Origin of the sequence: Streptomyces sp. AC550_RSS872 (assembly GCF_019049285.1) — a bacterium.
Taxonomy (GTDB): Bacteria; Actinomycetota; Actinomycetes; order Streptomycetales; family Streptomycetaceae; genus Streptomyces.
The window spans coordinates 1-114,256 of sequence record NZ_JAGMUL010000023.1; the positions used below are offsets into that span (position 1 = coordinate 1).

101 protein-coding genes and 3 pseudogenes (1 of these 104 cut by a window edge) are annotated in these 114,256 nt (G+C 70.7%); 60 read left to right on the forward strand and 44 right to left on the reverse strand.

Features of this window, described 5'->3' with window-relative positions:
* The 3 genes and pseudogenes from KUM44_RS10540 to KUM44_RS10550 all read left to right on the forward strand — a co-directional run.
* Positions 1-608, forward strand: a pseudogene (locus tag KUM44_RS10540) (lytic transglycosylase); the annotation flags it as partial.
* A gap of 159 nt (positions 609-767) precedes the next feature.
* Positions 768-902, forward strand: coding sequence for an SPW_0924 family protein (locus KUM44_RS10545; protein WP_107083905.1), 135 nt, complete (start codon positions 768-770; stop codon positions 900-902).
* Positions 903-943: 41 nt separating this feature from the next.
* Positions 944-1,936 carry a DUF3068 domain-containing protein gene (locus KUM44_RS10550; protein ID WP_217207544.1) on the forward strand — a complete coding sequence of 331 codons (993 nt, stop codon included), beginning with the start codon at positions 944-946 and terminating at the stop codon, positions 1,934-1,936.
* Here KUM44_RS10550 and hrpB read toward each other — a convergent pair.
* Positions 1,926-4,406: an ATP-dependent helicase HrpB gene (hrpB, locus tag KUM44_RS10555; protein WP_217207546.1), complete on the reverse strand. Its 2,481-nt coding sequence runs from the start codon at positions 4,404-4,406 to the stop codon at positions 1,926-1,928. The genes KUM44_RS10550 and hrpB overlap by 11 nt on opposite strands.
* Before the next feature lie 4 nt (positions 4,407-4,410).
* Positions 4,411-5,244 (reverse strand): class I SAM-dependent methyltransferase, encoded by an 834-nt coding sequence (locus tag KUM44_RS10560; RefSeq protein ID WP_217207659.1) that lies wholly within the window; start codon positions 5,242-5,244, stop codon positions 4,411-4,413.
* 375 nt (positions 5,245-5,619) lie between these two features.
* Here KUM44_RS10560 and rpsA point away from each other — a divergent pair, with 375 nt between their 5' ends.
* The 4 genes from rpsA to KUM44_RS10580 all read left to right on the forward strand — a co-directional run bounded on the left by rpsA (position 5,620) and on the right by KUM44_RS10580 (position 9,445).
* The gene (rpsA, locus tag KUM44_RS10565; RefSeq protein ID WP_030052527.1) at positions 5,620-7,116 is read left to right on the forward strand and encodes a 30S ribosomal protein S1; all 1,497 of its coding nucleotides are present in this window, start codon (positions 5,620-5,622) and stop codon (positions 7,114-7,116) included.
* Positions 7,117-7,351: 235 nt separating this feature from the next.
* Complete coding sequence (locus KUM44_RS10570) at positions 7,352-8,290, forward strand: PAC2 family protein (protein WP_217207547.1); 939 nt, start codon at positions 7,352-7,354, stop codon at positions 8,288-8,290.
* A 56-nt stretch (positions 8,291-8,346) separates the two neighbouring features.
* Entirely contained in the window at positions 8,347-8,958 is a 612-nt protein-coding gene (gene coaE / locus KUM44_RS10575; protein WP_217207548.1) for a dephospho-CoA kinase, read from the forward strand.
* Positions 8,959-9,064: 106 nt separating this feature from the next.
* Positions 9,065-9,445, forward strand: coding sequence for a tetratricopeptide repeat protein (locus KUM44_RS10580; protein ID WP_062719100.1), 381 nt, complete (start codon positions 9,065-9,067; stop codon positions 9,443-9,445).
* A gap of 32 nt (positions 9,446-9,477) precedes the next feature.
* Here the strand turns inward: KUM44_RS10580 and KUM44_RS10585 are convergent, their stop codons facing one another.
* Positions 9,478-9,750, reverse strand: a complete 273-nt coding sequence (locus KUM44_RS10585) for a DUF6343 family protein (protein ID WP_217207549.1) — start codon at positions 9,748-9,750, stop codon at positions 9,478-9,480.
* Between the two features lie 55 nt (positions 9,751-9,805).
* Between KUM44_RS10585 and KUM44_RS10590 the strand changes: the two genes are divergently transcribed.
* Both KUM44_RS10590 and KUM44_RS10595 read left to right on the forward strand, forming a co-directional pair.
* A complete protein-coding gene (locus KUM44_RS10590) occupies positions 9,806-10,726 on the forward strand; it encodes an acyltransferase domain-containing protein (RefSeq protein ID WP_217207550.1) in 921 nt (306 codons plus the stop codon).
* 109 nt (positions 10,727-10,835) lie between these two features.
* The gene (locus KUM44_RS10595) at positions 10,836-11,288 is read left to right on the forward strand and encodes a DoxX family protein (protein ID WP_217207551.1); all 453 of its coding nucleotides are present in this window, start codon (positions 10,836-10,838) and stop codon (positions 11,286-11,288) included.
* A 173-nt stretch (positions 11,289-11,461) separates the two neighbouring features.
* Here the strand turns inward: KUM44_RS10595 and KUM44_RS10600 are convergent, their stop codons facing one another.
* Positions 11,462-12,001: an RNA-binding S4 domain-containing protein gene (locus KUM44_RS10600; RefSeq protein ID WP_217207552.1), complete on the reverse strand. Its 540-nt coding sequence runs from the start codon at positions 11,999-12,001 to the stop codon at positions 11,462-11,464.
* Between the two features lie 68 nt (positions 12,002-12,069).
* Here KUM44_RS10600 and KUM44_RS10605 point away from each other — a divergent pair, with 68 nt between their 5' ends.
* Together KUM44_RS10605 and pip are read left to right on the forward strand one after the other, a co-directional pair.
* On the forward strand, positions 12,070-12,774 hold the full coding sequence (locus KUM44_RS10605) for a uracil-DNA glycosylase (protein WP_217207553.1): 705 nt from the start codon (positions 12,070-12,072) through the stop codon (positions 12,772-12,774).
* 72 nt (positions 12,775-12,846) lie between these two features.
* The gene (gene pip / locus KUM44_RS10610; protein WP_217207554.1) at positions 12,847-13,860 is read left to right on the forward strand and encodes a prolyl aminopeptidase; all 1,014 of its coding nucleotides are present in this window, start codon (positions 12,847-12,849) and stop codon (positions 13,858-13,860) included.
* Here the strand turns inward: pip and KUM44_RS10615 are convergent.
* Complete coding sequence (locus tag KUM44_RS10615; RefSeq protein WP_217207555.1) at positions 13,851-14,525, reverse strand: GntR family transcriptional regulator; 675 nt, start codon at positions 14,523-14,525, stop codon at positions 13,851-13,853. The two genes, pip and KUM44_RS10615, sit on opposite strands and share 10 nt — an antisense overlap.
* Positions 14,526-14,676: 151 nt before the next feature.
* Between KUM44_RS10615 and KUM44_RS10620 the strand changes: the two genes are divergently transcribed.
* A complete protein-coding gene (locus tag KUM44_RS10620) occupies positions 14,677-16,173 on the forward strand; it encodes an NCS1 family nucleobase:cation symporter-1 (RefSeq protein ID WP_217207556.1) in 1,497 nt (498 codons plus the stop codon).
* 5 nt (positions 16,174-16,178) lie between these two features.
* Entirely contained in the window at positions 16,179-16,898 is a 720-nt protein-coding gene (locus KUM44_RS10625) for an aspartate/glutamate racemase family protein (protein WP_217207557.1), read from the forward strand.
* Here KUM44_RS10625 and KUM44_RS10630 read toward each other — a convergent pair.
* From KUM44_RS10630 to KUM44_RS10645, 5 genes and pseudogenes are all read right to left on the reverse strand, one after another.
* Positions 16,889-17,371, reverse strand: coding sequence for a GNAT family N-acetyltransferase (locus tag KUM44_RS10630; RefSeq protein WP_217207558.1), 483 nt, complete (start codon positions 17,369-17,371; stop codon positions 16,889-16,891). The two genes, KUM44_RS10625 and KUM44_RS10630, sit on opposite strands and share 10 nt — an antisense overlap.
* Complete coding sequence (locus KUM44_RS10635; protein WP_254389345.1) at positions 17,368-17,913, reverse strand: RidA family protein; 546 nt, start codon at positions 17,911-17,913, stop codon at positions 17,368-17,370. Before KUM44_RS10635 ends, KUM44_RS10630 begins: the two co-directional genes overlap by 4 nt.
* A gap of 900 nt (positions 17,914-18,813) precedes the next feature.
* Positions 18,814-19,398 (reverse strand): hypothetical protein, encoded by a 585-nt coding sequence (locus tag KUM44_RS10640; protein ID WP_217207559.1) that lies wholly within the window; start codon positions 19,396-19,398, stop codon positions 18,814-18,816.
* Positions 19,399-19,601: 203 nt separating this feature from the next.
* Positions 19,602-19,816 (reverse strand): annotated as a pseudogene (locus KUM44_RS45300) (hypothetical protein); the annotation flags it as partial.
* 89 nt (positions 19,817-19,905) lie between these two features.
* Positions 19,906-20,514 (reverse strand): hypothetical protein, encoded by a 609-nt coding sequence (locus tag KUM44_RS10645; RefSeq protein ID WP_217207560.1) that lies wholly within the window; start codon positions 20,512-20,514, stop codon positions 19,906-19,908.
* A 38-nt stretch (positions 20,515-20,552) separates the two neighbouring features.
* Between KUM44_RS10645 and KUM44_RS10650 the strand changes: the two genes are divergently transcribed.
* From KUM44_RS10650 to KUM44_RS10665, 4 genes are all read left to right on the forward strand, one after another.
* Positions 20,553-22,466, forward strand: coding sequence for a toll/interleukin-1 receptor domain-containing protein (locus tag KUM44_RS10650; protein WP_217207561.1), 1,914 nt, complete (start codon positions 20,553-20,555; stop codon positions 22,464-22,466).
* 54 nt (positions 22,467-22,520) lie between these two features.
* On the forward strand, positions 22,521-23,441 hold the full coding sequence (locus KUM44_RS10655; protein ID WP_254389346.1) for a nucleotidyltransferase domain-containing protein: 921 nt from the start codon (positions 22,521-22,523) through the stop codon (positions 23,439-23,441).
* Positions 23,442-23,551: 110 nt separating this feature from the next.
* Positions 23,552-24,523 carry a serine/threonine-protein kinase gene (locus KUM44_RS10660; protein WP_217207562.1) on the forward strand — a complete coding sequence of 324 codons (972 nt, stop codon included), beginning with the start codon at positions 23,552-23,554 and terminating at the stop codon, positions 24,521-24,523.
* 164 nt (positions 24,524-24,687) lie between these two features.
* A complete protein-coding gene (locus KUM44_RS10665; RefSeq protein WP_217207563.1) occupies positions 24,688-25,584 on the forward strand; it encodes a hypothetical protein in 897 nt (298 codons plus the stop codon).
* Positions 25,585-25,952: 368 nt separating this feature from the next.
* On the opposite strand, the gene KUM44_RS10670 is transcribed toward KUM44_RS10665, so the two are convergent.
* Positions 25,953-28,397 (reverse strand): SpoIIE family protein phosphatase, encoded by a 2,445-nt coding sequence (locus KUM44_RS10670; protein WP_217207564.1) that lies wholly within the window; start codon positions 28,395-28,397, stop codon positions 25,953-25,955.
* Between the two features lie 233 nt (positions 28,398-28,630).
* Between KUM44_RS10670 and KUM44_RS10675 the strand changes: the two genes are divergently transcribed.
* The 5 genes from KUM44_RS10675 (at position 28,631) to KUM44_RS10695 (ending at position 33,640) form a co-directional block, all read left to right on the forward strand.
* Positions 28,631-28,909, forward strand: a complete 279-nt coding sequence (locus KUM44_RS10675; RefSeq protein WP_308402569.1) for a helix-turn-helix transcriptional regulator — start codon at positions 28,631-28,633, stop codon at positions 28,907-28,909.
* 175 nt (positions 28,910-29,084) lie between these two features.
* Positions 29,085-31,022, forward strand: coding sequence for an FUSC family protein (locus KUM44_RS10680; protein ID WP_217207565.1), 1,938 nt, complete (start codon positions 29,085-29,087; stop codon positions 31,020-31,022).
* 134 nt (positions 31,023-31,156) lie between these two features.
* On the forward strand, positions 31,157-32,521 hold the full coding sequence (locus tag KUM44_RS10685) for an amidohydrolase (RefSeq protein ID WP_217207566.1): 1,365 nt from the start codon (positions 31,157-31,159) through the stop codon (positions 32,519-32,521).
* Between the two features lie 89 nt (positions 32,522-32,610).
* The gene (locus KUM44_RS10690; RefSeq protein WP_217207567.1) at positions 32,611-33,300 is read left to right on the forward strand and encodes a DUF899 domain-containing protein; all 690 of its coding nucleotides are present in this window, start codon (positions 32,611-32,613) and stop codon (positions 33,298-33,300) included.
* A 154-nt stretch (positions 33,301-33,454) separates the two neighbouring features.
* A complete protein-coding gene (locus tag KUM44_RS10695; protein ID WP_217207568.1) occupies positions 33,455-33,640 on the forward strand; it encodes a hypothetical protein in 186 nt (61 codons plus the stop codon).
* Positions 33,641-34,215: 575 nt separating this feature from the next.
* Here KUM44_RS10695 and KUM44_RS10700 read toward each other — a convergent pair.
* Both KUM44_RS10700 and KUM44_RS10705 read right to left on the reverse strand, forming a co-directional pair.
* Positions 34,216-34,644 (reverse strand): hypothetical protein, encoded by a 429-nt coding sequence (locus KUM44_RS10700; protein WP_217207662.1) that lies wholly within the window; start codon positions 34,642-34,644, stop codon positions 34,216-34,218.
* Positions 34,644-35,282 carry an ATP-binding protein gene (locus KUM44_RS10705; protein ID WP_217207569.1) on the reverse strand — a complete coding sequence of 213 codons (639 nt, stop codon included), beginning with the start codon at positions 35,280-35,282 and terminating at the stop codon, positions 34,644-34,646. Before KUM44_RS10705 ends, KUM44_RS10700 begins: the two co-directional genes overlap by 1 nt.
* Positions 35,283-35,528: 246 nt before the next feature.
* On the opposite strand from KUM44_RS10705, the gene KUM44_RS10710 reads away from it, so the two are divergent.
* The 3 genes from KUM44_RS10710 to KUM44_RS10720 all read left to right on the forward strand — a co-directional run bounded on the left by KUM44_RS10710 (position 35,529) and on the right by KUM44_RS10720 (position 37,529).
* Positions 35,529-36,389, forward strand: coding sequence for a helix-turn-helix transcriptional regulator (locus KUM44_RS10710; protein WP_217207570.1), 861 nt, complete (start codon positions 35,529-35,531; stop codon positions 36,387-36,389).
* Positions 36,390-36,644, forward strand: a complete 255-nt coding sequence (locus KUM44_RS10715; protein ID WP_217207572.1) for a DUF397 domain-containing protein — start codon at positions 36,390-36,392, stop codon at positions 36,642-36,644.
* Positions 36,645-36,740: 96 nt separating this feature from the next.
* On the forward strand, positions 36,741-37,529 hold the full coding sequence (locus KUM44_RS10720; RefSeq protein ID WP_217207573.1) for an SAM-dependent methyltransferase: 789 nt from the start codon (positions 36,741-36,743) through the stop codon (positions 37,527-37,529).
* Between the two features lie 45 nt (positions 37,530-37,574).
* On the opposite strand, the gene KUM44_RS10725 is transcribed toward KUM44_RS10720, so the two are convergent.
* From KUM44_RS10725 to KUM44_RS10740, 4 genes are all read right to left on the reverse strand, one after another.
* A complete protein-coding gene (locus tag KUM44_RS10725; RefSeq protein ID WP_217207574.1) occupies positions 37,575-38,279 on the reverse strand; it encodes a dual specificity protein phosphatase family protein in 705 nt (234 codons plus the stop codon).
* A 140-nt stretch (positions 38,280-38,419) separates the two neighbouring features.
* Entirely contained in the window at positions 38,420-39,394 is a 975-nt protein-coding gene (locus KUM44_RS10730) for a hypothetical protein (protein WP_217207575.1), read from the reverse strand.
* Entirely contained in the window at positions 39,391-41,715 is a 2,325-nt protein-coding gene (locus KUM44_RS10735) for a PEP/pyruvate-binding domain-containing protein (protein ID WP_217207576.1), read from the reverse strand. The genes KUM44_RS10730 and KUM44_RS10735 overlap by 4 nt, the downstream gene beginning before the upstream one ends.
* A 247-nt stretch (positions 41,716-41,962) precedes the next feature.
* Positions 41,963-43,465 carry a PLP-dependent aminotransferase family protein gene (locus KUM44_RS10740; RefSeq protein ID WP_217207577.1) on the reverse strand — a complete coding sequence of 501 codons (1,503 nt, stop codon included), beginning with the start codon at positions 43,463-43,465 and terminating at the stop codon, positions 41,963-41,965.
* 47 nt (positions 43,466-43,512) lie between these two features.
* On the opposite strand from KUM44_RS10740, the gene KUM44_RS10745 reads away from it, so the two are divergent.
* Positions 43,513-44,052 carry a carboxymuconolactone decarboxylase family protein gene (locus KUM44_RS10745; RefSeq protein ID WP_254389348.1) on the forward strand — a complete coding sequence of 180 codons (540 nt, stop codon included), beginning with the start codon at positions 43,513-43,515 and terminating at the stop codon, positions 44,050-44,052.
* A 42-nt stretch (positions 44,053-44,094) separates the two neighbouring features.
* Here KUM44_RS10745 and KUM44_RS10750 read toward each other — a convergent pair whose 3' ends face one another.
* The 3 genes from KUM44_RS10750 to KUM44_RS10760 form a co-directional block, all read right to left on the reverse strand.
* Positions 44,095-45,582: a glutamate synthase subunit beta gene (locus tag KUM44_RS10750; protein WP_217207578.1), complete on the reverse strand. Its 1,488-nt coding sequence runs from the start codon at positions 45,580-45,582 to the stop codon at positions 44,095-44,097.
* A 110-nt stretch (positions 45,583-45,692) separates the two neighbouring features.
* Entirely contained in the window at positions 45,693-46,172 is a 480-nt protein-coding gene (locus KUM44_RS10755; protein WP_217207579.1) for a DUF1772 domain-containing protein, read from the reverse strand.
* Positions 46,173-46,439: 267 nt separating this feature from the next.
* Positions 46,440-47,135: a DUF2293 domain-containing protein gene (locus tag KUM44_RS10760; RefSeq protein WP_217207580.1), complete on the reverse strand. Its 696-nt coding sequence runs from the start codon at positions 47,133-47,135 to the stop codon at positions 46,440-46,442.
* A 147-nt stretch (positions 47,136-47,282) separates the two neighbouring features.
* On the opposite strand from KUM44_RS10760, the gene KUM44_RS10765 reads away from it, so the two are divergent.
* Together KUM44_RS10765 and KUM44_RS10770 are read left to right on the forward strand one after the other, a co-directional pair.
* Positions 47,283-47,924, forward strand: a complete 642-nt coding sequence (locus KUM44_RS10765) for a uridine kinase (protein WP_217207581.1) — start codon at positions 47,283-47,285, stop codon at positions 47,922-47,924.
* A 239-nt stretch (positions 47,925-48,163) separates the two neighbouring features.
* The gene (locus tag KUM44_RS10770; RefSeq protein ID WP_217207582.1) at positions 48,164-48,601 is read left to right on the forward strand and encodes a CBS domain-containing protein; all 438 of its coding nucleotides are present in this window, start codon (positions 48,164-48,166) and stop codon (positions 48,599-48,601) included.
* A gap of 101 nt (positions 48,602-48,702) precedes the next feature.
* On the opposite strand, the gene corA is transcribed toward KUM44_RS10770, so the two are convergent.
* Positions 48,703-49,830, reverse strand: a complete 1,128-nt coding sequence (gene corA, locus KUM44_RS10775) for a magnesium/cobalt transporter CorA (RefSeq protein ID WP_217207583.1) — start codon at positions 49,828-49,830, stop codon at positions 48,703-48,705.
* Positions 49,831-50,121: 291 nt separating this feature from the next.
* Here corA and KUM44_RS10780 point away from each other — a divergent pair, with 291 nt between their 5' ends.
* A complete protein-coding gene (locus KUM44_RS10780) occupies positions 50,122-50,934 on the forward strand; it encodes a methyltransferase domain-containing protein (protein ID WP_217207584.1) in 813 nt (270 codons plus the stop codon).
* 58 nt (positions 50,935-50,992) lie between these two features.
* Here KUM44_RS10780 and KUM44_RS10785 read toward each other — a convergent pair whose 3' ends face one another.
* Together KUM44_RS10785 and KUM44_RS10790 are read right to left on the reverse strand one after the other, a co-directional pair.
* Complete coding sequence (locus KUM44_RS10785; protein ID WP_254389360.1) at positions 50,993-51,934, reverse strand: carbohydrate kinase family protein; 942 nt, start codon at positions 51,932-51,934, stop codon at positions 50,993-50,995.
* A 77-nt stretch (positions 51,935-52,011) separates the two neighbouring features.
* Entirely contained in the window at positions 52,012-52,920 is a 909-nt protein-coding gene (locus KUM44_RS10790) for a pseudouridine-5'-phosphate glycosidase (protein ID WP_217207585.1), read from the reverse strand.
* Between the two features lie 99 nt (positions 52,921-53,019).
* Between KUM44_RS10790 and KUM44_RS10795 the strand changes: the two genes are divergently transcribed.
* Positions 53,020-53,448 (forward strand): VOC family protein, encoded by a 429-nt coding sequence (locus tag KUM44_RS10795; RefSeq protein ID WP_217207586.1) that lies wholly within the window; start codon positions 53,020-53,022, stop codon positions 53,446-53,448.
* A gap of 185 nt (positions 53,449-53,633) precedes the next feature.
* Here KUM44_RS10795 and KUM44_RS10800 read toward each other — a convergent pair whose 3' ends face one another.
* The 3 genes from KUM44_RS10800 to KUM44_RS10810 form a co-directional block, all read right to left on the reverse strand.
* Positions 53,634-54,920: an MFS transporter gene (locus tag KUM44_RS10800; RefSeq protein ID WP_217207587.1), complete on the reverse strand. Its 1,287-nt coding sequence runs from the start codon at positions 54,918-54,920 to the stop codon at positions 53,634-53,636.
* Positions 54,921-55,022: 102 nt separating this feature from the next.
* Complete coding sequence (locus tag KUM44_RS10805; RefSeq protein WP_217207588.1) at positions 55,023-55,577, reverse strand: methylated-DNA--[protein]-cysteine S-methyltransferase; 555 nt, start codon at positions 55,575-55,577, stop codon at positions 55,023-55,025.
* Between the two features lie 72 nt (positions 55,578-55,649).
* Positions 55,650-56,519, reverse strand: coding sequence for a glycerophosphodiester phosphodiesterase family protein (locus KUM44_RS10810; protein WP_217207589.1), 870 nt, complete (start codon positions 56,517-56,519; stop codon positions 55,650-55,652).
* 268 nt (positions 56,520-56,787) lie between these two features.
* Between KUM44_RS10810 and KUM44_RS10815 the strand changes: the two genes are divergently transcribed.
* The 7 genes from KUM44_RS10815 to KUM44_RS10845 all read left to right on the forward strand — a co-directional run bounded on the left by KUM44_RS10815 (position 56,788) and on the right by KUM44_RS10845 (position 65,525).
* Entirely contained in the window at positions 56,788-57,654 is an 867-nt protein-coding gene (locus KUM44_RS10815; RefSeq protein WP_217207590.1) for an MHYT domain-containing protein, read from the forward strand.
* Positions 57,655-57,694: 40 nt separating this feature from the next.
* Positions 57,695-59,842, forward strand: a complete 2,148-nt coding sequence (uvrB, locus tag KUM44_RS10820; RefSeq protein ID WP_217207591.1) for an excinuclease ABC subunit UvrB — start codon at positions 57,695-57,697, stop codon at positions 59,840-59,842.
* Positions 59,843-59,976: 134 nt separating this feature from the next.
* A complete protein-coding gene (locus KUM44_RS10825) occupies positions 59,977-60,555 on the forward strand; it encodes a TerD family protein (protein ID WP_217207592.1) in 579 nt (192 codons plus the stop codon).
* A gap of 59 nt (positions 60,556-60,614) precedes the next feature.
* The gene (locus KUM44_RS10830) at positions 60,615-62,651 is read left to right on the forward strand and encodes a TerD family protein (protein ID WP_217207593.1); all 2,037 of its coding nucleotides are present in this window, start codon (positions 60,615-60,617) and stop codon (positions 62,649-62,651) included.
* Positions 62,652-62,875: 224 nt separating this feature from the next.
* The gene (locus KUM44_RS10835; protein ID WP_217207594.1) at positions 62,876-63,877 is read left to right on the forward strand and encodes a TerC/Alx family metal homeostasis membrane protein; all 1,002 of its coding nucleotides are present in this window, start codon (positions 62,876-62,878) and stop codon (positions 63,875-63,877) included.
* Positions 63,878-64,018: 141 nt separating this feature from the next.
* A complete protein-coding gene (locus tag KUM44_RS10840; protein WP_217207665.1) occupies positions 64,019-64,321 on the forward strand; it encodes a hypothetical protein in 303 nt (100 codons plus the stop codon).
* Positions 64,322-64,424: 103 nt separating this feature from the next.
* Complete coding sequence (locus KUM44_RS10845; protein WP_217207595.1) at positions 64,425-65,525, forward strand: calcium:proton antiporter; 1,101 nt, start codon at positions 64,425-64,427, stop codon at positions 65,523-65,525.
* A gap of 26 nt (positions 65,526-65,551) precedes the next feature.
* Here the strand turns inward: KUM44_RS10845 and KUM44_RS10850 are convergent, their stop codons facing one another.
* The gene (locus tag KUM44_RS10850) at positions 65,552-66,823 is read right to left on the reverse strand and encodes an MFS transporter (RefSeq protein WP_217207596.1); all 1,272 of its coding nucleotides are present in this window, start codon (positions 66,821-66,823) and stop codon (positions 65,552-65,554) included.
* A 94-nt stretch (positions 66,824-66,917) separates the two neighbouring features.
* Positions 66,918-67,964 carry a S66 peptidase family protein gene (locus KUM44_RS10855; protein WP_217207597.1) on the reverse strand — a complete coding sequence of 349 codons (1,047 nt, stop codon included), beginning with the start codon at positions 67,962-67,964 and terminating at the stop codon, positions 66,918-66,920.
* 103 nt (positions 67,965-68,067) lie between these two features.
* Here KUM44_RS10855 and aroQ point away from each other — a divergent pair, with 103 nt between their 5' ends.
* Positions 68,068-68,541: a type II 3-dehydroquinate dehydratase gene (aroQ, locus tag KUM44_RS10860; protein ID WP_217207598.1), complete on the forward strand. Its 474-nt coding sequence runs from the start codon at positions 68,068-68,070 to the stop codon at positions 68,539-68,541.
* A 53-nt stretch (positions 68,542-68,594) separates the two neighbouring features.
* Here the strand turns inward: aroQ and KUM44_RS10865 are convergent, their stop codons facing one another.
* The 5 genes from KUM44_RS10865 to KUM44_RS10885 form a co-directional block, all read right to left on the reverse strand.
* Positions 68,595-69,323, reverse strand: coding sequence for an amino acid ABC transporter ATP-binding protein (locus tag KUM44_RS10865; protein ID WP_254389365.1), 729 nt, complete (start codon positions 69,321-69,323; stop codon positions 68,595-68,597).
* 35 nt (positions 69,324-69,358) lie between these two features.
* Positions 69,359-70,276: an amino acid ABC transporter permease gene (locus KUM44_RS10870; RefSeq protein WP_217207599.1), complete on the reverse strand. Its 918-nt coding sequence runs from the start codon at positions 70,274-70,276 to the stop codon at positions 69,359-69,361.
* Complete coding sequence (locus KUM44_RS10875; RefSeq protein ID WP_217207600.1) at positions 70,273-71,151, reverse strand: ABC transporter substrate-binding protein; 879 nt, start codon at positions 71,149-71,151, stop codon at positions 70,273-70,275. The genes KUM44_RS10870 and KUM44_RS10875 overlap by 4 nt, the downstream gene beginning before the upstream one ends.
* 293 nt (positions 71,152-71,444) lie before the next feature.
* The gene (locus KUM44_RS10880; protein WP_217207601.1) at positions 71,445-72,101 is read right to left on the reverse strand and encodes an MBL fold metallo-hydrolase; all 657 of its coding nucleotides are present in this window, start codon (positions 72,099-72,101) and stop codon (positions 71,445-71,447) included.
* An 84-nt stretch (positions 72,102-72,185) separates the two neighbouring features.
* Positions 72,186-72,872 carry a maleylpyruvate isomerase family mycothiol-dependent enzyme gene (locus KUM44_RS10885; protein ID WP_217207602.1) on the reverse strand — a complete coding sequence of 229 codons (687 nt, stop codon included), beginning with the start codon at positions 72,870-72,872 and terminating at the stop codon, positions 72,186-72,188.
* A 250-nt stretch (positions 72,873-73,122) separates the two neighbouring features.
* On the opposite strand from KUM44_RS10885, the gene uvrA reads away from it, so the two are divergent.
* The gene (uvrA, locus tag KUM44_RS10890; protein ID WP_217207603.1) at positions 73,123-76,179 is read left to right on the forward strand and encodes an excinuclease ABC subunit UvrA; all 3,057 of its coding nucleotides are present in this window, start codon (positions 73,123-73,125) and stop codon (positions 76,177-76,179) included.
* 179 nt (positions 76,180-76,358) lie between these two features.
* Here the strand turns inward: uvrA and KUM44_RS10895 are convergent, their stop codons facing one another.
* The 3 genes from KUM44_RS10895 to KUM44_RS10905 all read right to left on the reverse strand — a co-directional run bounded on the left by KUM44_RS10895 (position 76,359) and on the right by KUM44_RS10905 (position 79,539).
* Positions 76,359-77,270: a carbohydrate kinase gene (locus KUM44_RS10895; RefSeq protein ID WP_217207604.1), complete on the reverse strand. Its 912-nt coding sequence runs from the start codon at positions 77,268-77,270 to the stop codon at positions 76,359-76,361.
* The gene (locus KUM44_RS10900) at positions 77,267-78,316 is read right to left on the reverse strand and encodes a LacI family DNA-binding transcriptional regulator (RefSeq protein ID WP_217207605.1); all 1,050 of its coding nucleotides are present in this window, start codon (positions 78,314-78,316) and stop codon (positions 77,267-77,269) included. The genes KUM44_RS10895 and KUM44_RS10900 overlap by 4 nt, the downstream gene beginning before the upstream one ends.
* A 266-nt stretch (positions 78,317-78,582) precedes the next feature.
* On the reverse strand, positions 78,583-79,539 hold the full coding sequence (locus KUM44_RS10905) for a hypothetical protein (RefSeq protein ID WP_217207606.1): 957 nt from the start codon (positions 79,537-79,539) through the stop codon (positions 78,583-78,585).
* Positions 79,540-80,139: 600 nt separating this feature from the next.
* Between KUM44_RS10905 and uvrC the strand changes: the two genes are divergently transcribed.
* The 12 genes from uvrC to pgi all read left to right on the forward strand — a co-directional run bounded on the left by uvrC (position 80,140) and on the right by pgi (position 93,588).
* A complete protein-coding gene (uvrC, locus tag KUM44_RS10910) occupies positions 80,140-82,236 on the forward strand; it encodes an excinuclease ABC subunit UvrC (protein WP_217207607.1) in 2,097 nt (698 codons plus the stop codon).
* Positions 82,233-83,252: an RNase adapter RapZ gene (gene rapZ / locus KUM44_RS10915; RefSeq protein WP_217207608.1), complete on the forward strand. Its 1,020-nt coding sequence runs from the start codon at positions 82,233-82,235 to the stop codon at positions 83,250-83,252. Before uvrC ends, rapZ begins: the two co-directional genes overlap by 4 nt.
* Positions 83,249-84,316, forward strand: coding sequence for a uridine diphosphate-N-acetylglucosamine-binding protein YvcK (gene yvcK, locus KUM44_RS10920; RefSeq protein WP_217207609.1), 1,068 nt, complete (start codon positions 83,249-83,251; stop codon positions 84,314-84,316). Before rapZ ends, yvcK begins: the two co-directional genes overlap by 4 nt.
* A complete protein-coding gene (gene whiA, locus KUM44_RS10925) occupies positions 84,307-85,296 on the forward strand; it encodes a DNA-binding protein WhiA (RefSeq protein WP_062719176.1) in 990 nt (329 codons plus the stop codon). The genes yvcK and whiA overlap by 10 nt, the downstream gene beginning before the upstream one ends.
* 548 nt (positions 85,297-85,844) lie before the next feature.
* On the forward strand, positions 85,845-86,198 hold the full coding sequence (locus KUM44_RS10930; protein ID WP_374202027.1) for a hypothetical protein: 354 nt from the start codon (positions 85,845-85,847) through the stop codon (positions 86,196-86,198).
* Positions 86,199-86,427: 229 nt separating this feature from the next.
* Positions 86,428-87,438 carry a type I glyceraldehyde-3-phosphate dehydrogenase gene (gene gap / locus KUM44_RS10935; RefSeq protein ID WP_062713766.1) on the forward strand — a complete coding sequence of 337 codons (1,011 nt, stop codon included), beginning with the start codon at positions 86,428-86,430 and terminating at the stop codon, positions 87,436-87,438.
* Positions 87,439-87,593: 155 nt separating this feature from the next.
* Complete coding sequence (pgk, locus tag KUM44_RS10940) at positions 87,594-88,805, forward strand: phosphoglycerate kinase (RefSeq protein WP_217207610.1); 1,212 nt, start codon at positions 87,594-87,596, stop codon at positions 88,803-88,805.
* 5 nt (positions 88,806-88,810) lie between these two features.
* Positions 88,811-89,587 carry a triose-phosphate isomerase gene (gene tpiA / locus KUM44_RS10945; protein ID WP_217207611.1) on the forward strand — a complete coding sequence of 259 codons (777 nt, stop codon included), beginning with the start codon at positions 88,811-88,813 and terminating at the stop codon, positions 89,585-89,587.
* Positions 89,588-89,689: 102 nt separating this feature from the next.
* Positions 89,690-89,920: a preprotein translocase subunit SecG gene (gene secG / locus KUM44_RS10950; RefSeq protein ID WP_009300451.1), complete on the forward strand. Its 231-nt coding sequence runs from the start codon at positions 89,690-89,692 to the stop codon at positions 89,918-89,920.
* 201 nt (positions 89,921-90,121) lie between these two features.
* Positions 90,122-90,457: an RNA polymerase-binding protein RbpA gene (locus tag KUM44_RS10955; RefSeq protein WP_003976875.1), complete on the forward strand. Its 336-nt coding sequence runs from the start codon at positions 90,122-90,124 to the stop codon at positions 90,455-90,457.
* Between the two features lie 160 nt (positions 90,458-90,617).
* Entirely contained in the window at positions 90,618-91,880 is a 1,263-nt protein-coding gene (locus KUM44_RS10960) for an MFS transporter (RefSeq protein WP_217207612.1), read from the forward strand.
* Positions 91,881-91,932: 52 nt separating this feature from the next.
* Complete coding sequence (pgi, locus tag KUM44_RS10965; protein WP_217207613.1) at positions 91,933-93,588, forward strand: glucose-6-phosphate isomerase; 1,656 nt, start codon at positions 91,933-91,935, stop codon at positions 93,586-93,588.
* Positions 93,589-93,697: 109 nt separating this feature from the next.
* Here the strand turns inward: pgi and KUM44_RS10970 are convergent, their stop codons facing one another.
* From KUM44_RS10970 to KUM44_RS10980, 3 genes are all read right to left on the reverse strand, one after another.
* On the reverse strand, positions 93,698-95,980 hold the full coding sequence (locus tag KUM44_RS10970) for an FtsX-like permease family protein (protein ID WP_217207614.1): 2,283 nt from the start codon (positions 95,978-95,980) through the stop codon (positions 93,698-93,700).
* A 1-nt stretch (position 95,981) separates the two neighbouring features.
* Positions 95,982-96,713, reverse strand: coding sequence for an ABC transporter ATP-binding protein (locus KUM44_RS10975; protein WP_217207667.1), 732 nt, complete (start codon positions 96,711-96,713; stop codon positions 95,982-95,984).
* A 185-nt stretch (positions 96,714-96,898) separates the two neighbouring features.
* Positions 96,899-97,414: a PadR family transcriptional regulator gene (locus KUM44_RS10980; protein ID WP_217207615.1), complete on the reverse strand. Its 516-nt coding sequence runs from the start codon at positions 97,412-97,414 to the stop codon at positions 96,899-96,901.
* 126 nt (positions 97,415-97,540) lie between these two features.
* Between KUM44_RS10980 and KUM44_RS10985 the strand changes: the two genes are divergently transcribed.
* From KUM44_RS10985 to KUM44_RS11005, 5 genes are all read left to right on the forward strand, one after another.
* Positions 97,541-98,812 carry an ABC transporter substrate-binding protein gene (locus KUM44_RS10985; RefSeq protein ID WP_217207616.1) on the forward strand — a complete coding sequence of 424 codons (1,272 nt, stop codon included), beginning with the start codon at positions 97,541-97,543 and terminating at the stop codon, positions 98,810-98,812.
* 135 nt (positions 98,813-98,947) lie between these two features.
* Positions 98,948-100,582, forward strand: coding sequence for a glycoside hydrolase family 13 protein (locus tag KUM44_RS10990; RefSeq protein ID WP_217207617.1), 1,635 nt, complete (start codon positions 98,948-98,950; stop codon positions 100,580-100,582).
* Positions 100,583-100,640: 58 nt separating this feature from the next.
* A complete protein-coding gene (locus KUM44_RS10995) occupies positions 100,641-101,978 on the forward strand; it encodes an ABC transporter substrate-binding protein (RefSeq protein WP_217207618.1) in 1,338 nt (445 codons plus the stop codon).
* Between the two features lie 6 nt (positions 101,979-101,984).
* A complete protein-coding gene (locus KUM44_RS11000) occupies positions 101,985-103,349 on the forward strand; it encodes an ABC transporter permease subunit (RefSeq protein ID WP_217207619.1) in 1,365 nt (454 codons plus the stop codon).
* A complete protein-coding gene (locus KUM44_RS11005) occupies positions 103,346-104,185 on the forward strand; it encodes a carbohydrate ABC transporter permease (RefSeq protein WP_217207620.1) in 840 nt (279 codons plus the stop codon). The genes KUM44_RS11000 and KUM44_RS11005 overlap by 4 nt, the downstream gene beginning before the upstream one ends.
* A gap of 28 nt (positions 104,186-104,213) precedes the next feature.
* On the opposite strand, the gene pgl is transcribed toward KUM44_RS11005, so the two are convergent.
* Genes pgl through tkt form a run of 5 tightly spaced genes read right to left on the reverse strand, consistent with a single transcriptional unit; the run spans position 104,214 to position 110,927 of the window.
* Complete coding sequence (gene pgl / locus KUM44_RS11010; protein ID WP_217207621.1) at positions 104,214-104,996, reverse strand: 6-phosphogluconolactonase; 783 nt, start codon at positions 104,994-104,996, stop codon at positions 104,214-104,216.
* Entirely contained in the window at positions 104,993-106,147 is a 1,155-nt protein-coding gene (gene opcA, locus KUM44_RS11015) for a glucose-6-phosphate dehydrogenase assembly protein OpcA (protein WP_217207622.1), read from the reverse strand. The genes pgl and opcA overlap by 4 nt, the downstream gene beginning before the upstream one ends.
* Positions 106,144-107,682, reverse strand: a complete 1,539-nt coding sequence (gene zwf / locus KUM44_RS11020; protein WP_217207623.1) for a glucose-6-phosphate dehydrogenase — start codon at positions 107,680-107,682, stop codon at positions 106,144-106,146. The genes opcA and zwf overlap by 4 nt, the downstream gene beginning before the upstream one ends.
* 4 nt (positions 107,683-107,686) lie before the next feature.
* Complete coding sequence (gene tal / locus KUM44_RS11025; RefSeq protein ID WP_217207624.1) at positions 107,687-108,805, reverse strand: transaldolase; 1,119 nt, start codon at positions 108,803-108,805, stop codon at positions 107,687-107,689.
* A gap of 34 nt (positions 108,806-108,839) precedes the next feature.
* Positions 108,840-110,927: a transketolase gene (gene tkt / locus KUM44_RS11030; protein ID WP_217207625.1), complete on the reverse strand. Its 2,088-nt coding sequence runs from the start codon at positions 110,925-110,927 to the stop codon at positions 108,840-108,842.
* Between the two features lie 362 nt (positions 110,928-111,289).
* Between tkt and KUM44_RS11035 the strand changes: the two genes are divergently transcribed.
* The 4 genes and pseudogenes from KUM44_RS11035 to KUM44_RS11050 form a co-directional block, all read left to right on the forward strand.
* A complete protein-coding gene (locus KUM44_RS11035) occupies positions 111,290-112,258 on the forward strand; it encodes a heme o synthase (RefSeq protein ID WP_217207626.1) in 969 nt (322 codons plus the stop codon).
* A gap of 69 nt (positions 112,259-112,327) precedes the next feature.
* Positions 112,328-112,618 carry a hypothetical protein gene (locus KUM44_RS11040; protein ID WP_217207627.1) on the forward strand — a complete coding sequence of 97 codons (291 nt, stop codon included), beginning with the start codon at positions 112,328-112,330 and terminating at the stop codon, positions 112,616-112,618.
* Between the two features lie 184 nt (positions 112,619-112,802).
* Positions 112,803-113,909, forward strand: a complete 1,107-nt coding sequence (locus KUM44_RS11045; protein WP_217207628.1) for an amidohydrolase family protein — start codon at positions 112,803-112,805, stop codon at positions 113,907-113,909.
* 18 nt (positions 113,910-113,927) lie between these two features.
* Positions 113,928-114,256: pseudogene (locus KUM44_RS11050) on the forward strand (nucleotidyltransferase domain-containing protein) (it continues 401 nt past the right edge of the window).

Below are 114,256 nucleotides of genomic sequence, written 5' to 3' on the forward strand. Positions count from 1 at the left end.
CCATCACCGGCGAGACCGACGCCGCCTTCAGCACCGGCGAGAAGTACGCCACCGCCCTCACCGACAGCGCCGGTAAGGTCGTGGCACCCGCGCTGAAAGCGGGCGAGGACACCGGCGAGTTCGTGGTCCGCGCCACCGTCGTCGGCCGTGCCGTCGCCGGCCTCGACTACACGGCCACCGTCACCGAACGCGCCGCCGACACCCTGACCCGCACCAGCGACACCGCGCTGACCTGCACTCCGGGCGGCGAGTTCGCCGACCAGGTCGAGGTGAAGGCGACGTACAAGGACGCCGTGGCGGACAAGGTCGCGGCCACCGCCACGCTCATCAAGTCGGCGGACGACCCGGCCGAGAACGACAAGGGTCCCTACTTCAAGGACGCCGACGGCAAGACCGTACGCACCCTGACCGGCCTGACCACGGACGCCAACGGGCTGCTCAAGCTGCCGAAGCTGTACGCCGACGACACCACGGGCACGTTCCTGCTCCGCATCAACACCGCGGGCGGCGCGACCCTGACCGTCGAACTGAAGGTCGCGGCGGCCGAGACCTCGCCCGGCCCGACCCCGTCGGAGTCGGCATCCGGGTCGGCGAGCCCGACCGCTTAGGGCCCCGCGGGATCCGAACGAGGGGCGCCCTTCCGTCACGGCGGACAGGGCGCCCCTCGTCCATGTGCGCAACCTGTTCTCATCTCGCCCGCCCGTTGCTACGGTGCCGAATCTGACGAAGTATCAGATGTCATGGCTCCGGGATCCCGGGAGGCCCGTATGCGCGCCCTCATCGCCGCCGCGACCGGTCTCGCCGTCGCGCTCGTCCTGGTGTTCACCATCACTGCGCTCGGCAGCCCGGCCGGCGAGACGTCCCCCAAGCCGCTGCTCACCACGGTGCCCGCACACCCGTAACCGCCCGTCCGACCGTCTGCCCGCCCGGGAGGGAGGCCGAGATGCGCCGCAAGGCCGGCCTGATCCTGCTCGCCCTCGCCGTGTTCTTCGCGGCGCTGTCCCCGCTGCTGCGCTGGTACGCCTTCCCGCGCCTGGCCAAGATCCCGGCGAACCAGTACCAGGACATGGTCCTGGAGGCGAAGGGCGCGACCCTCCTCGACTACGGCACGATGCAGGCCCGCAAGGTCCCCAAGGTCACCATCGTGCAGACCCTGAAGGGCAACGTGGAGGAGTCGGAGAAGATCGAGAAGACGGCCGGGCGGGACGTGGTCGTCTGGGACGGCCTGTCGTACGTCGTCGGCCCCGACGGCAAGATGGTCTCCAAGATCCCCGAGCGCTACATCTTCGACGCCCACACCCAGGAACCCGTCCACGCCACCGGCGAGATGGTCGACGGCGACCCGGTCAAGCGGCAGGGCATCGAGTTCAAGTGGCCCTTCCTGACGGAGAAACGGGACTACGAGTACTACGACGCCCAGGCACGCGTCACCGCCCCCATCCACTACAAGGGGACACAGAACTTCCGCGGCGTCGACGTCTACTACTTCGAGCAGACCATCCCATGGACCAAGGTCACGTTCCCCAGGACCATGCCGGTGGAGGGCATCACCCCGGAGTCGGTCGCCAAGACCGGCACGACCCGCTGGTACACCACCGTCCGCAAGTTCTGGGTGGAACCCCTCACCGGCGCCCCCGTCTACGGCGAGGAGATCCACAAGGAGGAACTGCGCGGCGGCACCCTGCTCGGCGGCCGGGACAAGGTCACGGCGTTCGCCGGCCACGTGAAGATGCGCGAGGACTACATCGACTCCACGGTGGACCTGGTCAAGTCCAACCGCACGCTGGTCCTGCTGCTGACCTCGTACCTCCCGTGGGGCTTCCTGGTCCTCGGCCTGCTGCTCCTGGCGCTCTCCCTCTGGCTGGAGGCACGCGGCCGCCGACCCGGCGATCCCGAACCCACCAAGGACAGCGAGCCCGAACCGGTCACCGCCTGAGCCGGGCGTTGGTGTGCCGGGTCGGCTCGGCACCGGCCGGGTCCTCGGGCCAGGGATGCTTCGGATAGCGACCGCGCAGCTCCGCCCGTACGCCCTTGTAGCCGTCCTTCCAGAAGGAGGCGAGGTCGGCGGTGACGGCGGCGGGGCGCCCGGCGGGGGAGAGCAGATGGACGAGGAGCGGCACCCCGGCGACGGACGGCGACTCGTGCAGCCCGAACATCTCCTGCAACTTCACGGCGAGCACGGGCTGTTCGGGATCCCCGTAGTCGATCCGGATCCTGGACCCACTCGGCACGGCGATGCGCTCGGGCGCCAGCTCGTCGAGCCGCCCGGCCTCACCGGACGCCCACGGCAACAGCCGGGTCAGCGCCTGCTCCGCGTCGATCCGCGCGAGGTCGGCCCGGCGACGGGCCCGCCCCAGCTCGGGCTCCAGCCACTCGTCCACGCGCGCGTGCAGCGCGTCGTCGGACACGTCGGGCCAGGGATCGCCGAGGTGCAGACGGAGAAAGGCGAGCCGCTGCCGCAGTACGCCGGCATCGGGCGACCAGCGCAACAGGCCCAGCCCTTCCTGCCGCAGCCCTTCGAGGAGCGCATCGCGTACGCGTACGGGGTCGGCGTCCCGCAAGGGCCGCGCCGCCAGCTCGATCGCCCCGAGCCGCTCGACCCGCCGGGCGACGACGTCCCCGTCGGCCCAGTGGACCTCCTGGCTCTCGCCGTACAGCGAGGCCGCCGCCGACCGCGCCATGTCCTCGTCCACCACGGCGGCGAGCTGCACGCGCGCGTGCCCCTTGCCGACCGGACGGTCCGCGACGGCCACGGCCAGCCACGGAGCACCGCGCAGGGGGCTGCCGTCGGCGAGTTCGGCGCGGGTGCCGGAGGCCATGAGGTAGGAACCGCCGTCGGCCTTGGCGACGCGCTCGGGGAAGGCGAGGGCGGCGACGAGGCCCACGGTGCGATCGTCCACGTCACCGGACGGGGCGCTCTCGCCGCCCGACCGCAGCCGCCGCACCTCCGCCCGCCAGCGGCCCGCATACGCGTCATCGCCCCGCCGAGCCGCCCGCAGCGCGGCGGCCAGGTCGTCGCCGTACTCCCGCGGAGCCTCCTCGCTCAGCAGCGCGACCACCTCGGCACCGCCCGCTCCGGACGTGTCCAGCAGCGCCCGCCCCAACCGGGGGTGCAACCCCAGCCGGGCCAGGTCGGCGCCCCGAGCCGTGGCCCGCCCCTCGGAGTCCACCGCCCCGACGGCCGTCAGTACGCTCCTCGCCGCGGCCATCGCCCCGCCCGGCGGCGCATCCAGCAGGGCCAGCCCCGACGCGTCCGGATCGCCCCAGCACGCCGCCTGCAACGCGAACGCCGTCAGGTCGGCCACCTTGATCTCCGGCGACGGGAAACGCGGCAGACGCGCGTCCTCGGCCTCCGCCCAGCACCGGTACACCGCTCCCGGCGCCTCACGCCCGGCCCGCCCCGCCCGCTGCCGCCCGGCCGCCTGCGAGGCCCGTACCGTCGTCAGCGCGCTCAGCCCACGCGCATGGTCGACGCGGGGCTCCCGCGCCAGCCCGGAGTCGACGACCACCCGCACCCCGGGGACCGTCAGCGACGACTCCGCCACGGACGTCGCCAGCACCACCCGGCGCCGCTCCCCGCCGGCCAGCACCGCGTCCTGCACGGCCGCCGACGCCCGCCCGTGCACCTGCAACACCTCGACGTCCCCGAGACCCCCCAGCTGCCCGGCCACGCGCGCGATCTCGCCGACGCCCGGCAGGAAACACAGCACGTCCCCCGCCCGCTCGGCCAGCGCCCGCCGCACCACCGACGCCACATGCGTCAGCAGCGCCGGATCGACGCGCATCCCGTGCGGCGGCCGTACGGGACGCGCCGGCGGCGCCCACACCACCTCCACGGGATGCGAGGTGCCCTCGGCCTCGACCACCGGCGCGTCACCCAGCAGCCGCGCCCACCCCTGCGCGTCCGTCGTCGCCGACGCGGCCACCAGCCGCAGCTCCGGCCGCAGCGTCTGCCGTACGTCCCACAGGAACGCCGCCACCGTGTCCGCGTCCAGATGCCGCTCGTGGCACTCGTCGAGGATCACGGCGTCGACGCCCGCGAGCTCCTGGTCGCGCTGCAACCGCTGGAGCAGCACACCGGTCGTGACGACCTCCACGCGCGCGCGGCGCCCGACGACCCGTTCCCCGCGCACGGTGTAGCCGACGCTCTCGCCGACCTTCTCGCCCAGCAGCCACGCCATCCGCCGCGCGGCCGCCCGGGCGGCGATCCGCCGGGGCTCGGCGACCACGACCCGCCGCGCGGGCCCGTCACCCAGCAGCCCCGCCAGCGCCGGCGGCACCAGGGTGGTCTTGCCGGTTCCGGGCGGCGCGACGAGCACCGCCGTGCCGTGCGCGTCCAGGGCATCGGTCAGACGGGGCAGGGCGCCGCGTACGGGCAGCGCGTCCAGGGCGTCGTAACGGATCACGCTCTCAGTCTCGTACGCACACGAAGATCGCCGTCCCCGGGATCAGGTTCCCGCGCAGCGGCGACCAGCCGCCCCACTCCGAGGTGTTCCAGGCCGGCCACTCCGGCTCGACCAGGTCCACCAGCCGGAAGCCGGCCGCCACGACGTCCCGCACCCGGTCGCCGACCGTGCGGTGATGCTCGACGTAGACCGCGCGGCCCTCCCCGTTCTCGATGTACTGCTCGACGTACGGCGTGCGGTCGAAGTACGAGGCCGAGACGGACAGGCCCTCCGGGCCCGGCTCGTCCGGGAACGCCCAGCGGATGGGGTGGGTGACGGAGAAGACGAAACGGCCGCCGGGGCGCAGCACCCGCCGCACCTCCCGCAGCACCAGCACCGGGTCGGCGACGAACGGCAGCGCGCCGTACGCCGAGCACGCCAGGTCGAAGGAGGCGTCGGCGAAGGGCAGGGCACCGGCGTCGGCGCACACCAGAGGGAACGCGCTCCCGATGCGCAGGGCGTGCTGGAGCTGGCGGTGGGAGATGTCCAGGGCGACCGGACGGGCCCCCTGCGCGGTCAGCCAGCGCGAGCACTGGGCCGCGCCGGCGCCGATCTCCAGGACATCCTTCCCCTTGAGGTCCTCCGGCGGGCCGAGCAGCTCGGCCTCAACCTCGTCCAGGCCTTCGGGCCCCCATACGAAGCGGTCGTCGCCGAGGAATGTGCCGTGTTCGATCTGGTACTCGTCCGCGTTGCGGTCCCACCAGCCCCGGTTGGCGCGGGAACTCTCCGCGACACCGGCGTCGCGCCGGGTGGCCTCCGGATCGAAATCCGACTCGGACGATGCGGGCTCTTGGATGATCGGCTCCCTCGTCGTACTCTTCCGTCACCTCGATGGCATCACCCACATGGCGGTGTCACGAAACGGACGCCTTGTGGCCTGCGTGGCCTCAGGAGACAGGTTTTCTGCCGGGTATGGGGCGATCCGCCCCGGGTGTGCGCCTTCGCGCATTGACCCTGTCCGGCTGCCCCCGTATGCTACAAGTTGCGCTGCGGGCCTGCGCACCTCAGACGTAGCAGGCTGCGCTCGCATCTGTTGTATGTCCCCTCGGTTGTCGAGGCGCCACCACGGATTTCGTGGGGTGCTTCCTAGGCTGTCCGGCTTCTTCAGAGCGATACGGGCTCCCGGCGTAGCAGTACCTACGACTTCAATGTCCGTACCGGAGCCCTTTCCCACATGACGAGCAGCACCGAGACCACCGCCACCACCCCGCAGGTAGCGGTCAACGACATCGGTAACGAGGAAGCCTTCCTCGCCGCGATCGACGAGACGATCAAGTACTTCAACGACGGCGACATCGTCGACGGCGTCATCGTGAAGGTCGACCGGGACGAGGTCCTGCTCGACATCGGTTACAAGACCGAAGGCGTTATCCCGAGCCGCGAACTCTCCATCAAGCACGACGTCGACCCCAACGAGGTCGTCGCCGTCGGTGACGAGATCGAGGCCCTTGTTCTCCAGAAGGAGGACAAGGAAGGCCGCCTGATCCTCTCGAAGAAGCGCGCCCAGTACGAGCGTGCCTGGGGCACCATCGAGAAGATCAAGGAAGAGGACGGGATCGTCACCGGTACCGTCATCGAGGTCGTCAAGGGTGGTCTCATCCTCGACATCGGCCTCCGTGGCTTCCTCCCGGCCTCCCTCGTCGAGATGCGCCGCGTTCGCGACCTCCAGCCCTACGTGGGCAAGGAGCTCGAGGCCAAGATCATCGAGCTGGACAAGAACCGCAACAACGTGGTCCTGTCCCGCCGTGCCTGGCTGGAGCAGACCCAGTCCGAGGTCCGCCAGACGTTCCTCACGACCCTCCAGAAGGGTCAGGTCCGTTCCGGCGTCGTCTCCTCGATCGTCAACTTCGGTGCCTTCGTGGACCTGGGTGGCGTCGACGGTCTGGTCCACGTCTCCGAGCTCTCCTGGAAGCACATCGACCACCCGTCCGAGGTTGTCGAGGTCGGCCAGGAAGTCACCGTCGAGGTCCTCGACGTCGACATGGACCGCGAGCGTGTCTCCCTGTCGCTGAAGGCGACGCAGGAAGACCCGTGGCAGCAGTTCGCCCGGACCCACCAGATCGGCCAGGTCGTGCCCGGCAAGGTCACGAAGCTGGTTCCGTTCGGTGCGTTCGTCCGCGTGGACGAGGGCATCGAGGGTCTGGTCCACATCTCCGAGCTGGCCGAGCGCCACGTGGAGATCCCGGAGCAGGTCGTCCAGGTCAACGACGAGATCTTCGTCAAGGTCATCGACATCGACCTCGAGCGCCGTCGCATCAGCCTCTCGCTGAAGCAGGCCAACGAGGCCTTCGGTGCCGACCCGTCGACGGTCGAGTTCGACCCGACCCTGTACGGCATGGCCGCGTCCTACGACGACCAGGGCAACTACATCTACCCCGAGGGCTTCGACCCCGAGACCAACGACTGGCTCGAGGGCTACGAGACCCAGCGCGAGGCGTGGGAGCACCAGTACGCCGAGGCGCAGCAGCGCTTCGAGCAGCACCAGCAGCAGGTCATCAAGAGCCGCGAGGCCGACGCTGCCGCTGCCGCCGAGGGTGGCGACGCCGCGGGTGCGGCTCCGGCCGCGGGTGGCGGTTCGTACTCCTCCGAGGGTGCGGACACCTCCGGTGCGCTGGCTTCGGACGAGGCGCTTGCCGCGCTGCGTGAGAAGCTTGCGGGTGGCCAGAGCTGAACGCCGGCCGCTGAGGCTTAGCCGGTAACTGAGGGGCCGTACCTTTCGAGGTACGGCCCCTCAGCGTTGCCCGGGCTTGTTTTTCGGCTGCGGGTGGGTGGGGGCTTGTCGCGCAGTTCCCCGCGCCCCTGAAGAAGGGGCGTTGCCCATCCGGCGTGATCATGGAGCCCTCCTGTGGGAATGCCGCCGCCCGTAAGGGCGTTGTGACGTACGGACACGAGGAGGAGCGGTCACTGTGCTTGATCCGCAGGGTTTGTACGCGTGGGAGCCGAAGGGGCTGGCTGTCGTCGACATGGCGCTCGCCCAGGAGTCGGCCGGTCTTGTCATGCTCTACCACTTCGACGGATACATCGACGCGGGTGAGACCGGCGACCAGATCGTCGACGGACTCCTGGACTCGCTGCCCCACCAGGTCGTCGCCCGCTTCGACCACGACCGGCTGGTGGACTACCGTGCCCGTCGGCCGCTGCTGACGTTCAAGCGCGACCGCTGGGCCGACTATGACGTGCCGGGCATAGAGGTACGGCTCGTGCAGGACGCCACCGGGGCGCCGTTCCTGCTGCTGTCCGGGCCCGAGCCGGACGTGGAGTGGGAGCGCTTCGCCGCGGCCGTCAAGGAGATCGTGGAGCGGCTCGGGGTGCGCCTTTCGGTGAACTTCCACGGCATCCCCATGGGCGTCCCGCACACCCGCCCGGTCGGCGTCACCCCGCACGGCAATCGCACCGACCTCGTCCCGGGCCACAGCAGCCCCTTCGACGAGGCGCAGGTGCCCGGCAGTGCCGAGGCCCTGGTCGAGTACCGGCTGATGGAGGCCGGGCACGACGTCCTGGGTGTCGCCGCGCACGTCCCGCACTACATCGCCCGTTCCGCGTACCCGGACGCCGCCCTGACCGTCCTGGAGGCCGTCACCGCGGCGACAGGCCTGGTCCTGCCCGGCATCGCGCACTCCCTGCGCACGGAGGCCCACCGCACGCAGAACGAGATCGACCGGCAGATCCGCGAGGGCGACGAGGAGCTCACCAACCTCGTCGAGGGCCTTGAGCACCAGTACGACGCGATGGCGGGTGCCGAGTCCCGGGGCAACATGCTCGCCGAGCCGGTGGACATCCCGTCGGCGGACGAGATCGGGCGGGAGTTCGAGCGGTTCCTGGCGGAGCGGGAGGGCGACAACTGAGGGGCGCGTCGGTCCTGCCGGATGCGCTGTCAGCGGCAGGGCCTAAGCTTCGGGGCATGCTGAAGGTGGGCCTGACCGGGGGCATCGGTGCCGGTAAGAGCGAGGTGTCGCGGCTGCTCGTGGAGCACGGGGCCGTGCTGATCGACGCGGACCGGATCGCCCGCGAGGTCGTCGCGCCCGGTACGGCCGGGCTCGCCGCCGTCGTCGAGGCGTTCGGTGAGGACGTCCTCGCCGCGGACGGCAGCCTCGACCGGCCCAAGCTGGGCTCGATCGTCTTCGCCGACCCCGACCGGCTCGCCGTGCTGAACTCGATCGTGCACCCCCTCGTCGGTGCCCGCTCCCGCGAACTCGAAGAGGCCGCCGCCGAGGACGCCGTCGTCGTGCACGACGTCCCGCTCCTCACGGAGAACGGCCTCGCGCCGCTGTACGACCTCGTGGTCGTCGTCGACGCCGGCCCCGAGACCCAGCTCGACCGTCTCGTCCGGCTGCGCGGCATGACCGAGGAGGACGCACGCGCACGGATGGCCGCGCAGGCGACGCGTGAGCAGCGCCGGGAGATCGCGGACATCGTCATCGACAACGACGTACCGCTGGAAGAGCTCCCAAGACGCGTGAAGGACGTGTGGGACGAGCTCGTGCGCCGAGCCCATGAGGCACCGAGCGCATGAGGCACAGAGCCCATGAGGCACACGGGAGCCGGTGGTCCCGGGCGTCCCAGGAATAGCCGCGGCCCGTTCGCGCGTTGAAGCCCTCCAGCGAGGGAAGGACATTGCCGTGCCCGAGACCAGCGGTTCGACCGGACGTACTCCGGAGACGCATGTCATCGACTACCGCGCCGCCGAGCAGCTGCTCGCCGCGCGGGACCCGCGGGGCGCGGTGAAGCTGCTCGACGAGGTCATCGCCGTGCACCCGGAGAACACCGCCGCCCGGCTGCTGCGCGCCCGTGCCTTCTTCGCCGCCGCGCAACTGCGACCCGCCGAGCTGGAGTTCACCATCGTCCTGGAGCGCGAGCCGGACAACGCGTTCGCGCACTTCGCGCTCGCCCGGACCTATGAGCGACAGGGCCGGGGCGGCCAGGCCAAACGTCACTTCCGGCTGGCCGCCGCGCTCGACCCGAACCCGCAGTACCTCAAGGCGGCCCGGTTCGACGCGTGAGGGGCGGCCGGGCGGGACTTTCGCAGCACGTCCTAGGGGCGGTGGTCCCGGTTCTCGGGTGGGAGATACGGCGGTATGTCGCGTCCGGGCTGGAAGTGCGGGCCCTGGCGGATGTGTCTGAGGACCATGGCCATGTCGATCGTGATCACCAGCCACAGCACCGCACAGGCCGCCGCCCAGCCGGGGCGTCCCACCAGCGCGAACGCGGCGGTACCGAAGACCGTCCAGACCAGGCCCCACACGCACAGCCAGAAGCGGGCGCGCAGTGCACTGCGCGCTGTCGTCGGCTCACTGCCCGTACGCATCGGGATCACCACTCCTTCTTGAAACGTACTCCTCGTACTCTTCGCAGGGGGCCTCGTGCTGCCGGACACCGATGAACTGGCCGAGGTGCTGCTCGACCTCGGAGTACCCCACGAGGACATCAACGGCCTCGTGCGGATGGCCCGACGGGTGACCGACGACCCGGAGCTGCGCCAGGTCCTGGAGCGGTCCGTCGAAGAGCTCGTCCAAGGGATGGGCGAGGTCGGCGGGCCGGTCGACCTGCCCGACCTGGACTGGGCGTCGGGTGCTCTTCAGCGCTGTTTCCCCGTGTACGTCTTCGTCGCCGCGCTGCCGGCCACGCGCGCGTACCACCGCGAGCGCGGCGTCCCCGCCGACGTCACCCGGCACACCCTCGCCGACCTCGGGCGGAACATGGCCGTGTACCGCAGGCGGTACGGCCGGGCGGGTGTGCAGGCCCCGTGGTGGCTCGTCCATCACTTCCGTGGCGAGCTGTACCAGTTGGGGCGGTTGCAGTTCGAGCGGGCGCGGCTCGGGCAGCGGACGGGGCCGCGGCTCGCGGCGGCCGGACTCGACGTGGGCCCGGGGTCGCCCTGCCTCAACCTGCACATCCCCGACTTCCGCGGGCCGCTGTCCCCGGCCGCGGTCGACCGGTCCCTGGCGCTGGCCCGGGAGTTCTTCGCCCTGCGCTTTCCACGGGAGCGGTACCGGGCGGTGCTCTGCCACTCCTGGCTGCTGGACCCGCAGCTCAGGAAGTACCTTCCCGGGGACTCCAACATCGTCCGGTTCCAGGAGCGCTTCGGCATCGCCCGCGAGGACCGGGAGCCGGCCGACACCGAGCCGGTCCAGTTCGTCTTCGGCGACCCGGAGTCGCCGGTCGAGAGCCTGCCGCGCCGTACGGCCGTGGAGCGTGCCGTCGGGGACCATCTGCGGGCGGGCGGGCACTGGTACATCGGGCACGGGTGGCTGCCGTTGGACCCGTTCGACGGGAGTGCGTGAACCCGTTCGACGGGAGTGCGTGAAACCCGTTCGTACGGCGATGAGTTCTGGGGCGATGCCCGGTCTACCTCTGCGACAGCACGACGGACCGCTTCACGAGGAGATCCCCATGTCCGAGACCACCGCCTCCGCTCCCGCCGGCACGACCGCCGCCATCGCCGAGTCCGCGACCCCTCGTGGTCGCCGGGCCCGTATCGCCCTGCGCGGCCTTCAGATAGTGCTCGCTCTCCTCTACGCGGTCGCGAGCGCGCTGCCCAAGCTGATCGCACACCCGTCGGCCGCCGAGAGCTTCGAGGAGATGGGCTGGGGCAGCGCGGGGATGTACGCCATCGGTGTCCTCGAACTGGCCGGTGCCGTCGCCCTGTTGATCCCGGTGCTCCAGTCGGTGGCGGCGGTCGCGCTGAGTGCGCTGATGGTGGGCGCCTTCGTCGTCCAGATGACCTACTTCGACGCCGAGTACGCCATCACACCGCTCATCCTGATCCTGCCGCTCGCCCTCATCGCCTGGGCACGGCGAGGATCGAACGCGGAGCTGCTGCGGTTGGTGCGGCGACGGGACTGACAGTTCTGGCAGTTCTGACAGGACTGACGGTTCTGACGACGGAGTTGAACGGCGCGGTGGCGTCCGGTGGGCCAGGGCCCGGGCCGGACGCCACCGCCGTTCGTCACCCGCCGTTCGTCACCCGCCGTTCGTCACCCGTCGTTTGTCACCCGTCGTTTGTCACCCGCCGTCTGTCACCGCCCGCGCGGCTGTCCGGTGCCGCCGTCCATGAGGCCGCGCAGGCGTTCCATCTCGCGTCGGTCCCGCTTGGTCGGCCGGCCTGTGCCGCGGTCGCGGATGCCGGCCGGGGCGACGGCCTCGCGCGGCGGGGGAGGGGGCGAGTTGTCGACGTAGCACTGGACCGCCACCGGCGCGCCGACCCGTTTGCTGATGAGCCGCTTGACGATGACGATCCGCTCCCGGTTCTCCTGGCGCAGTCGCACCTCGTCGCCGACGCGCACCGAGTGGGAGGGCTTCACGTTGTGCCCGTTCACGCGCACGTGGCCGCCCTTGCAGGCGGTGGCGCCCATGGAGCGGGTCTTGACCAGGCGCACGGACCAGATCCAGCTGTCGATCCGTACGCTCTCGCCGCTGCGCGCACCGGCGGCCTCGGCGGCGGCCACGGCCGCGGCGACCTGCGGGTCGACGGCCGGTTCCGTGTCGGCCGCGCCGGGCTGCCCCTCCGCCGTGCCGCCGCTCGTCCCCTTGTCGTCCTCGTCATCCTCGGAAGCCATGCCTCGACCTTAGCCCGCGGAGGGGGCCGCGACGGCCGTACCGGCGGGAGTGTGATTACGGTGGAAACGTGGACGCCCTCACTGACCTCGACCGGCGGATCGCGGGCTGTCGGGCCTGCCCGCGTCTGGTCGACTGGCGTGAGGAGGTGGCCCGCACCAAGCGCGCCGCCTTCGCCGACCAGACGTACTGGGGCCGCCCGGTTCCCGGCTTCGGCCCGCCGGACGCCCGGCTGCTGATCGTCGGGCTCGCTCCGGCGGCCCATGGCGGCAACCGGACCGGCCGGATGTTCACCGGGGACCGCTCCGGGGACGTGCTGTACCAGGCGCTGTACGACGTGGGCCTCGCCTCGCAGCCCACGTCGGTCGCCCTCGACGACGGTCTGGAGCTGTACGGCGTACGTGTCACGGCCCCGGTGCACTGCGCTCCGCCCGCGAACAAGCCCACGCCCGGTGAGCGGGAGACCTGCCGGTCCTGGCTCGTGCGGGAGTTGGGGCTGTTGCGGCCGACGCTGCGGGCGATGGTGGTGCTGGGGGCCTTCGGCTGGCAGGCGACGCTGCCGGCGCTGGCGGAGGCGGGGTGGAGTGTGCCCCGGCCGCGGCCGGCGTTCGCGCACGGGGCGCGGGTCGCGCTGGACGGCGTCGGCGGCCTGGACGGGCTCGACCTCTTCGGATGCTTCCACGTCAGCCAGCGCAACACTTTCACCGGCAGGCTCACGCCGGAGATGCTGCGGGAGGTGCTGAGCACGGCGGCGCGGGCGGCCGCTGTCCCGTGAGGCGACTGAACGAGGCCGGCCGGCGGGCCAAATGAGGCGACCGGACGGCCGTGCGGGCGTTACGGTGCCCGAATGCCTCTCTACCCGGAGATCGAACCGTACGACCACGGCATGCTCGACGTCGGTGACGGCAACCGCGTCTACTGGGAGACCTGCGGCAACCCGCGTGGCAAGCCGGCGGTGGTGCTGCACGGTGGGCCGGGGTCCGGAAGCAACCCCTGGTTCCGGCGGCTGTTCGACCCCACCGCCTACCGGATCGTGCTGCTCGACCAGCGCGGATGCGGACGTTCGACGCCGCACGCGAGCGTGTACGAGACGGACATGAGCGTCAATACGACGGCACATCTGATGGCCGATCTGGAGCTGCTGCGGCGGCATCTCGGGATCGAGCGGTGGCTGGTGTGGGGTGTGTCGTGGGGCTCGGTGCTGGGGTTGCGGTACGCGCAGACGCATCCCGGAGTCGTGTCCGAGCTCGTCCTCACGGGCGTGGCCACCGGTTCCGACGCCGAGGTCGCCCTGCTGACCCGGGGGCTCGGGCAGTTCTTCCCGGAGGCCTTCGAGCGGTTCGCCGCCGAGGTTCCGGAGGCCGAGCGGGCGGGGAACCTCGCCGCCGCGTACAGCCGGCTGATCGAGTCGCCGGACCCTCAGGCGAGGGCTCGGGCGGCGCGTGCGTGGACCGACTGGGAGACGGCCATGGCCGCCGCACCGCCGCGTTCCGTCCCGCGCTACGAGGATCCTGTGTTCCGCATGGGCTTCGCCCGTACCGTGACGCACTACTGGGGCAACGGCCATTTCCTCGGCGAGGGCCATGACGAGGGCCGTGAGGAGAGCCGTGAGGAGAGCCATGAGGAGGGCGTCGTCCTGCGGGACGCGCACCTCCTCAAAGGCATCCCGGGCACCCTCGTCCAGGGCAGCCTCGACCCCGGCAACCTGCTCGGGGGCGTCTGGCGTCTGCACCACGCCTGGCCGGGCAGCGAGCTGATCGTCATCGACGACGTGGGGCACAACGCCGGGGCACCGGACATGGCGGAAGCGCTGGTGGCGGCGACGGACAGGTACGCGGGCCGCCAGCCGGCTCAGACCTGACGCCGGCCGGGCTCCTCCCCGAACAGCTGCCGCATCGTCGACCGGTAGTTGGTCTGCACGTGGGCCAGCGCGTGCGACCGGGCCCGTGCCGGGTCGCCGGAGGCGATGGCCTCGTACAACTCCCGGTGTTCCACGAGGAGTTGGGGCCACTCCTCGTTCCGCCGGGTCATCCAGCGCAGGCGCCCGGCGACCGGTTCCAGGGCCTCGATCAGCAGCGTGTTGCGCGCCATGGCCACGATCCGGTCGTGCAGTCGGCTGTTGACGTCCGTGATCACCTCCGCGTCCCCCGCCTCGGTCGCGCCGGCCGCCTGGTCGAGGAGTCGCTCGACCTCGGCCAGGTCCTCCGGTGTCGCCCGTGACGCGGCGAGCCCGGCCGCGTACACCTCCAGCGCCTCGCGCAGTTCGAAGAGCTCCTTGACGTCGGCCGGGGTCAGCCGGCGTACGACCGTACGGCGTGCCGACTCGAAGTGGACGAAACCCTCGACGACCAGGGCCCGGATCGCCTCGCGGACCGGCACGCGCGAGACCCCGAGGCGCTCGGCCAGCTCCCGCTCGACGAGCCGGTCTCCGGGGCGCAGGCGCCCCGCGATGATGTCCTGCCGCAGGGTCGCCAGGACGCGTTCCCGTACCGCGCCGATGGGTTCGATCTTCGTCGTGAAGCTCATGGGGCCATTTTGGCCGACCGGGGGTGTGTTTTACGGAGCGTTAACAAGAGCGACATCGGTCGGAATGGTTGACGAGAGGACCATGTCCGCAGTTTGGTATACCAAACATCCTCCACAAGCAGTCCTCCGTCCCCTGGCTCCTGGAGGCCCCGTGTCCCTCGCCGACCGTGCCGAAGCCACCGGTACAACCGCGTTCGTCCCTGATCCCAGGCTCACCAACGAAGACCTCGCGCCCGCGGGCAAGCGCAACTGGAAGGTCTTCGATCTCTTCGCCCTGTGGATGTCCGACGTCCACAACCTTGGCAACTACACGTTCGCGGCCGGTCTACTGGTCCTCGGCATGAACGTGTGGCAGGTCTTCACATCCCTGCTCGTCGGCTTCGTGCTCATCTACGTCGGCATGAACTGGATGGGGAAGATCGGCCAGCGCCACGGCGTTCCGTTCCCCGTCGTCAGCCGCATCAGCTTCGGCGTCTGGGGCGCCAACATCCCGGCGCTGATCAGGGCCGTGATCGCCATCATGTGGTACGGCATCCAGACCTACCTGGCCTCGGTCGCCGTGAACGTGATGCTGCTGGCGGCCTGGCCGGGTCTGGAATCCTGGACGCACAGCTCCTTCCTGGGTCTGCACGCGCTCGGCTGGGTCTCCTTCCTCTCCCTCTGGCTCATCCAGGCGTTGATCATCAGCCAGGGCATGGAGTCGGTGCGGAAGTTCCAGGATTTCTGCGGTCCGGCGATCTGGGTGGTGATGATCGCTCTGGCGGTCTGGATCCTCGCCAAGGCCGGCTGGACGATCTCGCTCACCAGCACCCCGCACCCGGTCTCCGTCGGCGAGCAGTGGCGGCAGTGGTTCGGCGCGATCGGCCTGATCCTCGCCACCTACGGCACGCTGATGCTCAACTTCTGCGATTTCTCCCGCTTCGCGCCGGACTACCGGACGGTCCGCAAGGGCAACTTCTGGGGCCTGCCCATCAACTCGACGGCCTTCGTGGTCGTCTCGGTGATCGTCACCGCCGGTTCGCTGGAGGTGTTCGGCGAGGCCATCACGGATCCGGCGGAGCTGGTGGCGAAGGTCGGCAACACCTGGGTCCTGGTGCTGGCCGCCCTGACGTTCGCCATCGCCACCATGGGCGTCAACATCGTCGCCAACTTCGTGTCCCCGGCGTACGACCTGGCCAACGTCTGGCCGCAGAAGATCACCTTCAAGGTCGGCGGCATGATCAGCACGGTGGCGGCGCTCGTCGTCACCCCCTGGAACCTCTTCTCCAACCCGACGGTCGTCAACTACTTCCTGGGCGGCCTGGGCGCCTTCCTGGGCCCGCTGTTCGGCGTGATCATGGTCGACTACTACCTCGTCAAGCGCGGCCGGGTGGACGTCGAGGAGCTGTTCTCCGCCGAGCCCGGATCGCGCTACTACTACCGCAAGGGCGTCAACCCCAAGGCGCTGTGGGCGTTCCTGCCGTCGGCGGGGGTCGCTGCCGTGCTGGCGCTGGTGAAGACGTTCAGCGATGTGTCGCCGTACTCCTGGTTCATCGGAACCGCGATGGCGGCGGGGCTGTATCTGCTGCTGTGCCGCGGTGAGCGCGCCGAGTCCGCCGCCGTGCCCATCACCGAGCCCACCGCCAAGTCCGTGACGCGGGAGGCCTGAAGGACGTGCGGATCGTCGTCACCAACTGCAACACCACGCAGGAGATGACCGAGGAGATCGTACGAGGTGCCCGGGCCGCCGCAGGCCCGGGCACCACCGTGCTCGGACTGACCCCCGCGTGGGGGCCGGAGTCGGCGGAGGGCTGGCTCGACAGCTACCTCTCGGCGGCGGCCGTGATGGACGCGCTGCGGACGTACGAGGGTCCCGAGTACGACGCGGTCGTCATGGCCGGCTTCGGGGAGCACGGGAGAGAGGGCGTACGGGAGCTGGTGGACGTACCGGTCGTCGACATCACCGAGGCCGCCGCGCATCTGGCCTGTCTGCTCGGGCGGCGCTACGGCGTGGTGACCACGCTGGAGCGGTCGTGCGGGCAGATCGAGGACAGCCTGGAGACCGCCGGCGTGGGCCGCAACTGCGTCGCGGTGGTCGGTACGGGGCTCGGCGTGCTGGAACTGGAGGACGGCGAGCGCACGGAGTCCGCGTTTCTGGCGGCCGCCGAACGGGCGCGGGACGCCGGCGCCGAGGTCCTGGTGCTGGGCTGTGCCGGCATGACCGGGTTGCAGCGGGCCGTGGGGGAGAAGCTGGGGGTTCCGGTGGTCGACGGGGTGGGGGCGGCCGTCAAACTCGCCGAGTCGCTGGTGGGGTTGGGGCTGACGACGAGCCGGGCCGGGACCTATGCGAAGCCGTTGCCGAAGCGGCGGGTGTGGGGGGCGCCTCAAGGCTGACCGGTGGCGGTCAGGGGCGCCGGGGAGGGGAGCCAGACGTATCGCACGTCCGGCTCCCGCTCCTCGTTGCCGCTGCCGTCGGTGTGCTCGACGGCGACGAAGCCATGGCGCTCGTAGAAGCGGTGGGCGGGCTTGTTGATCTGGAAGGTCCACAAACTCAGCCCGTCCGGTCTGCGGAGCTTGGCGAGGTCGACGAAACGGTCGCCGATGCCGCGGCCCCGCCGGTCGGGATCGAGGTAGAGCTGGGAGAGCTGGTCGCGGTCGAGGACCATGAGGCCGATGACGCGGTCGGCGGCCTCGGCGACCCAGGTCTCCCTGAGCGGGACCACCACCTCCCTGAAGTAGGCCCGCACCTCGTCGTCGGAGTGCGGCCGGACAACCGTCGGCAGGGCTGCGGCGAAGGACCGCAGCCAGACGTCGGCGGCGGCACCGGCGTCGGACGCGGTGGCGCGGCGGAGTGCGACCGCGGTCATGGCGCAACACTCCTGTCGGCAACCTCGGCAACCTCGGCAACCTCGGCAACCTCGGCAACCTCGGGAACGACGGCCGTGGCCGTGATCTCCACCAACTGCCCCGTGTACCCGAGGCAGGCCACGCCCAGGAGCGTCGACGCGTGGGGACCGGCGCTCAGTCCCGATGCCTCGACGACCTCCCAGACGGCGGACAGCACGGCGGTGTCGCCGCTCACGACGTACACATCGGTCGACAGTACGTGCGCCAAGTCGCTGCCGACCGCCCGAAGTTGCTCCTCCAGGTTGGCGATCACCTGCTCGGCCTGACGCACGGGGTCTCCTTCGCCGACGAGGTTCCCGTCACCGTCCAGCGGCACGGCACCGGCGAGGAAGGCGAGTCTCGTGCCGGCCTCGACGACGGAGGCGTGGGAGTAGGTGGGGGGAGGGAACAGGGCCGGGGAGGTGACTCGCCGGATCATGGGAGCTCCTGGGGGTGCCTGGGACTTCTCGAGTTGTACGGCGGACAGCTCGCCGATCATCCGTGCCTTGGCCCATGCCCGCATCCGAATTTCCTGCTTCCCTTGGTCACTGGCACGGTGCGGGGGCACGACCGCAGGGACTCTCCACCCGCCGGCCACTGTCTCTCGCGACCTGTTCGAAGACGCCGATCTTGTACGCAAGCCCCTCAGGCTCCCCGATGTCACACGACCAGTGGGCCTCGGCCCATTCCTCCTCACCGCGCGCCAACGGGCGCCCGCGCACGGCCAGATGCAACGCCAGAGTCGCTCGCGCATACAGCCGTACGGCATCGCGCTCGTCCGCCATGCGCCGGTACTGCTCGGTCTCCCGCAACTGCAACCGCCCGCCGCCGCTCCCGGCGACGAAAGGAGCGGGACCAACTGCCCCTCGGCGTCGGCCACCAGGAACGTCACCTCACCCTCTTCGCACTCCCGGACCTCGTACCGAGGCAGATACGACAGCCGGGCCAGCCGCACCGCCGAGGCGAGGCCCTGCCGTCGGGCGACGGGATGGACGTGGAGCGACGAGACACGCACCGCGCCCGCGCCCGCACCCACCGGCCAGGTGTCGACGGCGATGGTCCCGACGTGCCCGCCGGCAAGGGGCCCGCTCCCGGTGGGGCTTCCCGGGGAGCGGATCCGGTACCGCCTGCGAAAGTCGTCGTCGTGCCTGTGCTCACGTCCGTCCGGCCCAGCCGGAGTCGCCACCGCTGCTCGCTCGACACGGTGAGCGACTCCGGGTCGACGCATCGGCCGTGGGCACCCTCGGCGAGCGACGCGAGGTCCCAGAGAGCGAACCGCCGTCCCGCCGAAGGTGACGGGACACAACTCGTGGCGGGCCGCGAGACGTTCGTGCACGCGGGCAACTTGATCATCCTTCATTGGCCCGGAGCGTAGGGACGCCGCTGTGTGCCGACGATGTCTGTGGATCTCCTCTCGGACATTTCATCCCGGCCATGGACCACGCTGCTGTTCACGCAGCCGACGTTCGCACTCCTGTGCAAGGTTCGGGTACGCCTCGGAGATGGCCGCGTAGACACGGCGCCGGAGCAACTCCTCGGCTGCGGCACGCCCCGTGCTCCCGTACGACTCACCGAGGATCTCGTGGTGCCGGGTCAGTCGGTGGCGCAGGTAGTCGACCTTCCACCGGTCGAGCGCGGCGGGCTCGGCGCTCTCGACGATGGTTGGCTCCGTCACACGCCCCCACCCGCGCTGCCGCCGGCCCGACGCCCGCTTCTCCTCCTGCCGGTTCCGGTGCTCGACAGCCAGCGCCGCCAGCCTGTCCGGAGCCAGCTGCGGCACATCCATCGGTTCTGCCGCGATCCGCGCCAGCACCTCCCGCCGCCTGCGCGCAGCGGCCGCCCGTGCCGCATCCGATCGCCGCGCGGCGGCCGCCGCAATGGCCCTGAACTCATCGCTGCGCTCAGCGGCCTCGATCCGCTCCATTCGGTAGAGCCGGGTCCGCGGGGCGGACCGGAAGATCGGATGGCCCGTCAGCATGTCGGGGTCACCGAGCAGTTGCCGCACCATGCTCGGAGTCCAGCCCCGGGCCCGAAGCCCGGCTGCCGAGAGGTGCGTGTACCTCGGTTGCGGTTCCTGACCGCCATGGCCCTCGTGATCCTGCTCGTGCGTCGTCATCACTGCTTCCCCCGTCGCCGTAACACTGAGTGACGACTTCATTGATAACGCGCGGCACTGACAATCACCTGGGCGGTCGCCTGTGGCACGACGAATCACCCGCCGGGGAGGAGCGACGCGGCTCCCTGCCTCGCGATCCTGGCGACCGCGACGGAACCCGGCAGTTCCCGCAACCTGGCCCGCGTCTCCGCATCGGTAGAGTAGATCACCGTCCCGATCATGCCCCGGGGCAGCAGTGCCTCTTGAAGACAGGGTCCTTGGACGCCGTACGGTCCGTGATCCACCGGTCGCCACGCCGGGCAAGATCGGGACGATGGGCAGCGTGCTGTCGAGGCGAACCGTACGGAATGGCTCATACGGCCAGTGCGAGTCGCATGCGCGACTCAGGCTCCCGATCCTTCAGAACCCCTCTGACCCGCGGGGGGGGGTGCCTCGATCCGGCGGCCGTGGAGCCCCCGGTGCCGGAAGGTCGATCAGGTCGCTGACATTCGCCACCTCCTGCAAGGTCCGCGCCAGCGACACCAGCGTCTCCCGTACGGCCGCGATCTCGCGGCGCAGGGCATCGGCGTGCTCCCACTCCCGTTCGTAGACCACGGGATCGCGTCCCGCCGGGCGTTGGGACTCGTAGGCGGTGAGACGGGGATGCCACTGGGCGAGCAGGGGGCGCAGCACGCGGTTGAGGACAGTGACCGCCAGGACACCGAAGCTGACGTGGCCGGGAGCGAGGGGAGGGGCGACGTCGGGGCCGTAGCGGCGGAGGATCTCGCGGGTGGTGTTGAAGAAGGTGTAGAGGGAGGACAGGGCCTCGCGCAGGAACCCCTCGTCGGGGTCGAGCTCCTCGACCGACACGCGCGTGACCAGCTCCAGGTACAGCTCCCAGGCCGCGCTGCGCTCCGCGTCGGCCGGTTCCCACATGCCGGATATCTCGCCGACGAAGGGAATCGTCAGCTTGGCCGTGATCTGCGACGGACCGCCCGGTCGGCGTCGCCTGCGCTGCCTGTGTCCCATGATCGCCCTCCCGGGTACCCACAGTAAGGTAAGTCGCCGTGTGGGACGTCTTCCTCAGCTACAGCCGCGGTGATGTGGAGCGGGTCCGTCCGCTCGCGCGGGCGCTGCGCGACGGCGGCCTTGAGGTGTTCACGGACGAGACCGGCGTCGAGTCCTTCGCCGGTATCAGCGCCACCATCCGCCGCGAACTGGGCCGTTCCAAGGCGCTGCTGGCGTTCTACTCCGCGGGCTACCCCGAGCGGGAGGCCTGTCAGTGGGAGCTGACCACCGCGTATCTGGCGGGACTTGAGGAGGGCGACCCGCGGCGCCGGGTCCTGGTGGTCAACCCGGAGCCGGCGACGCGGCACATCCACCCCGTCGAACTGCGCGACGCCCGGCACGCCTCGGCCGATGACTTCGACGTCCTCGTGGCCGACGTACGCGCGCACGTCGCGCGCCTCGACGCCCCCATGACGATCAGCGAACCCGGCGGACGGCGCTGGCGGCTCGGCACCCCCGAGCCGCGCCCCGACTTCCTCGGCCGGCTCTCCGAACTCTGGCAGGTCCACTCCGCCCTGCATGCCCACGCCGCACCGCTCGTCACCGGCCGTGCCGCCGCGCACGCCGTACAGATCCGCGGTATGGCGGGGATCGGCAAGACGCTGCTCGCCCAGGAGTACGCCCTGCGCTTCGCGGCGGCCTACCCCGGCGGCGTGTGCTGGCTGAACGGGGAGACGTACGACGACTCCGTGCGCGCCCTCGGCACGGACGACCTGTTCCGCCACTTCGACGCGATCGGCGAACCGTTCCTCTGGATCGTCGACGGGGTCCCCGCCCACCGCCTCCACGCGCGCGAGATCGCCGCCATGGCCGCACCCCACCCCCTCGGCCACACCCTGTTCACCCTGCGCGGCCGGGCCTACGACGTCCTCGGCACCCCCGTCGACCTGGGACCGCTCGACGTGCCCCACGCGCGTGTGCTCGTCGGTGGCGACGAGGCCCTGGCGGACGCGGTCGACGGCCACCCGCTCGCCCTGGGCCTGCTCGGCCGAGCCGTCCGCGCCGGCCACGACGCCGGCACGCTCTACGACCGGCTGCACGCGCGGGGCAGGTCCCTGCTGGACACCCTCGCCGAGGACGACGTCACCGGCCCCGTCGTCCAGGAGGTGGACACGGCGGAGGCCGCCGACGTCCTGCGCTGCGCCGCTGCCCTGCACCCGCTGCCGCTGACCGCCGACGACACGGCACACGTACTGGCCGTCGCCGACGGCGTCCCCCGGGTCGTCGCCCGCCGACGCGCGGCGAACGGAGTGCGGGAGCTGCGCGCCCGCAGCCTCCTGACCCCGGTGGCCGGGGACCGCTGGTCCCTCCACCCGGTCACCGAACACGCCTGGCACCACCACGACCCGTCCCCCGCCCGCACCGAGGCCCTCCGGCACGCCGCCCTGCGCACCCTGTGCGGCAGCCGCGACCCGGTTACGCTGGCCTTCCCCGGCAGCCGGAGGGAGGCACCCATGGCAGCGCCCAGCGAGTCGGAACGCATGGCCGCCTACGACATCCAGGTCGAGCTGGTCACCCGGATCGGCGTGCAGGAACTCGCGCCGGGAACCGGGAGCCTGCGCGAGGCGTTGACGTCCTTGAAGTCACTGATCGACTTCACTCGGGCGACGCTGCACACGTACAGCGTGAACCTGGAACGCGGCTCGGCGAGCGGCGCGCCGACGGTCCAGCACCTCGCCTACGTCCTGATCAACGAGACGATCCGCCCCTTCACCGGCACCTGGCATCCACTCCTCTCGGCGTATGAGTCCCGATGCCCGGCGGACGTTGCCCCCCTCGACCACGAGGCGGCGTGGCCGCAGGCCGAGGCGATGCGCGCCGAACTCTCCGCGTTGCGGGAGCCGTTGACGCGGATCGTGGCGGGGCTGGGGGACATCTCGGGGGCGGACTTCGGGGTGGCGGCGACGGGATGAGGCACGGGACGTAATTGCGTGGAGTCATGGCGCACGACTCCCTACGCTGCGCCCATGCCGACCCATCCCCACCCCGCTTCGCCCGACCCCGCTTCGCCCGACCCCGCTTCGCCTGGTCCCGCTTCTGCCGACCCAGCCTCCCTCGACCCGGCCTCCTCCGGTCCAGCCTCCTCCGACCCCGTCTTCCTCGACACCACCGCCGACCGCCTCGCCGCCCTCCCCACCGTTCAGGCCGTCGCCCTCGGTGGATCCCGGGCGCAGGGCACCCACGGGCCCGACAGTGACTGGGACCTCGCTGTGTACTACCGCGGTCCCTTCGACCCGGAGGATCTCCGGGCCCTCGGTTGGGAGGGCGAGGTGTCGGAGGTCGGCGGTTGGGGCGGGGGTGTCTTCAACGGGGGAGCGTGGCTGACGATCGAGGGGCGGCGCGTGGACGTGCACTACCGCGATCTCGACGTGGTGGAGCGGGAGTTGGCGGAGGCGAAGGAGGGGCGGTTCCGGGTGGAGCCGTTGCTGTTCCATCTCGCCGGGATTCCCAGCTACTTGGTGGTGGCCGAGTTGGCGGTCAACCGGGTGCTGCGGGGTGAGCTGCCGAGGCCGCCCGCCTACCCCGAGCGGCTGCGTCGTGCCGCGAGCGAGCGCTGGTACGGCACTGCCCGGGCCACCCTCGCGTACGCGCTTGCCAACCATGCTCCGGCAGGCCGCCTCACCGAGGTCGCGGGTGCCCTCGCCACGGCTGCGGCGCAGACCGGGCACGCCGTGCTGGCGGCACGCGGGGAATGGGTGACGAATGAGAAGCGGCTGCTGGAGCGGGCGGGACTGCGGGGTGTCGAAGGCGTCATCGGGGCGCTGGGCACGCGCCGCGAGGGGCTGAGCTCGGCGGTCGCCGAAGCGGAGCGGCTCTTCGAGCACGTCATGGAGCAGGCCGCGTCGTCTCTGGAGGGGTGTGGCCCGGCGAGCGGATCAGCTGGATAATTTGTTCATGTATGGGGCGTTTGCCGGTGAGGTGATGCGTTGCCTGGGGTGATGCGTTGCTGGGGGAGCCGGCCGCTCGGTGGCCCGTGAGGTGCGGATGGGGGCACGCGATGGGTGCGGGACTGGTCGGGGAGCAGATCGCGGGCTACCAGGTGGAGTGCGAGATCGGTCATGGGGGCATGGCCGTGGTGTACCGGGCGAGGGATCTGCGTCTGGAACGTACGGTGGCGCTGAAGCTGCTGACCCCGGACATGGTCCGCAATGACACCTTCCGCCGCCGCTTCGCGCACGAGCAACGGGCGGCCGCGGCGCTCGACCACCCCCATATCGTGCCGATCTTCGAGGCCGGCGAGACGGACGGCGTCCTGTACATCGCCATGAGGTACGTCCCGGGGCTGGATCTGCGGGCCCTGCTCGACCGGGACGGACCCCTGCCGGTCGCTACGGCGGTACGTATCGCCGCGCAGGTGGCGTCCGCCCTGGACGCCGCCCATGAACACGACCTGGTGCACCGGGATGTGAAACCGGGCAATGTGCTGGTGGCCCGGGGCACGGACAGTGACCACCCCGAGCATGTCTATCTCACGGATTTCGGGCTGACGAAGAAGTCGCTGTCGTTGACCGGGCTCACGTCCGTGGGCGAGTTCGTCGGCACGCTCGACTATGTGGCCCCGGAGCAGATCGCCGGCCGTCCGGTGGATGGCAGGTGCGATCTGTACAGCCTCGCCTGCGTCGTCTACGAGACCCTCGCGGGTGGGCCACCCTTCCAGCGCGACGACAGCATGGAACTGCTCTGGGCCCACCAGTACGACCAGCCGCCCGCCCTGAGCGAGAGGCGGCCGGGGACCCCGCCGGAGATGGACGAGGTCGTGGCCCGGGCCCTGGCCAAGGTCCCCGAGGATCGTTACGACTCGTGCCTGGACTTCGTGGCGGCGCTGCGCGGCACGGTGCAGGGTGCCGCGGGGGAGCCGGAGTCGGAGGAAGCTCCGCATCCGCCGACCCAGGTGGACCGGGCTGTGGGGCCCCTCCCGCATCCGCCGCTGTGGGCCCGGCCCGTCTTTGATCGCCGGCCCGGTCGCTGACCGGCTCCGCATCTACACCGCCGCTTCACGTCCGTCAAGTCCCGAGCCCTCGGAACGTGACCAAGCGGGATGAAACGGGCCTACTGGAAGTGCGCCTCACCGGAAACGCCGGAACGAACGAGGCACCGGGGCACCGCCAAGGGCCATTCACTCCAGAAGGAACCATGAACTCTTCCACCCGTACTCGCGAGAACGTCCGTTCCCAGCGCCGTCTGGGCCTGACCATGGCGGCGGTGTCGGCCGCGGTCGTCACCGGAGGCGTCCTCCTGCCGGCCACCGCCGCAACGGCCGCCCCGATGTCCTCCGAGTCGGCGGCGGCCGTGGCACCCCAGGCCAAGGGCAAGGACAACGACGAGGGCGGGGACAAGGACAAGGACAAGGACAAGCGCAAGGACAAGCACCAGGGCAAGAAGAGCTACTGCTGGAGCGACGACCACAAGGAGCGTTTCAAGGAGGACAAGGACAAGGACCGCAAGGACAAGGGCCACCACAAGTGGGAGAAGCAGTACCACTGCTGGGCGGGTGGCCAGAAGTTCTACTGGTCGGAGAAGTACGAGTGCTACTTCGTGGTGATCAAGCATGTCAAGCGCTACTTCTGGGACAGCCATAAGGACTACTACTACTTCGACAAGCACTCCAACGACTGGAAGGTCGAGATCGACGAGCACTTCTGGGAGGACGAGGACCACTGGAAGGGCGAGGACGAAGCGAAGGACGAGCACGAGCACGAGGAGAACGGCGAGCACGAGGAAGGGACCGACACCGAGGACGGGACCGAGACCGACACCGAGACCGGGACCGAGGACGGCACTGAGACCGGGGACGACACGGCCGACCAGGACGACGAGAACGGGACCGGGAGCGGGACCGAGGACGGCACGCAGCCCGACGACGGCACCGCTGATCAGGGCACCGAGGACGGGACCGGCACCGAGACCGACGACGGCATCGCCGAGCAGGGCACCGAGAACGGGGAAGGCGACGCCACCGACGTGCAGCCCCAGCCCGACGCGCAGCCCCAGCCGGAAGTCCTGGTCGACGAGCCCGCCCCGGCCGCGTAAGTCGCGGACCGCGGAACACGACACCCACTCCGACGGGGTGAAGGCGCAGAGACCTTCACCCCGTCACCCTTTCCCGTGCTCCCGTGCTCCCGTGCTCCCGTTCTCCCGCTCACCCGCCCTCCCGTTTTCCCGAAAGGAACCGGCGCTCATGTCCACACAGCTCTGGCAGCGATGCCTCGCCCAGACAGCCCACCCTCGTTCGATCGCCCCCAGCGCGGCCGATGCCGATGCCGATGCCGCGAGCACGCACCCTCAAGCGGCGGCCCGACCCCGCCGACCCGTTGCGGGGCACCCCGTACGCCGGCTGCCGGGCACCGGACCTCGTCATCATCCTCGGGCTCCTCCGGGCTCCTCCGGTCAGACCCCGGTCAGACCGGGCTGAGGAACTGTTCGGCCCATACCGTCTTGCCGGTGGCCTCGTGCCGAGTCCCCCAGCGCTGGGCGAGCTGGCCGACCAGCAGCAGGCCCCGCCCTCCCTCGTCGAAGATCCTGGCGCGGCGCAGGTGCGGGGCCGTGCTGCTGGAGTCGAAGACCTCGCTGATCAGGGTGCGGCCCTCGTGGATCAGGCGCAGCCGGACGGGCCGGCGGCCGTAGCGCAGGGCGTTGGTGACCAGCTCGCTCACGACGAGTTCGGTGACGAACCCGGCCTCCTCCAGCTGCCAGGCGGCCAGCTGGTCGGCGGCCAGTCGGCGGGCCCGGGCGACGACCGTGGGTTCGAAGTCCAGCTCCCAGGTGGCGACCCGGTCGGCGCCGAGGCAGCGGGTGCGGGCGGCGAGCAGGGCGATGTCGTCGTCCGGCGGATGGGTCAGCATGGCGGCGAGAAGCCGGTCGCAGACCGTGTCCGGCGTCGGTGCGGGACGGGCGAGGGTGGCGAACATCTTGTCCAGGGCCTCGTCGATGTCGTGGTCGCGTGCCTCGAGCAGGCCATCCGTGTACAGCGCGATCAGGCTGCCCTCGGCCAGTTCGGTCTCCACGGTCTCGAACGGCAGGCCCCCGAGGCCCAGGGGCGGGCCGGGCGGGACGTCGAGGAAACGCACCGCGCCGTCGGGCGCGACCACGGCGGGCGGGGGGTGGCCGGCCCGGGCCAGGGCCAGGCGGCGGGAGATGGGGTCGTAGACCGCGTACAGACAGGTGGTGCCGATCCCCGCGGCGCCCTCCGCGGCCTCCTGCGGCCCGGCCTCCTCGGCGGACAGGTGCACCACGAGATCGTCGAGGTGGGTCAGCAGCTCGTCGGGCGGCAGATCGACGTCGGCCAGGGTGCGCACCGCGGTACGTACCCTGCCCATGGTCGCCGCCGCCCGGACGCCGTGACCGACCACGTCGCCCACGACCAGGGCCACCCGGGCGCCGGACAGCGGGATCACGTCGAACCAGTCGCCGCCCACCCCGGCCCGGCCACCGGCCGGCAGGTAACGGCTGGCGACGTCCAGGGCGTGCTGATCGGGCAGTGTCTGCGGGAGCAGGCTGCGCTGGAGGGTCATGGTGGTGGTGCGTTCCCGGCCGCGCTGCCGGGCCCGGCGGATGCCCTCGGCCGCCGCGCTCGCGAGCTGCTCGGCCAGCCACACGTCGTTCGCGTCGAACGGCTCTCGGCGCCGGTGACGGCCCAGCAGCACCGCACCGAGCATGCCGCCGCCCTGGGCGCGCAGCGGCACGACCATCACCGAGTGCACCCGAGCCCGGGCGATCCAGGCGGCCTGCGGGTCCTCGTCGGCCCAGCGCGCGATGGCCGGTTCGCCCACCCCGTACACGGCCGCCTGCCCCTCGACCAGGCACCGGCTCACCGGTGAGAGCGCCGGGTAGCGCACCGACTCTCCCGGCGTGACGCGGGCGCCGCCGTCGCCGAGGACGGACCGGACCGCGACACGGCTCAGGACGGCCCGCCCCGCGGACTCGGCCGACAGCGCGGGGTCCGCCTCGCCGCTGCGCCGGAAGGCGTCCAGCACCTCGACGGCGACGTAGTCCGCGACGGCGGGGACGGCCACCTCGGCCAGCTCCTGCGCCGTGCGCTCGGCGTCCTCGGTGGTGCCGATCCGGGGCAGGGCCTGAAGCAGCATCCGCTGCCGGGCCGGATCCCCGCCCGCCGTGTGGTACGCCACCAGGCACACCGCACGCACCTGACCCTCCGCGTCCTTCAGCGGAGCCAGTGACGCCGGCCAGCCGCCCTGCGCGCCCACACCCCCCGGACCCATCACATCCGCGACATGCTGCACCCCGCCCCCTTCGAGCACCAGCCGCATCGCCGCCTCGGCCCGGTCGCTCAACGGATGCGGCGCCAGCTCCGCCAGCCGCCACCCGTGCATCTCCTCCGCGCTCAGCGACAGCGCACCCTCCAGGTCGGCGTTGGCCGCCACCAGCCGTAGCTCCCGGTCGAACACCCCCACGCTGCACGGCAGTTGGCGCAACACCCACTCTCCGAGCATCCCGTCCTGCGGCAGATCCTCACCCGGCGACGACGACGGCCCCCCGGCCGCTCCCGCCACCACCAGCCACTCGGCAGCCGCCCCGCCGGAAGCCCTCCGGTGCGCCAGCAGCCGCCGCGGCAGTTGCCGCCCGTCCCGATGCCGTAGCACCGCCGAGCCGCTCCAGCCGCGACGCCCGGCCGCGACCCGCCGTACCCGTTCCTCGACGTCATCGGCCACCAGCCGGGCCGCCGGGCGCCCCACGACCTCGGCCGGTCCGTAGCCCAGGAGGCGCCCGGCGCCCTCGCTCCACCCCGTCACGATGCCCCGCTCGTCCACCGTGGCCGTGCACGGCTCCTGCGGCGCGACGCTCGCCCGCGCCCACTCGCCGGAACGGGAGGAAGGACGCGCCATCACCGCTCCTCTCGCCGTTCACCGCTCACGTGCCGGCACCGCCCCCTGACCAGCATGATCCCGGCGCACACCAACCACAACCGGAGGCGGCATCGGTTCGGGACTCCGCCTGTGACACGGCTGTGACAGCGGGCGGACGCGGTGATGACCTCACCCAAACATTCTCTTTACAAGGGGCAAATCGACGTATTCAGGCATTCCGTCTTCAGTCGTTGCCCTCTGCTTCCAAGGGTGTGAGCAGAAACGACCGCGCCGACCAGCCGGAGAACACCCCCATGCATCCCACCCCCACCGCAGCCCCCACCGCAGCCCTCACCACGACCCCGTCGCTCACCCCGCGCGAGCTGGAGACCCTGCGCCACATCGCCGCAGGCCGCACCTACTGCCAGGCAGCTCGCCACATGGGTCTCTCCCAGCACACCGTCGACACCTATCTGCGCCGTATCCGGGCAAAGTTCGACGTCAGCACCACCGCCGAACTCACCCGACTCGCCATCGCCCTCGGTCTGTAGGGCAGCCCGGCACCCTTGCGTTCATAAAGAACGTGGCCCTTCCAGGCATCGTCACATCCTCGAAATACGACCGTCCCATCCCCTCCAGGACTTGGATCTACGGTGGGCAGCACAGCCCGCCGCCCGGCCACCGTCGCCCGAAGGCAGACCCCGCCCTCGCCCCGACAGGAGCCTCGTGTCCCGCCCCGCACCCCCGGCCTTCGTCCTCCCGCCCTGGCTCGCCCACGCGCTGCGCGCCCAGCGCGGACCCGTGCCCTGGAACGCGGTCCTGCGAGGAGCCCTGGCCGCCGGCCCCCTCCTCCTCGTCGCGGTCCTCGCCGACCGCACCTCCCTCGGCGTGGTGGCCGCCATCGCCGCCATGCTCGCCGGCATCAACGACCGTCCCGGCAGCCGCCGCGCCTCCGTCAAGCGGCTCGGGATGCCCGCGCTGGCCGGAGCCGCCGGACTGTTGGTCGGTACGTACGCCGGTGAACACCTCGGTGCCGTCCCGCTCACCCTCCTCCTCACCGGCCTCGGCCTCCTCGCGGGCGGCATCAGCGCCGTCGGGTCCGTCGCCTCCGCCGCCGGTACGCAACTCCTCGTCGCCTCCGCCATCGGGGCCGGGATGCCCTTGCCGGAGAGCGGGTGGCAGCGGGCCCTCGTCTATCTCGCCGGTGCCGCGTGGCTGCTCGGGCTCCGGCTGGCCCTGCCCACCCCCGGCTCCCTCGGCGGGGACTTCCGGTTCGACGGAGAGCGCGACGCCGTCGCCGAGGTGTACGACGCCGTCGCGGACCTCCTCGACGCCGTCGGCACCCGGGACGCCGTCGCCCGCCGTGTCGCCCTCACCGCCGCCCTCGACCACGCTCAGGACGCCCTCACGGGACCCCGGCTCCGGCGATACGCCTCCTCGTCCACCGAGCGACGGCTGCACGCGCAGTACGCCGCCGCCCTGCCCCTCGCCGAGGCCGCCACCGCGCTGGCCTGGGCCGGGGCGGGCATCGCCGAACGGGCCTCCGAAGGGCCGCGCAGGCTCGCCGCGGCCGTACGCGGCAACACGCACACCGGCCCCCTCCCCGCGCCCTCCCGCTCCGCACCCGCCCTGCGCGCACTCGACGACGCCCTGCTGCACGCCGCCGAGGCGTTCGACCGGGGCCGCGGGAACAGCGACCTGCACACCCGGCGTCGTCGTACGGCCAAGGACCGGGTCCGGGCCGTCTTCGGGGCCGGCGGGCGGGAGTACGGCCTGCGGGTCGCCCTCAGCTTCGGCGCCGCCGCCGCCGTCGCCCAGGCCCTGCACCACGCCCAGTGGTACGGCCGGCACGAACACTGGTACTGGCTCCCCGCCACCGCCGTCTTCCTCGTCAAGCCCGACCTCGGCCCGCTGGTCTCCCGGGTGCTCTGCCGGGCCGCCGGCACCGTGCTGGGAGCCCTCCTCTTCGCCGGATTCGCGGCCGTACTGCCCCACCCCGAAGGACTCATCGCGCTCGTCGCCCTAAGCGGCGCCCTCATCCCCGTCGCCACCCGGCACTTCGCCGCCCAGACGGCCGTCGTGACCGTGCTCGTACTCGCCCTGGTCATGGTCGGCGGCGAACCGCAGGCCTCCGCGAGCCGCATCGGCGAGACCCTGCTGGCCTGCGCGATCGTGCTGATCGCGGGCCACCTCCCGATGCCGGGCCAACGAGGCGGAGGCGTCCGGGCCCGCCTCGCCGAGGCCCACCGGGCCACGCACGCCTACCTTGCCCATGTTCTGCGCGAGGCGGACGGTGACCGCGGTGGCGGCGTACGGGATGTGCGCGGGCCGGGCGTCGGTCATGACCCCGCCCGGTCCGACGCGCGTGCCCTGCGCTGGAGGCTCCGTCGCGAGGCCTACCGGGCGCTGGCCGAGGCTCGCACCGCCATCGCTCTCGCCGCAGCGGAACTGCCCGCGCTCGCCCGGCACACGGAGGGAGCCGATGACGTCGTCGCCACGCTCGAGCGGCTCGTCGACGCCACCACCGCGTGCGCCGTTCACCTCGACGACTCGGGTCGGCTGACGCCGTGGCACAGCGCTCAGCTCACCGAGCTGCTGGCAGAGCTCGCGCGGGAGCGGGGACGGGTGGGGCCGGGCGGGCCCGACGTGCCGGTCGCGGGCTGAGGTCGCCGTGGTGGCCGTCAGCCCTCAGTCCCCGACCCGCACCCGGACCGGCGCGTGAACCGACCCCGCCTGCCCCGTGACCGGATGCGCGGTTCACCTCACGCGGCCCGACGACCGCGTCGTACGTTGGCGTGATGACGCCTTCTCCCGCAGAAGCTCCCGCCGACCTCGTCATCACCGGCTGCACCGTCCTCCTGCACGACGATCAAGAGCGGATCGGGTTCGAGGAGGACGCCGCGATCGTCGTACGCGGCGGTGTCGTCGAGGCCGTGACCACGGCTGACGCCGTACGCGGGCGGCCCGCCGTCGAGCTCCTCGACGCGTCGGGCCAGGTCGCCCTCCCCGGCCTCGTCAACTGCCACACCCACGCCCCGATGGTGGCCCTGCGCGGGGTCGCCGAGGACCTGCCCACCGAGGAGTGGTTCAACGATGTCGTCTGGCCCGTCGAGTCCAACCTCACCGAGAAGGACGTGGAGTTGGGCGCGTGGCTCGCCTGCGCCGAGATGATCCGGGGCGGCGTCACCTGCTTCGCCGACCACTACTTCTCGATGGACGCCGTGGCCGCCGTGGTCGGGGAATGCGGGATCCGGGCCCACCTGGGGGAGGCCTACTTCTCCTCCCAGGGGCCGCAAGGCCGGGAGAAGTCACTGGAGTTCGCGCTACGGCATCGCGGCGGCGCCGACGGCCGTATCACCACGACCCTCGCCCCGCACGCCCCCTACACGGTCGACGACGCGGACCTGGCCGCCACCGCCGAACTCGCCGCCGAGCACGGCCTCCCCGTCCACCTCCACGCCGCCGAGAACCGCGACCAGGCCGAGACCAGCCTCGCCCGCCACGGAGTCACCCCCATCGAGGTGCTCCGGCGCACCGGGATCCTCGATGTCGACGTCCTCATCGCGCACGGCACGGGCATCCTCGACCGCGACCTGCCGGCCCTGCGGGACGCCTCCGGCCGTACAACCGTCGCCACCGCGCCCCGCGGCTACCTCAAGTTCGCCTGGCCCACCACGACACCCGTCCGCGCCCTGCACGACATCGGCATCCCCGTCGGCCTCGCCACGGACGGCGCCGCCTCCAACAACTCCCTCGACGTCTGGGAGTCGATGGCCCTCACCGCCCTCCTCCAGAAGTCGACCACCGGTGACCCCCGCTGGCTGACCTCCCGTCAAGCCCTGCACCACGCCACGCTCCAGAGCGCCCGCGCGATCGGCCTCGGCGACACCCTCGGCACCCTCGCCCCCGGCCGCCGCGCCGACATCATCCTCATCGACCTCACCGGCCCCCACACCCAGCCGGTCCACGACCTCGCCGCCACCCTGGTCCACAGCGCCCGCTCCTCCGACGTCCGCACGACGATCGTGGACGGCCGGATCCTGATGCGTGACCGGGAGCTGCTGACGATCGATGTGCCCGCGGTGGTGAGGGAGCTGGGAGAGCGGCTGCCCGCACTCCTGGACCGCAGTCACGGAGGGAAGATCCAGGAATACGACACCTGAAACGCCGAAAAAACTCCGTGCCCCCGCGATGAGTTCCGCCCCTGCCGCCGGTCACCACCCAGAACGGACCGTTGCGAGGAGGGGCGCCCATGTCGCTTCCGGAGGTCGTGTCGCGTGAGCAGTGGCGGGCGGCGCGTGAGGAACTGCTGGTCAAGGAGAAGGCGGTCACGCGTGCGCGTGATGCGCTCAATGCCGAGCGGCGCAGACTGCCGATGGTCGAGGTGGGGGAGGAGTACGTCTTCGAGGGCGGCGACGGCAAGGCCACCCTGCTCGACCTGTTCGAGGAGCGGCTCCAACTCGTCGTCTACCACTTCATGTTCGCCCCCGAATGGGACGCCGGGTGCCGCAGTTGCTCGGGATTCCTCGATCAGATCGGCCATCTGGCGCACCTCAAGGCGCGCGGGACGACGCTCGTCGCCGTGTCCAGGGCGCCGTACACGAAGATCCTGCCGTTCAAGGCGCGCATGGGCTGGACGGTGCCCTGGTACTCGTCGTACGGCAGCGACTTCAACCACGACTTCGAGGTGACCCTGGAACACGAGGGCGAGCTGCTGGAACGGCCCGGAGTCAGCTGCTTCCTGCGCGACCGGGACCGTGTCTTCCACACTTACTCGACGTATGAGCGCGGTCTCGACGGGCTGGGCTCGACCACCGGCTTCCTGGACCTCACCGCGCTGGGCCGGCAGGAGGAGTGGGAGGAGCCCAAGGGGCGTGCGTCGGCTCTTGGGGCGCCTGCGGGCAGCGAGGGCATCCGGTATCACGACGAGTACGACGACTGATACGCAACGTAGTGGTGGATCATCGAGAGTGAGCGTGCGCTCACGTATAGCGGTGAACGAGTGTCAACTACGTCTCAGTCCCGTCACCGGGCGAGGCGATTCACCTCCGGCAGGCGTTAACTCCTACAAGTACGACGCTGATCGGAGGTGCAGGATGGTGAACGGGCGAACGGTGCTCGAACGCTTTCCCGCGGGCGGGCCGCGGGGTTCGTGGCCGGCGGAGGAGTTCGCACACGCGCGGCGGATGGAAGGCCTGCCCGCCGAGGTCGTCATGGACCTCGCGACGGACGCCTTCTTGGTGATCGTGCGCGGTGACGTCCCGGTCGACGCCGCCGCCTGAGCGGGCAGTGCGGGTCGGCCCGCCCGTGGCCAGCAGTTCGTCGGGCGTGCCGGACTCCACGAGCCGGCCCTGGTCGAGGACGTGCACCAGATCGGCGTGGCGGACGGGCGCCGGCCGGTGGGCCATCGCGACCAGCGCGGGAACGGCACCCCGTAACCGCTCCTCCAGCGACCCGCCCCGATCAGCCGCCCCGGCACACTGTTCACGGCAAGCAGCCCCTAGGGACGGCAGCCGCGTCACCATGGCCCGGAAGCTCAGCTCCAGAAACGCGTCCCCCAGAACAGCAGCCGCTCCGACTCGGAAACGCAGCCTCACCAGCACCATGCGTCTTCCCCACCCGACACCCTCCCCCGGCCGCCCGCACGACGGAGGGCCACTATGGCGGGACGGGGGTGCGAGGCGGAGGGTGCGAGTGGCGCCGGCAGGTCACTCTCTTCAGTCCGTCCGGCGTTTGAGGACGAGGCCCTTCGGGCCGGCAGCGGGGGGTCAGGGGCGGCAGCCCCCTGGTACGGGACGAAAGGGGCAGCACCGCCCAACGCGCGGCACCCGAAGCAAGCCGCCCTACCGGCGGAGCCCTACGCCGAGATCTGCCGCGACCACGAGGGCGTGACCCCCATCACCCGGCACAACGCCAGATACAGCGGAATCGGCGGCGTATAAGGCACCGCCCCCTCCGACCGATGAATCAACCGAGGCATGTCCAGCACCACCGCCCCCGTCGAGTACCGCACCGCCGCAGGCCACTCCAGCGCGTAATCGGAGTCCGACGGCACGATCCACCACCAGTGCGCCTCGTCGGCGTACACACACCCCACCCGAGGCAGCCGAGGCATGATCAGCGGCCCGAACCGCGCGGGCACCGCCACCGCGTCACAGCCCAGCGGCGCCGTCATCCCGTCCGGAACGGGCAGCCGCCGAGGCGCTGTCGAGACGGTGGGCAGAGCACGGCGAAGGCGGACCAGCGTGTCCAGGCTCAGTACCTGACCGCCGCCGGACACGCCCATCACAGCCATGCGGACCCCGTTCCCCTGCCGTACCGCGCCTGTGTCGCGTCCTCGTCGCCCGCACCGCCGGACGGCCCCGGCTTGGGCCGGGATCCCCACCCGAGGTCGTTGTACGGCCCAGTGCCGGCGCCGGAAGCGCCGGGAAACCCGGCGGCACGCGCCAGATCGGCCCAGACCACAAGACCGGACCCCTGCTCATGGGCCCCCCACGCATGGCACAGGGCGTCGATGAGAAGCAGTCCCCTGCCGTGCTCGTCCTCGGGGCGCGCGGCCAGCGGGTGCGGTTCACCCGGCGCGCACCCTTCGTCGCGTACGGCTATTCGGACCAGATGGGCGCCGTCGTGCAGCTCGCACACGATGTGCTCGCTGGCGGTGTGCACGATCGCGTTGGTGACCAGCTCGGACACGACCAGAGCCGCCGTGTCGCAGGTGTCCTCGCACACCGCCCAGCCGTTGAGCCGCGCCCTGGTCAGGCGTCTGGCCTGCGCGGGCGAACCCGGATGCGCGGCCAGTTCGAAGCGGAACCGGCGCTCGGCGGCGGCGCCCCGCTGGGGCCCGACCGCCGGGGTGGCACCGAGGCCGTGGGGGGCCGCGGTGGCGTCTGTTCCTAAGGGCGGGGACGGAATCACGCTTGCCACTATCGCCCCGCCGTGAACACTTGGCAAGTGTCACTCTGAAAATTGCAGAGTGCGGTGTGACTCTCTGGAAGGCCGTGGCACACTGCTCGCAACAGCATGTCGAACGGCGCCAGTTGGGATCACCGAGGATCGGCCGGTACTGCCGAGGTTCTCGAATAGGTCTTCGAATGGCGCCGTCGGCCTGTCAAGGTGCGGCCGGCCCGCCAGGTTCAGTCGACGGGGATTTCATTTTCGTGGAGGTGGAGCGTGAGCGAGCCGCGGTCCGCGCCTACGGTCGGCCAGGTCGTCCTCGGTCGGCGCCTGCTCGACCTGCGTGAACGCGCCGGGCTCAAGCGCGAGGAGGCCGCCCGCGTCCTGCGCGTCGCCCCCGCCACGGTCCGCCGTATGGAAATGGCCGAGGTCGGGCTGAAGATCCCGTACCTCCAGCTGCTCCTGAAGGCCTACGGCATCTCCGACGAGGAGGCCGACGCCTTCGTGCAGCTGGCCGAGGAGGCCAACAAACCCGGCTGGTGGCAGCGGTTCCACGACATCCTGCCCGGCTGGTTCTCGATGTACGTCAGCCTGGAGGGCGCCGCCAGCCTCATCAGGTCGTACGACCCCCACTTCGTGCCCGGCCTGCTCCAGACCGAGGACTACGCGCGCGGAGTGCTGAGATCGGGCGCCATCGGCCAGACCAGCCCCGACGACATCGAGGGCCATGTCGCCCTGCGTATGCAACGCCAGCAGTTGCTCACCCGGGAGGACGCACCCCGGCTGTGGGTCGTGATGGACGAGACCGTACTGCGCCGCCAGGTGGGCGGCCCGGAGGTGATGCGTGCCCAGATCGACCGGCTGCTCGAGGCCACGAAGCTGCCCAACGTGACGTTGCAGGTGGCCCCGTTCGCGAACGGGCCGCACCCCGGCACGTACGGGCCCTTCGTGCTGTTCCGATTTGCCATGTCAGAACTGCCGGACATGGTCTACAGCGAGTACCTGACCGGCGCCGTCTACCTCGACGCGCGCACCGAGGTGGCGACCCATCTGGAGGTCATGGACCGCATGGCGGCGCAGGCCGCTACGGCACATCGCACGAAGGGGATCCTCCGGGATCTCCGCAAGGAGCTGTGAATGGATCGCATCAAGCCGCGCATACACGTCTACAACGGCATGCCCGCGCGGGACTTGGGCAGCGAAGGCTGGCACAAGCCGTGGAGCGGCGGCAACGGAGGCAACTGCCTGGAGGCGATGAAGCTCGCCGACGGCCGGATCGCCGTCCGTCAGTCGACCGACCCGGACGGGCCGGCGCTGATCTACACCTCGGACGAGATCACGGCGTTCATCGAGGGCGCCAAGGCGGGGGAGGCGGACTTCCTTCTTTCCTGAGCCGCTTGAGTCACTTGAGTTGCTTGCCTGTCCGCAACCGTAACTACCTTGATCTGGTGCTCAGTTGATAATCCATTGCGTCTTACGGAGTGCCTCATGACTGCGATCGACACCAGCAGGCCGCATCCCGCCCGGATGTACGACTGGTATCTCGGCGGCAAGGACAACTACCCCGTCGACGAGGCCATGGGGCAGCAGATGCTCGCCCTCGACCCGCGCGTGCCGGTGATGGCGCGGGTCAACCGCGCGTTCATGCACCGCGCCACCCGCTGGCTCGCCAAGAACGGCGTGCGCCAGTTCCTGGACATCGGCACCGGAATCCCGACCGAGCCGAACCTGCATCAGATCGCCCAGTCGGTCGTCCCCGACGCCCGCGTCGTCTACTGCGACAACGACCCCATCGTGCTGGCCCACGCGGCCGCCCTGCTGCGCGGCACGGAGGCCGGTGCCACCGAGTACCTGCAGGCCGATGTGCGCGATACGGGCGCCATCCTCGAGGGCGCCCGGAAGATCCTGGACTTCAGCCGTCCGGTGGCCCTCTCCCTCGTCGCGCTGCTGCACTTCGTCCCCGACGAGGACGGCGCGCACGAACTGGTCCGCCGACTGCTGTCCGAACTCCCCTCGGGCAGCTACCTGGTGGTGTCCCACGCGACCGCCGACTTCACTCCCGAGGAGTCGAAGGCGGCGACCGAGAGGCTGAAGGCGGCCGGCGTCACGCTGGCCCTGCGCTCCCGCGAGGAGTTCACCCGCTTCTTCGACGGCCTCGAACCAGTCGAGCCCGGCGTCGAGGTGCCGCACCACTGGCACCCCGAGCTGGGAGAGCCGGTGCCCGGGCAGGACGACGGGGTCATTCCCGGGTACGGGGCGGTGGGGCGCAAGCCCTAGGCGTGCCGATCGGATGTGCTGACCGGTCGTGCCTACTGGACGTGCTCACAGGTACGACATCATGCGCCGCGGTGCGTCCACCAGGCGGCTGACGACCATCACCGGCAGCGGAGGCTGCTCCGCCTTGGCCGGGCTGAGGTTCAGCCCGTAGTAGATCTGCTCGATCGACGGCGGTCCGACCGCGAGGTTGCGCCGGACGGCCTGCGACGGCGACTCCGCACCGGTGTTCACGAGGTAGGCGGCGACCATCGCGCCCGTACGGCCGACTCCCGCGCCGCAGTGCACGAACACCGGGCCTGAGGCCGAGGAGACGGTGCGCAGGAAGTCCTGCACCTGCTGGGGCGACGGGGTCTGACCGTCGCGGATCGGCATGCGTACGGCCTTCAGTCCGGCCTCGCCCGGCTCGGCCAGCTCGGCCGCGCTCAGGTTCTCGGCGCGCAGGTCGACCACGGTGGTGATGCCCATGCCCGCCAGCGCCCGGTATCCGGCGGGGGAGGGGGCGGAGCCGCGCCACAGGTGGCCGTCACGGTCCACCGGCTGGAAGTGGTTCACGCCCTGGACGGTGCGGGTACCGACGGGGACCGGGGTCTCCTGGCGGGCCAGGTACGACAGGCCCAGAATGCTGCCGGCGCCCACGGCCCACAGAACGAGGTAGCCGATGAGGATGCCCAGGAAGATCCGCAGGGCGCGCTGGGAGAGCGGGCGGCGGCGGAGGGCAGGGCGGGGCAGGGTTGCGGTGAGAACAGCCATGAGCGACCTGGGGGACTAGGGGACGAGGGCGCAGTTGGCAGAGTACCCCCGGCTTCGCGATCAATGGGCGGTTTGTCCGTTTTATGCGATGTATCTCACGTGCACCCCTCGGTCGTCCGTGGGGGGGCACTGGGGGTTGCTCAGTTGTCGTCCGCGTCCGCGTCCCCCACGGCGACCACCGTGAGATGGGCCCGCTCCAGGGTCGCGTCCTCCAGGCATCCGCGCAGACGCATCAGGTCGTGCTCGGTGAGAGCGGGCCGTACGACCCCGGCGAACATGCCGTCGCCCAGATCGCCCAGGGCCACGTGGCGCAGCGGAATGGCCGTGGAGTCCCGGCAGGCCGCCCAGATCTGCTGGGCGGCGAGCGTGCGCCGCGCGGCCGACAGGTCCGTGCCCCGCAGGTCGACCTGGACGACCACGGAGGTCGCCGCGCTGTCGTTGGCCTTCTCCTCCCGGGTCTGGGTGAGGTCGGCGAGCCCCACGACCAGCGCGGCGAGCAGGGCGGTGCAGAGGGCGGCGACGGTGGTCCGGCGTGCGGTACGGCCCCAGGAGGCTCCGGCGCCCAGCGGTGGCAGGTCGTCCAGGTCGTCCAGGGCGTCCAGGGCGCCCGGATCGGCCATATCGGACGGATCGGCCGGGCCGTCGGGGGTGGTGGCCGGGTCCGGTGCGGCGAGGACGGCCAGCCGCCCGGCCAGGTGCCGCTCGGCGGGCTTGGCCGTGGCCGACGCGACCTTCTGCACCACCCAGGCGAGCCCGGACAGCACCACCCCGGCGACCATCAGCACCGGCACGAAGACGTACGACCGCTCTGCCGGGTCCTCCAGCCAGCGGAACCGCGTCTCCTCGCGCGCCGCGGCCGGCTCCCGCAGCCGCGTCAGCACGTCCTCCGTACGGGCGTCCAGCTCCCGCTGCCGCCGGTCGGTGTCGCGCAGCCGCTCCTCGATCCGGCTCAGCCGCCCCAGCGTCACCAGGCCGAACAGCATCACCTCGACGATCAGCAGCAACACCCCGCAGATCATCGCCCGCTGCCACTGCCACCGGTACAGATAGACGATCAGATAGGTGCCCGCGCCGGTGGCGACCAGCGCTCCGAAGACGTACGCGATCCTTCTCATGACGCGTCCCCCAGTCGTACGTCACCGGCGGTCCCGTCGACGGTGAGCCGGGAGCCGGGCGGGAAGCGGTGTACGGCGTCCGTGGCGCCGACGACCGCGGGGAGCCCGAACTCCCTTGCCAGGACGGCCAGATGGGACAGTGGGCTGCCGGTCTGGGCGACAAGGCCGGTGAGGCCGGGCAGCAGCGGGGCGAGCGCGGGGTCCAGGGTGCGCACGACCAGCACGGCGTCCGCAGGCCGGGGGCCCGTGCCGTCCCATACGGTCCCGACGGCGCGGCCGGCGGACACGCCCCGCAGGCCTTCGCCCCGGCCGCCCGCGCCCTCGGCGACGACGACCTGACCGTCCGCGAGCCGGAACGCGTCCGGCAGCGGGGGCGACTCGGCCCGCGGCACGCGCGCGTGGAGGTCGCCGGGCACGGCGGCGCCGCCCAGCACGGCGACCAGCTCCGACCACCGCAACAGCCTGACGCGCTCCCTGGGGATTCCCAGCCGCCGTGCCGCCTCGTGAACGAGCCGCACTTGCAGCTCCTGCACCCAGCGGATGCGGATGCGGAGGGCCTCGCGGGGTGGGAGGGCGGTGAGGGAGGTATGGGGGGCGGGGGACGTACGGGAGTTCGTGGGGCGTGTGGTGGCAAGAGTGGAGATGCGGGAGCTTGTGGGGCGTGTGGTGGCGGTGGGACGGATGGTCGGCGGGTGAGTGGTGGGGTGGGCGGTGGGGTAGCCGGCGATGGTGGTGCTCGTGGCGGCATTCGGTCGTGCCGGGTCAGGGGCGGGCGGGCGGCTGCCGTTGACCTGGCCCGGTACGGACGCGTCCGGCGGCCGCCCCCGTCCGCGCAGGCTCGGGGCCGTGAGGGCGAGGATCACCGGGTCGGTGGCGGTCACCTGATCGTCGGGTACGCCCAGGGCGCGGGCCTCGGCCAGGGCGGTGAGGGCCGTGCCGGCCGCTGTGCGGCTTCTGGGCGGTTCGTCGAGGAGGGCGCCCGCGAGGGCCTCCTGGGCATGCAGGGAGACCAGGACCCGGCGGGTCCAGCGGAGCTCGGCGGCCAGGGTGGGGACGGAGAGCTCGGTGGGCGACGGGATCTCGGCGAGGTGGCGGTCCACGTCGGCGGCGAGGTCGGTCGCCAGCCCGGGCAGGCAGGAGGCGAGGCGGCCCACCCGCCAGGCCGCGCAGAGCCGACGCGCTCCGGGCGCCGGGTTCAGCAGGGCGAGCCAGCGGTGCCGGGGCGGGACGGTGCCGAGAAGACGCAGGTCGGCTGCGGCCCGCCCGCCCACTGTCGTGACCACCGGGACCGACTTCAGCAGCCGGCGCGGCGCGGTGCCCCCGATGTCGAGCGCGGTGGCGAGGCCGCGGGCCATCGGCGCCACCCACAGGTCCTCCTCCAGTGGCGCCAGCTGCTCCGGCAGCGTCTCCGCCACCGGACCCGGCCCGAGCAGCCGCGCCCCGCGCGCCGGTCGCGCCGCCATCGCGGTGATCGGGCGGCTCTGGAACAGCCACAGCCGACCGTCCGCGTCGAACCCGAACTCGACGTCCTGCGGCCCGCCGAACACCTGCCGGACCCGCCGCGCGAGCCGCGCCAGCCGGAACAGCTCGGCGCGCGTGAGCAGTGGGCCGCTCTCCGGGGACTCCGTCCACGCAGGGCGCGACGACTCGGTCCGCAAGAGGCGTCCGTGCCGGCTCAGCCAGTAGTCGGTGCCGGCCCGTGCGCCGCTGACCAGGCTGTCCGGCCCGCCGCGCACCGCGCTGACCAGGATCCGGTCGGCCCGCCCCGCCACCGGGTCGGCACCGAACATCACCCCGCCGACGCGCGCCGTGAGCATCGGCTGCACCAGCACCGCCATGGGCGCCGTGGTCCCGTCGGGCCGGTGTGCCGAGTCGAGGACGGTCTGTACGGCCGTACGGAAGCCCCGCCAGCCGCGGACGTCGAGCACCGAGGCGAACTGGCCCGCCAGGGACGACTCGGCCGTGTCCTCCTGCGGCGAGGAGGACCGCACGACGAGCGGGCGGGCGCCGCCGTCGGACAGCTCGTCCCAGGCGCGCCGCAGGGCGACCGTGTCGCCGCTGCCGCGGTCCGGGATCACGAACCCGGGCAGTACGGGCAGCCCGGCGCGGGCCGCGAGGGCGAGGTTCGCGGCCTTGGATCCGATCGATCGGGGGAGCGCGGTGCCGGACTGGTCCAGCGGGACGACTGCCGGGCCGGTTCCCTTGACCGGGCCGGATGCGTCGATCGGGCCGTATGCCTCGACAGAGCCGAGGACAGCGTCGCCCCGGTGCTCTTCCCCGTCGCGTGCACCTTCTCCGTGACGTTCGTCGAGCGTCGTCATCGAACACCCTCCAGGACCGGCCGCCAACAGGGGGGACGCGCTGGGGTGGCCCTGCGCCTGACGACGGAACGAAGGATGGGGGCGAGTCGCTACCGGCCCGTGCCCGGGTGCGATGACAGCACGCCTCCTGCTCCGATGATCCCACTCCTGTTCGCATCCATGTAGCCCAAAAGTCACTTTTCGGACATGCGGGAGAACAAATCCGAATGCGGCAGTATGCCGGGACGGGACGACTCGTCCACAGGCATCACTCACCCGGCGGCGGCAGCACCCCGCACAGCGCCTCCAGGGCCGCCCCGTACGCATGCTCCGAGGGCGTCGCGTAGCCCACGACGATGCCGTCGCGGACCGGCATGACCGACTCCGTGGCATCCGGGTGCCGGAACTCGGCGAGGCCGTCCAGGGCGATGCCCTGCCAGGTGGCCGCCTTGACCGTGGACCGCTCGGTGCCGGGCGGCAGCCGCAGCACCGCATGGAGTCCGGCGGCGACACCGGTGACCTCGATGTGCGGCGCGTGCGTGGCGAGGGCGGCCACGAGACGGTCGCGGCGACGGCGATAGCGCTGCCGCATACGCCGTACATGACGGTCGTACGCCCCGGAGACGATGAAGTCGGCGAGGCTCAGCTGGTCGAGGACGCTCGCCCACGCCTCACGCTCGCCCTTGGCCGCCAGCACGTCGTCGACGTACCGCTCCGGCAGCACCATCCACCCGAGCCGCACGGCCGGCGACAGGCTCTTGCTGACCGAGCCGATGAAGATCACCCGATCCGGATCGAGGCCCTGGAGGGCGCCGACGGGTTTGCGGTCGTAGCGGAACTCGCCGTCGTAGTCGTCCTCCAGCACCGCGCCTCCACGCGCGCGTGCCCAGTCGATCACGGCGGCGCGGCGCCCGGGGTGCAGCGGGCCGCCGGTCGGGAACTGGTGCGCGGGTGTGAGCAGCACGGCCCGCTCGCGTCCCAGCAGGTCACTGCGGGCGCCGTCCTCGTCGAGAGGGAGCGGCACGGTCCGTACGCCCGCCGCGGCGAGCAGTTCCCGGTGGAAGCCCAGCCCGTACGCCTCCACGGCCAGCGGGCCACGCAGCACGCCGCCGCCTGTGCTGCCGCCCGTGCCGCCGCCCTTGTCCTGGCCGAACAGCAGCCGCAGAGCGTGCGCGAAGCCGGAGCAGATCACGATCCGGCCCGGCTCGGTGCGCACACCACGCGCGCGTGCCAGGTACTCGGTGAGCGCCTCCCGCAACTCCACGCGGCCGGCGGGATCACCGGGCCCGAAGACCTCGTTCGGCGCCTGCTGGAGGGCCCGCCGGTAGGAGACCAGCCAGGCGGCGCGCGGGAACGCCGAGGCGTCCGGCGTGCCCTGCCGAAGGTCGTGCCGAGGTCCACGCGCGCGTGGCGACGCCCCGGCTGTCCTGCGAGGCGCCCGCTCGGCGCGGCGCAGGGGCTCGGCACGCTCGGCGACCCTCGTCCCGGAGCCCTGGCGCGCGGTGAGCCACCCCTCGGCGACCAGTTCCGCGTACGCGTCGGCCACGGTGTTGCGGGCGAGCCCGAGGTCGGCGGCGAGCGAGCGGTACGGCGGCAGCCGGGTGCCGGGCGCGAGCCGGCCCTCGCGCACGGCGTCCCGCAGTGCGCGGGTCAGAGCGGCCCGGCGCCCGCCCGGTCCGGAGGACCCGGACGCATCGGACAGATCCAGATGCAGGTCGCCGCCGATCCCCGCCGCGGAGTCAGCCCACGAATTGACCCACGATTTCGCCATGGAAATGCACCCTACAGTCGGTCTTTCCGGTCCGTAGGTTGATGCACATGACGACGAACACGATCGACACCAAGCGCGCCGAGTCCGCCAAGTCCGCCGAGTCCCTCGCCGAATCCATCAACGAGGCCGAGGCCGCCCGTACCCGCCTGGACTTCGCGAAGTCCGCCCCGAAGGTCTTCCGCGCCATCGTCGGCTTCGACGCGGCAGCCCGCGAGGGCCTGGACCCGGCGCTCGTCGAACTGATCCAGATCCGTGCCTCGCACCTCAACCACTGCGCCTACTGCCTCCACATGCACACCAACGACGCCCGCAAGGCCGGCGAGAGCGAGGGCCAGCTGCACATGGTCGCCGTCTGGCGCGAGGCCCGCCACTTCTTCACCGACAAGGAGCAGGCGGCCCTGGCCCTCACGGAGGCGGTGACCCTGGTGGCCGACGGCGGGGTCCCCGACGAGGTCTACGCCCGGGCCGCAGCTCATCTCGACGACCAGGAGCTGGCCCACGTACTGGCCCTGATCCTCACGATCAACACCTGGAACAGGGTGGCGTTGGCCACGGGGAAGGTGGCGGGGACGGACGAGCGGCGCTAGGCGAGGCGGAGGTGTCCCAGCGGTGCCGGTCCCGCCGGCCCGTCAGACGGTCATGGGCCGGTCGTACGGCGAGATCGGTGCCGGCAACCGTGAACTCCCCGTCAGATAGTGGTCGACGGCCGCCGCCACCGCCCGCCCCTCGGCGATGGCCCACACGATGAGCGACTGCCCTCGGGCGGCATCCCCTGCGGCGAAGACGCCGGGCGCGTTCGTCGCGAACCCGGCATCCCGTGTGATCGTGCCGCGCGGTTCCATCCCGATCCCCAACTGGTCGATCAGGCCGTCTCCCCGGTCCGGCCCGGAGAAGCCGAGGGCGAGCAGCACGAGGTCGGCCGGCAGCTCCCTCCCGGTGCCCGGCAGCGGGCGGCGCCGCGCGTCCACCTCGGTCAGGTGCAGCGACCGTACGTGCCCGTCGGCGTCACCCGTGAAACGGAGCGTGGACGCCGCGAACAGCCGCGCGTCCGCGTCCGCCGCAGGCGCCGTCTCCAGATCGCGCGCCTCCTCGTGCGCCGCCGACAGACGGTAGATCTTCGGGTACGTCGGCCAGGGCTCGGCGTCCTCGTCCCGCTCGGCGCCCGGCTGCGCGTAGATGTCCAGTTGGGTCACGGACGCCGCGCCCTCCCGTACGGCGGTGCCCAGACAGTCGGCCCCGGTGTCCCCGCCGCCGACGATGACGACATGCTTCCCGGCAGCGGACATGGGGGACGCCTCCAGATCCCCCTCGCACACCCGGTTCGCCAGCGGAAGGTACTCCATCGCCTGCTGGATGCCGCTCAACTCCCGCCCAGGAACGGGTAGTTCACGCCAGGCCGTGGCCCCGGTGGCGATCACGACCGCGTCGTAGCGCGAGCGCAGTTCGGCCGCCCCGATGTCCTGTCCGACCGCCGTCGACGTACGGAACTTGGTCCCCTCGGCGCGCATCTGCTCGATCCGGCGCTCCAGATGGTGCTTCTCCATCTTGAACTCGGGGATGCCGTACCGCATCAGTCCGCCGAGCCGGTCGTCCTTCTCGTACACGGCGACCGTGTGCCCTGCCCGGGTCAGCTGCTGCGCCGCGGCGAGCCCCGTGGGCCCCGACCCGATCACCGCGACCGTCCGCCCGGAGAGCCGGTCCGGCGGCCGCGGCTGCGCGAAGCCGTCCTCCCAGGCACGGTCGGCGATGGCACACTCGACGTTCTTGATGGTCACGGCGGGCTGATTGATCGCCAGCACACACCCCGCCTCGCAGGGCGCCGGACACAACCGCCCGGTGAACTCGGGGAAGTTGTTCGTCGCGTGCAGCCGGTCCGCCGCCGCCCGCCAGTCCTCCCGCGACACCAGGTCGTTCCACTCGGGGATCAGATTGCCCAGCGGACAGGCGTCGTGGCAGAACGGTATGCCGCAGTCCATACAGCGGTCCGCCTGCTTGCTGATGATGGGCAGCAACGCCCCGGGGACGTACACCTCGTCCCAGTCCCGGACCCGCTCCTCGACGGGCCGGCGCGGCCAGTCCTGGCGGCGGGTGGTCATGAAACCCTTGGGATCGGCCATGGCCGTCTTCCTCGCGTGCGCGTGTGACGTGCTGGAGCCGTGCGTCAGCGGGCCGCACTCTTGCGGCCACGATACGTCCCACCGGCCACCCGCGCAGAGCGGCGGACAGGTCAGCTGAGGGCCAGCACATACGACACCGCAGCGGCGGCCGAGGCGACCGTACGTATGTGGTTCCAGACCGTCCACTCGCTCACATACGTCGGCCAGTAGGCCGCCGCCTCCTGAGTGCCCGCCTCCAGCTCGGCCAGCGCCTCGTTGCGGGGCACGTTCGCCACCATGGTCACCCCGAACGAGCCGAACAGATACAGCGCGCTGCCCAGCAGCAGCTCCACCGTGCCCTCGTCCGGCCAGAGCACGAAGGTCACCACGGCGATCACCGCGCACAGCACCGCCGTCCCGATGAACACCAGCATGAACGCCGGCATCAACGCGGTCACATTGATCGCCTTCATCGCGGCGACACCCTGCGCGGGCGGCAGCGCGGCGAGCCCGCGCATCACGAAGGTCGAGAAGGCACAGAAGACCCCGGCCACGAGACCGGTCCCGACCACTCCGATCACGACCAGGACGAAGTACGGCCCATCGATCATGTCAACGTCAACTCCCGCATCCCGCCGAGCCCCTGCCCGGCCCCTTCCGTCACCACAAGTCAAACCCTGGACGAGAACGGCGACCATGGCCGAGCGGCGCCGACACATGTGCGAGCGTCCAGGGGCGATAGGCGATAGGCGATAGGCGATCAGGTGGTGGGTGATGGCCATGGGGCGAGGACCCCGCAGGGGCAGCCCGGGGCCGCCGACCGGCCGCCTTCTGCCCGCCTTCCGAACCACCGGCCGACCCCCGTCAGCCCACCCCCGTCAGCCCACCCCCGACACCTTTTCCCGCCACGTCCGCAACGTCGTCTCCACGGCCGCCGCGATCCGCCGCCGCGCCTCGTGTCGTGGCACGCCGCTCATCAGCAGCTGGTCGTACGGCGTGTCCATGTGCCGCACGGACGCCACGACCGCCGACGTCACCGCCCTCTCGGACAACGCCCGCCCCGCCGCACTGCGCCCCACCCGTCCGCTGCCCCGCACCGACGCATGCGCGGCGATCTCCCGCGCCCGCTCCGCCGGACACCCCGGGAACAGCCGGCGTATCTCCACCGCGAACGCCTCCGCGAACCGCACGTCCTCCCGTGCCCGCCGCCGTGCGTCCCGCACCCGGCGCCGCCGCCGGGCCTCCGCGTCCACCAGGCACCGCTGCTCCGCCCGGGTGAGCCCCGCCTCCTCCACGAGGACGCCCTGCCGCTCGTAACGGCCCCGGCGCCGGTTGAACCGCACGACCACCGCCGACAGCGCACTCTCCTCCCGCGACCGCCGCGTCAACGCCGTGTCGCCACGCGGCAGGAACACCAGATGCCCAAGGTCGGCACAGTCGAGACACCGCGGCGCACCGTCCTCCAGCACGAGCATCTGCAACGGTCCCGCATGGCACTCCGCGCAGTGCCGCCGCCGGAGGGGTTGAACGACGAGAAGGCCGGTACGGGGCGGGGGAGTTGCGAGAGGTGCCATAGGGGGTTCATTCCCCTCCGGACGGGTCTTGGGAACTACCCGGCGGGGACCGCAATGCCGTCTGACCAGGCCCGGGCGGGGATACGGCCGCGCGCTGGACGCACCCCGAACGTCACGCGATCCGGGGTGGCGCCTCCCTGTCGCATCATGGGGCGTGTGCGACTCGAAGCGATCACCTGGGAACGGCTCGGCGACCTGCTGGCCGAGCGCCTGCTCGACCTGAAGCCGGCCGACGGCGGCCCCTGGCCCCGCGTCGCCTTCGACGGCGCCCCGGCCGCCCGCCCGGGAGACCTCGCCGAGCGGGTCGGAGAGGCGCTGCGCATACGCGGCCGCCCCTCGCTCACCGTCGACACCCAGGGCTTCCTGCGCCCGGCCTCGGTCCGCCTGGAGTACGGCCACCGGGACGTGGAGGCCTACTACGACGGCTGGTTCGACACCGGCGCCCTGTGGCGCGAGGTCTTCGGCCCCCTCGAACCGGGCGGCGACGGCCGCGTGCTGCCGGACCTGTGGGACCCGGTCACCGACCGAGCCACCCGCAGCCCCTACGTCCAACTCCCGCCCGGCGGCGTCCTGTTGCTGCACGGCCCCCTCCTCCTGCGTCACTGGTTCCCCTTCGATCTGACCGTCCACGTCCTCCTCTCACCCGGCGCTCTACGCCGCCGTACCCCCGAGACCGAGCACTGGACCCTCCCCGCCTTCGAGCGCTACGACCACGAGACCGACCCGGCCGCCACGGCGGACGTCCTGGTGCGCGCCGACGACCCTCGGCACCCGGCGTGGAGCGGTTGATCCGTGATCCATCGAATCCCTGGGGACGAGACCCGAGTGATCATCCGTGTCGTCCCGCGGAAGATCGTGTGCTTGGCTGCCTGTTCGCCGCCCGTGGCCGGGGTCGTCCCGTCCGTGGCCGGTGGCCGGCACCGCTCGGTTCCGGGTGCGTCGGCCGGGTGGCGCGGCGAGAATGAAGGGCGCCGGGACTAGCGGTGCGTCCTGCGCCGCGCCGGCCGTCCGGCATCGGGAGGTACTTCATGACCACTGCCGGAGACATCATGCACCGTGGTGCCCAGTGGATCCCGGCCCACGAGACCCTGGACCGCGCCGCTCAGCTGATGCGCGAGCTGGGCGTCGGAGCCCTGCCCATCAGCGACGAGAACGAGCGGCTCTGCGGCATCCTCACCGACCGCGACATCGTCATCGGCTGCGTGGCCGTGGGCCACGACCCGAGCAAGGTCACCGCCGGCGAGATGGCCCAGGGCACCCCGCGCTGGATCGAGGCGAACGCCGACATCAGCGACGTGCTCCGGGAGATGAAGGAGCACCAGATCCGCCGGCTCCCCGTGATCGAGAACAAGCGTCTGGTCGGCATGATCAGCGAGGCCGATCTGGCACTGAACCTGAGGGAGAACGAGGTCGGTCAGTGGGCCGAGAGCGTCTACGCCAGGACCGGCGCGCCGACGACGCACTGACCCGGCGACCGGCTCTCACAGCTCACTCCTTTCACTCCTTCTGTCGTCCTCGTCCGGCTCACGTGCCGGGCGGGGGCGCCCCGATGTTCCCGCAGTCCGGGTCACAGCCATCCGTTGCGCCGGAAGCCGCGGTACAGCACCACACAGGCGACGGATATCACGCCCAGGACCAACGGATATCCGAACGTCCAGCGCAGCTCCGGCATGTGCTCGAAGTTCATTCCGTACACCCCGCACACCATCGTCGGCACGGCGATGATCGCGGCCCAGGCCGTGATCTTCCGCATGTCCTCGTTCTGCGAGACGGTCACCTGTGCCAGGTGCGCCTGAAGGATCGAGTTCAGCAGTTCGTCGAAGGCGAATATCTGCTCCTTGGCCCGCAGCAGATGGTCCGAGACGTCGCGGAAGTAGGCCTGTATCTCCGGCTCGACCACCCGGATCGGTGTCGAGGCCAGCTCCTCGAGGGGGCGGCTCAGCGGAACCACGGCCCGCTTCAGCTCCAGCAGTTCCCGCTTGAGCTGGTAGATCCGCCCCGGGTCGGCCCGCGCGCCGTTCTCCGCGAACACGTCCGTCTCGACCTCGTCGATGTCCTCCTGGACCGAGTCGATGACGTTCAGATAGTCGTCGACGACATGGTCCGCGATGGCGTGCAGCACCGCCGCGGGCCCCTTGGAGAGCTGCTGGGGGCTCGACTCCAGCTCCTCACGCAACGGGCCCAGCGAGCCGTGCCGTCCATGCCGCACGGTGATCACGAAGTCCTGGCCGACGAACACCATGATCTCGCCGGTGTTCACGACCTCGCTGGTCGCCGTGAGTTCCTCGTGCTCGACGTAGCAGACAGTCTTGAACACCGAGAACAGTGTCTGGTCGTAGCGCTCCAGCTTCGGTCGCTGATGCGCTTCGACCGCGTCCTCGACCGCCAACGGATGCAGGGCGAACAACTCCGCGATGCCCGCGAACTCCTGGTCCGTGGGCTCATGGAGGCCGAGCCAGACGAATCCGGCACCGCGCTTGCGTACCCGCTGGACGACGTCGACCAGATCACCGCTCTCCGGGACCCGCACGCCGTCCCGGTAGGTCACGCAGTTCACCACCGAGGAGCCCAGTGGGGACCGGGCGGGATGGCTGAGGTCGACGCGGGGGCGCCGTCGAGCCAGCCGTGCCACCTTGCGGAGGCCGCCGACCCTGTCGAGGCCGGTGACCTTCCGCAGATTCCCTGCCATGGACATCTGGATCTCCTTGCGTGGATCTCCCCTTGACGCTCGGCTCACCTCCGGGGTGCTTCAGTCCCTTCGGCTCGCTCACCGTGCGTCGCTTCCTGTGCCGTGGTCCGCAAGTTTGCCAGCTGGGCGTGAGACGCGGGTAAGCCTGTGGGAGCAGGAGGTTCCGCTTGGTTCCCGGCTGTGGACAAAGGGGCCGCGCGCGCATCGTGGTACGAGCGGGCGCCCGTACGAGTTTCAGGGCCGCCCCGCCGAGCGTCGCCCCGTCCGGACGAGCCGGGCAACTGGGAGGATCGCATCATGACGCGAACCCACGGCTATCTCCTCGACAACCGGCAGGCCGAGGCGGGCGAGCGCTTCGACGCCTTCGCCGCTCTCTTCGACCCCACGACCTTCAGGCATCTCGAACGGCTCGGCGTCGGACCCGGCTGGCGCTGCTGGGAGGTCGGCGCCGGCGGCACCTCGGTGGTGTCCTGGCTGGCCAAGAGAGTCGGCCCGACGGGGCGGGTCGTCGCGACCGACATCGACACCTCGCTGCTCACCCCGGCCGGCCGCCCGCCGGTCGAGGTCCTCGTCCACGACGTGGCCGCCGACGAGCCGCCGGGGGAGGGGTTCGACCTGGTGCACGCCCGGCTGGTACTCGTCCATGTGCCGGACCGCGAACGGGCGTTGCGGTCGATGATCGAGGCCCTGCGCCCCGGCGGCCGACTCCTGATCGAGGACGCAGACCCCGCTCTCCAGCCCCTGCTCTGCCCGGACGAGTACGGCCCCGAGCAGCAGCTCGCGAACCGTCTCCGCCACGGCTTCCGCAAACTGCTCGCCGACCGCGGCGCCGATCTCTCCTACGGCCGCAGACTCCCGCGCCTGCTGCGTGAGGCAGGCCTGCACCGGGTGGAGGCCGACGCGTACTTCCCGCTCACCTCGCCCGCCTGCGCCGCCCTGGAGTCCGCCACCGTCCGCCAGATCCGCGATCAGCTCGTCACCGAGGGCATCGCCACCGACCAGGAGATCGACCGCCACCTCGCCAACGTCTCCGCCGGCGACATGGACCTGGCCACCGCTCCGATGATCTCGGCGTGGGGCCGCAAGGCACCGGAGGAGAGCGGAAGCTGACGTCGCTTCAGCCGACACCGCGCCGCGGCCCGGCGCTGTCCCTCCCCTGCCGCCGCCGTTACTCGGGTGCGGGCGGCCTTCCACCCACCCGTGCCACCGCCAGCGCACCTGCCCGGCACCCCTCCCGCGCCGCGTCCTCGGGCCGGGCGCCCATGAGCAGGGCCGCGAGAAAGGCCCCGCTGAAGGCGTCACCCGCCCCGGTCGTGTCCCTCAGCGCCGTCGGTACGGCGGGGACATGGGCGCGCACCGTGCCCGACCGGGCCACCAGAGCACCGTCGGCCCCCTGCTTGGCGACCACCAGCGGGACATGGCGGCTCAACTTGGCCGCAGCGTCCGCCGCATCGGGCAACCCCGTCAGCAGGCGCGCCTCGTCACGGCTCGGCAGCAGGACGTCCAAGCCCTCCACCAACGCCAGGAATCTCTCCACGCCCAGCTCCACCAGGAAGCCCGCCGACGCCGGATCCATGCTCACCGGCACGCCACGCGCGCGTGCGGACGCGAGAGCCCGCGCCACCAGGGCCCGGCTCGGCTCGGAGAACAACAGATAGCCCGACAGATGCAGCCATACGACGCCGTCGAGCAACGCGTCCGACCAGTCGCCGGGGTCCAGCCGCACGGCCGCCCCGCTGTCGGTGAGGAACGTCCGCTCGGCGGCGGCACCCGTGTCGACCAGGCAGATCACCGTCCCGGTCGGCGCCTGCGGATCGACGACGAGAAGGGGCTCCACTCCGCTCGCGGTCAGCTCCCGCTCGTGCCACGCGGCGGCGTCCGCTCCCACGCGCCCCAGCAGCCGCACTCCCGCAGCGCCCCAACGTGCCGCCCAGCAGGCCACGTTGGCGCCCGCGCCACCCGGCACCGTCCGGATGGCCGCCGCCGTGTCCGTACCCGAGGCGAGCGGACCCCGGTGGCGGGCGATGACGTCCGTGACCACGTCCCCGACGACCAGCAGCGCGCCGTCGCGCCCGACGGCCGGGGTCGGCCCGACAGCGGGGGCGGGCAGGAGGGTCGGGGTGGGCCGGGCGGCCGGGGTGGGCCCGTCCCCCTCCGCGCCGCGCCCCACCCTGTTCCCCGGCTCGTTCACGCCCCGGCCCAGGCTGCCGCGATCCGCCCCGCCAGCCGTACGTTGCCGCGCACCGCCGCGAGATTGGCGCTCAGCGAGGCGCCGTCCGTGTGCCGCACCAAGTAGTCCAGCAGGAACGGTGTGACGGCCTGACCGGTGATCCGATGCTCCTCGCACGCGTTCAGCGCGTCGGCGAGCACACGCGCGTGCAACTCGGGATCCAGCTGTTCCTCCTCCGGCACCGGATTGGCGACGATCAGTGCCGACTCCGGCCCGTCGAGCGCGTCCTGGGCGCGCATCACCCCGGCCACCTCCTCCGGCGACCGCAGCGTCCAGTCCACCGGGTGTCCGGAGTCGGAGAGGTAGAAGCCGGGGAAGCGTTCCGTGCGATAGCCGGCCACGGCGACGCCCAGCGTCTCCAGCCGCTGGAGGGTCGCCGGGACATCCAGGATCGACTTGACGCCTGCGCACACCACCGTGATCCTTGTGCGCGCCAGCAGCCCCAGGTCGGCCGACTCGTCCTGCGTCACCGTCCACTCGCGGTGCACCCCGCCGAGCCCGCCCGTCGCGAACACCCGTACGCCTCCGAGGCTCGCCAGCAATGCCGTCGCCGACACCGTGGTCGCCCCGCTCGCCCCGGAGGCCACCGCGAGCGGCAGATCCCGGTGTCCCAGCTTGCGGATCCCGTCCTCGTTCGCGATCCGCTCCAGCTGCTCCTTGTCCAGTCCGACATGGGGCCGCCCGTCCAGCACGGCGATCGTCGCCGGAACGGCACCCTCCCGCCGTACGACATCCTCCAGCTCCAGCGCCACCTGGAGATTGCGCGGGCGCGGCAGCCCGTGCGCGATGATCGTGGACTCCAGGGCCACCACGGGTCGACGCGCGTCGATCGCCTCCCGCACCTCTTCCGACACCACCAGCACCACGCGCCTGCCTCCTGTCGCTCGGTCTTCCCTCATCTCTGGCGGGCGGCGCACCGGGTCAAACCCTTGCGGCCTGTGGGAGAGGACACCAGCCTTGAACGCATGACCGACAACTCGACCCGTCTCGACCATGTGGTCCTCTGGGTGAGCGACCCTGCCGCATCGGCCGCCTTCTACCAGGAGACACTCGGCCTGGCGCCCGTCAGGATCACCGAGTTCATCGCGGGCGAGGCGCCGTGCCCCTCGGTCCGCGTCAACGACGAGACCATCCTCGACCTCATGCCCATGACCATGGCGGAGCGCATGAAAACGCTCCCCGGTGCCGCCGAGAGCGCGGGACACCCGGTCAACCACGTCTGTCTGTCCCTGCCGGAGGCGGACTTCCACGGGCTGCGCACCCACCTGGAGGAGCAGGACGTCCCCGTCTCGGACTACTCGTACGACTCCTTCGGCGCCCGCGGCAAGGCCAGGCGCAGCTTCTACTTCCGTGACCCCGACGGCAACGTCTTCGAGGCCCGGCACTACGGCTAGGCCTGTCCGGCGGATCATGCCGGTGTCGCGCGCCCGGAGATGGCCACGCGTGTGTGGCCCCTCCTGTCTGCCGACGGCGTCAGACCGGCCGTACGCCGTCCAGCGCCCCATGCGGATCCAGCCCGTACGTGCGGCTGGCGCCCTGGTCGAACTCGGCGGCACGCGGTCCGGCCTGGCGCGGGACGTCAGTCGCCCATCGGAAGGCCTTTCGCCCGTCTGCGCAGCGTGAACAGCGCCAGCCCCGCCAACGGGACCAGCAGGCATGCGGCGGTGAAGTTCAGCCAGGCATAGCTCGCCTGGGCGACCACGAGCCCGGCGACCGCTCCGCCGATGCCCGCGGACGCGTTCATGACCAGGTCCGACAGCCCTTGCGCGGCGGCCCTCGCCGGCTGCGGTACGGAGTCCGTGAGCAGCGCGGAACCGGACACGAGCCCCGCCGACCAGCCGAGCCCCAGGATGAAGAGTCCCACGGCCGTCTGCCCATGACTGCCGCCCGCCGTACCGGCGACGAAGACCGCGCACGCCAGCAGCCCGACGGCGAGCCCGATCCCGGACAGCCGCCCCAGCCGGTCCGACAACCGCCCCATGAGCGGCGCGAACGCGTACATGCCGGCGATGTGCCCGCTGATGACCAGCCCGATCAGATCGATACCCGCGCCGTGGTGCGCGAGGTCGACCGGGGTCATCGACATCACCGAGACCATCGCCGTGTGCGCCACGGCGACGGTCACCACCGCGAGCCGCGCCCGTGGGGAGGCGGCCACCGCGGTCACCCCGGCGCGCAGCGAACGGGCCGCCGGCGACTGCTCCTCGGCCGGTGCCAGCGCACGCGCCGTCAGCAGCGGGTCCGGCCGCAGCAGCAAGGCCACCACGACCGCCGATATCAGGAAGATCCCGGATGCCCACAGAAACGGACCCGCGGCGGTGGGTATCCCGAGGCCGGTGACACTGCGACCGGCGGGTGCGGCGATGTTCGGGCCGAGGACAGCGCCGATGGTGGTCGCCCACACGACGAGCGAGATGGCCCGGGCCCGCCGTTCCGGCTCGGCCAGATCCGCGGCCGCGAACCGGGCCTGGAGATTCGCCGCCGACGCCGCACCGAACGCGGCCATCCCGCACAACAGCAGCGGAAAGCTCCCGACGCTCGCCGCGACCACCGTGACACCGGCACCCACGGCCCCGATCAGATAGGCCAGGACGAGCCCGGGCCGACGGCCCCTCGCGGTCATCAGCGCGGCCAGCGGCATCGACAGCACCGCCGTACCGGCGACCGTCGCGGTGGGCGCAAGGCCGGACAGCGACTCGGTACCGCTGACCTCCTTGGCCAGGACGGCCGCGAGCGCTATGCCGGTGGCGACGCCCAGACCGCCCAGGATCTGCGTCGTGATCAGCACGGCCGAGATACGGCGCCGCAGGGCCGGCAACCGGTCGGGCGTGACGGACACGGCAGCCTGCCGCTCCACGGCGGTCATGACACCGGACCGGCTGCGTACAGGTGGGTGAAAAGTGTCATCACAGGCGCAGTCTCCCCCTCATCTCCCGCCCGCCCAACCCCAGGAGGGGCCAGGCCCCCTTCAGAACAGCGGCTCCGGCAGGACTCCCTCCAGCGCGAGCAGCTTCCGCTTGGTCTCCAGTCCGCCCCCGAACCCTCCGATGCCGCCGTCGCTCTCCACGACCCGGTGACAGGGCACGACGACCGGAAGCGGATTGGCACCCATCGCCATCCCGACCGCCTGGGCCGCGCCCGGCTGCCCGACCCGCCCGGCCAGATCGCCGTACCCGACGACCGTGCCGTACGGGACTCCGGACGCCAGTTCGCGCAGCACCTGCCGGTTGAAGCCGGAGATCAGGGACCAGTCCAGCGGCAGCTCGAAGTCATGGCGCGCACCCGCGAAGTACTGCTCCATCTGACCTATCGCCTCGGCCAGCAGCGGAGAGCCGGGCGACTCGACCGGCTCGGCGCCCAGCCGCGACGCCAGCCGGCCGAGTGCCGCCTCGCGCACCTGCTCCGTGGCATGGAACACGACGCTGACCAGGCCCTCGCGGGTCGCGGCCAGCATCAGCGGACCGATGTCGGTACCGACGACTGCCCAGACGACCTGCTGCTCGTACTGTCCATGGCTGTCCATGCGCCCACCGTACGACCCACCACTGACAACTTCCCCGTCGCCGCGGACCGGGCGCCCCCGCCGGGGCCGCCCTCACTTCTCGGGCAGGGCGTCCCGCACCACGTCGGGGTTGTTGGTGATGATGCCGTCGACGCCGTACCCCGCGACCAGCCGGGCGGTGTCCGCGTCGTTCACGGTCCAGGTGAAGACCTCCATCGGCCTGCCGTGCGGTCCGTCGAACTCATGGACGGTGGCGACGTAGTCCGAGGAGATGGAGCTGTGCGAGGGGTTGATCTGGTCGGCGAAGTCCGCGTAGTCCGCCAGGTCCGATGTGGGCGGCGTACCGAGGAAACCGGTCTTCACGCTCGGCTTCAGCTCGTGGACGGTGCGCACGCTGTCGGCGCTGAAGCTCTGCACGATCAGCCGGCCCGCCAGGTGGTCCGCGTCGAGCCAGCCCTCGTTGGCCAGGGCCTTGAGGGTCTGCCCCTCGATGCCCGGGTACAGGTCGGGGTTCTTGATCTCCAGGAGCAGCTTCTGGTGGTGCAGCTCCAAACGGTCCATGAACTGCTCCAGCGTCGGCACGCGCGCGCCCGCGTAAGCGGGGCTGAACCAACTGCCCGCGTCCAGGCGCGCGATCTCGTCGGCGGTGAAGTCCTTCACCTTCCAGGGCGCCCTGCCCGGGAAGACCTCCTCCACGTCGGTCGTGCGCTTCAGGTTGTCGTCGTGAAGGACGACGAGCTCGCCGTCCTTGGTGCGCTGCACGTCGTTCTCGACCCAGCCGATGCCCAGTTCGGCGGCCTTGTCGACGGCGGCCAGGGTGTTCTCGGGGGCATAGGCGGAGGCCCCTCGGTGGGCGATCACCGTAGGCCGCTCGGCGCCGGCCCGGGCCTGGGAGGCGGGAAGCAGAAGAGCGGCAGTTCCCAGGAGCGCGGTCGTCGTGGCGGCTACAGCGCGCGCATGCATGCGTACTCCTCGTGTCGAACGATCACGAACAGCACCACTGTGACAGCAGAGAGTCAACGGCGGGGGAGTACAGAATGGCCACAGATTGAATGGAGTTACCCGGGCCCGCTCACTCGTGCCGCACAAGTGGGGCAAGGCCGTGTTTCTTTGCCGGAGAATCGTTCGACCATTCCGGTGGGAGTTACTCTCTGCCTCAACCCTGACCGCTCGGGCGGCGCTGGGAGGGGGCGTATTCACGGCATTCCGGGACGTAAGAGGGCGGTCGCGTATGCATGGCACGATCGACGGATTCAGCTACGGACTCGTCACACCGCTGGTGGCCTACCTCATGGCCTGCCTCGGCGGTGCGCTCGGTCTGCGCTGCACCACAAGATCGATGCTCGTCTCGCACTCCTGGCGCCCCGGCTGGCTCGCCCTCGGGTCGGCGGCCATCGGCTCCGGCATATGGACCATGCACTTCGTCGCGATGATGGGGTTCACGGTCGAGGAGACGCCGATCCACTACGACAAACCGATGACGTTCGCGAGCCTCGCCGTCGCCATCGTCATGGTGGGCATCGGGATCTTCATCGTCGGCTACAAGGGCGCCAGCGGAACGGCCCTGTTCACCGGCGGCACCATCACCGGCCTGGGCATAGCCTCGATGCACTATCTCGGCATGGCCGGCCTGCGGCTCGACGGCAAGCTGGAGTACAACACCTTCACCGTCGGTGTCTCCGTCGCCATAGCCATGGTCGCGGCCACCGCCGCGCTGTGGGCCGCCGGACAGGTCAGAGGGCTCATGTGGAGCGTCGGCGCGAGCCTCGTCATGGGCCTCGCCGTCAGCGGCATGCACTACACCGGCATGGCCGCCCTCAGTGTCCATCTCCACGGCACCGGGGCCCCCGCGACGGGTGACTCACCCGCCGCCCTGCTCGCACCGATGCTGATCGGCCCGCTCGCCTTCCTGCTCCTCGCCGGTGCCGTGGTGCTGTTCGACCCGCACATGATCATGGGCAAGCGCGCGGCGGCCCCGGTCCAGCACAAGCCGGGCGTCCCGGCCCACACCTCCGTCCCGCACCAGGCCCGCCGCCCCCAGTTGCGCGCGCGCCGCACCCCGGAGCACCGGGGCTCCCGCACTCCGCAAAACCACTGATCGGACCGCGTTGTCAGTGGCGGGTCGTACGGTGGATCCCATGCGGCCCGTTTCCAGCATCGAACGCACGGTGGCGCCCTTCGAGGTCGTCAGCCCGTACCAGCCCAACGGCGACCAGCCCCAGGCCATCGCCGACCTCGCCCGGCGCATCGAGGCCGGCGAGAAGGACGTCGTCCTGCTCGGCGCGACCGGCACAGGAAAGTCAGCCACCACGGCGTGGATGATCGAAAAGCTCCAGCGCCCCACCCTGGTGATGGCGCCGAACAAGACACTGGCCGCCCAGCTGGCGAACGAATTCCGCGAGCTCCTGCCGAACAACGCCGTCGAGTACTTCGTCTCGTACTACGACTACTACCAGCCCGAGGCCTACGTCCCGCAGTCGGACACCTACATCGAGAAGGACTCCTCGATCAACGAGGAGGTCGAGCGCCTGCGCCACTCCGCGACCAACTCACTGCTCACCCGCCGTGACGTCGTCGTGGTCGCCTCGGTCTCCTGCATCTACGGCCTCGGTACCCCGCAGGAGTACGTGGACCGCATGGTTCCCCTCAAGGTCGGCGAGGAGATCGACCGGGACCAGTTGCTGCGCCGTTTCGTCGACATCCAGTACACGCGCAACGACCTTGCCTTCACTCGCGGCACCTTCCGGGTGCGCGGCGACACCATCGAGATCTTCCCGGTCTACGAGGAGCTCGCCGTCCGCATCGAGATGTTCGGCGACGAGATCGAGGCACTGTCCACGCTCCACCCGCTCACCGGCGAGATCATCAGCGACGACCAGCAGCTGTACGTGTTCCCGGCCTCCCACTACGTCGCGGGCCCGGAGCGCATGGAGCGTGCCGTCAACGACATCGAGAAGGAACTCGGCGAGCGCCTCACCGAGCTGGAGAAGCAGGGCAAGCTCCTGGAGGCCCAGCGCCTGCGGATGCGCACCACGTACGACCTGGAGATGCTCCGTCAGATCGGCAGCTGCTCCGGTGTCGAGAACTACTCGATGCACTTCGACGGCCGCGAGCCGGGCTCCCCGCCGAACACCCTGCTGGACTACTTCCCGGACGACTTCCTGCTCGTCATCGACGAGTCGCACGTCACGGTGCCGCAGATCGGCGCCATGTACGAGGGCGACGCGTCCCGCAAGCGCACCCTCGTCGACCACGGCTTCCGCCTGCCCTCCGCCCTCGACAACCGCCCCCTGAAGTGGGAGGAGTTCCAGGAGCGCATCGGCCAGACGGTCTACCTGTCGGCGACCCCGGGCAACTACGAGCTCTCCCGCTCGGACGGCCAGGTCGAGCAGATCATCCGCCCCACCGGCCTCGTCGACCCGGAGGTGGTCGTCAAGCCCACCGAGGGCCAGATCGACGACCTGGTCCACGAGATCCGGGCGCGGGTCGAGAAGGACGAGCGCGTCCTGGTCACCACCCTCACCAAGAAGATGGCCGAGGACCTCACCGACTACTTCCTGGAGCTCGGCATCCAGGTGCGCTATCTGCACAGCGACGTCGACACCCTGCGCCGCGTCGAGCTGCTGCGAGAGCTGCGCGCCGGCGAGTTCGACGTCCTCGTCGGCATCAACCTGCTCCGTGAGGGTCTCGACCTGCCCGAGGTGTCCCTGGTGGCGATCCTCGACGCCGACAAGGAGGGGTTCCTGCGCTCCGGCACGTCCCTCATCCAGACGATCGGCCGTGCGGCGCGCAATGTCTCGGGCCAGGTCCATATGTACGCCGACAAGATCACCCCGGCGATGGAGAAGGCCATCGACGAGACCAACCGCCGTCGGGAGAAGCAGGTCGCGTACAACAAGGCGAACGGCATCGACCCCCAGCCGCTGCGCAAGAAGATCAACGACATCGTCGCGCAGATCGCCCGCGAGGACGTCGACACCGAGCAACTGCTCGGCACCGGCTACCGCGCGAAGAAGGACGGCCGCGGCACCAAGGCTCCCGTGCCCTCGCTCGGCGACAAGGCGGCCAAGGGCGCGAAGGCGGCCAAGTCGGCCAAGGGCAAGGCCAAGGAGACGGTGCCGACCGACCGTCCGGCGGCCGATCTCGCCGAGCAGATCGAGGAGTTGACGGAGCGTATGCGCGCCGCCGCCGCCGATCTCCAGTTCGAGATCGCGGCCCGCTTGCGTGACGAGGTGTCCGAGATGAAGAAGGAGCTGCGTCAGATGAAGGAGGCCGGCCTGGCCTGACGGGCACTCGCTGTGTTGCAAGACCGACACAAAGTGGGGACCGGGGTACGGCACTGTCAGTGCCCCTGCGTAGGGTTCTGGTCATCCGCGGAGTCCGCGGCCAACAGGGGACAGCTCGAGAGGGGAAACAGCACGTGACCATCAACATGACCAAGGGTCAGGCCGTCAGTCTCCAGAAGGACGACGGCGGCAGCCTGACCGCGGTGCGCATGGGTCTCGGCTGGCAGGCGGCTCCCCGGCGGGGCCTGTTCGGCACGCGCACGCGGGAGGTCGACCTCGATGCCTCGGCCGTCCTGTTCGCGGACAAGCAGCCGGTCGACGTCGTCTTCTTCCGCCACCTGGTGAGCGACGACGGCTCGGTGCGCCACACCGGTGACAACCTCGTCGGCGGTGTCGGCCAGGGCGGCGACGACGAGGCGATCCTCGTCGACCTCGCGCGCGTCCCGGTCCACATCGACCAGATCGTCTTCACCGTGAACTCCTTCACGGGCCAGACGTTCCAGGAGGTGCAGAACGCGTTCTGCCGTCTGGTCGACGAGACCAACGGCCAGGAACTCGCCCGCTACACGCTCGCGGGCGGCGGCGCCTACACCGCCCAGATCATGGCGAAGGTGCACCGCACGGGTGCGAGCTGGACGATGACGGCCCTCGGCACGCCGGCCAACGGCCGGACGTTCCAGGACCTGATGCCGGCCATCCTGCCGCACCTGTAGGACCGTCGGGCCCGGCGGGCTGCACACGACAAAGACGCGCGACACAGGGGGACGAAGGCATGACGGCCGAGCTGGTGCGGGGGCAGAACCACCCGCTCTCCCAGGCCCGTCTGGAGATCCGGGTCTCGGCCGGCACACCGGTCGTGGCCGCCGCCACGCTCGGCGACGAGCGGGGCAGGATCCACGGCGTCGAATGGGTGGTCCACCCCGGCGCCCCCACCCTGCCCGGCCTCGAGGTCTCCCGGCAGGCGGCCGCCGACCATCGCCTCGCGGTGGACCTGGACGCCATGCCGGACGCCGTCCACCGTGTCAGTGTGCTGCTCGCCCTGCCGACAGGGAGTGGCCCGACCCGGTTCGGCGGCGCCGCCACGCCCTTCGTCGCCGTCACCGGCCTCGACGGCACCGAGGTCGCCAGCTACACCATCACCGGTCTGGAGGCCGAGTCGGCCGTCGTCGCCCTGGAGCTCTACCGCCGCCAGGGTGTCTGGAAGGTACGTGCCATCGGCCAGGGGTACGCGGGCGGCCTCGCCGACCTCTTCGCCGACCAGGGCCTGGCCCAGGCCGGTCAACTCGCCGGCGGCATCAACGAGGCGGTGGCCCAGGGCATGGCCCGCTCGGTGCCGGCACCTCCGACACGGACGGACGGCGACCGCTCCCGGCAGACGGCCGCGCCGGCGCTCGGCCCGGACCAGGCCGGCTCCGCACCGCAGGCTGCTCCCGGTTCCGGTTCCGGTTCCGGCGCCGTGCCACCCCAGCCCACCGCGCCCTACGGCACCCAGACACCGGGCGCGCCGGGCCAGCCCGCGCCGCAGCCGTCGTACCAGAGCGGCAGCGGCGCCACGGATCCCGCCCAGCCCTCCGCCCCCACGTCCGGTGGCCCGATCAACTACAGCCACCCCGGTCGGCAGAACGCGGCTCCGCCGCCGCCCCCGCCGACCGCGCCCCCCGCCCAGCCCGGGCAACCCGCCCAGCCCGTCGCGGGCGACGCCACCGGCTGGTCCATGGACGAGCGGCTCTACAACCAGGTCTGGGGCATGTTCGAGGACCTGGCCCGCACCACAGCCGCCTATCGCAGCGCGGTCGACTTCGCCGACTCCCGTATGGAGAAGGAACTCGACCAGGTCCTGTCGGACCCGCGCAGCCGGATCGGCGGACAGGGTGATGCCGCGCGTGAGGCCGCCCGGACCAAGCACGCCCAGCTCGTCAACCAGGCCCGGGCGACACTCGACCGCGATCTCGCCCAGCTCACCGCCGAGGTCGAGGTCGTCGAGCCGGCACTGCCGCACGCGTACGCGGGGTGGGACAACCCCGTCTGGCACGGCTACCGCGTACCGATGGAGATCCCCATGGCCCTGCGCCTGGGCGACCTCCATCTGCCCGAGAGTGCCGAGCTGCGGATCCCGCTGCTGGTCCGGCTGCCGCTGGAGCGCGGTCTGTGGATCGACAGCGGACGCGGCGGATCGATCGACGGCTCGTTCACGGACTCCCACGACCTGCGGCGCCTCGCGATGGAGACGGCGGTGGCGCACGCGGCTCGGCTGCTCGCCGTATATCCGGCGGGTGAGTTCACCGTTCAGGTCATCGACCCGGCCGGTTCCGGCGCACAGGCACTCGTACCGCTGGTGCAGTCCGGCGTGCTGGCGGGCCCGCCAGCCGTGGGCGCGGCCGGTGTCGCGGACGTGCTCGCGCGGCTCACTCAGCGCGTCGACCTGGTGCAGATGGCGCTGCGCGCCGGAGCGCCCGACTCCCTGCCGCCCGGATTCGACACGGCACAGCAATTGCTGATCGTCAACGACTTCCCGCACGGCTTCGACGACCGGGCCGTGAACCAGCTGCGCTACCTCGCGGACGAGGGTCCGGCCGTCGGCGTCCATCTGATGATGGTCGCCGACCGGGAGGAAGCAGCCGCGTACGGCCCGTTGCTCGACCCGCTGTGGCGTTCGCTGCTGCGACTGACCCCCGTGCCGGACGATCACCTCGCCGACCCGTGGGTGGGGCATGCCTGGACCTATGAGCCCTCGCTCGTACCGCCCGGCAGCCAGGTCCTCCACCAGGTGCTCACGCAGGTGGCGGCGGCCCGGGCCAAGTCCCGGTAAAGACCCTCTGACCAGCGGACTTGGTATTTATTTTACCGATCACTTTACCTTTCCTTGGTGATTGAGGTACTGTTTGTCCCACGGAGGGGAGTACTCCCTGTCTGCTGCGGCGTACCCGTCAATACGGATCAGGCCAGATCCCGGGGCGTCGGCCCATCGTGGGTGGAAGAGACCTCCGGCGCGCGACGACGCTGACATTTGCCGTTACGACTGCCGGAGGCGCAGTGGAAGTTTCCACGACCCTATGGGTCCTGACCATCGTGGGCCTTGCCGCCCTGATCGCGGTCGATTTCTTTATCGGCCGCAAGCCGCATGACGTGTCGATCAAGGAAGCCGGGATCTGGACGATCGTCTGGATCGTCCTCGCCGGGCTCTTCGGGCTCGGCCTGCTGATCTTCGGCGGCGGACAAGCCGGCGGCGAGTTCTTCGCGGGCTTCATCACCGAGAAGTCGCTGAGCGTCGACAACCTCTTCGTCTTCGTCCTGATCATGGCGAAGTTCGCGGTGCCGACCCAGTACCAGCAGCGAGTGCTGCTCGTCGGTGTCCTCATAGCCCTGGTCCTGCGGGCCATCTTCATCGCCGCGGGTGCTGCCATCCTCGCCAGCTTCGCCTGGGTGTTCTACCTCTTCGGCGCCTTCCTCATCTGGACCGCCTGGAAGCTCATCCAGGAGGCCCGCGCGGACGAGGCGGACGAGGACTGGGAGGAGAACAAGCTCCTCAAGGCCGCCGAGCGCCGCTTCGGTGTCGCCGACCGCTACCACGGCACCAAGCTGTGGATCCAGCAGAACGGCAAGCGGGTCATGACCCCGATGCTGGTCGTGATGCTCGCGATCGGCACCACCGACGTGCTCTTCGCCCTCGACTCCATCCCGGCGATCTTCGGCCTGACCCAGGACCCGTACATCGTGTTCACGGCCAATGCCTTCGCCCTGATGGGTCTCCGGCAGCTGTACTTCCTCATCGGCGGCCTGCTGAAGAAGCTGGTCCACCTCAGCTACGGCCTGTCGATCATCCTGGGCTTCATCGGCGTCAAGCTCGTCCTGCACGCGCTGCACGAGTCCGGCGTCCATGTCCCCGAGATCAGCATCCCGGTCTCGCTCGGCGTGATCTGCGCGGTCCTGATCGTCACCACGATCACCAGCCTGAGGGCCTCCAAGAAGCAGGCGGCGGCCGAGGCGGCGCAGGAGAAGAGCGAAGGCGCTCCGAAGGACAGCATCGACGTCTGACCGCGTCGGACGTAGGAAGAACCAACACCGGGGGTGGTGCCCAGCGAATTGCCGAGCACCGCTCCCGGTGCTTCGTTGGGTGCTGGGTGTCCCCGGCCGGGGACACCACGGCCGGGGGTGGAGGCACCTGTGGACGCACCCATGAAGTTCGTGCAGATCATCGATTTCGAGACCGAGCGCATCGACGAGATGCGGGAGCTGGCCCAGGAGACGGAACAGCGCCTGGCGGGCCGCAGCGGCGGTCCCACGCGCCGTCTCGTCCTCAAGGACCGGGGCCAGGCCAACCGCTACCTCGTAGTGATCGAGTTCGACTCCTACGAGGACGCCATGCGCAACAGCGACGACCCCGAGACGGCCAAGTTCGCGGAGCAGATGGCCGCGCTGTGCACCAGGCCGCCGTCCTTCACGGACTGCGACGTACAGGAGACGACCGATTTCGCGTAGCGACATACGACCCACAGGGGCCCCGCATGCCGAGGGCGCGGGGCCGCCTGACCACCACACCGACCGGAATGCGAACCCCCCACCCCTCTGCGACGATCGCTCCATGATCGCCAGGCTCAGGCCGCTCACGACCCAGTGGACGTATGTCGTGCCGGTGCTCGCGGTCGTCCTGCTGATCCTCACCTGGGGACGGGACCTGCCCGGCGCGGTCGTCACGCTGGTGACACTGGTCCTCGCCGGTGCCGTCCTGGCCGCCGTGCACCACGCCGAAGTGGTCGCCCACCGGGTCGGCGAACCCTTCGGCTCCCTCGTCCTCGCGGTCGCCGTCACGATCATCGAGGTCGCTCTGATCGTGACCCTGATGGCCGACGGCGGTGACAAGAGCTCCACCCTCGCGCGGGACACGGTCTTCGCCGCCGTGATGATCACCTGCAACGGCATCGTCGGCCTGTGCCTGCTGGTCGCCTCACTGCGGCACGGTACGGCGGTCTTCAACCCCGAGGGCACCGGAGCCGCCCTCGCGACCGTCGCCACCCTGGCCACGCTCAGCCTGGTGCTGCCGACGTTCACCACGAGCAAGCCCGGCCCGGAGTTCTCCACCGTCCAGCTGACGTTCGCGGCGCTTTCCTCGCTGATCCTTTACGGCCTGTTCGTGGCGACCCAGACCGTGCGCCACCGTGACTACTTCCTCCCCATCACCCGGCAGGGCGAGGTGATCACCGTGGACGAACACGCCCACGCGCCCTCCGCTCGCACCGCGATGATCAGCCTGGGGTTGCTGGGCCTGGCTCTGATCGGCGTGGTCGGCCTGGCCAAGGGGGTGTCGCCGACCATCGAGTCCGGGGTGGCGGCCGCCGACCTGCCGCATGCCGTCGTCGGCGTGATCATCGCCCTGCTGGTGCTGCTCCCCGAGACGATCGCCGCGCTGCGCTCCGCCCGCCGTGACCGCGTCCAGACCAGTCTGAACCTGGCACTCGGCTCGGCGATGGCCAGCATCGGCCTGACCATCCCCGCGGTCGCCCTGGCCTCCGTCTGGCTCTCCGGCCCGCTCGTCCTCGGTCTGGGCCCCACCCACATGGTGCTGCTCGCCCTGACGGTGGTGGTGAGCTCCCTGACGGTGGTGCCGGGGCGGGCGACGCCGCTCCAAGGCGGAGTCCACCTGGTGCTGTTCGCTGCCTATCTGGAGCTCGCGATCAATCCGTAGCCGACACCGGGATGTTCCGGAACCCGTCACCCGGTGGCGGGCTCCGCCGTCACCGCCGGCACCGGACGCGTCTCGGGCAGCAGCGCGAAGCACCCCAGACTGAGCAGCGCGACCCCGGTCATGTACGCCCCCACGCCCCAGGGCACCCGACCGCCCTGGTCGGCGAGTGCGGTCGCCACGATCGGCGTGAGTGCGCCGCCGAGGACGCCCCCGAGGTTGTAGCCCACGGCGGCGCCCGTGCAGCGCACCCGGGGTTCGTACAGCTCCGGAAGATACGCGGCGATCACCGCGAACATCGTGATGAACGCGATCATCGCCCCGAGGAAGCCGAGGAACATCAGCAGCGGCTCGCCCGTGGCGAGGAGCGCGACCATCGGGAACATCCACAGGGCGGTGGCTGTGCACCCGATCAGACACAGCGGCCGCCGCCCGTGAAGGTCGCCGAGCCATGCCACCAGCGGAGTGAGCGAGCCCTTCACCAGCACCGCGCCCATGATGCAGGTCAGCATGACGCTGCGGCTCACACCGAGCCGTTCCGTGGCGTACGCGAGGGACCAGGTCGTCACGGCGTAGAAGACGGCGTATCCGATCGACAGCGCCCCGGCAGTCAGCAGCACGAGCCGCCAGTGGTCGCGTACGACCTCGGCGAGCGGCACGCGCGCGTGGTCGTCGATCTCGAGGAAGCGAGGGCTCTCGGCGAGCGACGACCGCAGCCACAACCCCACCACCGCGAGCACCCCCGCCGCCCAGAACGGCACGCGCCATCCCCACGCGGCGAACTGCGCCTCGGACAGCGTCGCCGACAGCCCCAGCACCACACCGTTGGCGAGCAGGAAGCCCAGCGCGGGCCCGACCTGCGGGAAGCTCGACCACAGACCGCGCCGCCCGGCGGGCGCGTGCTCCACCGTCAGCAGGACGGCCCCGCCCCACTCGCCACCGAGCCCCAGCCCCTGAATGAAGCGCAGCACGAGCAGCAGCAGGGGAGCGGCCACACCGATCGTGTCGTACGTCGGTACGCAGCCGACCGCGACCGTGGAGGCGCCGGTCAGCAGCAGCGAGGCGACGAGGACCGGCCGGCGTCCGTGCCGGTCCCCGATGTGCCCGAACAGCACCGATCCCAGGGGCCGTGCCACAAAACCCACGCCGAATGTCGCGAAGGCGGCCAGGGTTCCCGCCACCGGTGAGAACGTCGGGAAGAAGAGCGGTCCCAGGACCAGGGCCGCCGCGGTCCCGTAGACGAAGAAGTCGTAGAACTCGATGGCCGTTCCGGCGAGCGAGGCGGCCGCGAGCCGCAGCATGGAGGGCGTCCTTACGGTGCGTACGTCGTGCATGCCGCGTCAACTACCCACAGTGATCGTGGTTACGGGGGCGCGCGGGGGCGGTCGGCCTCCGTCAGTATGTGACGGTGATGCGCCGTGCGGGCCCGTCGACGCGTACGACGCCGCCGTAAGGGATCACCAGCTGTGGGTCGGTGTGCCCGAAGTCGACGTCGAAGACGATCGTGGTGTCGGGGGCGTACGCGCGCATGGCGCGCAGGACGGCCTCGCGTTGCTCGGACGCGTAACGAGCGGCCTCCTCTGGGCTGTTGGGGCGCTCGAAGGACCAGGTCTTCGCGCGGCCCATCAGCAGTGCGGAGAAGCGGTGCAGCAGCCCGCGCTCGCCCATGTTCCGCAGGGTGCGGAAGACCTCCTCGCCGCTCGGCATCTCCTCGGAGGTCTCCAGGAGCAGCACCCCGCCGTCGTACTCCGAGAGGTCGTGCGCGATCTCCCGGTCGGCCATCAGCAGCCAGCCGAGGATCTCCAGACAGCCGCCCCAACTGCGGCCCTCCACCACCCGGTCGGCGTTCACCCAGGCCCATCCGTCGGCCGGACGCGTCTCCGGCTCCGCGTCGAAGGTCGCGGGGTCGGCCCAGTCGCGGTTGACGTCGTTCCAGCGCTCGGCGGGCCGGAGTTCGTACTCGCCCGGGGTGAACAGCGCGGCCCGTAGTGACTCGGCGGTCAGTTGATCCATGGCAACAGGGCGGCCCAGCGCCGTCATGACGGTCGCACCGTGGTAGCCGACGATGCCGGTGTTGCGCAGGAACATGAGCAGGTTCGTGTTGTCGCTCATCCCGAAGAACGGCTTCGGGTTCGCCCGGATCAACTCCCGGTCCAGCAGCGGCAGCACGGTGATCTGGTCGTCGCCGCCGATGGACGCCATGACTGCCTTGATGTCCGGATCGGCGAACGCGGCATGGATGTCGTCGGCCCGCTCCCGCGGCGTCGAGCCCATCTTGCGGGTGGCCGGATACTCGACCGGTTCGAGCTCGAAGTCCTTGCGCAACCGCTCCAGGCCCAGGTCGAAGGGGCGCGGGAAGAGGCCGGGCAGGCCCGCACCGGGCGAGATGACGGCGACGCGGTCGCCCGGGGAGGGCTTGGGAGGGTACGAGATCATGGTCATACCGGGAGGATAGGACCCGCGTCGTGACCCACGCACCGTGATAAACCGGGTCTGAGCAGCGGTCATCGACGGACCGCCCGACCCCGAACGGACCGGAGGAACCGTGCCCCGCACCCTGGCCCACGCCCCCATCATGATCCTCAACGGCCCCAACCTGAACCTGCTCGGCCAGCGCCAGCCCGAGATCTACGGCTCCGAGACCCTGGCCGACGTGGAGGCCCTCTGCGCGAAGACGGCGGCCGCGCACGGTGGCACGATCGACTTCCGGCAGTCCAACCACGAGGGTGAGTTGGTCGACTGGATCCACGAGGCACGGCTCAACCACTGCGGGATCGTGATCAACCCCGGCGCCTATTCGCACACCTCCGTGGCGATCCTGGATGCGCTCAACACCTGTGACGGCCTTCCGGTGCTGGAGGTCCACATCTCCAACATCCACAAGCGTGAGTCGTTCCGGCACCACTCGTACGTCTCCCTGCGTGCCGACGGGGTCATCGCCGGGTGCGGTGTGCAGGGGTACGCGTTCGGCGTGGAGCGGGTCGCGGCGCTCGTGGGGGCGGGGCAGGCGGACACGTGACGTGGCTGTGAGGGGCTGGCCGGTAAGGACTGCCCTGCCATGGCAAGCGGTCCTTACAGGCGACCGGCCTCCACGATCCGCCGCAGGAAGCGCTGCGTACGTTCCTGCTGCGGGTCCCCGAAGATCTGCTCCGCCGTACCGCGCTCCAGCACCACCCCTCCGTCCAGAAAACAAACCTGGTCGGCGACCTCCCGCGCGAACCCCATCTCGTGCGTGGCCAGCACCATTGTCATCCCGTCCGCCTTCAAGTCACGGACGACGGCGAGGACTTCGCCCACGAGCTCCGGGTCGAGTGCCGCGGTGACCTCGTCGAGCAGCAGCAGCCGGGGCCGTACGGCCAGGGCCCGCACGATCGCCACCCGCTGCTGTTGGCCGCCGCTCAGCCGGTCCGGGTACTCGCCGGCCTTGTCGGCCAGTCCGAGCCGCTCCAGCAGCTCACGCGCACGTGCCTCGGCCTCCGCCCGGGACACGCCGTGCACCCGGCGCGGGGCGAGGGTGATGTTCTCCAGCACCGTCATGTGCGGGAAGAGGTTGTACGCCTGGAACACCACGCCGATACGGCGCCGTACGGCGTCCTGGTCGACGCGAGGATCGGTGATCTCCTCGCCGTCGAGCCAGATCGCACCGTCGTCGATGTCCTCCAGGAGGTTCGCGCACCGCAGCAGCGTCGACTTGCCGGAGCCGGAGGCGCCGATCAGCGCGGTCACCGTGTGCGGGGCGACCTCCAGGTCGACGTCCCGCAGCACGACCGAGTCGCCGAAGGTCTTGCGTACGGACTCCATCCGCAGCACAGGTGCGGTGTTCACGGCTGCGTCGCTCACAGGGCCCCTCCTTGGGCGCGCCGACGGTCCATCCGGGCCGTCACCCAGTCCGTGAAGCGGGTCATCGGAATGGTCAGCGCCACGAAGACCAGGCCCGCGACGATGTACGGCGTGTAGTTGAGGCTGCGGCCCACGATGATGTCCGCGGCCCGTACGGCGTCCACCGCACCGCCGATGGACACCAGACCGGTGTCCTTCTGCAACGACACCAGGTCGTTCAGCAGGGGCGGCACCTGACGGCGAACGGCCTGGGGCAGCACCACGTGCCGCAGCGCCTGACGGTTCGTCAGGCCGAGGGAGCGCGCCGCGGCCCGCTGGGACGGGTGGACGGACTCGATGCCCGCGCGGAACACCTCGGCGACGTACGCCGAATACGTCAGGGTCAGTGCCGTACCGCCCAGCAGCACGGGGTCGACGGTCACGCCCTGCAACCGCAGCGCGGGAACGCCGAGCACGACGATCATGAGGTTAATGATGAGCGGAAGGCCCCGGAAGAAGTCCGTGTACGCGGCAGCCAGCGCCCGGAGCGGGAAGAACACCGGGCCGCGCAGTGTGCGGGCGACGGCGATGAGCATCCCGAGGACCAGCACCGCAGCGCCACAGATCAGCAGCAGCCGGACGTTGAGCCAGAGCCCTTCGAGGACCTTGGGCAAAGCCTCGCGCGCGTACTGCCCGTTGAAGAACGTCTCCTTGGTGCGCGGCCAGCCCGGAGCGTTGACCACGACCAGGTAGAGGACGACGGCCGTGACCAGGGTGGAGAGGGCCGCTATCGCCGTGGCACGCCGCGCGCGGGCACGCTTGTGGCGCTCGCGGTCGAGACGTCGCTGCGAAGGGACGTAGCCGTCGCCCCCGCCGGACATGCCGCCGTTGTCGTCCGCGCCCTCCTGGCCGGACTCCTCCTTGGTGACCGTCACTTGAGCACCGGGGCGTCGACGGCGTCCGACAGCCACTGCTGCTCCAGCTCGGCCAGGGTGCCGTCCTCGCGCAGGGTGTCCACGGCGTCCGTCACGCACGCGGTGAGGGCGCTGCCCTTGTCGAGTACGAGGCCGAACTGCTCCGCGGTGCCGCCCCGGTTCTCGAACTGGCCGACGATCGTCGCGTCCGTCACCTCGGCGGCAGTGATGTAGAAGGCGGTCGGCAGGTCGACCACGATGGCGTCGACCTGGCCGTTCTTCAGCGCGGACTTGGCCTGGTCGTTCTTGGCGTACGCGGCGGGTTCCCGCGTCGGCTTCACCACGTCGTCGATGTAGCCGAGGCTGGTGGTGCCGACCTGGGCGCCCAGCTTGAGGCCCTTCAGGTCCGCCACGCTCTTCGCCTTGGCTGCCTTGCTGTCCTTCAGCGCGATGACGGCCTGGCGGACGTCGTAGTAGCCGGAGGAGAAGTTCACGGCCTTCTTGCGCTCGTCGCTGATCGACACCTGGTTGATGTCGAAGTCGAAGGTCTTCTCGCCGGGCGCGAAGGCCTTGTTGAACGGCACGCTCTGCCAGACGACGGCACTCCTGTCGTAGCCGAGCTGCTTGGCCACGGCGTAGGCGACGGCCGACTCGAAGCCCTCACCGCTGGCCGGTTTGCCGTCCTTGAACCAGGGCTCGTACGCCGGCTCGTCGGTGGCGATCGTCAGCTTGCCGGAGGTCTGGGTGGCCAACTCGCCCTTGGCGCAGGTGTTCCCGGCCGACCCCGACGGTGTGTCGGCGGCCTTCTCGTCCGGCTGTGGAGCACAGCCGACAGCGGTGACGAGCAGGGCGGTCGTGGCGACGGCGTGGCGCAGCGCGCGAGCGGCAAGAGGCATGGCGGGAGACTGGCAGGACGACGTCGTGTTTGTCGAGGTCACGACGGTTGGTTTCCGCATAGTGGGAACGGGTGTTGCGTTCTTGTGAACACTTCCCTCGGCAGCCGCCGGGGCCGCCGGCCGAGGGCGGGGATTGAAAGCCGGCGGCCCGTACCGCTCAGGAGCCGTCATCCTGTGCGGGGCTGCTTCCAGTTGACTGCGCAACTACGCACGCGGGGAGCGCACGCATGGCACCGGCGCGTGTGAAGGATTCACACGGGGCGCGTGCGCGGTGGCGCGCTCCCGGTGTGCGATCACCAGCCTCGCGCGTGCCACTCCGGCAGATGCGGCCGCTCCGCGCCCAGCGACGTGTCGTTGCCGTGCCCCGGGTAGACCCACGTCTCGTCCGGCAGGACGTCGAAGATCTTCGTCTCGACGTCGTGGATCAGGCTGGCGAACGCCTCAGGGTCCTTACGGGTGTTGCCCACGCCGCCAGGGAACAGACAGTCCCCGGTGAACACATGGGGATGCCCGTGCGGATCGTCGTAGACCAGCGCGATGGAGCCGGGCGTGTGTCCGACCAGGTGGCGCGCGGTGAGCTCCACGTGCCCCACCCGGATGGTGTCACCGTCGTCGACCAGGACGTCGGTCGGCACCGGGATGCCGTCGGCGTCGTCCCGGCCGGCGTACGTGCGTGCGCCTGTGGCCTCGACGACCGCGGCGAGCGCCTGCCAGTGGTCACCGTGCTGGTGCGTGGTGACGACGGACGCGATGCCGTCGTCCCCGATCATGCCGATCAGCGCCTCCGCGTCGTTGGCGGCGTCGATCAGCAGTTGCTCGTCCGTGGCCCGGCAGCGCAGCAGATAGGCGTTGTTGTTCATCGGGCCGACCGCGATCTTGGTGATCATCAGGTCCTTGAGCTCGTGCACGTCGGCGGGGCCACCGACCGTCACCTGTCCGCTGTACGTCATGGCGGCAGCCTATAGCGGCAGAGCGGCCCGGGGGCTGTCCAGCCGCTACGGCGGCAGAACGCCCCCGGAGGACCGCCGGGGCCGCTACAGCGGGGGCAGCGACGGCAGTGCGCCGCCTTCCACGGTCAGCCCCGCCCCGTCGCGGCGCCCGGCGAGCCAGCCGAGCAGCTCGGGTCCGGAACCTCGGACGGTGACCTCGGGAACACCGCCCTCTCGGCCCGTGCTCCACGCGCGCGTACCGTCCGTCAGGCGGGTCGGCGGGACATCGGGGTGCCCGGAGAACCGCTCGGCGAGGAAGTCGATCTCCCGCTCCACGAACTCCGCCGGCAGATCCTCCAGCTCGTACCCGATCCCGAGATCCACATGGTGCAGCTCCACCTCGACCCACCGCCGGAACGGCACCCGGGCCGCCGCGTCGGTCACCCCGTTGCGCAGTTCCACGGTGCGCGACCAGTCCGCGGGCGTCGCTCCCGTCCCCTGGAAACGGGCCGCGCTCTCGCGTACGTCGGTGAGCTGGACGTCGAGGGGGCGCGGGGCGTCCCGCTCGATGTCGGCGTCCCTCGCCGTGGCCGAGACGTACATGGGGCGCCCCCCGAGGACGTTCACGAGGGCGTCCGCGTTACGGGCGAGATGGGCGAGGACATGGCCGCGGCTCCAGCCGGGAAGCCGTGACGGCTCGGCCACCGACGCGTTGTCCATCTTGGCCGCTGCGGTGAGCAGCCGTTCCGTCGCTTCACGTACAGACACCAGGTCACGAGCGTGATCAATCATGGTGCTGACATTAGCCCCGCCACACCTTTGGGTGAAGGTGGTGAACGGGTGCCGTAAATCGAATGCGCGTGCTATAGGGTCGGTCGTGGCGTCGGGCATGCTGGATGCCCGCGGATTGTTATGCATCCCGGAATCGGACCGGCGTTGTCAGTGGCTCCCCCTAGTCTGAAAAAAGCACGGGGGCCTCGAAGCCGAGAACACACGGGGGCCTCGCCCCCTGTCACTTCTCTCAAGAAAGGTGCGGACCGGCGTGGCCGACCGTCTCATCGTCCGTGGCGCGCGCGAGCACAACCTCAAGAATGTCTCGCTCGACCTGCCGCGCGACTCGCTCATCGTCTTCACGGGCCTGTCAGGGTCGGGCAAGTCCTCGCTGGCCTTCGACACCATCTTCGCCGAGGGGCAGCGGCGTTACGTGGAGTCACTGTCTTCGTACGCCCGGCAGTTCCTCGGCCAGATGGACAAGCCGGACGTCGACTTCATTGAGGGACTGTCCCCGGCGGTCTCCATCGATCAGAAGTCGACCTCGCGCAACCCGCGCTCGACGGTCGGCACCATCACCGAGGTCTACGACTATCTGCGTCTGCTCTTCGCGCGCATCGGCAAGCCCCACTGCCCCCAGTGCGGCCGCCCGATCTCGCGACAGTCGCCGCAGGCCATCGTCGACAAGGTCCTGGAGCTGCCGGAGGGGAGCCGCTTCCAGGTGCTGTCGCCGCTGGTGCGTGAGCGCAAGGGCGAGTTCGTCGATCTCTTCGCCGACCTCCAGACCAAGGGCTACTCCCGCGCGCGGGTGGACGGCGAGACGATCCAGCTGTCCAACCCGCCCACACTGAAGAAGCAGGAGAAGCACACCATCGAGGTGGTCGTCGACCGTCTCACGGTGAAGGACTCCGCCAAGCGTCGGCTCACCGACTCCGTGGAGACGGCCCTCGGCCTGTCCGGCGGCATGGTCGTGCTCGACTTCGTCGACCTCCCCGAGGACGACCCCGAGCGCGAGCGCATGTACTCGGAGCATCTGTACTGCCCGTACGACGACCTCTCCTTCGAGGAGCTCGAGCCGCGCTCCTTCTCCTTCAACTCGCCCTTCGGCGCCTGCCCCGAGTGCACCGGTATCGGCACGCGCATGGAGGTCGACCCCGAGCTGATCGTCCCGGACGAGGACAAGTCGCTCGACGAGGGCGCCATCCATCCCTGGTCGCACGGCCACACCAAGGACTACTTCGGCCGTCTGATCGGCGCCCTCGCGGACGCGTTGGGGTTCCGGACGGACATCCCCTTCGCGGGTCTGCCGCAGCGCGCCAAGAAGGCCTTGCTCCACGGCCACAAGACCCAGATCGAGGTGCGCTACCGCAACCGGTACGGCCGCGAACGTGTATACACGACGCCGTTCGAAGGGGCCGTCCCCTTCGTCAAGCGACGGCACAGCGAGGCCGAGAGCGACGCCAGCCGCGAGCGCTTCGAGGGCTATATGCGCGAGGTGCCCTGCCCCACCTGCGAGGGCACGCGCCTGAAGCCGATCGTCCTCGCGGTCACGATCATGGAGAAGTCGATCGCCGAGGTCTCGGCGATGTCCATCAGCGACTGTGCGGACTTCCTGGGCAAGCTGAAGCTCAACGCCCGTGACAAGAAGATCGCCGAGCGAGTGCTGAAGGAGGTCAACGAGCGGCTGCGGTTCCTCGTCGACGTCGGCCTCGACTACCTCTCGCTCAACCGCGCGGCCGGCACCCTCTCCGGCGGCGAGGCCCAGCGCATCCGGCTCGCCACCCAGATCGGCTCCGGACTCGTGGGCGTGCTCTACGTCCTCGACGAGCCGTCCATCGGCCTGCACCAGCGCGACAACCACCGGCTGATCGAGACCCTCGTCCGGCTGCGCGACATGGGCAACACGCTCATCGTCGTCGAGCATGACGAGGACACCATCAAGACCGCCGACTGGGTCGTCGACATCGGCCCCGGCGCCGGTGAGCACGGCGGCAAGGTCGTGCACAGCGGCTCCCTGAAGGAGCTGCTCGCCAACGCCGAGTCGCAGACCGGTCAGTACCTGTCCGGCAAGAAGGCCATCCCGCTGCCCGACATCCGTCGCCCGCAGGACCCGACCCGCCGGCTCACCGTGCACGGAGCGCGTGAGAACAACCTCCAGGACATCGACGTCTCGTTCCCGCTGGGTGTGTTCACCGCGGTCACGGGCGTGTCCGGCTCCGGTAAGTCGACGCTGGTCAACGACATCCTGTACACGCACCTGGCGCGCGAGCTCAACGGCGCGCGCAACGTCCCCGGGCGCCACACGCGCGTGGACGGCGACGACCTCGTCGACAAGGTCGTGCACGTCGACCAGTCGCCCATCGGCCGCACCCCGCGCTCGAACCCGGCGACGTACACCGGTGTCTTCGACCACATCCGCAAGCTGTTCGCCGAGACGACCGAGGCGAAGGTCCGCGGCTACATGCCGGGCCGCTTCTCCTTCAACGTCAAGGGGGGCCGCTGCGAGAACTGCGCGGGCGACGGCACGATCAAGATCGAGATGAACTTCCTCCCGGACGTCTACGTCCCGTGCGAGGTCTGCCACGGCGCCCGGTACAACCGGGAGACCCTGGAGGTCCACTACAAGGGCAAGTCCATCTCCGAGGTCCTGAACATGCCGATCGAGGAGGCCATGGACTTCTTCGAGGCCGTCCCGGCGATCAACCGTCACCTCAGGACGCTGAACGACGTCGGTCTCGGCTACGTCCGGCTCGGCCAGTCCGCGACCACCCTGTCCGGCGGTGAGGCCCAGCGAGTGAAGCTCGCCAGCGAACTCCAGAAGCGCTCCACCGGCCGCACGGTCTACGTCCTCGACGAGCCGACCACCGGTCTGCACTTCGAGGACATCAGCAAGCTCCTCACGGTCCTGGCCGGCCTGGTCGACAAGGGCAACACGGTCATCGTCATCGAGCACAACCTCGACGTGATCAAGACCGCCGACTGGGTCGTGGACATGGGCCCCGAGGGCGGCGCCGGCGGCGGTCTCGTCATCGCCGAGGGCACGCCCGAGGAGGTCGCCGCGGTTCCGGCCAGCCACACCGGCAAGTTCCTGCGCGAGATCCTCGGCGCCGACCGGATCAGCGACGCGGCCTCGGTGAAGGCCCCGCGCAGGGCCGCGGCCAAGAAGACGGTCGCGGCGGCGTCGACGGCGAAGAAGACAGCGACGGCCAGGACCACGAAGACGGCCAACAACAAGGCTACCGACAAGGCGGCCGGCACCACCAAGAAGGCGGCTGCCGCGAAGAAGACGACGCCAGCGAAGAAGACGACGCGGGCCCGCAAGGCCTGAGGGCCCCGGGGCACGAGCCTCCGGTCACGGGCCACGGGCCCGAACAAATCCAGAAAAGCGCGGCGCCCCGCGGGAACTCCCCGCGGGGCGCCGCGCGTTGGACAATCAACGGCCCGACTGCTGCGGCCGTGACGGACCTTGACTGCTCAACAGTGGAATGGATGAGAGCGGAACGCCTCCTAGAAGTCCCCCAGTTCGGAGGCGTACGGCGGCTCGGCGCCCGCCCGGGAACAGGTGATCGCGGCAGCCCGCGCCGCGAACCGCAGCAGCCGTGTCCAGCCGTCGGCGCCCAGTCCCGCGAGAGCCTCGGCGGACAGGCCGTCCTGGGCGGCCAGGCCGTGCAACAGGGCCGCGTTCACGGTGTCGCCCGCACCGATCGTGTCCACGACGTCCACCTCATCACCCGGCACGGAGTGCACGGCGCCGTCCCGCGTGAAGGCCGTCAGCCCGTCACCACCGTGTGTGATCACAACGGCCGCAGGTCCCGCGGCCAGCCACTCGCGCGGTGTCCCGCCCAGCCACAGCGCGTCCTCCTCGGAGAGCTTGAGCAGCGACACCGAGGGAAGCCAGCTCTTGAACCGGGCCCGGTAGCCATCCGGGTCGGGAATGAGTCCGGCCCGGATGTTCGGGTCGAGCGCGGTGAACACCCCTTGCGCGGCCGCGCTCCGCATCAGCTCCTCATAGGCGCTCGCCCCCGGTTCCAGGACGAGCGAGCAGGTACCGAAGGAGACCGCGCGAGCCGCCGCGGGCAGCTCCGATGGTGCTGTGAAGAGCCGGTCGGCGGTGCCCTCAACGTAGAAGGAGTAGGCGGCCGAGCCCTGCGCGTCGATGGTGGCGACCGCGAGGGTCGTCGGCTCCATGCCGCGCTGCACGGCCGACACATCCACCCCGGCCTCCCGCAGCCCGCCGAGCAGGGCCTCACCGAAGGCGTCGCAGGAGGTACGTGAGCAGAACGCGGTGGGGGAGCCGAGGCGGCCGAGGGCCACGGCGGTGTTGTAGGGGCCGCCGCCGAGCGCCGGCTTCAGGCCCGCGAGGGCGCCCGTGCCCTGCGGCACCAGGTCGATCAGGGCCTCACCGGCGACGACGATCACGAGATGGTTCCTTTCACGGACGGCAGGGGCTGTTCGGGGCACCCGCATGAGGTGCGGTGCATGAAGGCGCACGGGAGACGCAAGGTCCGGGCGGGCCGGTCCGGTGCGGCGAGGCGGTCCAGGAGCACGCGTACCGCCTGGGCGCCGATCTCCCTGCTGGGCTGGGCTATCGCGGTGAGCCTGGGCGCGAACAGGTCGGCCCAGGCGAAGTCGTCGAAGCAGCACAACGCGATGTCGTCGGGCACGGACATTCCGCGGCCACGCAGGGCGCGCAGGGCGCCGATGGTCATCGCGTTGTTGGCGGTGACCAGCGCGGTGGGAGGCGAGGCGAGCGACAGCAGCGCGGCGGTGGCCCGCTCGGCACCGGCCGACTCGGAATCGCCGTGTACGACGAGGCGCTCGTCGTACCCGAGCCCGGCCGTCGCCAGGCCCTCGCGGTACCCGGTGAGCCGCTCGCTGGTGGTGCTGAGTCCCGGCAGACCGGCGACCAGGGCGATCCGACGGTGGCCGAGGCCGGCGAGATGGGTGACCAACTGGGCCAGGGGCACGGCGCTGTCGGCGCAGACCTGGTCGAACCGCGTCGGGCCGTCCGCCGGCAGGTCGACCAAGCGGTCGAGGAGGACGGTCGGCACCTTGTGACGCCCGAGGTAGGCGAGGAGCTGGCGCGGGTCGGCGGAGGGCGCGACGATCATGCCGTCCACCCGGCGTTCGTGCAGGAGCTGGACGACCTTGCGTTCATGCTCCGGATCGTCGTGCGGGTCGGCGATGAGCAGGCTGTAGCCGTGTTCCAGGGCGCCGGCCTCGACGCCCTGGAGTATCTCCGTGAAGTACGGGTTGCTGATCGCCGAGACCGCGAGCCCGATGGACCGGGTACGGGATGTCACCAGGGAGCGGGCGAGGGTGTTGGGCGTGTAGCCAAGCTCGTCCATGGCGTCCAGCACCGCCTGACGGGTGTGGGGCAGCACCGGCCGGGTGCCGTTCAGCACATGCGAGACGGTCGCCACGGACACGCCTGCGCTCCGCGCCACGTCCGCCATGGTGGCCATCGAGGTCCCCTCCCTGCCGCGCGCCCCTCCCTGGGCAGTCGCGGTTCTTCTGGCCGGGAAGGTATCCCATTCGGCGCCGGACGTAAACGCTTGCGCAATCGTTTACGTGGTGGGCTCGACTGGTGAAGGGGACGTCAAGGCGGTATGCCCAGGGGCGCCGCGCGGCTCAGAAGGCGGTGGTCAGCCGTGCCGAGACAACTCGAACCGTCGGCTGCACCGAGCCGGCTGGAACACCCGGCTGCACCGACGCGGCCGGAAGCGCCGGCTCACTCCCACTCCCACCCGATGCCCACGATCCCCGTCCGCACCCGAGGCTCGACCAGGTGGACGGAACGGTGCAGCCCGCTGAGGGCGAGACCCTGGCGGCCGCTGCGGGGAGCCGCCGCCGAATGCTGGGAGAAGCGGTGGCAGCGTACGGGCAGGGTGCTCTCGGCGAAGCGGACCTGGAGGGCGTACTGGCCGCCCGCGAGAGGGAAGCCACGTGCGTACTCGCGGGACACGTCGGCCGTCCCGTCCTCGATGCCGTGACGGAAGAGATAGGTGTCGCCCGCCCGTAGCCGGGCGCCGAAGAGCAGCTCGGCCACGAGGACACCGGTCTCCTGGTGCCACCGGACCCGCCCGGTGCGGCAGTTCTCCAGCGCGTGCACCGTCATACGCTCGGGTGCGCACCCGGGGTCGCCGTGGTGGACGGCGACGAAGCGGTCCACGCCGTCCTTGTGGGCGCGCACGATGTGGTGCGACTCGCGGCCCGCCAGCTCGCGGCGGGCCCCGATCCGTACTCGCTCGTGGTGGGCGAGGGTGTGCAGGCCACCGTCCATCGGCCAGTCCAGTTCGGCCAGAAGCTGTTCCAGGACGCCCGAGGCCTCCACCAGGGAACGGTAGGAACGGGCCGCCGGCCGCTGGAGGCCGGAGTGGTCGTCGGCCCCGGCGAGCAGCCGGATCAGGGACTCCTCCGGCAGCTGGAGGATCACCTCCAGCGCGCGTACCGCACGCAGCGACTCGGGGCGCTGCGGTCGGCGGGCGCCCTGCTGCCAGTAGCTCAGGCTGGTGACGCCGACCTTCACACCACGACGGGACAGATGGTGCTGCACGCGCTGCAGCGGCAGTCCCCGGGCGGCTATCGCGGCGCGCAGGGCGACATGGAAGGGGCCGCCTCGCAGGGCCGTGTCCAGCTCCGCGGTGGCGACGGCGGGGATGTCCGCGTGCTGTGTGGCGTGCGGCATGCAGGGGCCTTTCTGTGGTTGTTCACAACGGCTGGTCAGACCGGGCGCGCAGCTGGCCGGGGCCACTTCGTCGGCGCGGCGGGGTCTTCACATCCGTACGCCGTCGTTCAGGGCCCTGAGTTCCCCCGCATTGAAGCGTGTTGACCAAGTCCCGACAACACCTGATGCCCAACCGTGCCGCACCCTGGCCGAGTCACGATGCGTCTGCCTCAAGTCACACTGTTCTTCCGGGCGTTGTGCGTGGGAATCACGATGATCACCACAGACCGCTGCGGAGCGGCTCCGCTGCCGGGCTGATCATCGGCATGGGTGATCCCCGCGCCCATGCCGCCGACCCGTCGGCGACGAGGGCCGCAGCTGGGGTTACGCGCTCGGAGGGCTGTGAGCTCGGGGGCTACCTGCTCACGGACGGACAGTGTGACGAGTACCCAACCGTGGACGCCGTCCCGCCGGCAGAAGCACCGCCGATCGCCCGCCACCTGCCGGAATTCAGGGACACAGCTGCCCGACATGGCGTGGATCTGGGCCGCTGAGCCCGATGGCCGGGCCGTTGTCCACAGCCTCGTCGGACTGTCACTGCTCGCCAGTAGGGTGTGAGACATGGCCGACCCCTCCAGCTACCGCCCCAAGCCGGGACAGATCCCCGACTCTCCCGGGGTGTACCGATTCCGTGACGAGCACCGCCGGGTGATCTACGTCGGAAAGGCGAAGAGCCTGCGCCAGCGCCTGGCGAACTACTTCCAGGACCTGGCGGGCCTCCACCCGCGCACCCGTTCCATGGTCACCACGGCGGCGTCCGTGGAGTGGACCGTGGTGTCCACGGAGGTCGAGGCCCTTCAGCTGGAGTACTCCTGGATCAAGGAGTACGACCCCCGGTTCAACGTCAAATACCGTGACGACAAGAGTTACCCGTATCTCGCGGTGACGATGAACGAGGAGTTCCCGCGTGTGCAGGTGATGCGCGGTCACAAGAAGAAGGGCGTGAGGTACTTCGGGCCGTACGCGCACGCGTGGGCGATCCGGGACACCGTCGACCTCCTCCTGCGTGTCTTCCCGGTCCGTACCTGCTCGGCCGGCGTGTTCAAGAACGCCTCGCGTACCGGCCGTCCCTGCCTGCTCGGCTACATCGGCAAGTGCTCCGCCCCCTGCGTGGGGCGGGTCTCCGACGAGGAGCACCGTGAACTGGCCGAGGAGTTCTGCGACTTCATGACCGGCCGCACGGGCACCTATCTGCGCCGCCTGGAGAAGCAGATGATGGAGGCGGCCGACGAGATGGAGTACGAGCGGGCCGCCCGCCTGCGCGACGACATCGAGGCCCTGAAGAAGGCCATGGAGAAGAACGCGGTCGTACTCGCCGACGCGACCGACGCCGACCTCATCGCGGTCGCCGAGGACGAGCTCGAAGCGGCCGTGCAGATCTTCCACGTCCGCGGCGGCCGGGTGCGCGGCCAGCGCGGCTGGGTCACCGACAAGGTGGAGGAGATCACCACCGGCGCCCTCGTCGAGCATGCCCTCCAGCAGCTCTACGGTGAGGAGACCGGGGACGCCGTGCCCAAGGAGGTCCTCGTCCCGGCCCTGCCCGACCCGCTGGACCCGGTTCAGGAGTGGCTGACCGGCCGCCGCGGCTCGAACGTCTCCCTGCGCATCCCCCAGCGCGGCGACAAGCGCGCCCTCATGGAGACCGTCGAGCGCAATGCCCAGCAGGCGCTCGTCCTGCACAAGACCAAGCGCGCCTCCGACCTGACCACGCGCTCTCGTGCCCTGGAGGAGATCGCCGACGCCCTCGACCTGGACAGTGCCCCGCTCAGGATCGAGTGCTACGACATCTCGCACCTCCAGGGTGACGACGTCGTGGCCTCCATGGTCGTCTTCGAGGACGGGTTGCAGCGCAAGAGCGAGTACCGCCGGTTCCAGATCAAGGGCTTCGAGGGCCAGGACGACGTCCGCTCCATGCACGAGGTGATCACCCGCCGCTTCAAGCGCTACCTCGCCGAAAAGGAGAAGACAGGTGAGTGGGCCGACGGCGACAACACTCTCGCCGACACCTCCTCCGATCCCCTCACCACGACCTCCCCCGAGGCCCTCGCCAACGGCCTCAAGGACGACGAAGGCCGTCCCAAGCGCTTCGCCTACCCGCCCCAGCTCGTCGTCGTCGACGGCGGACAGCCGCAGGTCGCGGCCGCCCAGCGAGCCCTGGACGAGCTCGGTATCGACGACATCGCAGTCTGCGGTCTCGCCAAGCGTCTGGAGGAGGTCTGGCTGCCCGGCGAGGACGACCCGGTCGTCCTGCCCCGCACCAGCGAGGGCCTCTATCTGCTCCAGCGTGTCCGGGACGAGGCGCACCGCTTCGCGATCACTTACCAGCGCACCAAGCGAGCCAAGCGATTCCGGTCGAGCCCGTTGGACGACGTGCCCGGCCTCGGTGAGACTCGCAAGCAGGCGCTGATCAAGCACTTCGGTTCGGTGAAGAAGCTGCGATCCGCGACAATCGACCAGATCTGCGAGGTCCCGGGCATAGGCCGCAAGACGGCCGAGACGATCGCAGCGGCCCTCGCCCGGGCGGCCCCGGCCGCACCTGCCGTCAACACGGCGACTGGAGAGATCATGGAAGACGAGGAATCCGATACGACGGCGGAGACCTCGGGGGAGCCCGTGTCCGCGGGCGCCCCGGACGAACGACGGGGGCAGGAGAGATGAGCGAGCACGACACCCAACCCACGGCCGACCGAGATCGACAGGCTCAGGAAACACACAGGAAAGGCGGCGGCGAGGATCTCACCCAGCAGGACGCACGCCAGGAAGACGGAGCACAGGTGAGTACGGGCATCGACTCGGCCGGGGTCCCCGAAGCGGCCATCCCCGAGCTGGTGATCATCTCCGGCATGTCCGGAGCCGGCCGCTCGACGGCCGCCAAGTGTCTGGAGGACCTCGGCTGGTTCGTCGTCGACAATCTCCCGCCCGCGCTGATCCCCACCATGGTGGAGCTCGGCGCCCGCTCCCAGGGCAACGTGGCGCGGATCGCGGTGGTCGTCGACGTCCGTGGCCGCCGTTTCTTCGACAACCTCCGCGAGTCCCTCTCCGATCTCGACACCCGGGGTGTGACGCGCCGGATCGTCTTCCTGGAGTCCTCGGACGACGCCCTGGTGCGCCGCTTCGAGTCGGTGCGCCGCCCGCACCCCCTCCAGGGCGACGGCCGTATCGTCGACGGGATCGCCGCCGAGCGCGAACTGCTGCGCGAACTGCGCGGTGACGCCGACCTGGTGATCGACACCTCCAGCCTCAACGTGCACGAGCTGCGGGCCAAGATGGACGCCCAGTTCGCCGGCGAGGAGGAGCCCGAGCTGCGGGCGACGGTCATGTCCTTCGGCTTCAAGTACGGCCTCCCGGTCGACGCCGACCTGGTCGTGGACATGCGCTTCCTGCCCAACCCGCACTGGGTCCCGGAGCTGCGCCCCTTCACCGGTCTCAACGAGGAGGTGTCGGCGTACGTCTTCAACCAGCCCGGCGCGAAGGAGTTCATCGACCGCTACTCCGAACTGCTCCAGCTCATCGCGGCCGGATACCGCCGCGAGGGCAAGCGGTATGTGACCATCGCGGTCGGCTGCACGGGCGGCAAGCACCGCTCGGTCGCCACATCCGAGAAGCTCGCGGCGCGCCTGGCCTCCCAGGGCGTGGAGACGGTGGTCGTACACCGGGACATGGGACGGGAATGACGGGACGTACTCCGCGGCTGAGCAGGTTGCGCCGGGCGGTGCCCGAGTCACGTGCCGGCCGGCCCGCCGAGGTCCGCGGTGGCAGACCACGCCGCCGGGGCACCCAGCCTAAGGTCGTCGCCCTCGGCGGCGGCATGGGCCTGTCCGCCTCGCTCGCCGCGCTGCGCCGGATCACCGGTGACCTCACCGCCGTCGTCACCGTGGCCGACGACGGCGGCTCCAGCGGGCGCCTGCGCGACGAGCTGGGCGTGCTGCCGCCCGGTGACCTGCGCAAGGCGCTGGCCGCGCTGTGCGGCGACGACGACTGGGGTCAGACCTGGGCCCGCGTCATCCAGCACCGCTTCCACTCCAAGGGCGACCTGCACGACCACGCGGTCGGCAATCTGCTGATCGTCGCCCTGTGGGAGCAGCTCGGCGACCATGTCCAGGCGCTCGACCTGGTCGGCAAGCTGCTCGGCGCGCACGGGCGTGTGCTGCCCATGTCAGCCGTACCGCTGGAGCTCCAGGCCCTGGTCAAGGGTCACGACCCGGACCAGCCCGAGGCCGTCGACACCATCCGTGGCCAGGCCAACGTCGCCCTCACTCCCGGTGAGGTGCAGTCGGTGCACGTCGTACCGTCCGACCCGCCCGCCGTGCCGGAGGCCGTCGCCGCCGTCCGGGACGCGGACTGGGTGGTGCTCGGCCCGGGTTCCTGGTTCTCCTCCGTCATCCCGCATCTGCTCGTGCCGGAACTCCTGGACGCCCTCACCGAGACGAAGGCGCGCCGGGTACTCTCCCTGAACCTCGCCCCGCAGCCGGGAGAAACCGAAGGCTTCTCACCGCAGCGTCATTTGGAGGTTTTGGGACGACACGCCCCTAAACTCGCCCTGGACGTGGTGCTGGCCGACGAGGCCGCCGTGCCGGACCGGGATGTGCTCACCGAGGCCGCCAAGCGGCTCGGTGCCGCGGTCGAGCTGGCCCCGGTGGCCCGGCCGGACGGGACGCCCCGGCACGACCCGGAGCTGCTCGCCGCCGCGTACGACCGTATTTTTCGGATGCATGGAAGGATCGGCCCATGGCGATGACGGCAGCGGTGAAGGATGAGATCTCCCGGCTCCCCGTCACCCGGACCTGCTGCAGGAAGGCGGAGGTCTCCGCCATTCTGCGGTTCGCCGGCGGCCTCCACCTGGTCAGCGGGCGCATCGTGATCGAGGCGGAGCTGGACACCGCCATGGCGGCCCGCCGCCTCAAGCGGGACATCCTGGAGATCTTCGGCCACAGCTCCGAGCTGATCGTGATGGCGCCCGGCGGGCTGCGCCGCGGCTCGCGCTACGTCGTGCGCGTGGTCGCGGGCGGTGACCAGCTGGCCCGCCAGACCGGCCTGGTCGACGGGCGCGGCCGCCCCATCCGCGGCCTGCCCCCGCAGGTCGTCTCCGGGGCCACCTGTGACGCCGAGGCCGCCTGGCGCGGCGCCTTCCTGGCGCACGGCTCGCTCACCGAGCCGGGCCGCTCCTCCTCCCTCGAAGTGACCTGCCCGGGCCCCGAGGCCGCGCTTGCCCTGGTCGGGGCGGCCCGCAGGCTGTCGATCGCCGCCAAGGCGCGCGAGGTGCGCGGCGTGGACCGCGTGGTCGTCCGGGACGGCGACGCGATCGGCGCCCTGCTGACCCGGCTCGGGGCGCACGAGTCGGTGCTGGCCTGGGAGGAGCGCCGGATGCGCCGCGAGGTCCGCGCCACGGCGAACCGTCTCGCCAACTTCGACGACGCCAACCTCCGGCGTTCCGCGCGCGCGGCCGTCGCCGCCGGCGCCCGGGTCCAGCGTGCCCTGGAGATCCTCGGCGAGGAGGTCCCCGAGCACCTCGCCGCCGCCGGACGCCTGCGCATGGAGCACAAGCAGGCCTCGCTCGAAGAGCTGGGCGCGCTCGCCGACCCGCCGCTGACCAAGGACGCCGTCGCCGGCCGCATCCGCCGGCTGCTGGCCATGGCCGACAAGCGGGCCCAGGACCTCGGCATTCCGGGCACGGAGGCCAACCTCAGCGAGGAGCTGGCGGACAATCTCGTGGGTTGAGCGAGAGATCGTCAACATACGGGTGCCGACGTCCACTTGGGGCGTCGGCACCGGTGTTTGGCGGTCGTTGCCGCACTCTTGACTGGGCGTGAAGTGGCATGAGCCTGGGCAGTCATTCGCCGCTGTGGCGAATCGCACCCATCGCCTAGGCCCAGCAAGGAAGTTCGCAGGACACCGACCCGAACGAGGTCAAGTCCCACGGCCACCGGGCGATCGTCTGGGACGTCGCCACGCGGGGCGCACCCGACGCGCTCGGCGTGCTGGGCCACTTCGGCACCGTCGTCCACTGCACGGGCGCGAACGTCCCTGGCAGCGGCGATGCAACGTTCGTATTCCCAGCGCGCGAGTCCCTGAAGGCGCAACTCCGGCCAGTCCGGTGGACCCGGTTGTACGGGACGTCGACCGCGTTAGGCGCAGGGTGCAGTCGGCCACCTCTACTGCCTCGCGGCAGTTGGATGCGTACGGTGCGTCGCAGCCCAGCGGTGTCCGTAGCGCAAGTTCCGTCGTTCCCGCGACGGAGCAGTTGACCCAGCACTACCTGGGCGAGCGTGGCCCAGAAGCCGACTCTGCGCACCCAGTTGCTGATCTCGATCGCCTACGTCGCCGACCCGAGCGGCGGCGGTCACGGCGTCCTCGCCGACGAGACCGCGCTCGTCGGCGGCGGCACGGCCACCGAGACCGAGGGTCTCGAGACGTCGCTCGGCGCCTGGAGCGTGACTGGACCGCCCGCGGGCAGCCCGGCCGTCCCCCGGGACCGGACGCGTACCGGAACGCTGTTCCGGACGTACGGCGCGACCACGACGGACGGCGCGGTGCTGCTGGGCTTCGGCCTGGAGCACGTCACCGCAGCGACCGACCGGAAGGCGCTCATCGGAAAGGCCCTGGGCTCACCTGACGACTGACACGCCGAGGTCAACCGCGTATGACGCAGGGTGACCGGATCGAGTGATCCGGCCTTCGTGGCGGGGCGGTCCGTACCCCTACTGGCGGGTACGGACCGCCGTGCCGTGTATGAGGCATCTGAATGTCACCACGGCGGCTTCAGAGAGGTAGGGTCGTAGGCGGTCGGGGACATCCCAAACAGAGCTCGCCGGCACCGCATGGCCGGCGTACCAACGAGGAGATCGGTTCGTGACGATCCGCGTAGGCATCAACGGCTTCGGTCGTATCGGTCGCAACTACTTCCGCGCGCTGCTGGAGCAGGGTGCTGACATCGAGATCGTGGCTGTCAACGACCTGGGTGACACCGCGACCACCGCCCACCTGCTGAAGTACGACACCATCCTGGGCCGTCTCAAGGCCGAGGTGTCGCACACCGCCGACACCATCACCGTCGACGGCCACACCATCAAGGTCCTGTCCGAGCGCAACCCCGCCGACATTCCGTGGGGCGAGCTGGGCGTCGACATCGTCATCGAGTCGACGGGCATCTTCACGAAGAAGGCCGACGCCGCCAAGCACCTCGCCGGCGGCGCCAAGAAGGTCCTCATCTCGGCTCCGGCCAAGGACGAGGACATCACCATCGTGATGGGCGTCAACCAGGACAAGTACGACCCGGCGAACCACCACGTCATCTCGAACGCCTCCTGCACCACCAACTGTGTGGCGCCGATGGCGAAGGTCCTCGACGAGAACTTCGGCATCGTCAAGGGCCTGATGACGACGGTCCACGCCTACACCAACGACCAGCGCATCCTGGACTTCCCGCACTCGGACCTGCGTCGCGCCCGCGCCGCCGCCGAGAACATCATCCCGACCACCACCGGTGCCGCCAAGGCGACCGCCCTGGTCCTCCCGCAGCTCAAGGGCAAGCTGGACGGCATCGCCATGCGCGTCCCGGTCCCGACCGGCTCGGCCACCGACCTGGTCGTGCAGCTGCAGCGCGAGGTCACCAAGGACGAGGTCAACGCCGCGTTCAAGAAGGCGTCCGAGGACGGCGACCTGGCGGGCTACCTGTCGTACACCGAGGACCCGATCGTCTCCTCGGACATCGTCAGCGACCCGGCCTCCTGCACCTTCGACTCCTCCCTGACCATGGTCCAGGAGGGCAACTCGGTGAAGATCCTCGGCTGGTACGACAACGAGTGGGGCTACTCCAACCGCCTCGTCGACCTCACGGTCTTCGTCGGCAACCAGCTCTGATATATCCAGAGCAGGCGCATTGATGTGAGTCAGGGCTCGGGCGGCGCAGGGACGCGCCGCCCGAGCCCTGACGCGCGTGCAGAACAGACCTGTTGGATCACGAGCGCTTCCGAGCGATCACGAGAGATCACGAGCCCTCCTCAGGAGTCCCCTTCATGAAGACGATCGACGAACTTCTCGCCGAAGGCGTCGCCGGCAAGCGGGTCTTCGTCCGCGCCGACCTGAACGTGCCGCTGGACGGCACCACGATCACCGACGACGGCCGTATCCGCGCCGTCCTGCCCACCGTCAAGGCGCTCGCCGAGGCGGGCGCCCGCGTGGTCGTCGCCTCCCACCTGGGCCGCCCCAAGGGAGCTCCGGACCCCGCCTTCTCCCTCGCCCCGGCCGCCGCACGCCTCGGGGAACTCCTCGGCGCCGACGTGGCGTTCGCGACCGACACGGTCGGCGAGTCCGCCCGGGCCGTGGTCGCGGGCCTCGCCGACGGCCAGGTCGCGGTCGTCGAGAACCTCCGCTTCAACGCCGGCGAGACCAGCAAGGACGACGCCGAGCGCGGCGCCTTCGCCGAGCAGCTAGCCGCCCTGGCCGACGTCTACGTCGGTGACGGCTTCGGCGCGGTGCACCGGGGGCACGCGTCCGTGTACGACCTCCCGGGCAAGCTTCCCCACTACGCCGGCTACCTCATCGCGAACGAGGTCGCCGTCCTGAAGAAGCTCACCGATGACGTCAAGCGGCCGTACGTCGTCGCGCTCGGCGGCGCCAAGGTCTCCGACAAGCTCGCCGTCATCGACCAGCTGCTCGGCAAGGCCGACCGGCTGCTCATCGGCGGCGGCATGGCGTACACCTTCCTCAAGGCCAAGGGCCACGAGGTCGGCATCTCCCTCCTCCAGGCGGACCAGATCCCGGCCGTCAAGGAGTACATGGAGCGCGCCGAGAGGAACGGCGTCGAGATCGTCCTGCCGGTCGACGTCCTGGTCTCCACCGAGTTCCCGGACCTGAAGACCAAGGCCCCGGCCAACCCCACGACCGTCGCCGCGGACGCCATCCCCGCCGACCAGGAGGGCCTGGACATCGGTCCGGAGACCCGCAAGCTGTACGCCTCGAAGCTCGCCGACGCCGCCACCGTCTTCTGGAACGGTCCCATGGGCGTCTTCGAGCACCCCGACTACGCCGAGGGCACCAAGGCGGTCGCCCAGGCACTCGTCGACTCCAAGGGCTTCACCGTGGTCGGCGGTGGCGACTCCGCCGCGGCCGTCCGCACCCTGGGCTTCGACGAGACCGCATTCGGCCACATCTCGACCGGTGGCGGCGCCTCCCTCGAATACCTCGAGGGCAAGACGCTCCCCGGCCTCGCCGCACTGGAGGACTGACCTAAATGAGCACGCGCACGCCGTTGATGGCGGGCAACTGGAAGATGAACCTCAACCACCTCGAGGCCATCGCCCACGTCCAGAAGCTCGCCTTCGCCCTGGCCGACAAGGACTACGAGGCCGTCGAGGTCGCCGTCCTGCCGCCCTTCACCGACCTGCGCTCCGTGCAGACCCTGGTCGACGGCGACAAGCTGAAGATCAAGTACGGCGCCCAGGACATCTCGGCCCAGGACTCCGGCGCCTACACCGGCGAGATCTCCGGTCCGATGCTGGCCAAGCTGAAGTGCACGTACGTGGCGATCGGCCACTCCGAGCGCCGCCAGTACCACGCCGAGACCGACGAGATCGTCAACGCCAAGGTCAAGGCCGCCTACAAGCACGGCCTGACCCCGATCCTGTGCGTCGGCGAGGAGCTGGAGGTCCGCGAGGCGGGCAACCACGTCTCCCACACCCTCGCCCAGGTCGAGGGCGGTCTGAAGGACCTCCCGGCCGAGCAGGCCGAGACCGTCGTGATCGCCTACGAGCCCGTCTGGGCCATCGGCACCGGCAAGGTCTGCGGCGCCGAGGACGCCCAGGAGGTCTGCGCCGCCATCCGCGGCAAGATCGCCGAGCTGTACACCCAGGAGCTGGCCGACAAGGTCCGCATCCAGTACGGCGGCTCGGTCAAGTCGGGCAACGTCGCCGAGATCATGGCCCAGGCCGACATCGACGGCGCTCTGATCGGCGGCGCGTCGCTGGACGCCGACGAGTTCGTCAAGATCGTGCGGTTCCGCGACCAGTGAGTATGCGGTAGCGGCGATCCGTCGTACCCTTGCGGGGGCGCAGCCACAGTGCTGTGCCCCCGTCGTCCATCCGAATCCGAGGAAGTTGGTCCAGCCGTGGTTATGGGGTTCTCCATCGCCCTGATCGTCTTCAGCCTGCTGCTGATGCTGCTGGTGCTGATGCACAAGGGGAAGGGCGGCGGCCTCTCCGACATGTTCGGTGGCGGCATGCAGTCGTCCGTCGGCGGCTCCTCGGTCGCCGAGCGCAACCTCGACCGGATCACCGTTGTGGTCGGTCTGCTGTGGTTCGCGTGCATTGTCGTGCTCGGCATCCTGATGAAGGTGAACAACTGACCGGCACGCACAATCCGTACGTAAGGCCCCATGTTCGGTACGCGCAGCTGAGCGCGGCCTATCATGGGGCTTGCGTCTAGGTGTGAGGGCTCTGTAACTCCAATCACTGGACGCGCGTTGGGCCTTACGTAGACTGAGGCGCTCGCAGCGAAGCGAAACGCCGACTCGCTTTGCGGCACCATCACGCAGGGAGTTACGACCGTGGCAAGTGGCAACGCGATCCGAGGAAGCCGGGTCGGGGCGGGGCCGATGGGCGAGGCCGAGCGCGGCGAGTCCGCGCCGCGTCTCCGCATCTCCTTCTGGTGCTCCAACGGGCACGAGACGCAGCCCAGCTTCGCCAGCGACGCGCAGGTTCCCGAGACCTGGGACTGCCCGCGCTGCGGCTTCCCCGCCGGACAGGACCGGGACAACCCGCCGGACCCGCCGCGCACCGAGCCCTACAAGACGCACCTGGCGTATGTACGGGAACGACGCAGTGACGCGGACGGCGAGGCGATCCTCGCCGAGGCACTCGCCAAACTGCGGGGCGAAATCTAGGAGTTGAGGACCGGCCGGGCACCTGAGGTGTCCGGCCGGACCTGTATGACGCACCGGCGTACCGCCGGTGGACTCCCGCGCCGAGGCCGATTGTCAGTGGCGCCCTCTACGGTTTGTGCATCGATCTTCTGCATCGATGGACCGGGGGGGAGTTGTGACGATGGCTGGGACGGCGGGCGTGCGTGCGCCCGCGTGGCGCGGAGGATTCGGACGGCTGTGGAGCGCCGCCGTTCTCTCCAGCTTCGGTGACTCCCTGCGTACGGCCGCGCTGCCGCTCCTCGCCGTGACGCTGACCGACCGGCCGCTGCTGATCGCCGCGGTCACCGCCTGTGGCTATCTGCCGTGGATCCTCTTCGGACTGCTCGGCGGCGCCGTCGCCGATCGAGTGGACCAGCGGCGCGCCATGTGGACGGTGGACGCGTTACGGGCCCTGCTGGTCGGCGCGTTCGCAGTGGCCGTGGCGCTCGGACATGCCTCGATCAGCCTGCTCATCGCGCTGGCCTTCACACTGACCGCGCTCCAGACGGTGTTCGACAACGCGGCCACCTCCCTGCTCCCGGTCCTGGTGGACCGCGACGCCCTCGGCAGTGCGAACGCCCGCCTGATGACCGGGCAGCGCATCGCCGGCGGACTGGTCGGCGGGCCGGTCGTGCCGGTGCTGCTGACAGCGGGAGCCGCCGTTCCCTTCGCCGCCGACGCCGGCACCTATGTGGTGGCTGCCGTGCTGGTGGCCTCGCTGCGGATCGAGGCGCCCGAGCGGAAGCCGGCCCCGGCGGGCAGCACCCTGCGCCGGGAGATCGCGGAGGGACTGCGCACCCTGTGGCGCGACCGGGCCCTGCGCGGCCTGTGCGCCGCGACCGCCCTGTGCAACATCGGCATGGGAGCCCAGATCGCCACCCTGGTCGTCCTGGTGACCGGATGGCTGGACGCCGGCCCTGTGGGATTTGCGGCGGCAGGTGCCGCCTTCACCGTCGGAGGCCTGGCCGGGGGAGTGGTGAACGGCCGGATCGTGAAGCGGCTGGGCGCCGTCCGGGCCGTGCTGCTCGCCGGTGCCGTGCAGATCGCGGCCCTTGTCGTCATGGGCACTGTGCGAAGCCTGGCCGTTCTGGTGGCCGCTCTGGTCGTCTTCGGGCTCATGGGCATGGTGTGGAACGTGACCACGACGACGCTCCTGCAGCAGCGCAGCCCCGCCGAGCTGCTCGGCAGAATCGCCTCGGCCTTCCGGACGCTGGCCTTCGCCGGGGTGCCGCTCGGCGCCCTGCTGGGCGGTGCCGTCGCCACCATCTGGGGCCTCAACACCCCGCCCCTGCTCACGGCGGCCTTCTTCGTGCTGGCCCTCGGCGCGCTGATACCTGTGCGCAAGCCGGACGTACCTGTTGTTGCGCCGGACGACGACACCACGACGGCTCACGCCGCGCGCTGATCAATTAGGTTGGACCAGCTGGGACAGGCACGAAAGAAGGCTGAAGTCGGACATGAACGCAGACGGCCGTACCAGGCTCAACCAGACGCCCGAGTGGACCGCGCTGGCCAAGCACCGTGAGGAGCTCGGCGAAGTACGGCTGCGGGAGCTGTTCGCCGCCGACCCGGGACGCGGTGCGGGGTACACGCTGCAGGTCGGTGACCTGCACATCGACTACTCCAAGCACCTCGTCACCGACGAGACGCTGCGGCTGCTGCGCGAGCTGGCCGCCGCGACGGACGTGTTCGGGCTGCGGGACGCCATGTTCCGCGGCGAGAAGATCAACACCACCGAGGACCGCGCCGTGCTGCACACCGCGCTGCGCGCACCGCGTGACGCGGTGATCGAGGTCGACGGGGAGAACGTCGTCCCGGGTGTGCACGCCGTGCTCGACAAGATGGCCGACTTCGCCGAGCGGGTCCGCTCCGGCGCCTGGACCGGCCACACCGGCAGGCGCATCAAGAACGTCGTCAACATCGGCATCGGCGGCTCCGACCTCGGCCCCGCGATGGCCTACGAGGTGCTGCGCAGCTACACCGCCCGCGGCCTCACCGTCCGCTTCGTGTCGAACGTCGACGGCGCCGACCTGCACGAGGCCACGCACGACCTGGACGCGGCGGAGACGCTGTTCGTCATCGCCTCGAAGACCTTCACCACCATCGAGACGATCACCAACGCCACCTCGGCCCGCAACTGGCTCCTCGCCGAGCTGGACGCCGGCCCGGAAGCCGTCGCCAAGCACTTCGTCGCGCTGTCGACGAACGGCGAGAAGGTCGCCGACTTCGGCATCGACACGGCCAACATGTTCGAGTTCTGGGACTGGGTCGGCGGACGCTACTCCTACGACTCGGCGATCGGCCTGTCGCTGATGATCGCAATCGGGCCGGACAACTTCCGCGAGATGCTCGACGGTTTCCGGACCGTCGACGAGCACTTCCGCACCGCACCCGCCGAGTCCAACGTGCCGCTGCTGCTCGGCCTGTTGGGCATCTGGTACGGCAACTTCCACGAAGCGCAGTCGCATGCGGTGCTGCCCTACAGCCACTACCTCTCGAAGTTCACGGCGTATCTCCAGCAGCTGGACATGGAGTCCAACGGCAAGTACGTCGGCCGGGACGGGCGGGACGTCGACTGGCAGACCGGGCCGGTCGTGTGGGGCACGCCGGGCACCAACGGGCAGCACGCGTACTACCAGTTGATCCACCAGGGCACCAAGCTGATCCCGGCGGACTTCATCGGCTTCGCCGAGCCCGTCGCCGAGATGAGCGACGAACTCAAGGCGCAGCACGACCTGTTGATGGCGAACTTCTTCGCCCAGACGCAGGCCCTTGCGTTCGGCAAGACACCGGAGGAGGTGCGCGCGGAGGGGGTGCCGGAGGAGTTGGTGGCCCACAAGACGTTCAAGGGCGACCATCCGACGACCACGATCCTCGCGCGTGAGCTGACCCCGTCTGTGCTGGGCCAGCTGGTCGCGCTGTACGAGCACAAGGTGTTCGTGCAGGGCGCGGTGTGGAACATCGACTCCTTCGACCAGTGGGGCGTCGAGCTCGGCAAGGTCCTCGCCAAGCGGGTCGAGCCCGCGCTGACCGAGGGTGCCGAGGTGCCGGGGCTGGACGCGTCGACGAAGGCGCTCGTCGCCAAGTACCGGGAGCTGCGCGGCCGGCGGTGACGGGTCCGTCCGGGGGGTTGCGCGGGGCGCCTATGAACTCGGTGCTTTCTGATTGACGGCGGCAGCGGGGACTGTGCGTGGTTGCTCGCGGCGTTCCCCGCAGCCACCCTCAGGCGACCGCGCTCAGCGTGTCCGCCAGTCGGCGTCGTGCCGCGCGGGACGCCGGGAGGGCGGCGAGCGCGGCGGCGCCGAGCACCGCCGCCGCGCCGAGCAGCAGCAGGAGGGTGGCGGGCGGACCCTGGGCGATGCCGGCGCCGATGCCGCTCGATCTGCCCTGGGCGTCGATCAGCCAGTGCGCCAGGGGTACGCCGAGGGCCGTACCGATGACGACCGCGGCCAGGGCCGTGCAGGCGGTGGACGTGACGGTGATCGCGGTGATCTGCCGTGGGGACAGGCCGATGGCCTTCAGGGCCAGCAGGTCACGTTCGCTCTCGCGGACGGTGCCGCCGATCGCGGTGAGCAGTTCGATGAGCCCGATGAGAGCCAGGACGGCGATCAGGCCGACGACGACTCCGCGCAAGGGAGAGAGCCCGTCGGCGGGGTTGGGTACGGCGTGGACGTCCAGGCTGCCGTGCCCGGCTGTGGACAGCCGGTCGGCGACTTGGCCGGGGTCCGCCCCCGGGTCGAGCCGTAGCTCGTAGAGGGTGGGGCCGAGGCCTGGGTCGTTCTCGCGGAGGGTGTCGAGGGAGGTGGAGATGACCCGGCCGGCGTTCTCCGGTTCGATGCTGCGGCCCACGATGTGCAGGATCTGCGGCTGGTCGCCGACGGTCATCCGCACCCAGTCGCCGACCCGCACGTCCAGCAGTTCCAGCAGGCCCTGCCCGGCCACCGCCTCGTCGCGGCCCTGGGCCGGGCGGCCCTCGGCCAGGGTGTACGGGTAGGGGTCCGCGTGGGTGCCGAGGCCGCGCAGGGCGATCGTGGCGGTCTGGCCCGGGACGAGGGCGGCCACCTCGACACCCGGGTAGGCGGCGGCGACCTGCGGGTCGCGTTCCAGCAGGGCGCGGGTGTCGCGTTCGGCGAGGCCGGAGTCGGCGTGGACGGTCAGGGCGGTCGGCAGGCCGACCTGGTCGGGCCGGCTGTCGAACCGCTCGATCGTGGTCCACGCGCTAATCGCAACCACGATCAGCAGCAGCGGCAGCGCGAGCCGGGCGACCGTCGCCAGGGACCGGAGGCGGCGCGTGAAGGCCCGGTGCCAGCCCAGGACCAGCGCGGGCGGCAGCCGTAGCCCGAGCGCGCCGCGCGCCACGCCCGAGAGCCGACCGCCGAGCGGAGCGGTCGGCCGCGGCACCGGTACCGGGGGCACCCGCCCCGCCCGCCACGCCGCGAGCCCGGTGGTCGCGCCGATGAGCAGCACCGCCGCGACCGGCACCACGACCAGCGCCAGGGTGTGTCCGGGCAACCCCTGCCAGACCCCGACCGCATCCCCGAGGCGCCCCGGAATACGGCTGCCCAGGGCCTGGAGGACGGAAGCGGCGGCCACCGCGCCCAGCAGGGCGTAGGCCAGGTGCTGGAGCAGGAAGACGCGAACCACCTGGCCAGGAGTGAAGCCGATCGCCTTCAGCACCGAGATGTCCCGCAGATGCCCGCGGATCCGGGTGCCGATCGCCCCGTGCACGGCGAGCCCGGCGGCGACCAGCGCGCCCAGCCCGAACAGGCCCAGCACCTGCCCGAGCAGCCGGTTGTCGCCCTGGGCCTCGGCGCGCCCCTGCTTCCAGGTGGAGACCTCGCTGACCGCACCGGCGCCGAGTACCGTCACGGCGCGCTGGACGGCGTAGTCGGTGTCGTCGGGGTTGGTCAGTCGCAGCCCGATCACCTGCCCGCCCGGGTCGCGCACCGCGGACGGCGGAGCCCAGACGAGGCCCGGCTGCTCGCCCGGCCGGTAGCGCGGCTCGGCGCTGTCGGCGATGCCGAGCACGGTCAGGCTCCGGTCGGTTCCGGGCAGGGTGAGGGTGTCGCCGGGGGCGGCCAGCAGGGCCCGGGCCAGCCGGGTCTCCAAGACCACGCCGTCGGGGTTCGCGGGGTCCAGCCAGTGACCGGAGGTGAGGAGCGGGCGGCCCACGGTGGGGCGCTCGGGAGTGCCGCGCAGCTCGACGGAGGCGCGGGTTCCGCGGGAGGCGAGAGTGGTGGAAGTGGTGGGGTAGGGGCCCGCGACGGAATCGACGCCGTCGAGGTCGGCGAGTTTCCCGGTGTCGGGCGAGGGGCCGGTGTGCAGCCATACGTGCGCGCCGTGCGCCTGGGTGAAGACGCGCTGCCAGGGGTTGGTGGCGTAGCCGAAGAGGGCCGTGGCCAGCAGGAGCGAGACGACGATCCCGGCCGTGGCGAGCACGAGGAACAGGGCCTCGCCGCGGTGCGTGCGCAGATCGGAGTGTGCCCAGCGCAGGGTGGCTCGCATCTCAGTCCCGGAGCTCCAGCACACCGGATATCCCGGTGCGGCGCGGCGGTGTGCCGCCGTCCAGTTCGGCGTCGTCGGCGATCCGCCCGTCGAAGAAGCTGATCACCCGGTCCGCCGCGCTCGCCAGCCGTGCGTCATGCGTGACCAGCACGATGGTCTGGCCGCGCTGGTGGAAGCGGGACAGCAGCCGCATCACCTCGCGGGTGCCCTTGCTGTCCAGGCTGCCGGCGGGCTCGTCGGCCAGCAGCAGCGGCGGACGGTTGACCAGGGCCCGGGCCAGCGCGACCCGCTGCTGCTCGCCACCGGACAGCTCGCCCGGCATGCTCCGCTCCTTGCCCGTGAGGCCCAGCTCGGCCAGCAGCTCCGCCCGCTCGGCGCGCGCCCGCTTCGGCGGGACGCCGGCCAGCAGCGCGGGCAGCTCGACGTTGTCGGCGACGGACAGGTCGGAGACCAGGTTGAAGAACTGGAAGACGATCCCGATGCGCTTCCTGCGCTCCACCGCCCAGCGGGCCTCGCTCCAGCGGTCCGCGCACTCGCCGTCCAGCCAGATGCTCCCGCTGTCCGGGCGCAGCAGCCCGCCCAGCAGATGCAGCAAAGTCGACTTACCGGCACCGGACGGACCGGTGACCGCCACGAACTCGCCCTGCCGCACGGAAAGATCCACGCCCCGCACGGCATGTGCCGGCGCGCCCTCGCCGTGATGTGTCTTGACCAGGCCCTCGGAGCGCAGCACAGGGCGCTCGGCGCCGGTCCCGGCGCTCTTCGCGCCCGGCCCGGCACTCCTGGCGCCCGGCCCGGCATTCTTCGCGTCGCGCCCAGCGCTCTTCGCGTCGCGCCCAGCGCTCTTCGCGTCGCGCCCAGCGCTCGTCGCGCCCGCCTCAGCACCGTCGGCGCGCAGCCCAGGAGTGGAATCGTCGCTCACTCCAGCTCCTCCAGCTCTTCCTGGCACCGCTCCAGCCAGTCGAGATCGGCCTGAAGGTGCAGCATCGCGCCCTCGATCAGCAGATGCGCGATGCGGTTGTCCCGGTCCTCGGCGGCGGCCAGCTTCGACAGTTGACGCATGGTGTTCAGGTACTGGCGCCGCTGTTGGTTGATGAGGGAGATCTGGTCGGCGAGACCGGTCTGCGGGGCGACGGCCAGCTTCATGAAGAACTCGTCCCGCACCCGTGGCTCGTCCTCGGGCTCCTCGAACCAGGCGCGCAGCGCCTCACGCCCGGCGTCGGTGAGGTGGTAGACCTTCTTGTTGGGCCGGCTCGACTGCTCGACGTCCTCGCCCTCTATCAGCCCCGATTTCTCGAGACGGCCGAGGGTCACATAGATCTGGCCGACGTTCGGCTGAGGGTACGCGGAGCCCAGCAGTTGCTCAAGGTCCTGCTTCAGCTCGTAGCCGTGCGCCGGGCCGCGTGCCAGCAGGGCCAGGAGGGGCAGCCGCACTCGACCTCTCCTCCTCGCATCCTGGGTAATGTGCTGCGAGCCCTAGTATCGCGCATACCTAACAGGTATACATGGCCTCTGACCCCGGACGAAGAAGTTCGGCGCCAGGTGTACAGGGAGGAACCTATGCGGTGGATCCATGCCGCCGGTAGGGGCCTTCTCGTCCTCGTGGTGATCCTGACCGGCTACGTCGCCTCCGGCGCACGTGCCGACGAGGGCCCCGCGAGCGGCAGGGGACCGATGACCCTCGCCACCGCCGGAGACCTCACGGGCTATCTCGGCTCCGTCCTGGACGGCTGGAACCGTACCCACCCCGACGAGAAGGTCACCCTCGTCGAGCTGCCCGACTCCGCCGACGAGACCCATGCGCAGATGACCACCGACCTGCGCGCCGGCGACCGCAGCCGATTCGACATCCTCAACATCGACGTCAGCTGGACCTCGGAGTTCGCCGCGCAGGGCTGGATCCGTCCGCTGGCCCGCGACCGCTTCCCGCTGGACACCTTCCTGCCTCCGGTCGTGGACACGGCGACCTACGACAGACAGCTCTACGCCGTCCCGTACGTCACCAATGCCGGCCTGCTCCTCTACCGCAAGGACATCCTCGCCAAGGAGGGCGTCGACCCCCCGCGCACTTGGGCCGAACTGGAACGGGCCGCGAGGGCCATCGCGCCGAAGTACGGCCTCGACGGCTACGCGGGCCAGTTCCTGCCCTACGAGGGCCTCACCGTGAACGCCGCCGAGGCCGTCTACTCGGCGGGCGGCTCGATCCTCGGCGACGAGGGCGAGCGCGTCACCGTGAACTCGACGGCGGCCCGCGACGGCATCGACTTCCTCGCCCGGGGCGTGCGCGAGGGCTGGATCCCCAAGCAGGCGCTGACCTACAAGGAGGAGGAGTCCAAGCAGGCCTTCCAGGACGGACGCCTGCTCTTCCTCCGTAACTGGCCGTACGCCTATGTCGGCGCGTCGGCCAAGGGTTCGCCGGTCTCCGGGAAGATCGGTGCGGTGCCGCTGCCGGGTCCGGACGGGCCGGGCAGGAGCGTGCTGGGCGGCTCCAACCTGGCCGTCAGCGCCCACGCCCGGCATCCCGACTCGGCCGCCCGGCTGATCGCGTACCTGACCAGTGAGCCCGTCCAGCGCCAGGTCCTCACGCGCGGCGCGCTGCCGCCCGTACGGGCCGACCTGTACGAGGATCCCGCGCTGGTGCGGGAGTTCCCGTATCTGCCGACCCTGCGCGAGAGCGTGCGCACGGCCGCGCCGCGCCCCAAGAGCCCCCGCTACGACCAGGTGAGCCTGGTGGTGCAGGCCGTCGTGCACGACGCGATGACCGGGCGCGAGACGCCCGCGGCAGCTGTGCGGCGGCTGGCGAGGGAGCTCGCCGCCATCTCCTCTCGCTAGTTACTTGTTAAGTAACGCCAAGGTCTCTTCTGTGGCCGTTCCGCCCTGAAATAGGCGGATATAAAGCCCTGACTGTCCGGTAGCTTGCGTCCAGTTCATTGACACCCTCCTGAAACAGCTACTTAACATGCATGCATGCTGAGTAAGTACCACTGGTGGCGTGACGCGGTGATCTACCAGGTCTACGTCCGCAGCTTCCTCGACAGCACCGGCGACGGTGTCGGCGATCTCGCCGGTGTCCGGGCCGGGCTGCCGTATCTGAAGAAGCTGGGCGTCGACGGGATCTGGCTGAGCCCCTTCTATCCCTCGCCGCAGCACGACCACGGCTACGACGTCGCCGACTACTGCGACGTCGACCCCCTCTTCGGTGATCTCGCCGAGTTCGACCTGCTGGTCGCGGCGGCCCGGCGGATCGGGATCAAGGTGCTGCTCGACATCGTCCCGAACCACTGCTCCAGCGAGCACCCGTGGTTCGAGGAGGCGCTGGCCGCCGAGCCCGGCAGCGCCGCCCGTGCCCGTTTCCACTTCGCCGACGGCCGGGGGAGCGACGGCGAGGAGCCGCCCAACAACTGGCACTCCATGTTCGGCGGCCCGGCCTGGAGCCGGGTGACCGAGGCGGACGGGCGGTCCGGCCAGTGGTACCTGCACATGTTCGCGCCCGAGCAGCCCGACTGGAACTGGCGCAACCCCGAGATCGGCGCCGAGTTCGACCGCATCCTCCGCTTCTGGCTGGACCGCGGTATCGACGGCTTCCGCATCGACGTCGCCGCCGGCCTCTACAAGCACCCCGAGCTGCCCGACTCCGACGACCCGGAGGCCGACGCCCGCACCCGCGACTCGGTCAACCCGCTCGCCTGGAACCAGCCCGAGGTGCACGAGGTGTGGCGCCAGTGGCGTTCCATATGCGAGGAGTACACCGCCCGCGACGGCCGCGAGCGCCTCCTCGTCGGCGAGGTCTCCGTGCCGACCGCGCGCGAGCACGCCCAGTACGTCCGCTCCGACGAGCTCCACCAGGCCTTCTTCTTCGACCTGCTCAGCGCCCCCTGGGAGGCCGACGCATTCCGCAAGGTCATCTCCGAGGCCATGCAGGACATCGCCGGCACCGGCTCCACGGTCACCTGGGTCCTCAACAACCACGACCAGGTCCGCACCGTCACCCGCTACGGCGAACCAGCCACCGAGGGCACGGGTCTCGGCGCCGCCCGCGCCCGCGCCGCCGCGCTGCTGATGCTGGCGCTGCCCGGAGCGGCGTACATCTACCAGGGCGAGGAGCTGGGTCTGCCCGAGGTCGTCGACCTGCCCGACGACGTCCTCACCGACCCGATCTTCCACCGCACCGGCAGCCGGGCCCGCATCCGCGACGGCTGCCGGGTGCCGCTGCCGTGGTCGGGCCAGGCGTCGCCCTTCGGCTTCACCTCAGGCGCCGAGAGTGCCAAGCCGTGGCTGCCGCAGCCGGAGTACTTCGCCGAGTACGCCACCGACCGCGCCCTCGCCGACACCCGCTCCTTCTGGCACCTGTACCGGGACGGTCTCCAGCTCCGCGACGCCCTGCCCCAGTTGGGTGAAGGCACGCTGCGCTGGCTGGACAGTCCGCCCGGCGTCCTGGCCTTCGTCCGCGGCGACGGCCTCGTCTGCGCCGTCAACTTCGGTACGGCGCCCACCCCGGCGCCGGTCTCCGGCACTCCACTGCTGTCCAGCGGCCCCTGCCCGGCCGGGGTGCTGCCCGGCTCGACGGCCGCGTGGTGGATCGGCGACGACGCCGACCACTGAAGCCCTCCAGGAGCCCCGAGCTCCCGTCAACTCCCACCCCCCCGAAGGGACATCAACGATGATGCGACGACGTACGACCCTGCTCACCGGCTGCACCGCCCTCGTCCTGGCGCTCGGCGCGACCGCCTGTGGCGGCGGACCGGTCTCCGCCGGCGGCGGAGACAAGGCGCTCGGCGGACAGACGATCACCGTGGCCGGCGTGTGGACCGGCACCGAGCAGAAGAACTTCCAGAAGGTCCTGGACGCGTTCACCGAGAAGACCGGCGCAAAGACGACGTTCGTGTCCACCGGGGACAACGTCTCCACCGTCGTCGGCAGCAAGATCGAGGGCGGCAACGCCCCCGACGTGGTGATGGTCCCGCAGGTCGGCGTGCTCCAGCAGTTCGCGAAGAACGACTGGCTCAAGCCGCTGTCCAAGACCGCCCAGAAGTCCGTCGACGCCAACTTCGCGCCCGTGTGGAAGGACTACGGAAGCGTCGACGACACCCTCTACGGCCTCTACTTCAAGGCCGCCCACAAGTCGACCGTGTGGTACAGCCCCGACGCCCTCGCCCAGGCCGGTGTCGAGCCGCCGAAGTCGTACGACGACCTGCTGAAGGCCGGCCGGACCGTCTCCGACTCCGGCCTTGCCGCGTTCTCCGTCGCCGGGCAGGACGGCTGGACGCTGACCGACTGGTTCGAGAACGTCTACCTCTCCCAGGCCGGACCCGAGAAGTACGACGCCCTCGCCGCGCACCAGCTGAAGTGGACCGACGCGTCCGTCGTCGAGGCCCTCACCACCCTGGGCAAGCTGTTCAAGGACAAGCAGCTGATCGCGGGCGGCCAGCAGGGCGCCCTCAACACCGACTTCCCCGGCTCGGTGGAGAAGGTCTTCGGGCCCGAGCCCGAGGCGGGCATGGTCTACGAGGGCGACTTCGTCGCGGGCGTCGCCAAGGACCAGTTCGGCAAGAAGATCGGCGAGGACGCGAACTTCTTCCCCTTCCCCGCCGTCGGCGGCGGCAAGGCGCCGGTGGTGAGTGGTGGTGACGCGGCGGTCGTCCTGAAGGACGGCAAGAACCAGAAGGCCGGCATGGCGCTGCTGGAGTACCTGGCGACGCCGGAGGCCGCGGCGGTGTGGGCGGAGGCAGGAGGCTTCCTGTCCCCGAACAAGAACGTCGACCTCGCGTCGTACGGCGACGACGTGACCCGGGCGACCGCCAAGTCCCTCGTCTCCGCGGGCGATTCGAACTCGGTCCGCTTCGACATGTCCGACCAGGCCCCGGCCGCGTTCGGCGGCACCAAGGGCGCGGGCGAGTGGAAGCTCCTCCAGGACTTCCTGCGCGACCCGTCCGACCCGAAGGGCACCGCGGCGAAGCTGGAGGCCGCGGCGGCCAAGGCGTACGAGGGCCAGGGCTGACGCGACATGACCGCCACTCTCCTGAAAGAGGCGAGCCGTGGGGCCGCCGTGGGGCCGGGCAGGGAACGTGCCCGGCGCTCGCGGCGGCGCGCGCGGATCATCGCCCTGCTCTTCGTCTTCCCCGCGCTGCTCCTGCTGGGCGCGCTGGTCGTGTATCCGGTGCTGTTCTCGGTCGGCCGCAGCTTCTTCGACGCCACCGGCACCCGCTTCGTGGGCGGCGAGAACTACGCCGAGATGTTCCGCGACCCGGCCACCCTCAAGGCCATCCGCAACACCACGATCTGGGTGGTGGTGGCCCCGGCCCTGCTGACCGGCCTCGGCCTGATCCTGGCCGTGCTGGTGGAGAAGGTCCGCTGGGCGACCGCTTTCAAGCTGCTGCTGTTCATGCCGATGGCCGTGTCCTTCCTCGCCGCCGGCATCATCTTCCGCCTCGCCTACGACGAGGACCCCGACAAGGGCGTGCTGAACGCCGCGGTCGTCTCCGTGCACGACGCCTTCCAGGGCACGTCGACGTATCCGACGGCCCGGGCCCGCGACGGGCAGGGGCTCGCGAAGGGGGCGGACGGCTCGTACCGCACGAGCGCGACTGCGTCGCCGGGTGAGTCGGTCACGCTGGGACTGGTCGGTGTCCTGCCCGACGACCTGCCCCGAGACACCGAGCCGGCGTACACGGCGGCGGGGCGGAAGGCGAGCCCCGGCGAGCTGCGGGGCGTCGTGTACCTGGACTTCACGCCCGGTGGGGGAGGTGAGCAGGGCAAGGTCGACCGGCGGGAGAGCGGGCTGCCGGAGATGAAGGTCGAGGCGGTGCGGGCCGGGAAGGCGGTCGCGTCGACGACGACGGCGTCCGACGGCTCCTTCCGCTTCGAGGGGCTGGGCGACGGCTCGTACACGGTGAAGCTGCCGGCGTCGAACTTCGCCGCTCCCTACGAGGGCGTCTCCTGGCTCGGTCCCACGCTCGTGACACCGGCGATCATCGGGGCGTACCTGTGGATCTGGACCGGGTTCGCGATGGTCCTGATCGGCGCGGGGCTGGCAGCACTGCCGAGGGACGCGCTGGAGGCGGCGCGGATGGACGGCGCGAACGAGTGGCAGATCTTCCGGCGGATCACGGTGCCGCTGCTGGCGCCGGTGCTCACGGTCGTCTTCGTCACCCTCGTGATCAACGTGATGAAGGTCTTCGACCTCGTCTACATCATCGCGCCCGGGCCGGTGCAGGAGGACGCGACCGTGCTCGCGACACAGATGTGGCTGGTGTCGTTCGGCGGCGGCAACAACCAGGGGCTGGGCAGCGCGCTGGGCGTCCTGCTTCTGCTGCTGGTCATCCCGGCCATGGTGCTCAACGTCCGCCGTTTCCGAGGGAGTCAGCGATGAACGCGGTCAAGCGCGGGCTGGGCAACGGAGTCGTCCAGGCGCTTCTCGTGGTGGTCGGGCTGGTGTGGCTGACACCGCTCGCCGGACTGTTCCTGTCGTCCCTGCGGTCCGCCGAGGACACGGCGAAGGGCGGCTGGTGGACCGTGTTCACCAGTCCCGGTCAGCTGTCCTTCGACAACTACTCGGCGCTGCTGGGGAACGCCGGGATAAGCCAGGCCTTCTGGAACACCGTGCTGATCTCGGTGCCGGCGACTGTGCTGGTCGTGGTCCTCGCGGCGCTCGCCGGATACGCGTTCGCGTGGCTGGACTTCCCCGGGCGTGAGGTGATCTTCCTGGTCGTGGTGGCGCTGCTGGTGGTCCCTGTGCAGATCGGGCTGCTCCCCGTGGCCAAACTCTTCGGCCAGCTCGGGCTGTTCGGCACGATTCCCGGGGTTGTCCTCTTCCATGTGGCGTACGGGCTGCCGTTCGCGGTGTTCCTGCTGCGGAACTACTTCGCCGAGATGCCGAAGGAGATGCTGGAGGCAGCGCGGATGGACGGCGGCGGTGAGTGGCGGATCTTCACGCGGCTGGTCCTGCCGGTGGGGCGTCCGGCGATCGCCTCGCTGGCCATCTTCCAGTTCCTGTGGGTGTGGAACGACATGCTGGTGGCGTTGCTGTTCGCCGACAGTGCGTCGCAGCCTTTGACGGTTGAACTCCAGTCACAGATACGGCAGTTCGGCAGCAACATCGATGTGCTGGCGCCGGGGGCGTTTGTGTCGCTGGTGGTGCCGGTGGTCGTGTTCTTCGCGTTTCAGCGGCATTTTGTGCAGGGGGTGATGGCGGGATCGGTGAAGTAGGGGTTCCTCGCCCCCGCCGCCCCCCAACTCACGGCGACGCAGGTGGATACAGCGACCGAGGCAGCTGGGACGCCGCCGCCGTGTCCAGCAACCACAGGGTCCTGGAACGGCCGTACGCCCCGGCCGCCGGCGCCTGGATCTCACCCGCCCCCGAGAGGGCGATCGCCACGGCCCGAGCCTTGTCCTCCCCGGCCGCCAGCAGCCACACCTCCCGCGCCGCCCGAATCGCGGGAAGCGTGAGCGTCACCCGCGTCGGCGGCGGCTTAGGCGCCCCGTGGACGCCGACGACGGCGCGGTCCGTCTCCCGTACCGCGGGGAGTTCGGGGAACAGGGACGCGACGTGCGTGTCGGGGCCCACGCCCAGCATCAGGACGTCGAACGTGGGCACCGCCCCGTGGTTCTCCGGACTCGCCGACCTCGCCAACTCCTCCGCGTACGAGGCGGCCGCTGCCTCCACATCCGCCCCGAACAGCCCGTCCGACGCCGGCATGGCATGCACCCGCTTCGGATCCAGCGGCACCGCGTCCAGCAGAACCTCGCGGGCTTGCGTGACGTTGCGCTCGGGGTCGCCCTCGGGGAGGAAGCGTTCGTCGCCCCACCAGAGGTCCAGCCGACCCCAGTCGATCGCGTCCCTCGCGGGGGCGGCCGCGAGGGCGGCGAGAAGGCCGTTGCCGTTGCGACCGCCCGTGAGGACCACGGACGCGCTGCCCCGGGAGGCCTGCGCGTCCACGATCTTCGTGATGAGCCGGGCTGCCGCGGCCTGCGCCATCAGCTCCTTGTCGTGGTGCACGACCAGCTGCGGAGTACTCACTTCGCCGCCGCCTTCGTCACCGGTTCCTGCGCCTTCGCTTCCTTCCCGGATGCTTCCGCAGCGATCTGGGCGGGCCCTGCGGCCGGTTCTCCTTTGGCCGGCCCCTCCACCTCCGTGGGCGGTTCCTCCGCCCGGGCCACCGCAGCCCCGGCCAGCGCCACGGCCTGCACGGCCTTCGCCACCGCCGCCTCGGCCGCCTCCGCGCCCCGGACCGCCGAAACCGGCCCGGAGTTCAGCCGCTCCACCCCGAACCGCAGCGCCGACGCATACGTGTCGTCCGGGTCGAGCCGCCGCAGTTCCTCCGCGATCAGCTCGGCCGTCTCGCGCCGCTTCAGCGCCACCGCACGGTCCGGCTGGCCCTGGATGGAGAGGGTCGCCAGGGAGCCGTCCGCACGGTCCAGCGTGATCGGGCCGCTGTCGGTGTCCATCCGGACCGCCGTCAGACCGGGGCCCGAGGACAGCGACCGCTTGACGGGGACGTCCAGCCGGTCCGCGAGCCACATCGCCAGCAGCTCACAGCTCGGGTTGAACTCCTCGCCCTCCACCTCGACGGCCTTCACCTCGCAGACCACCTGGTCCAGAGCCGCCGCGAGCATCGAACGCCATGGCGTGATGCGGGTCCAGGAGAGATCCGTGTCGCCAGGGGTGTAGGTGTCCGCACGCGCCGACAGCTCCCGTACCGGCTGCTCCGAGGCGTACGTGTCCGTCACCCGGCGCTGGGCCAGCGCGCCCAGCGGGTCGTTCGCCGGGTCGAGCGGCGCGTTCACCGGCCACCAGACCACAACCGGGGCGTCCGGCAGGAGGAGAGGCAGCACCACCGACTGCGCGTGGTCGGACACCTCGCCGTACAGCCGCAGCACCACCGTCTCGCCGCTGCCCGCGTCCGCGCCCACCCGCACCTCGGCGTCCAGCCGGGACTGCGTACGGTCCCGGGGTGAGCGCGAGACACGCTTGATGACGACCAGCGTGCGCGAGGGGTGCTCGTGCGACGCGTCGTTGGCGGCCCTCAGGGCGTCGTAGGCGTTCTCCTCGTCCGTCACGATGACCAGCGTGAGCACCATGCCGACGGCCGGCGTGCCGATGGCCCGACGGCCCTGCACCAGCGCCTTGTTGATCTTGCTGGCCGTGGTGTCGGTCAGGTCTATCTTCATGGCCGGCGCCAGCTCCGTCCGTCTCGCTCGAGCATTTCGTCCGCCTCGACGGGGCCCCAGGTACCCGCCGGGTACTGGGCGGGCCTGCCGTGCCGGTCCCAGTACTCCTCGATCGGGTCGAGGATCTTCCAGGACAGCTCGACCTCCTCGGTGCGCGGGAAGAGGTTCGAGTCGCCCAGGAGGACGTCCAGGATCAGGCGTTCGTACGCCTCGGGCGAGGACTCCGTGAAGGACTCGCCGTACGCGAAGTCCATCGACACGTCCCGGATCTCCATCGAGGTGCCCGGCACCTTCGAACCGAAGCGGACCGTGACGCCCTCGTCCGGCTGGACGCGGATGACGATCGCGTTCTTGCCGAGCTCCTCCGTCGCCGTGTGGTCGAAGGGGGAGTGCGGCGCCCGCTGGAAGACCACGGCGATTTCCGTCACTCGCCGGCCCAGGCGCTTGCCGGTGCGCAGATAGAAGGGGACGCCCGCCCAGCGGCGGTTGTCGATGCCCAGCCTGATCGCGGCGTACGTGTCGGTCTTCGAGTGGGCGTCGATGCCCTCCTCCTGGAGGTACCCGACCGCCTTCGCGCCGCCCTGCCAGCCGGCCGCGTACTGCCCGAACACCGTGTCCCGGCCCAGGTCCTTCGGCAGCCGTACGGCACCGAGCACCTTGGTCTTCTCCGCCGCCAGCGCGTCCGCGTCGAAGGAGGCGGGCTCCTCCATGGCGGTCAGGGCCATGAGCTGGAGGAGGTGGTTCTGGATGACGTCACGGGCGGCGCCGATGCCGTCGTAGTAGCCGGCCCGGCCGCCGATGCCGATGTCCTCGGCCATGGTGATCTGCACATGGTCCACGAAGGACCGGTTCCAGATCGGCTCGAACATCGTGTTGGCGAAGCGCAGCGCCAGGATGTTCTGGACGGTCTCCTTGCCCAGGTAGTGGTCGATCCGGAAGACCTGGTCCGGGGCGAAGACCTCGTGGACGACCTTGTTGAGCTCCTCGGCGGAGGCCAGGTCGTGACCGAAGGGCTTCTCGATGACCGCGCGGCGCCAGGAGCTGGGCGTCTGGTCGGCGAGGCCGTGCTTCTTCAGCTGCTGGATGACCACCGGGAAGGAGCGCGGTGGCACCGAGAGGTAGAAGGCGAAGTTGCCGCCCGTGCCCTGGGCCTTGTCCAGCTCCTCGATGGTGCCGCGCAGCCGCTCGAAGGCGTCGTCGTCGTCGAAGGTGCCCTGCACGAAGCGCATGCCCTGGATGAGCTGCTGCCAGACCTCCTCGCGGAAGGGGGTGCGGGCGTGCTCCTTGACCGCGTCGTGGACCTCGGCCGCGAAGTCCTCGTGGGCCCACTCGCGGCGGGCGAAGCCGACCAGCGAGAAACCCGGTGGCAGCAGACCCCGGTTCGCGAGGTCATAAACCGCCGGCATCAGCTTCTTACGTGACAAATCGCCCGTAACGCCGAAAATCACCAGGCCCGACGGCCCCGCGATACGCGGGAGCCGTCGGTCGGCGGCGTCACGAAGCGGGTTCGCTTCCGTGACGGTAAAGGGTGACAAGGGATCAGCCCTCCGAGGGGGCGAGGCGCTCCAGCTCCGCCTCGGTCGACTTGAGCAGGTCGTTCCAGGACGCCTCGAACTTCTCGACGCCCTCGTCCTCCAGCAGCTGCACCACCTCGTCGTACGAGATGCCGAGCGCCTCCACCGCGTCCAGGTCGGCGCGCGCCTGCTCGTAGGTGCCCGCGATGGTGTTGCCGGTGATCTCGCCCTGGGCCTCGGTGGCCTCCAGGGTGGCCTCCGGCATGGTGTTGACCGTGTTCGGCGCGACCAGGTCGTCGACGTACAGGGTCGGCTTGTAGGCCTTGTCCTTCACGCCGGTCGACGCCCACAGCGGACGCTGCTTGTTGGCGCCCGCGTTCTCCAGCGCGCTCCAGCGGTCCGAGGAGAAGACCTCCTCGTACGCCTGGTAGGCGAGCCGCGCGTTGGCCACGCCCGCCTTGCCGCGCGCGGCCTTGGCCGCGTCGGTGCCGAGCGCGTCGATCCGCTTGTCGATCTCGGTGTCCACGCGGGAGACGAAGAAGGACGCCACGGACTGGATCTTGGACAGGTCCAGGCCCTTGGCCTTGGCCTTCTCCAGGCCCGCGAGGTAGGCGTTCATGACCTCGCGGTAGCGCTCCAGCGAGAAGATCAGCGTGACGTTGACGCTGATGCCGAGGCCGATGACCTCGGTGATCGCCGGAAGGCCCGCCCGGGTGGCCGGGATCTTGATGAGGGTGTTCGGGCGGTCGACGAGCCAGGCCAGCTGCTTGGCCTCGGCGACGGTGGCCCGGGTGTTGTGGGCCAGGCGCGGGTCGACCTCGATCGACACCCGGCCGTCCTGGCCGCCGGTGGCGTCGAAGACCGGGCGCAGGATGTCGGCGGCGTCCCGGACGTCCGCCGTGGTGATCATGCGGATCGCTTCTTCGACGGTGACCTTGCGGGCGGCGAGGTCGGCGACCTGCTGGTCGTAGCCGTCGCCGCTGCTGATCGCCTTCTGGAAGATCGTCGGGTTGGTGGTGACACCCACGACGTGCTGCTGGTCGATCAGCTCGGCGAGATTGCCGGACGTGATGCGCTGGCGCGACAGGTCGTCCAGCCAGATCGCGACGCCCTCCTCGGAGAGGCGCTTCAGTGCGTCTGTCATGGAAAATCAAACTCCTACGTCTCGTATATGAGCGTCAGCGCTGGGCCGCGGCGAGGGATTCCCTCGCCTGGGCGGCGACGTTCTCGGCAGTGAAGCCGTACTCCCGGAAAAGGACCTTGCCGTCGGCCGAAGCACCGAAGTGCTCCAGGGAAACGATGCGACCCGCGTCCCCGACGTACTTGTGCCAGGTGAGACCGATCCCGGCCTCCACCGCGACCCGCGCCTTGACGGCCGGCGGCAGAACGCTGTCCCGGTACCCCTGGTCCTGCTCCTCGAACCACTCCACCGAGGGCATGGACACGACCCGCGTCGGCACCCCGTCGGCCTGGAGCTGCTCGCGCGCCTCGACGGCGACGTGCACCTCGGAACCGGTCGCGATGAGCACGACCTGCGGCTCGCCGCCGTCGGCCTCGAACAGCACGTAACCGCCGCGCGCGGCATTCTCGTTGGGCTCGTACGTCGGCACACCCTGACGGGTCAGCGCGAGGCCGTGCGGGGCGCCCTTGCCGAACTCCTTGGTGTAGCGCGACAGGATCTCGCGCCAGGCGATCGCCGTCTCGTTGGCGTCGGCCGGACGGACCACGTTCAGCCCCGGAATCGCGCGCAGCGACGCGAGGTGCTCGATCGGCTGGTGCGTCGGGCCGTCCTCACCCAGACCGATGGAGTCGTGCGTCCACACGTACGTCACCGGCAGGTGCATCAGCGCCGACAGCCGTACGGCGTTGCGCATGTAGTCGGAGAACACGAGGAACGTGCCGCCGTAGATACGGGTGTTGCCGTGCAGCGCGATGCCGTTCATCTCCGCGGCCATGGAGTGCTCGCGGATACCGAAGTGGATCGTACGGCCGTACGGGTCGGCCTCCGGGAGCGGGTTGTCCGCCGGGAGGAACGACGACGTCTTGTCGATCGTCGTGTTGTTCGAGCCGGCCAGGTCGGCCGAGCCGCCCCACAGCTCAGGGACGACCGCGCCCAGCGCCTGGAGGATCTTGCCGGACGCGGCACGCGTCGCGACGCCCTTGCCCGGCTCGAAGACCGGGACCTTCTCCTCCCAGCCGGTGGGCAGCTCGCCCTTGCTGATCCGGTCGAACTCGGCGGCGCGCTCGGGGTTGTTGTCCCGCCACTGCTGGAAGGACTTCTCCCACACGGCACGGGCCGCCTGGCCGCGCTCCAGCGCACCGCGGGTGTGCTCGATGACCTCGTCCGCGACCTCGAAGGACTGCTCCGGGTCGAAGCCGAGGACGCGCTTGGTGGCCGCGACCTCCTCGTCGCCCAGCGCGGAGCCGTGCGCGGCCTCGGTGTTCTGCGCGTTCGGGGCCGGCCAGGCGATGATCGACCGCATCGCGATGAAGGACGGCTTGTCGGTGACCGCCTTCGCCTTCTGGGCCGCGTCGTAGATGGCGGCCGGGTCGAGGTCGCCGTTTGCCTGCGGCTCGACCCGCTGCACGTGCCAGCCGTACGCCTCGTACCGCTTGCAGACGTCCTCGGAGACGGCCGTCTCGGTGTCGCCCTCGATCGAGATGTGGTTGTCGTCCCACAGCAGGACCAGGTTGCCGAGCTTCTGGTGACCCGCCAGCGACGACGCCTCGGCGGAGATGCCCTCCTGGAGGCAGCCGTCACCGGCGATGACGTAGATGTAGTGGTCGAAGGGGGAGGTGCCCTCGGGGGCCTCCGGGTCGAACAGACCGCGCTCGTAGCGGGCGGCCATCGCCATGCCGACGGCGTTGGCTACACCCTGGCCCAGCGGACCGGTCGTCGTCTCGACGCCCGTGGTGTGGCCGTACTCCGGGTGGCCGGGGGTCTTCGAACCCCACGTCCGGAACGCCTTCAGATCGTCCAGTTCCAGGCCGAAGCCGGCCAGGTACAGCTGGGTGTAGAGGGTCAGGGACGAATGGCCGGCGGACAGCACGAAACGGTCGCGCCCGACCCAGTCGGCGTCCGCCGGGTCGTGCCGCATCACCTTCTGGAAGAGGGTGTAGGCGGCAGGCGCCAGGCTCATGGCCGTACCCGGATGGCCGTTACCGACCTTCTGTACGGCGTCGGCGGCCAGGACGCGGGCGGTGTCCACGGCCCGCTGGTCCAACTCGGTCCACTCGAGGTCTGTGGTGGTCGGCTTGGTGCTCACCCTGGGTCAGGGCTCCTCTCCACATGTCGGTTGCCGGTGTCACGGGCACACGCCCACCGGCTGCCGGCGTTCTCGGCGTCGGCCGGCCGCTGTCGAGCCTACCCCTGGAAGTACGTGCGTTTTTTCGAGTCATTCCAGACTGCGGGGAGTCGTCGGGATGTGCCTCCCGACCGGGTCGTTCCGCATTAGGCAAGTGAATACGCAGCCGCTCATCCGGGTGCTCAATCGAGCTTCGGCGCGCCCGTCGGACGGCCCCCTCCAACACGACCCCACCCCCGCGAATGTCCGGGTCTGGGCAACGTCTACAGTGGCGTGGTACGCGCGAGCCTTTACCGGGACTTCACACGGGGAGGCTTGCTGGGATGTCTCTGTCAGGGGTGTGCGTGACGGCCGTTGAATCCCGTCCAGCGGGGATTATCGGGACGAGCCAGAGCCCGAGCCGGCGGCCGATCAGGGCCCGGGTCATGGGGTTCGTGGCGCTTACCAAGCCGCGGATCATCGAGCTGCTGCTGATCACCACCGTTCCGGTGATGTTCCTGGCCGAGCAGGGCGTGCCCGACCTCGGTCTGGTGCTGCTCACCTGTATCGGCGGCTACCTGTCCGCGGGCGGCGCCAACGCGCTGAACATGTACATCGACCGTGACATCGACGCGCTCATGGACCGCACCTCGCAGCGCCCACTGGTCACCGGCATGGTCAGCCCGCGCGAGTGCCTGGCCTTCGGCATCACGCTGGCCATCGCCTCCACGCTGCTGTTCGGCCTCACCGTCAACTGGCTGAGCGCCTGGCTGTCCCTCGGCGCACTCCTCTTCTACGTCGTCGTCTACACGATGATCCTCAAGCGCCGTACGTCGCAGAACATCGTGTGGGGCGGCATCGCGGGCTGCATGCCGGTGCTGATCGGCTGGACGGCCGTCACGAACTCCCTCACCTGGGCGCCGCTCATCCTCTTCCTGGTCATCTTCTTCTGGACGCCGCCGCACTACTGGCCGCTGTCCATGAAGGTGAAAGAGGACTACGCGCGCGTGGGCGTCCCCATGCTCCCCGTCATCGCCTCCAACAAGGTCGTCGCCAAGCAGATCGTCATCTACAGCTGGGTGATGGTCGCGGTGTCCCTCCTGTTGACGCCGCTCGGCTACACGGGCTGGTTCTACACCGCGGTCGCGCTGGCCGCGGGCGGCTGGTGGCTCTGGGAGGCGCACGCGCTTCAGAACCGCGCGAAGGCGGAGGTGACGGGCGGGAAGCTGAAGGAGATGCGGCTGTTCCACTGGTCGATCACCTATGTGTCGCTGCTGTTCGTGGCCGTGGCGGTGGACCCGTTCCTGCGCTGACGTCACGCTGACGTAGGTCACAGGGCCCTGCTCTCGCCAGCCGATCTACCCGCGAGTAGCATCCTGGCCATGGCAGACAAGGTGGCCAAGCTGGCCAAGCAGATCAACGCCTTCGCGAAGTCCCACGGTGGCGCCGAGGCCCAGGTCGCGTACATCGGACAGCGCGGCGCCCGCATCGTGCTCGTCGGCGAGGACGGCGGCTGGGGCGACCTGGTGGCTCCGACGTACGAGATCGCCGAGCAGGCGGTGGAGAAGGCCGGGCTCACCCGCCACGAGTCCTTCGACGGCGAGTTCGCGGCAAAGGTGGAGACCGGCCCGTACGAGTGGAAGAGGATGGCCGGCATCCAGATAGGCGGCTGAGCAACGCCCTGTTCTCGGGGCGCGGGGCTGTGTCGATTTGCGGCTCCGCCGCGCGGGCGCGATCGGCCACAACGCACCCGCACCGGCCGAACAACATGAGCCACCCTCCCTCTTACGCAACACCAACTCACCGGTTCACCCGTTAGGACCTGTAGCAAGCGCAGTCCACCCACGGGGAGCCCGGATGATCGACACGCCGTCCCTCGTGGACCAGTACTGCCACGGAGTCCTGAAGACAGAGCTGGGCCTCGGCACCTTCGAGGCCCAGCTGGCCCGCACCGAGGGCCCACCCGCCCCCGGCACCACCCTCTTCGACACCCAGACCGGTTTCGCCGTACGCCGCTGGTGCCCCCCGCTGCTCGGCCTGGAACCGCACTGCCCGCCCGCCCGCTATCTGGCCAGGCGCCGTGAACTCGGCGTACTGGAGTCGGGCCGGCGTCTGCTGCGGGGCAGCGGTATCACGACGTACCTGATCGACACCGGCCTGCCCGGCGACCTCACCGGCCCCCCGGAGATGGCGTCCACCGCGTCCGCCGAGGTCCACGAGATCGTGCGGCTCGAACTCCTCGCCGAACAGGTCGCCGACACCTCCGGCACGGTCGAGTCCTTCCTGGCCAACCTCGCCGAATCGGTGCACGGCGCGGCGGCCAACGCGGTGGCCTTCACCTCCGTGGCGGGCGTACGGCACGGTCTCGCGCTCGCGCCCGAACCGCCCGGGCCGGGAGAGGTACGGGGCGCGGCCGGGCGCTGGCTGGCCGCGCGCAGGGTCGGCGGCGAGCTGAGCGACCCGGTGCTGCTGCGGCACCTGCTGTGGATCGCGGTGGCCTCGGGACTGCCGCTGCAACTGCACGCCGGGCTGGGGGAGCCGGGGCTGCGCATCGACCGTACGGACCCGGTGCTGCTCACGGACTTCGTCCGCGCCACGGCCGGCCTCGGCACGGACCTGATCCTGCTGCACGGCTACCCGTACCACCGTCACGCCGCCCACCTGGCCGGCGTCTTCCCGCACGTCTACGCCGACTCGGGCGCCGCCCTCATCCGCACCGGCGCCCGCGCGGCCACGATTCTCGCCGAGATCCTCGAAATGGCCCCCTTCGGCAAGATCCTCTTCTCCAGTGGCGCACAGGGCCTGCCCGAGCTGCACGTGGTGGGCGCCCGGCTCTTCCGCGAGGCGCTCGCCAGGGTGCTCGGCGGCTGGGTCGCCGAGGGGGCGTGGTCCCTGGGGGACGCGCAACGGGTGGCCGCGATGGTGGCGGCGGGCAACGCCAGACGGGTGTACGGGGTGGAGTGAGCTGTACAGACTGGGCGGATGCCGACTGATGCCTTACTCGATCGCTTCCTTCACGAACTGACCGCCCTGAACCCCGTCGCCGTCTGGGCCCACGGCTCGCTCGCCGGCGGCGACTACCAGGAGGGCCGCAGCGACCTGGACCTGATCGCCGTACTGGACGGCCCCCTGACGCCCGGCGCCGTCTGGCGGGTGGCGAAGCTCCACGCCAGGCTGCGGTCCGAGCCGCTCGCGGCGCTGCTGCACTGCACGTACCTGACGCCGGACACGGCACACGACGCCGGTCGGCGCCACCTCACCTGGGCGCACCAGGAGCTGTTCAAACGGACGGTGAGCCCGGTGACCCGGCG

Coding starts and splice junctions, on each gene's coding strand:
- KUM44_RS10545 (WP_107083905.1), top strand. CDS start 768: ATGCGCGCCCTCATCGCCGCCGCGACCGGTCTCGCCGTCGCGCTCGTC.
- KUM44_RS10550 (WP_217207544.1), top strand. CDS start 944: ATGCGCCGCAAGGCCGGCCTGATCCTGCTCGCCCTCGCCGTGTTCTTC.
- rpsA (WP_030052527.1), top strand. CDS start 5,620: ATGACGAGCAGCACCGAGACCACCGCCACCACCCCGCAGGTAGCGGTC.
- coaE (WP_217207548.1), top strand. CDS start 8,347: ATGCTGAAGGTGGGCCTGACCGGGGGCATCGGTGCCGGTAAGAGCGAG.
- KUM44_RS10585 (WP_217207549.1), bottom strand. CDS start 9,750: ATGCGTACGGGCAGTGAGCCGACGACAGCGCGCAGTGCACTGCGCGCC.
- KUM44_RS10595 (WP_217207551.1), top strand. CDS start 10,836: ATGTCCGAGACCACCGCCTCCGCTCCCGCCGGCACGACCGCCGCCATC.
- KUM44_RS10600 (WP_217207552.1), bottom strand. CDS start 12,001: ATGGCTTCCGAGGATGACGAGGACGACAAGGGGACGAGCGGCGGCACG.
- pip (WP_217207554.1), top strand. CDS start 12,847: ATGCCTCTCTACCCGGAGATCGAACCGTACGACCACGGCATGCTCGAC.
- KUM44_RS10615 (WP_217207555.1), bottom strand. CDS start 14,525: ATGAGCTTCACGACGAAGATCGAACCCATCGGCGCGGTACGGGAACGC.
- KUM44_RS10630 (WP_217207558.1), bottom strand. CDS start 17,371: ATGACCGCGGTCGCACTCCGCCGCGCCACCGCGTCCGACGCCGGTGCC.
- KUM44_RS10635 (WP_254389345.1), bottom strand. CDS start 17,913: ATGCGGGCATGGGCCAAGGCACGGATGATCGGCGAGCTGTCCGCCGTA.
- KUM44_RS10640 (WP_217207559.1), bottom strand. CDS start 19,398: ATGGTGCGGCAACTGCTCGGTGACCCCGACATGCTGACGGGCCATCCG.
- KUM44_RS10645 (WP_217207560.1), bottom strand. CDS start 20,514: ATGGGACACAGGCAGCGCAGGCGACGCCGACCGGGCGGTCCGTCGCAG.
- KUM44_RS10655 (WP_254389346.1), top strand. CDS start 22,521: ATGCCGACCCATCCCCACCCCGCTTCGCCCGACCCCGCTTCGCCCGAC.
- KUM44_RS10660 (WP_217207562.1), top strand. CDS start 23,552: ATGGGTGCGGGACTGGTCGGGGAGCAGATCGCGGGCTACCAGGTGGAG.
- KUM44_RS10665 (WP_217207563.1), top strand. CDS start 24,688: ATGAACTCTTCCACCCGTACTCGCGAGAACGTCCGTTCCCAGCGCCGT.
- KUM44_RS10670 (WP_217207564.1), bottom strand. CDS start 28,397: ATGGCGCGTCCTTCCTCCCGTTCCGGCGAGTGGGCGCGGGCGAGCGTC.
- KUM44_RS10685 (WP_217207566.1), top strand. CDS start 31,157: ATGACGCCTTCTCCCGCAGAAGCTCCCGCCGACCTCGTCATCACCGGC.
- KUM44_RS10690 (WP_217207567.1), top strand. CDS start 32,611: ATGTCGCTTCCGGAGGTCGTGTCGCGTGAGCAGTGGCGGGCGGCGCGT.
- KUM44_RS10695 (WP_217207568.1), top strand. CDS start 33,455: ATGGTGAACGGGCGAACGGTGCTCGAACGCTTTCCCGCGGGCGGGCCG.
- KUM44_RS10700 (WP_217207662.1), bottom strand. CDS start 34,644: ATGGGCGTGTCCGGCGGCGGTCAGGTACTGAGCCTGGACACGCTGGTC.
- KUM44_RS10715 (WP_217207572.1), top strand. CDS start 36,390: ATGGATCGCATCAAGCCGCGCATACACGTCTACAACGGCATGCCCGCG.
- KUM44_RS10720 (WP_217207573.1), top strand. CDS start 36,741: ATGACTGCGATCGACACCAGCAGGCCGCATCCCGCCCGGATGTACGAC.
- KUM44_RS10725 (WP_217207574.1), bottom strand. CDS start 38,279: ATGGCTGTTCTCACCGCAACCCTGCCCCGCCCTGCCCTCCGCCGCCGC.
- KUM44_RS10730 (WP_217207575.1), bottom strand. CDS start 39,394: ATGAGAAGGATCGCGTACGTCTTCGGAGCGCTGGTCGCCACCGGCGCG.
- KUM44_RS10735 (WP_217207576.1), bottom strand. CDS start 41,715: ATGACGACGCTCGACGAACGTCACGGAGAAGGTGCACGCGACGGGGAA.
- KUM44_RS10740 (WP_217207577.1), bottom strand. CDS start 43,465: ATGGCGAAATCGTGGGTCAATTCGTGGGCTGACTCCGCGGCGGGGATC.
- KUM44_RS10745 (WP_254389348.1), top strand. CDS start 43,513: ATGACGACGAACACGATCGACACCAAGCGCGCCGAGTCCGCCAAGTCC.
- KUM44_RS10750 (WP_217207578.1), bottom strand. CDS start 45,582: ATGGCCGATCCCAAGGGTTTCATGACCACCCGCCGCCAGGACTGGCCG.
- KUM44_RS10755 (WP_217207579.1), bottom strand. CDS start 46,172: ATGATCGATGGGCCGTACTTCGTCCTGGTCGTGATCGGAGTGGTCGGG.
- KUM44_RS10760 (WP_217207580.1), bottom strand. CDS start 47,135: ATGGCACCTCTCGCAACTCCCCCGCCCCGTACCGGCCTTCTCGTCGTT.
- KUM44_RS10765 (WP_217207581.1), top strand. CDS start 47,283: ATGGGGCGTGTGCGACTCGAAGCGATCACCTGGGAACGGCTCGGCGAC.
- KUM44_RS10770 (WP_217207582.1), top strand. CDS start 48,164: ATGACCACTGCCGGAGACATCATGCACCGTGGTGCCCAGTGGATCCCG.
- corA (WP_217207583.1), bottom strand. CDS start 49,830: ATGTCCATGGCAGGGAATCTGCGGAAGGTCACCGGCCTCGACAGGGTC.
- KUM44_RS10780 (WP_217207584.1), top strand. CDS start 50,122: ATGACGCGAACCCACGGCTATCTCCTCGACAACCGGCAGGCCGAGGCG.
- KUM44_RS10795 (WP_217207586.1), top strand. CDS start 53,020: ATGACCGACAACTCGACCCGTCTCGACCATGTGGTCCTCTGGGTGAGC.
- KUM44_RS10800 (WP_217207587.1), bottom strand. CDS start 54,920: ATGACCGCCGTGGAGCGGCAGGCTGCCGTGTCCGTCACGCCCGACCGG.
- KUM44_RS10805 (WP_217207588.1), bottom strand. CDS start 55,577: ATGGACAGCCATGGACAGTACGAGCAGCAGGTCGTCTGGGCAGTCGTC.
- KUM44_RS10810 (WP_217207589.1), bottom strand. CDS start 56,519: ATGCATGCGCGCGCTGTAGCCGCCACGACGACCGCGCTCCTGGGAACT.
- KUM44_RS10815 (WP_217207590.1), top strand. CDS start 56,788: ATGCATGGCACGATCGACGGATTCAGCTACGGACTCGTCACACCGCTG.
- uvrB (WP_217207591.1), top strand. CDS start 57,695: ATGCGGCCCGTTTCCAGCATCGAACGCACGGTGGCGCCCTTCGAGGTC.
- KUM44_RS10830 (WP_217207593.1), top strand. CDS start 60,615: ATGACGGCCGAGCTGGTGCGGGGGCAGAACCACCCGCTCTCCCAGGCC.
- KUM44_RS10840 (WP_217207665.1), top strand. CDS start 64,019: ATGAAGTTCGTGCAGATCATCGATTTCGAGACCGAGCGCATCGACGAG.
- KUM44_RS10845 (WP_217207595.1), top strand. CDS start 64,425: ATGATCGCCAGGCTCAGGCCGCTCACGACCCAGTGGACGTATGTCGTG.
- KUM44_RS10850 (WP_217207596.1), bottom strand. CDS start 66,823: ATGCTGCGGCTCGCGGCCGCCTCGCTCGCCGGAACGGCCATCGAGTTC.
- KUM44_RS10855 (WP_217207597.1), bottom strand. CDS start 67,964: ATGACCATGATCTCGTACCCTCCCAAGCCCTCCCCGGGCGACCGCGTC.
- KUM44_RS10865 (WP_254389365.1), bottom strand. CDS start 69,323: ATGGAGTCCGTACGCAAGACCTTCGGCGACTCGGTCGTGCTGCGGGAC.
- KUM44_RS10875 (WP_217207600.1), bottom strand. CDS start 71,151: ATGCCTCTTGCCGCTCGCGCGCTGCGCCACGCCGTCGCCACGACCGCC.
- KUM44_RS10880 (WP_217207601.1), bottom strand. CDS start 72,101: ATGACGTACAGCGGACAGGTGACGGTCGGTGGCCCCGCCGACGTGCAC.
- KUM44_RS10885 (WP_217207602.1), bottom strand. CDS start 72,872: ATGATTGATCACGCTCGTGACCTGGTGTCTGTACGTGAAGCGACGGAA.
- KUM44_RS10900 (WP_217207605.1), bottom strand. CDS start 78,316: ATGGCCACCATGGCGGACGTGGCGCGGAGCGCAGGCGTGTCCGTGGCG.
- KUM44_RS10905 (WP_217207606.1), bottom strand. CDS start 79,539: ATGCCGCACGCCACACAGCACGCGGACATCCCCGCCGTCGCCACCGCG.
- uvrC (WP_217207607.1), top strand. CDS start 80,140: ATGGCCGACCCCTCCAGCTACCGCCCCAAGCCGGGACAGATCCCCGAC.
- rapZ (WP_217207608.1), top strand. CDS start 82,233: ATGAGCGAGCACGACACCCAACCCACGGCCGACCGAGATCGACAGGCT.
- yvcK (WP_217207609.1), top strand. CDS start 83,249: ATGACGGGACGTACTCCGCGGCTGAGCAGGTTGCGCCGGGCGGTGCCC.
- whiA (WP_062719176.1), top strand. CDS start 84,307: ATGGCGATGACGGCAGCGGTGAAGGATGAGATCTCCCGGCTCCCCGTC.
- pgk (WP_217207610.1), top strand. CDS start 87,594: ATGAAGACGATCGACGAACTTCTCGCCGAAGGCGTCGCCGGCAAGCGG.
- tpiA (WP_217207611.1), top strand. CDS start 88,811: ATGAGCACGCGCACGCCGTTGATGGCGGGCAACTGGAAGATGAACCTC.
- secG (WP_009300451.1), top strand. CDS start 89,690: ATGGGGTTCTCCATCGCCCTGATCGTCTTCAGCCTGCTGCTGATGCTG.
- KUM44_RS10960 (WP_217207612.1), top strand. CDS start 90,618: ATGGCTGGGACGGCGGGCGTGCGTGCGCCCGCGTGGCGCGGAGGATTC.
- pgi (WP_217207613.1), top strand. CDS start 91,933: ATGAACGCAGACGGCCGTACCAGGCTCAACCAGACGCCCGAGTGGACC.
- KUM44_RS10970 (WP_217207614.1), bottom strand. CDS start 95,980: ATGCGAGCCACCCTGCGCTGGGCACACTCCGATCTGCGCACGCACCGC.
- KUM44_RS10985 (WP_217207616.1), top strand. CDS start 97,541: ATGCGGTGGATCCATGCCGCCGGTAGGGGCCTTCTCGTCCTCGTGGTG.
- KUM44_RS10990 (WP_217207617.1), top strand. CDS start 98,948: ATGCTGAGTAAGTACCACTGGTGGCGTGACGCGGTGATCTACCAGGTC.
- KUM44_RS10995 (WP_217207618.1), top strand. CDS start 100,641: ATGATGCGACGACGTACGACCCTGCTCACCGGCTGCACCGCCCTCGTC.
- KUM44_RS11000 (WP_217207619.1), top strand. CDS start 101,985: ATGACCGCCACTCTCCTGAAAGAGGCGAGCCGTGGGGCCGCCGTGGGG.
- KUM44_RS11005 (WP_217207620.1), top strand. CDS start 103,346: ATGAACGCGGTCAAGCGCGGGCTGGGCAACGGAGTCGTCCAGGCGCTT.
- opcA (WP_217207622.1), bottom strand. CDS start 106,147: ATGAAGATAGACCTGACCGACACCACGGCCAGCAAGATCAACAAGGCG.
- tal (WP_217207624.1), bottom strand. CDS start 108,805: ATGACAGACGCACTGAAGCGCCTCTCCGAGGAGGGCGTCGCGATCTGG.
- KUM44_RS11035 (WP_217207626.1), top strand. CDS start 111,290: ATGTCTCTGTCAGGGGTGTGCGTGACGGCCGTTGAATCCCGTCCAGCG.
- KUM44_RS11040 (WP_217207627.1), top strand. CDS start 112,328: ATGGCAGACAAGGTGGCCAAGCTGGCCAAGCAGATCAACGCCTTCGCG.
- KUM44_RS11045 (WP_217207628.1), top strand. CDS start 112,803: ATGATCGACACGCCGTCCCTCGTGGACCAGTACTGCCACGGAGTCCTG.